This window comes from Colwellia sp. PAMC 21821, assembly GCF_002077175.1.
Taxonomy (GTDB): Bacteria; Pseudomonadota; Gammaproteobacteria; order Enterobacterales; family Alteromonadaceae; genus Cognaticolwellia.
On record NZ_CP014943.1, the window covers coordinates 4,440,704 to 4,556,046 of the forward strand.

A 115,343-nucleotide genomic window follows, 5' to 3' on the forward strand; every position below is an offset into this window, starting at 1 on the left:
ATTGCTGGGTATAAAAGGTCATTCATATGACCCATTATACTCAGCGATTAACAACTTATTTTTACGTTTTCATGGCTGCGTTACTGAGTTCAGCTTAAGCACTTTCGAGCCGGGCTAAAACTCTTAATCGTATAATATCGCGACTGAATTAATCCGCGATAGTCATAATTTTTGGTCGATGTTGACCTGATTTAAGTAAGGAAATAAAAATGTCTAATATTTTAGATCGTTTTCGCGTTGATGGCCAAGTAGCCATAGTTACAGGCTCAGGGCGCGGAATTGGTGCGGCTACTGCTATTGCTCTAGCTGATGCTGGGGCTGATGTAGTCGTAACGGCAAGAACCGTCGAAGATATTGAGAACACGGCAGACCAAATACGTCAACGTGGTCGTCGAGCATTAGTCGTTGCTTGTGATGTGCTGGATGAATCACAACGCCAATCATTGCTTGACCAGACGATTGCACATTTTGGTCGACTAGATATTTTAGTCAATAATGTGGGCGGTTCAGGGGCTATCAAACCAACATTAATGACCACAGAAGATGAGCTAGAGGCTTGTTTTAAACTTAATACTACCACCGCATTTGCTATGTCTCGTCTTAGTGCTCCACTGATGGTTAAAACGACAGGTCAAGGTGCTATTATCAATATTTCTTCCGTCGCTGGCCACTTAGCCCAACCTGGATTTCTTAGTTATGGTATTGGTAAAGCAGCGCTCAATTTTATGACACTTAATTTAGCACAAGATTTTGCGCCTAAAGTGCGCGTTAATGCTATCAGTGTTGGTTCAACACTTACAGATGCACTTAAAGGCGTTATGAATGATGAGATAGAACAAGCCATCATTAAAAATACACCAATGAATCGTCTTGGACAGCCTGAAGATATTGCCGCTTGTGCACTATTTCTAGCTTCTCCTGCGGCTAGCTATATCACAGGTGAAATATACGGGGTTAACGGTGGACTGACCGATGCGCCAATGGTAATGCCGCGAAGTAGCTTTTAGTCAGTGGATTTTTTGGGTAATACCCAGCTGAAAATAGAGTGATTTGCATTGTGAATTAAAAAAATGATCTGCATGGAACATATTTGTAGGTCATAAGTAGATTTAACTCGACCATCTTAGTTGTTACGCTTCAAGTTAAGCATTATAACTATAAATCATAGTTTTAATGAGAAATAAAACGCCAAGTCTACGCCGTAATATTGACTATAGCCTCTGTTGTGAGGCTATAGTCTTTTTCTATTTCATTTGAACTCTGGGTTCTTTTGGCATACCGAGACCACGTTCGGCAATAATATTACGCTGTATTTCGTTGGTTCCTCCGTAAATGGTGTCAGAACGGACAAATAAATACATCGATTGCAAACGCGTTAAATTATAGGGTGCTGACGTTAACATCTCCGCTTCAGGGCCAAGTACGTCCATAGCCAACTCACCTAAATCACGGTGCCAAGTAGACCAAAACAACTTATAAATAAGCGCTTCTTTATTTGAACCTTCGGCATCAGACAGCATACGCAAGCTGTTATAACGCATTATTTTTAATCTCACATGCGCATCGGCAATGCGCTGACGAATGACCGGGTCCTGATGACTACCATTGTCCTTTGAGATGGCAATAATTTGATTGAGCTCGTTATGAAATTGCATTTGTTGACCTAAAGTAGACACGCCACGTTCAAAGCCAAGTAGCCCCATTGCGACAGTCCATCCTTCGCCAGGCTCGCCAACAATATCATCAACGTCACACTCAGCATCATCGAAGAACACTTCGTTAAATTCTGAGGTACCGGTCAGCTGTTCAATACCACGAACTTCAATACCTGGTTGATCCATTTTCATCAAGAAAAAGCCAAGGCCTTTGTGCGCAATAGAGTTAGGATCCGTTCGGGCAAGCACAAAAACATAGTCAGACTCATGGGCCAAAGATGTCCAGACTTTTTGGCCATTGATAATCCATTTGCCCTTGGCTTTATCAAAATAAGCTTTAGTTTTGACATTGGCTAAATCTGAGCCGGCACTGGGTTCAGAATATCCCTGACACCACAGCTCAGTACCCGCGACAATACCGGGTAAGTATTTTTGTTTTTGTGCTTCACTACCAAAGGCGATAATAGTGGGCCCAGCCAGGCCTTCACCAATATGACCAACTCGTCCGGGAGCGCCTGCACGTGCGTACTCTTCGTTAAAGATTACTTGCTGCTCAATAGAGCAATTACGACCACCATATTCTTTCGGCCAACCAACACAAGTCCATTGACTTGAGGCGAGTTTTTGTTCCCATTTTAACCGCTCTTCTGGAAACATGTGCTCGTCACCCGGACCACCACGAAACTTAAGTTGCTCAAACTCATTGACGAGGTTTTCGGTTAACCATTGAGAGACTTCAATACGGAATTTTTCGTCTTCGGGACTAAAACTTAGTTTCATTTGTATTACCTTATTTTTAGTCGATTAATCTAATAATATTTTCGCAACTTGTTCACGGTGATAAGCCCCGTTACCCAAAAACAACTCTGAGGATTTTGCCCGCTTAAAATACAAGTGCACATCGTATTCCCAAGTGAAGCCAACGCCACCGTGGAGTTGAATTGCATCACTGGCGTTTTTAAAATAGCCGTCCGAACAATAGGCTTTAGCGACACTGGCGGCTTCAGCGAGTTCAAGCGCTAATGAGCCACCATTGATAGACTCTTCAGCCACGCAGCCAGCATAATAAATAGCAGAACGAGCGACTTCAGTACGTAACATCATATCTGCCGCTAAATGTTTAACGGCTTGAAATCCAGCAACAGGACGGCCAAATTGCACGCGCTCTTTGGTGTAAGCAACCGTTAAATCTAAAACCTGTTGAGAGCCGCCCGTTTGTTCTGCTGCGGTAGCAATAGTGGCAAGATGAAGGATCTGTTGTAACGGTAGCCAAGCGTTCGCTGGCTCCGCCATTAAATGATCTTTACTGAGCGTAACGTTTTCAAAAATAATTTCAGCCTGTTTGCGGGTTTGATCCATAGTCGGCAACCAGGTCCGACTTACCCCCGGTGTATTTGCACAGATGGCGAACAAGCTAATACCCGCTTCGCCTTTGCTACCTTTATGTCGTGCAGCCACTATTAATAGATCTGCGGTATGTCCGTCTGGTACATAGCGATAAGTACCATTTAGCACATAGTTTTCGCCCTGTAAGTCAATAACGCCCTCTATTGCATCAGATCCCCATCGACCATTACTGCCAGTATAAGCCAAGGTTGCGGTTAAACTACCCGCACAAATTTGGCTCAAATACTGCTGCTTTTGTGCCTCAGTGCCTGCAATCATTAATGCATTAGCGCCTAAACAAACCGTAGAGAAAAAGGGTGAACATAATAAATATCGACCCATTTGCTCAAGCAGTACTACAAGTTCGACATAACCTAAGCCTAAACCACCGTACTCTTCTGGTACATGAATAGCTTGCCAGTACATTTCATCACAAATACGCTGCCATATTTTGTCTTCATAGCCCTGTTCAGTCGCCATAGCCGATCGAATAGCCTGGGATGATGAAATTTCAGCTAAGAAGGCTTGCGCCGTATCGCGGATCATCTTCTGCTCTTGAGTGAATGTAAATTCCATTACGCCTCTTCCAAATTTTATTAAACCATTACCTTGAAAAACAAGATGTGATTAAACCAGTGATTTAAGCAATTCTGCCTTAACAATTTTATTTGATGCATTCACCGGCATTTCTTTAATGAATCTTATTTGTCTGGGCACGCGGTAGTTAGCCATGCGTTCACGACACCACGAAATAAGTGTTGGTTCATCAAGTGTTTGATCAAATTTTAAGGTAACAAAAGCACAGCCTACTTCTCCCATGCGATTATCGTTAATACCTACAACGGCAGTTTGAGCAATCGCTGGATGCTCAATAAGCACCGCTTCAATCTCCGCGGGATAACAATTGAATCCGCCAGAGATGTACATATCTTTGAGCCTGTCAGTAATGCTTAAATAACCATTTTTATCTAAATGGCCTACATCACCGGTATGTAGCCACCCTTCACTGTCAATAGTTTCTGCGGTTGCTTCTGGCTGTTTAAAATAGCCTTTCATTACATGAAAGCCACGTATGCATATTTCACCTGTTTCATCACTACCTAATACTTTTCCATCTGTTGATAAAATGGCAATTTCGGTGCCTGTAATCGCGCGACCACTGGTGCCAGCAATAGTCTCATTATCGGTATCAACATCACATATACTGGCTAAACCACCACATTCGGTCAATCCATAAGCCGTGGTCACGACTTTAAACCCTAACTGTTCACGCATACGCTTTATCAAAATGGGGGAATAGTTGCCGCCCCCGTAACAGCAACACGTAAACTGTCTAAATTTGCCTTTGCAAGCTCCGGATGAGCCAGTAAAGATAAGTAAAGTGTTGGTGGTCCTGGTAAAACGGTAACTTTGTCACGACTAATTCGCGCCAGCACTTCATCGGCGTCAAATACCGCTTGTGGTAAAATGGTAGCACCCGTTAACAAGCAACTTACCCAGCCAGCTTTATAACCAAAAGCATGAAAAAAAGGATTCACTATTAGGTAACGATCACCTGGCACTAAGCCTAAGGTTTTTACAAAGACACTAAAGGCCCGAATAACTGCACCATGGCGGCTCATCACACCTTTAGGTTTACCAGTAGTACCGGAGGTAAACATTAAATCTGAGAGTTGATCGCCATCAATATTCATCGCAACTTCACGGGCAACGTCTTCAGTTACTTGCTCTTTTCTTGCTAAAAACGTATTCCACTCACAACACGATTCAATAACATCACCTTTGCGAGGTGTTAGTGTCACAATTGAAAGCGTTTGTGGTGTAAATAATTTTGCTAACTGTGCTGGATAATCACTTTTTAGAAAGTCTCCCATACTAAAAACCAGCTTGGCACCACTGCGATTAATAATTTCAGCAGCCTCAACCGCCTTCATGCGCGTATTAATCGGTACTAAAACTGCACCGGCCATGTGTAAACCAATAGCCGCGATTACCCATAGGCCAGAATTAGCTCCCCAAATAGCAACCCGATCACCTGGCTTTATGCCTGATGCGATAAGTGCTCGACACACGGCTAAGCTTTTATTTGGCAGATCTCGATAACTGACTTTAAGCTCACCATCTTCAATCGCAATAAGGTCGCTATAACGCTTCGCCCTATCAAAAACCAACCTGGGGATACTATCAACTTCCCTGTTGGCTGCAGGGTCTAATAAATTAGTAGTGCTCATGTTATATCCTCAACCTAGTCAGTTTTTTCGCCGCGATTAGCAGAGATATGGTTAGCCGCAATATAACCAAAAGTCATCGCTGGCCCTAACGTAGAGCCAGCACCTGGATAACTAATACCCATTACAGATGACGAGGCGTTGCCGATGGCATAAAGCCCCGCAATTGCTTCACCTGATGGACGCACTACTTGACCAACATCATTAGTGAGCAAACCACCTTTAGTGCCGATATCGCCCGGGTTAATTTTCATCGCATAGTATGGACCTTTATTAATTGGTGCTAAGCACGGATTAGGCTTAACTTGTCTATCACCGTAATAACGGTCAAAGACATTACCACCACGTGCAAACTCTTCGTCAATACCGGTTTCTGCATAACGATTCATTTTAACTACCGTATCAGCCAAACCTGACGATTCAATATTAATGAGTGCTGCCAGTTCGTCTAAGCTATCAGCTTTCCAATAGACAGATTCAAGCCAGGCTTTAGGGGTGCGGCTGTCAGGCATAATTTTTCCTGGCATAAGTGGTCCCATCGCATATTCGTGACGAAAATGACTATCAAAAACCACCCATGCTGGAATACATTTCCCTTCAGTTTCTTTATTATTACGGTACATGGCATCACCAAACTCTAAATAAGGTGCGGCCTCGTTAAAAAATCGTTTGCCGAGGCTGTTGACAACTATTGCCCCAGGAAAAGAACGCTCAGCAAATAAGCCACGCGCTTTGTCTTCTTTAGGTACATTAAGGGTTGGTGTCCACCAACACCAGTCAAGTAAATCAGTTGCGGCACCAATCTGTTGTCCGGCTTCTAAGGCAGCACCCGTGTTGCAGCCAACAGGCGTAGCACTCCAACTTTTTTGTGATGGTGCGGGTAAGTATTTCTCCCTCAGGCGCTGGTTTTGTTCAAAACCACCACTGCCCATAACAACACCATAACGTGCGTGCAGGGTTAATGGCTGGCCATCACGAAGCACTTTAATACCTGTAACTTTATCTTCATTTATAACAAAATCGGTGAACTCAGTATTACGCCACAATGGAATATTGCGATCAGTCAACGACTGTCTCAATGTCGCGACTAAACTAGCACCCAGGCCTGCACGACGATCGCGACGTCCTTTTTTACGTTGTTTAAAGTCCAATTTATAACGCAACATTAAACCTATAATCATCAACATCCAACCGCGCTCTTTCGCCACCGCTTTGTGCGCGTGACGTGCTGTCCATGACATACGGCCCATCAATAATGCTGAGGGTGAGGCCGGTTGCTGATTTTCTATTTCATCGCCCATTACTGTGGTATCAAATAACTCAGGATCCAAGGTTCGACCGCCCGCGAGTGAGCCCTCAAGGTGTGGATAATAATCTGGATATTTTTCTGCAACAGCAAATTTAACTCGGCTGTTAGCTTGGAGTTCACGGATCATTTTAGGCGCATTGTCGAGATAAGCACGTATTCTTGATTCATCGACACTGCCCTCACTGGCGGCTTTGATATAAGTTAATGCTTCATCAAAACTATCATGTCCACCAAGCGCTTTGAATTCATCGTTATTGGGTATCCAGATCCCACCGCCTGATATGGCCGAAGTTCCACCATATTTATCGCTTTTCTCAACAATAAGTACAGAATTTCCTTGATCTGCTGCGAAAATTGCGGAAGTCATGGCTCCGGCTCCCGAACCCACAATAATTACATCGTATTGGTTTTCAATATCTTTGGTTTTGGTCATCGACCCTCTCCTTTTCAAAGCTTTAAGCGTATTTATTACGGCTTATAATCTAACTAGAAAAACCTGGCGATAGGGTATTTCTAGCGACGCAAATATAAAAATTATTGGTAAAGTGATTTTTTCAGTGTATTTCTAAGTAATTTACCGGCAGGGTTACGTGGTAATTTATCGTTTGAAATATGTATTTTTGATGGGACTTTATATTTCGCTAGTCGCTGTGCAACGTGTGCTAGCAAAAGCGCTTCATCGATCAGTTTATCTCTCAACGGACACACCACCGCGACAACGGCTTCACCAGTCTCTTCATCAGGAATACCAAATACTGCAGCTTCGCCGACCTCTGTATGCATGAGCAGACATGACTCTACTTCGGCTGAGCTAATGTTTTCACCTGCACGATTAATGACATCTTTAATACGATCTACAATAAATAAGAACCCATCGTCATCAATATAACCAAGATCCCCTGTGTGTAACCAACCTGAACGTATAGCCTCTTGTGTAGCAGAATTATTGCCTACATATGCATCCATTATAGAGATGCCACGCATACAGACTTCACCGATACTATTTGCAGGTAAAGGCTCACCACCGCGCGCGCAAATTTTTACATCCATAATCGGAGACACGAGCCCAGAGCTTTTTGGTTCGTGGCGGAAAATATCGCCAGAAGCTGCAGCACCAACGCCATTGGTTTCGGTCATACCAAAGCCAACGCCAATCATTTGTTCACTTAACGACGATAAAGCTTTATCAATTAACGTAGCTGGTAAACCGGCACCACCAAAACCTAAGCCACAAAAAGACTTCATCACCTCTGTTGTGTGAAAGCTTGGTTCGCGCAAAAGTTGCATAACCATTGACGGCGCACCATTAAATTGAGTGACTTGCTCTTGCTTGATGAGTTCAATGGCGTCAAGTGGATCCCATTTGTGGGTGAACACTAAACGGCGACCACCACGCAATGCAGAGAGTAATTGCGCATGTAAACCACTCACATGAAATAGCGGTACAGCGGTTAAAATTGTAGGTACAAGACCTTTTTCCATAATTCGAGCCAAAGCTTCAGGGGAAGTCATGGCAGATATTGCACCGATAAAATCAATATTATAAAGCGCTTGGCAAACGGCAATATGATTTGATACTACCGCTTTAGCCACACTAGTTGCACCAGAAGTGAAAAGTACTAAGGCAGAGTCTGTATCATTAATTTCAGGTAATTCGAGAGGTATTGATGGAAAATTTAAAGCGACAGACAGCTCTTTAACTGTCGGTAAGTTAGATAAATCAATATCAGTGTCATTAAGTACTAAGGCATTGGACGGCCATACAGTGCTTTGATTAATACGCTCCCATCGACAGCCATCACAGATTAAAAATTTTGCCTCTATCGTTGCTAATGCTGCTAATAATTCTTGTTCAACACCAAAACTGTTTAATGGTGCTGGTACTGCGCCAATTAGTGCTGTGGCACAAAAAGCGATAACCCATTCAGGGCGATTACGCATCGCTATTGCGATGCGGTCTCCTTTAACAACGCCTTGCTGATGCATATAGCTAGCTAGACTATCGACTTGCTCAAAGAATGTTTTATAGCTCCAACGCTGACCTTGGTAAACCAGGAAGGTTTGTTCATCTGTGCGACGTGAATCGTTAATTACCTGTGCTAAATTCAAAGGTGCATTACGGTACACTTGAAACGATTGGCCGTTAATTTTCTTACTTTTAATCTCGAAAGGTGCACCGGGCGCCATTAGTTGAGATTTAGCTTGGTTAACTAAATTTAATATGTTCATAGCGTGATCCTGTCTTCTTTTATTTTATCGGTGGATAAATAGCTGTTGATGCCTGTGTCATTTGTTCGTTGACAAAACAAGTCACCGTTACTCTCGAGCCAATTAAGGTGTGCTAGGGTCTCCCCCAAAGCCATCATGCTTTCAATCGGAGAAAGCGAGCGCTTAAACAGGTGTTTCATCGCCTGATAAGCATTAAATTCTGTTACTTGAAGCGCAAATGCTCTTAATATATCTAACTGTTCTAAATGATGTTGGATCAATTGCTTAGCGCGTAAATGCATTTCTCTAAATACAGGGCCGTGTGCAGGTAATACCAAGGTATTTGGATCAAGCGTTTGCAGCTTTTCAAGTGAGCTTAACCAATATTTTAGCGGTTGACCTTGAGGTTCCATTTCAGTGACCAGTATATTGGAGCTAATATGAGGTAATAACTGGTCGCCAGCCAATAACAATTTGTCTTCTGCGCAGTAGAGGCAAGCATGTTCAGGCGAGTGACCTTCACCAATAACAATCTGCCAACGGCGCTTACCTATCGTTAACACGTCACCTTCTCTTAGCCGCGTAAATGATGGCGGACAAAGTTTTATAAAAGGGTCTTTTCGGCAACTATTGAGCATCGCATCGACATCTTTACGAGGTAATCCAGAACGATGATAAAAATCTAATTGATGATCGTTTCCTAAAGATGCCAAACCGCTGCTGATAGTTTTGATCATATAAAATTCACCGTATGTCATATACAGCGGGACATTAAATGTTTGCGTTAACCAAGTAGCTAATCCGCTATGATCATAGTGAAAGTGTGTGCAAATAACGCCCTTAATTGCTTTACTTTTACAATGTTTTTCAATTACAGTCAGCCATAACTGGCGAGTTGTTTCTGTATTTAATCCCGTATCAAGAATGTACCACCCGTCATCATCTTGTAATAAGTAAACATTGATGTGATCAAGTGCCATTGGCATCGGCATACGCAACCAAAGCAGACCATCAGCTATCTCTACCACTGAACCATCAGCTTGTGGCGGGGTGATAGGATATTCTAAAAGACTATGTTGTTCAGGGCCCAGTGGTCCATCGGTTAAAACCATAGATTTCATTACCTCTCCAGAAAAAAGTGATCGGCTCATCATAAAATTAGCTTAATTCAATAAGAAGCCATTTAGCAAAAATGTAATACGTCCAAAAGGACGATGCTGAAAATCTTAGCGAAGTTAAGGTATGTTAAACAACATGGAGAGAGAGTGCAGCAGATGCAAGCAAATCAAAATTCATTAAGTGCAGGTCGGACTCGTCTGACGCTATTATTGCTTTCTATTATTTACGTTTTTTCGTATATCGATCGTAATTTAATTGCGATTGTACTAGAACCCATAAAACAAGAGTTTGATGTATCAGATACTGTTATGGGTGCTGTCAGTGGTCTCGCTTTTGCGATCCTTTATTCTGCGGTTAGCTTCCCGTTAAGTCGCATGGCAGACCGTGGAACCAATCGCAAAAATATCGTGGCTGTATGTTGTGGCTTATGGAGCCTTGCCACTATGGCAAGTGGTGTTGTTACACAGTTTTGGCAATTTACACTTGCTCGCATGACCGTAGCCATTGGTGAAGCAGGCGGAACTTCTCCCTCTATTTCCATGGTATCTGATTTATACCCTCCTCATAAGCGGTCGTTTGCCATAAGTTTATACATGTTAGGTCCACATGTTGGATTATTAGCCGCGATGGCCTTAGGGGGCTGGATAGCTCAAGAGCACGGTTGGCGCGCGGTATTTATATTTTTTGGTGCGCCTGGTCTGGTGCTAGCATTATTGCTCTACATCTTTGCTAGAGATCCTGGTCTTGGTGTTTATGACACAGAGGCAGAAAGCAAGGTTCGTAAGCAACCACAAGGTAGATTTCTAAGTGATGTTCGCGACATCATGCAAATTAAAGGTTTTTTTCTGATCTGTATGGGTACCGCAGTCGCTGGCATGGTTGGCTATGGCTATGGTATTTGGGCACCGACTTTTATGGTTCGAACTTTTGATATGCCGCTGGCACAAGCGGGTCTATCTTTTGGCTTAGCCAGCGGTATATTTGCAGCAGCAGGCTCAATGTTTAGTGGCTATTTCTGTGACAAGCTAAGTCGAGTAAATAGTCGTTGGCAACTACGTATGCCTGCATTAGGTGTATTAATTAGTATTCCATTTGGTTTTGCCTTCTTACTTTGGCCTGCCGAATCATTTTGGCAGTTAGGTAGCATAAAAGTACCACACGCTATTGTCTTTGCCGCTGGTTTTAGCTTTTTTAATAGTTGGTGGGCAACGCTTGCATACGCCGCCGTCAGCCATTTAGTGAGCAGTCGTCAACGTGCCACTAGCATCGCGGTACTTAGTCTGTTTTTAACTTTATTTGGTGCGGGTATAGGTCCATTACTGACCGGCACTCTCAGCGATTTACTTGCCACGGGTGAAACCGGTCAAGGTCTACAATATGCAATAGTTGTGATGATAAGCCTGTTACTTCTATCTGCTTGGTTTTATTACAAAGCAATAGCGCCCTATCATCAACAGTTAAGCGATAGAGCAAAAATTGCCAATGAAGCTGAAAGCTCTGACAATACTACAACAGATAACAATCAAGAAAACACTTTAAATACGTCCATTACCTAAATTAAAGGAGTGCTTATGGCCACTACAAAAGATTATCGCCTCGGCGATTACACATTTCCAAGAGGTTGGTTCATGATAGCTACGGCTGAAGAAATCAACACGCACAAACCTGTAGCAGTACGGTTTTTTGGACGCGACTTTGCACTATATCGTGGTCGTGCAACCGGTCGAGTAGTATTACTTGATGCGTATTGTCCACACATGAAAACGCATCTAGCTGCCGAAAATGATACCTCATACGTAATTATCGATGGCGGTGGCACTAACATTGAAGGCGATAGTATTCGTTGCCCTTACCACGCGTGGCGTTTTGGCCCTGATGGTGTGTGTGATGACATTCCCTACCATGACGGACCGATTCCAAAAACAGCTTGTATTAAAGCGTGGCCCGTTGCTGAAAGCATGGGCGCTATCTGGATATGGCACGATGAAGAAAATGGTGATCCTGAGTGGGATCACCCAAGTTTGCCACAATGGGATGACAAAGCCTGGGTACACTGGCGTTTTGATGATCTAGGCATACTTGAACAACACCCGCAGGAAGTTATTGACAATATCTGTGATTATGGACATTTAAGCCCAATTCATGGTTCGACAGTACAGCGTTATGAAAATGAATTTAGCGGTCATTTCGCGATACAACGTCAATGCGGTCCTCATCGTACACTAGTAAGCGCAGATGGTGTCAGCCCTGTGCTGCATACAATCACCAAATATCATGGGCCAGGTGTATTGATTTCTCACATGACCGGCTATTATGAATCATACTTAATGATTACTCATACGCCAGTTGAAGATGGCTCTGTACGAGTTTGGCACGCATTATTAGTTAAGTCTCCTAGTGACAGTGCCGTGGCTACTGTCGAAGATGGTATCGCTGCTCGTCAATTCCAAGATGCCAGCAAATTCGCATTTATGCAGGACTTTCAAGTTTGGACCAATAAAGCACCTTGTCTGAACGGCTTATTTCTCCCCAGTGATGGACCGTTTATGAAAGTGAGAATTTGGTATAAACAATTCTTTAATCCAAGAGCGCGCAAAGATGAGTTTTTGAGTAAAGTTGAAGGGGTTTATGTACCAAAAGGAACCACGGGATATACGCTTGACTAATCGTTGATGCATATAGCTGAATTAATCCATGATTTAGTTCAGTTACCCATTTCTAAAAAGCAGCCTAGTGCTGCTTTTTTTATGCGCTGTTCTATTGAAATAAAGTAAATATAATTGACTTACAAATAAAAAACTGAAAACAGACCACGATTTTATTCTGTGCTTTTAACTGACAGCTTCTAACTGACAGCTGATAGCTAGCCCTTAAATTAACGAAAAAAAAGCGTCCCTACTAAACTAGCAAGGCCGCTTTTATCATCACTTAACGAATAAAACTTAAAAAGTGTAGGTTAATTCAGCACCATAGGTTGACGGATCACCATAGTAGTTAATACCACCAATGAAGGTACCCGTTGCATCCCCCATAGGTATACCGTTAATGCGATACTCTTCGTCGGTAATGTTTTTACCCCAAATTGAAACATTAAAGTTACTGCCAGCAATGCCTTTTAAAGAAATACGGGCATTTAATACCGTGTAACTTTCAATACGGGTAAAGTCTGCTGACGGTTGATTATGATAAGCAAAATGGTCATCTACAAAGCTGTAGTCTGCACCTAAGCTAAATTCTCCAAACTCAGTTTCAGTGATGTAATTTAGGCCTAAGGACCATTTATTATCTGGGCTATACGGAAATTCAGCGCTATCGGTAATATCTTTCGGAGCACCGGTATTAACATCATAAGTAACAAATGTCTCGTACTCAGGATCTAACATACCGTAATTGAAGTTTAGCAGTAAATCTTCGCTTAACGCTGCAACAAATTCCAGCTCTATGCCTTTTACTTTAGCCGAGCCAGCGTTTTGAATGTCGGAATAAGCACCTAAGAATTCTGACATTTGCATGTTGGTTATATCATTATAAAATACCGCAACATTAGCTTGGATACGTTGATTTAACCAACGAGATTTTAAGCCCCATTCATAGGCTAAAACTTCTTCGGGTTCGTAAGGTTTTACGGCCAATTCGGCATTAGCTGCTTCGCCATTAAAGCCGCCTGCTTTCCAACCTTGCGATACTTTAACGTAGGTTTGCACATTGTCTGCTAGTTTATAATTAAGCGACGCCATACCCGAAATATTGTTCCATGTGTCACTTGCGTTTGTCAGTGGTAATGGGAAAAAATAGGCAAAACTAAAGTCATCTGGGTGCTCTATATAAAAAGACTTTTCTTCTGATGTCCAGCGCAAACCACCCGCCAGCGTAATTTTATCGCTCAACTTATACTCTAGGTTGGCATAAGCAGCCACTGAAGTTGATTCAACACCATAGAAATTATTAACGGTGCCAAAACCCAATATGTAGGGATTGTTAACGTCGGAATCTTCTTTAAAGTAAAACAAACCTGCAACGTAATTCACTTCATCTATATCACCAATAAACTGCAATTCTTGCGAAGTCTGTTCATGTTTTACTTGCCGAATAGTATGAAAGCCAAGTAAGTCAAAACCATCGTAGTCACTACCATCTTCATAATCAATTTCACGAAATGCTGTGATCGATTTAATCGTTAGATTGTCACTTTGTTGCCAAGTCACGGTCAGTGCATGACCAGAACTTTCTGAGCGATCAAACTCCACGCCATCTAAGGCTGCACTATCTTGACGACTTTTAGTATCGTCTGGCATTAAGCCAGGAATGTTGGTTTGACCCATCGACGGCGTATTGTCTTTATCGCTGTTGTCATAAGTGTAGTAAAAATCTAGCGTGTCACTGTGCTCATATAAAGCACCAAAACGCATCGACGTTGAGTCAAGCGCCTTAAATTCTTTCACTTTCGAGGTCACTGAAAGATTGTCGTAAAAACCATCACGGTCTTTCTTATTACCCGTAAAATTAAAGCTAAGTTTATCATTAATTAGCTGCGAATCAGCGGTAACATAAAGATCGGTCATGCCATAATTTCCGGCACCAACACGCACGGCACCACCGAACTCGCCACTGGGTTTACGGGTTATTATATTTAGGGCTCCACCCAAGGTATTTTTACCATAGAGTGTGCCTTGAGGACCTCGCAACACTTCGACTCGGTCAATGGCTGCAACATCAAATAAACCACCAACATTTTTTGAAACAAACACACCATCAATATAAACACCTGTGGTGGGTTCCCACGTTATAGCGGGATTAATAGTCACTGAACCACGGATAGCAATAGTTGCGCCCGTACTACCACCAGGCGTCTCTGATATTTGCATATTAGGCGTATATACACTGAGGTCTTCAACATCAGTGATACCTTTATCAGCAAGTGCCTGGGCATTAAAAACAGACACTGCGGTCGGCAGCTCTTGTAGATTTTGTACGCGCTTTTGAGCCGTTACTTCAATAACTTCTAAACCGTCTTTTTTACTGCTCTTTTCTGTCGCTGCTAAAGCCGAATTAGTCATGCTAATTAAAGCCAATGATAAAGCTATATTTAATGGTTTTTTATTAGTTTTCACTGTCTATTCCTTTTATAAAAATCAAATTAACTTTACTGAAATTAACTAACATATACCGTCAGTTGCTAACTCTATATTGCCGATAAAAAACATTTTAAATCAATAAGACGAATTAACACTTGGTTTGCCGACTTCAAGTAAGATATTACCTAAAATTAAAGTAAGGTTTTATCCTCGCACACTGAAAACAAAACTAAATAGTCCAGATGAACGAGGGTTGAAAAGTAATCGATTTTTAGCGGGAATGGAGAGTAAAAAGTGGCGGAGAATAATTATATGGTGAGGATAAATATAAAAGGCACTTTAACCATAAGGGCTATTAAAGTGCCTGTTCAGTATTAGTCGGCGTTAACTTGTGCAGACATCATGGCTTTAAATTGATCATGATGAGGTGGTAATAAGCCCCACTCGCCACGAGGGTCATGTTCAGGTGCAACAAACACTGTGCGTTGATGGCTAAAAGCTAGGAACCCTTCACGTCCATGATAATGGCCCATACCTGAGGCACCAATACCACCGAATGGCGCATCATGAATCGCCGCATGCATTAAACAATCGTTAACTGAAACACCACCAGAGCTGGTATTAGCTAATAAATGCTCAAGCTCGGCTTGGTCTTCACCGAAATAATACAGTGCTAAAGGCTTAGCACGACTATTAATATCGGTGATCACTTCATTTATATCATCATAAGGAAGCAATACAATTGCAGGGCCAAAAATTTCTTCCTGCATAATTTTTTCAGCTTTGCTCGGGGATATCACCAACTGTAGCGGCAAGCGTTTATCCGTGGAAACTAAAGCAGATAAACTGACAACTTCATGACTACTGTGAACTTCACAGCCCGCTGTTCTAGCTTGTTCTACTAAGTCGACTACCCGCTGACAATGTTGGCGATTAACAATAGGCACAAAGTCTGTATTATTTGAGATTGAAGGGAAAAAGCTTCGAAAGTTTTCTAATAATAATGCTGTAGCCTGTGCTAATTTATCTCTTGGAAAATAAATGATGTCGGGACTAACACAAACTTGGCCGCCATTATTACTCTTTGCTAGGGCTAAGCGTTTACAAGTTTCGGCTAAATCGCAATGCTCACTGACCACTACAGGTGATTTTCCACCAAGTTCTAATGTTACAGGCACCAAATTTTCAGCAGCAGCAGACATGATTTTTTTCCCGACATTGGTACTGCCGGTAAACACCATATGATCAAAAGGTAAGGCACTAAAAGCGGCACCAATTGAGACCCCTCCTGTCACAACACTCACAATTAACGGGTCAATGTGCTGTTTAAATAAAGCTTGCACTAGCTCTGCCGTTTTTGGTGTCAACTCTGACGGTTTAAGCATTGCCCTATTACCGGCGCCGAGTACGCAAGCCAAGGGGGCTAATAAGGTATACAAAGGTGCGTTCCAAGTGCCGATAATACCAACACTGCCTTTGGGTTGATATTCAACTCGTGCAGTACTGCCTAATTGGTCATAAGGGGAAAACACTGCACGGTTTTCACTTATCAGCCATGGTGCTAAGTTGTCGCGGGTATATTTAAGACTTGCGAGTGAACCTAGGACATCATTCATGATAGAGAAGCCTTGACTGCGACCACCAAAGTCAGCCTCTATTGCCTCAGCAAAATCTTGATGATGTTCAACCACTAAGTTTATAACTTTTTGAATTCGTTCTCGTCTTTCTGCCGCGCTTACAGTCATTTGCTGTGTATGCGCCAATTTTTGACGTTCTAGCAAACTTGCCATAGAGTCTGAGTTATTGCTATTCATGCGATATATCCTGAGTAAATTGAAAAGTTTCCTGTTGGCACTCACATTTTATAGTGAACCCTTAGTTTAATTGCCGCTTCGATATCTAGCGTCAGCAACAATTAATTATCGACGATCTATTTCTATCCGCTTTTGTCTTTGTTTACCTCGTCCAATCGGACGAGCGTATACTCCAATAAAATTAAATATCTTGAATTTTCTCCATTGTCGGCATTGAAACGCCTAATAAGCTATCAACTAAGATATTACTGAGTTATTACTGAGGTATTACTGAGTTAATGATAAATTCAGCTTTATTACCCAAAGGATGTATATCCGTAGTTTCTTCAAACTGGGAATAGTCTGACAACGAATGTCACTTATCTGTGCTGGTAAAGATAAGTTTTCCCGCTTGAACAGTCAAAAGGTTCGGTAGCGGGCAACATCGTCACGACCTAGGCGCCCTTTTATTATCCAGTCAGTACTAACACAGAACTGCTGGACCCTTATGCTGAGGTAGAAGTCGCTACGCTCAGCTACTAATTTTCCTACAAAAAGCAAACCGTTATATCGATACCGTTCATTTTACACATTAGCTTCTGACGAGGGCTTACTTTTTAGCTAATTTTAGGACAGTAAAGTCGACCTTAATAGTTACTCTACGCCGGATATCTTTGTGCAATGCTTAACAAAAGAACATGAGCTACAAGCCTATTTTAATACGCTAAATCGCCGAAAAATTATAATTAATTATAAAAAAAATCAAGAGTATTGTCACTTTAGTCCATAGAGACGATGATGAAAAACAGCCTTATCATGATACTGGAGGTATATAACACTGATAAGGCGAGTGACATGGCACAAGTAGAATTCGATAATCAAGCATTTAGACAAGCTCTTGGCAGCTTTACCACAGGCGTAACTATTATCACCGCTAACGCACCTGACGGTACTCCTGTTGGCCTAACCGCTAACAGCTTCAATTCAGTCTCGCTCGACCCACCTATGGTGTTATGGAGTCTAGCAAAAACCTCTTTAAGCGTAGCAGCTTTTAGTGAGGCAGAACACTGGAACGTGCATGTATTGTCCCAACACCAACAAGACTTATCTAACTCCTTTGCAGCTAAAGGCGAAGACAAATTTAGCGGCACTAAGCTCGAAACGGGTATCAGCTCTGCACCATTAATAGCTGATTGTAGCGCTCGCTTTCAGTGTCGTAACATGGTTACACACGATGGTGGCGATCATCTTATATTTATTGGTGAAGTCCTAGGGTTTGATCACCAACCACTCCCACCACTAGTTTTCCAGCAAGGTCAGTACGCCATGACCGCTCGTAAGCCCTGGGAAGCAGTTAATTTATCTTCCGAACCAACGGCTCCAGAGTGTAGTTATAACGAAGATTTATTGGGTTATTTACTCGGTCGTTCACATTTTCAAATGCTTTATCGTATGCGAAAAGTTTTTGATGAACAAGCGCTTGAAGATTCACATTTTTTTGCCTTGTCTGTCATGAACATTCAACAAAAATTGGACCTGGAGCAATTAAATACTCATCTTGATTACACGGGGCATAGTGTCTCTGAAGATGACATGAAATTTTTAGTTAGTCAGGATCTTATCAGCAAAGTAGATGAAGAAAGTTATCAATTAACAAGTTCAGGTAGAGAAACCTCTTTACACCACATTGCACAAGCAAAAGCCATTGAAGAAGAACTTATCGATGAGCTGGGCGTAGGCGATGTGATGGCGTTAAAACTGTTGCTTAAGCGCCTTATACATAAAACAGACCCAGGTTTACCTGACCTTTGGTCAACACAGGACAAGCCATTATGAGCGAGCTACACCAGCAGTTAGCGCAAGAGCTTTTTGATGCGCAAAATAAGAGACGCGCTATAGCACCACTGGTTTCTCGCTACCCACAATTGTCTATTAATGATGCTTATCAAATTTCGTTGAAAACATTGGCCTTACGTACACAAGCTGGTGAAACAGTTATCGGAAAAAAAATTGGTGTTACCAGTGAAGCTGTACAAAAAATGCTGAATGTTCATCAACCTGATTTTGGCTTTTTAACGAAGACAATGCATCATCCTGATGGCAGTAATATTAGCCTAAAAAAATCCCAATTAATCCAGCCACGCGCTGAAGGTGAAATCGCTTTTTGCCTTAAACATGACCTCCAAGGACCTAACGTAACTGCTGAGCAAGTATTAGCAGCTACTGATTGGGTCGCCCCTTGCTTTGAGATTGTTGATTCACGTATCGAAAATTGGCAAATCACTATAGTCGATACAGTTGCAGATAACGCCTCTTGTGGCGTGTTTGTGATTGGCGACAAGCATACCGACCCTACGACGCTTGACCTATCAACCGTGAAAATGGCTGTCCATCATAACGGCCAGCCTGCAGTGACCGGTATTGGGTCCGCGGTACAAGGACATCCTGCACAAGCTGTTGCTTGGCTTGCCAATACGCTGGGAGAATATGGTATTGAGTTTAAAAAAGGTGAAATTATCCTATCAGGCGCACTTGCACCATTGATAGATGCCAAAAGCGGCGATCATTTTAGTATGGAGATCGAAGGTCTTGGTACTTGTTCAGTCAGTTTCTGTGACTAATTAAATAGCGACAACACCCACGAGGGAAAGTAAGATGAAAAAGATTAAATGCGCCCTGATCGGTTCAGGTAACATTGGTACAGATTTACTTTATAAACTACAGCGTAGTGAAATATTAGAACCTGTATGGATGGTGGGTATCGACCCAGACTCTGAAGGCTTAGCTCGCGCGCGCGAATTAGGCATTAAAACTACAGCTGATGGTATTGACGGTTTAATACCGCATATTGAAGCCGATGAGATAAAAATCGCTTTCGACGCAACGTCAGCCTATGTACATGCTGAAAACTCAGCAAAAGTTAATGAAAAAGGCGTATTGATGATCGATCTAACGCCTGCTGCTATTGGTCCTTATTGTGTACCTCCCGTTAACTTACATCAACTTAACGCTGACATTAAAAACGTAAATATGGTGACGTGTGGTGGTCAAGCAACCATCCCAATGGTTGCCGCTGTATCGCGCGTTCAACCGGTTGAATATGGTGAGATTGTAGCGACTGTATCATCTAAATCAGTCGGTCCAGGCACACGTCAAAATATCGATGAATTCACTCGCACAACTTCTGGCGCAGTAGAACAAATTGGTGGTGCTAAAAAAGGTAAAGCTATTATTATTATTAACCCTGCTGAGCCACCACTTCTAATGCGCGACACCATTCACTGTTTAACAGAAACAGCGCCCGATCAAGAAGCGATTACGGCCTCAGTGCATGAAATGATTGCTGAAGTTCAAAAATATGTTCCAGGCTATAAACTTAAAAACGGCCCAGTATTTGACGGCCGTAAAGTGTCTATATTTCTTGAAGTGGAAGGCTTGGGCGATTATCTACCAAAATATGCCGGCAACCTTGACATTATGACCGCATCGGCTGCCCGTACTGCAGAAATGTTTGCCTTGCAGATGTTGGATCAAACGTCATCAGACAGTCAATCTTAAGGAGTAATATCATGAATTTAAAAGGTAAAAAAGTTACCCTACACGACATGTCTTTACGTGATGGTATGCACGCGAAGCAACATCAAATTAGCCTAGACCAAATGGTCTCAATCGCTACTGGGCTTGATCAAGCGGGTATTCCCTTGATTGAAGTTACCCATGGAGATGGTTTAGGTGGCGCTTCACTTAATTATGGTTTTCCTGCCCACACTGATGAAGAATATCTTAGCGCTGTTGTTCCTAAAATGACCCAAGCTAAAATATCGGCTTTATTAATACCAGGTATCGGTACGCTTGATCACTTAAAAATGGCCTATGACCATGGCGTAAGCACTATTCGTGTTGCTACTCACTGTACTGAAGCGGATGTATCAGAGCAACATATTAATGCGGCACGTAAAATGGGTCTAGATACTGTCGGCTTCCTCATGATGGCGCATATGATCAGCCCAGAAGAGTTACTTGCTCAGGCGAAGTTAATGGAGTCTTACGGTGCTAACTGTATTTATTGTACCGATTCAGCAGGATATATGCTGCCTGATGACGTAGCATCTCGTATAGGTTTACTGCGAAGCGAGCTTAACAGCGACACCGAAATTGGTTTTCATGGCCATCATAATTTAGGTATGAGTATTTCTAACTCGCTAGCCGCAGTAGAAATGGGTGCTAACCGCATCGATGGTTCGGTGGCTGGGTTAGGTGCTGGTGCAGGCAACACGCCTTTGGAAGTATTTACGGCAGTGCTTGATCGTATGGCGGTTAATCATGGTATTGATTTGTATAAAATCATGGATGTTGCTGAGGACTTAGTAATCCCTATGATGGATCAGCCAATTCGTATTGACAGGAACTCCCTAACGCTAGGTTATGCTGGTGTTTACTCGTCATTCTTACTCTTTGCAGAACGTGCCGAGAAAAAGTATGGTGTGCCAGCACGTGACATTCTGCTAGAACTTGGACGCCTTAAAACCGTTGGCGGACAAGAAGATATGATTGATGATACAGCAATGACTATGGCTAAAGCCCTAAAGGCAATTAACGCTTGAACGTAACCAAGTCAAACTGGCGCCAACATACCTTATTGTTGGTGCTTACTTTACTGTATATTGAAAGCTTCATTGGCCGACAAATTATGGCAGTGATGATTGAACCCATTAAAGCCGAATTCGGTGCTAGTGATGCACAAATGGGTTTATTAACCGGGCTTGGTTTTGCCATAGTATTTACCTTAACTGGGCTATCAGCAGGTCGTCTTGCCGATAAAGTTAACCGTACCCGTTTACTGGCTGCAAGCGCCCTTGTCTGGTTTATTATTACTGTCATAAGTGGTCTTGCAACCGGCTTTATTAGCTTACTGTTAATGCGCATGATGATTGCAGTAGCTGAAGCGCCACTAACCTCGGCATCATTATCATTATTATCTGATAGCTACCCTATTGAACGGCGCTCATTCGCGATCAGTTGTTTTACTTCTGGCGCAACATTTGCCGCCATCATAGCACTTACCATAGGGGCTTATTGGGTAGAACACTATGGTTGGCGTCAGACTTTTTTTATTATCTCCACACCCGCATTATTTATTTCTTTCTTACTATTTTTTGTCATGCCTGAGCCTAGGCGCGGCCAATATGATCAAGTTGATATTACGCCAGTTTCACCTTTGCAATCAGCCATTGACCAAGGTTTTAGATCATCGATAAAAGCCTTATTAAAACGAAAAGATTATTGCCTGTTAGTTTGTGCGAGCTCGATTGCCACACTAGGTGCCAATGCTTTTGGTATGTGGAATGCTACATTTTTAGTGCGCAGTCATGATCTTACACTCAGCCAAGCGGGAATGATGGCAGGTTTCTTTGGCGGTGGTGCTGCTGCTATAGGTATACTGCTAAGTGGTTATTTAGCTGATAGAATCGCCGCACGAAAAGGTGTGTTGTGGCTGCCGATTCTAGGTCATTTACTCGGTTGGGTATCCATCGTAATATATTTCCTTTGGCCTAAAGGCTTAGGCGATGAACTGTCTTTCGCCGGTATTCCTTTTGCAATGCTTTTTTGTACCTTAACTAGCTTCTTTTCCGTATGGTGGGTAAGCCCTAGCCTGACATTATTAACAAGCATAGTGCCTGGAAACCAACGGGCACTGGCCATTTCAATGCAAACCGTACTCATTACATTTTTAGGTATTGGTGTAGGACCTATGCTAGTAGGTGTGCTCAGTGAGTTATTTAGTGATTTAGCGGGTATTGAATCTTTACGCTACGCGCTACTCATTAGCACGAGTACAACGTTAATATCAGTGTTTCTTCTCTTTAAGTTAAAATCTTATCAGAGAAGCCAAGTACTAGAAGCTCATACGAAAATCGTTTAATTACTTTTAATAACGTTAATAATTAAAACCAAGGAGTTTATTATGTCAGTTACTGCAGTTACAGGTTCAGCATCAGGTATTGGCGCAGCCGTTTGTCAGCAATTACGCGAAGCAGGACATACCGTTATCGGCATTGACCGCCATCAAGCAGAGGTTAATGCCGACTTATCAACAAGTGAAGGTCGTGCTAAAGCCGCAGAGCAAGTGATCGCGCTATCACAAGGAAAGCTAGACGGTTTAGTCTGTTGTGCCGGCCTTGGCGTTACAGCTCCTAGCAGCAGTTTAGTGGTGTCTGTAAATTATTTTGGCTCTACAGAACTGATTGATTTACTCCACCCTGCACTTGCGCAAGGTAACAAACCTGCTATTACGATTATAGGTTCTGTCGCAGCAAGTCAGCAAGCCACTGCCCCTCACCCGATGATCGAACTCATGCTAAACAATGACGAGCAAGCTGCTCGTGGACTAGCCGATGAGTTAGGTCAGCCACACATTGCTTATGCTGCTTCTAAATATGCATTAACCGTTCATTGTCGTCGTTTGGCAGTGAAATCTGGTAGCACAGGAGTAAGGCTTAATATTGTTGCGCCGGGCGCTGTTGAAACACCATTACACGAAGCTTCTAAAAACGATCCTCGTTTTGGTGAAGCGGTTCGTAATTTTATTGCTCCGATTGGGCGCAATGGTCATCCCAGCGAAATTGCCGATGCCGTTAGCTTTTTGCAATCTTCACAAGCTTCTTTCGTGCACGGGAGTGTACTTTATGTTGATGGTGGTATGGACGCCATGATCCGTAATGGTAAACTTTAACGGCATAAAAACTGTGTTAAACAACAGTGACACCTTCGTATCAATTATTTCTACACTTATAGTAGAATGACATTGTACGAGGGTATGCTATTACTTTTCACGCCAAATTGTCCATCATGCAACGCTTACCTAAACAACGTTAGCGACTATAAAATTATATTCAAACTCTCCACAAGTTAGCTAATCAACGACTGTAGCTCAAATGTAGCAATCTTACTTTAGCTGTATATAGCGTTTACATGACCAACTAAAAAGCCAACAAATAATGTTGGCTTTTTATTGAGGTTTGTCCGCCCTGAAATGTGTTTATACATTTAGGACTTTATAATAAAATCGAGCGACACACATTGTCCGTACTGAAATCTATGCTATTAATGTAAACAACGACGCAAGTGTTCTAGGTCTCTTTTAGACGCTTTCTTTTAATTTTCAGTGGGTAAAAAATCTTTAATAATTTCATAAAGTCGTGGGCGTTGTTGAGCTATTTCATCAGCCGATAAGCCTTCAAGCGAGTGGGGATATTTAAGCCAATCACTGGTTTCATGAATGAAATAGTCAGGCACACGGTTGGTCACATTCCGTGATGGCTTATAATAGGGAACGGCGATCCTAATATCTTCAGGCATATTGAGTCGGGTTTGTTTTTTTAATTCATCAATAATAGCTTCAATTGAACGGCCGGTATCAAATACATCATCCACCAATAATAACTTGTCATGGGATTGTATATTGTTTACTAGATAATTTAGACTATGTACTCTGACTTCTCTTTGCTGTTGATCTATTCCTGCTGCATATGAAGAGGTTCTAATCGCAATATGATCTGATTTAATTCCGTGTACCGCCAAAAATTCTTGAACTGCAATGCCTATAGGGGCACCACCTCGCCAGATAGCGACAATAAAAGTAGGAACAAAGTTACTGTCTAAGACCATGCGCGCCAATTCATAGGAATCTTCGAGTAGAGATTGTGCTGTTAAGTACTGTTTGTCTGCCATGTTATTTCCAAGTAAAAGATGGGGAATCAAATCACTAAAGATTGAATAAAAAGCACTTCTATGTTTTAATTTAATGCTTAAATTAAGCAATATAACACACTAATGTGGTGATTTCTTGGCTGAACTTCCCGAAAAAATATTTTTAGACGAAGACTCGTTAATCGAAGAGTCGTTTCAATTAGCAACCCAAATTATGCAGAGTGGTTTTAGACCAACTTTTATCGTCGGACTATGGCGTGGTGGTAGTTCAGTTGGTATTTATGTGCAGGAATGCTTACAGACTCTGGGTGTAAAAACCGACCATATTTCAATTCGTACTTCATATGCTGGCTTTGATCGGTATCAAGAAGAAGTGCATAGTGATCAACCTATTCGAGTCCATGGGCTGACTTATTTAGTTAATAAACTCAATATCGATGATAAATTGCTTATTGTCGATGATATGTACCGTTCTGGCAGAAATGCTAATGCTACCATTAATGAACTGAAAAAAAGGCTTAAGAAAAATATGCCAACCGATGTTCGCATTGCAACGGTTTGGAAAAATGCCTCGTTACCTGAAAATGCAGGACCTGACTATTATATCCATAAAACCGATGACTGGGTTGTTTTTCCGTATGAATTACAGGGTTTGTCACTCGCTGAAATTAAACAACATAAATCATTTGCCTATAAATCAATTGACCCAACATTGTTTATTTCAGGTTAATTAAAAACCTTCGAAATGTAGTTAAAGTAAACTTTATGTTATTCCCATCGGGTTACTAAGCATCGTTTGAATTAGAGATAAACGAGCTCGACGGTCAACGCCACAATAGTTTGAATATTGAATATTGAAAATGATTAAATCAGTAAACCGATTACTCGCAACAGCAATCGGTTCACTTAATCGACAGGGTAGCCGCAATGACCTACCCCAAAAAATGCGAGTTTAACTTTCGGTTGCTAGACTACGTAAAACATAATGCAAAATACCACCATGCTGATAATAGCCCCACTCACTTTCTGTATCAATTCTGACTTTTAGTTCAAAGTTAATGACTTCGCCGTTGGTTTTTGTGGCTTGTGCATTAATTGTCTTAGGTTTGCTAGCTAAACCGCCAAAACTAAAAGTTTCAGTGCCATCTAATCCTAAAGATTGTGCACTATCATTCTGCATGTACTCTAGTGGAAGCACACCAAACCCCACTAAATTAGAACGATGGATTCGTTCATAACTTTGCGCGATAACCACTTCTATGCCAAGCAACTTAGTACCTTTAGCTGCCCAATCTCGACTTGAACCCGTGCCGTATTCTTTGCCCGCTAAGACTACCAAAGGTGTTTTATTATCCTGATAACGCATCGCAGCATCATAAATACTCGTCACTTCATTATCGGGTAAATAGCAGGTAAAGCCTCCTTCAGTTTCAGGAGCTAGCTGATTACGCAAACGTGTATTAGCAAAGGTACCGCGCATCATCACTTCATGATTACCACGACGTGAACCTAAACTATTAAAGTCTTTTACAGCAACGCCTTGCGCTTGCAAGTATTGACCTACAGGAGTATTAGCCTGAATAGCACCCGCTGGTGAAATGTGATCGGTCGTTATCGAGTCGCCCACTTTAACAATACAGCGGGCATTTTTAATGGTGGGTAATTTATCCACATCACGTGAAATACCTTCAAAAAATGGTGGATTTTTAACATATGTCGATTCAGGCCAACTATAAGTGTTACCTTCAGGTACCGGTAATTCCCGCCATTGTTCTGTGCCTTCAAATACATCTTTATATCTGGATTTAAACATTTCAGCCGACACTGAACTGCTGATCAAATCACTCACTTCTTTAGCTGTTGGCCAAACATCTTTCAAGAATATAGGCTTGCCATCGTGGTCATAACCTAGCGGATCTTTAGTTAGGTCATTTTTCATCGTACCGGCTATTGCATATGCCACCACTAGCGGTGGAGATGCTAAATAATTCGCACGAGTATCTTGATGAATTCTTCCTTCAAAGTTGCGATTACCAGAAAGTACTGAGCATGTTGTAAGTTTACCTTTATGGATTGCATCGCTAACCACTTTCAGTAAAGGGCCTGAATTACCAATACAGGTGGTGCAACCAAAACCTACTACATCGAAGCCGAGTGCCTGCAAATCGTCTAACAAACCCGCTTTTTCTAAATAAGCAGGAACCACTTGAGAGCCAGGTGCCAGTGATGTTTTCACCCATGGTTTAGTGGTTAATCCAAGTGCTCTTGCTTTTTGTGCGACTAATCCGGCAGCGATCATTACGGCTGGGTTAGAAGTGTTTGTGCATGAGGTTATTGCAGCTATTACCACGTGACCATGTTGAAGGTAGTGAGTTTTATCATCAATTACAATTTCTACAGCATCTAACGCAGGTTTGTTACCAATGGCCGTTGAGCCTCCTTCATCAACAAATCTGCTCAGTGTTTCGTTATCAAGTTCAACACCTTGTAACTGCATATGTTCAAAGAAAGCACTTTTCGCTTTTGTCAGGGCAATTTTGTCATGTGGTCGTTTAGGGCCTGCAATGCTAGGAACAACATCGGCTAATTCAAGTTGTAATGTATTTGAATAGTTTGCTGGCGTCGCGCCATCTTCACGCCAAAATCCTTGCGCCTTAGCATAAGCTTCTACAACATCAATTTGGCTTTCTTCTCGACCACTTAGACGCAGGTACTGCAGTGTTTCATTATCGATAGGGAATATACCGCAAGTGGCGCCATATTCAGGTGCCATATTAGCAATGGTGGCACGATCAGCAAGCGGTAAATTAGCAAGGCCATCACCGTAAAATTCAACAAATTTACCAACCACGCCTTTTTCACGTAGCATTTTAGTAACGGTTAAGACTAAGTCGGTTGCTGTTGCGCCCTCATTTAACGAGCCTTTAAGTTCAAAGCCAATAACCTCAGGAAGCAGCATGCTAATGGGTTGTCCCAACATCGCAGCTTCTGCTTCAATACCACCAACACCCCAACCTAAAACACCGAGACCATTTATCATAGTGGTATGAGAATCTGTACCCACTAGGGTATCAGGTAACAGTACGGTTTCATTGTTTGTGGTTTTTTGCATCACGACATGCGCTAGGTATTCAAGGTTCACTTGATGCACTATGCCCGTACCTGGTGGCACAACCTTGAAGTTAGATAACGCTTTTTGGCCCCAACGTAAAAATTGATAGCGCTCTTTGTTACGTTCAAACTCCATCGCCGTATTTTTACTTAATGAATCTTTAGTACCATAAAAGTCGACCATGACAGAATGGTCTATGACTAGATCCACAGGGACTAATGGATTAATTAGCTCTGGATTTCCTCCTAACTTAATCATCGCATCACGCATCGCGGCTAAGTCAACAATGGCAGGAACGCCAGTAAAATCCTGTAAAACAACTCGTGCAGGTGTGAAAGCAACTTGCTGCTGGGACAGAGTTTTAGCATCCCACGCACAAATGGCTTCAATATCTTCCTTGTGCGTATGATGGCCGTCTTCGTTCCGCAATAAGTTTTCGAGTAAAATTTTCATGCTGTAAGGGAGTTTTTGTACAGCATCTTGATTTGGCAGACGAGTGATATCAAACATTGAAAAGGTTGACTGATTAACCTCTATGTTACGTTTAGTATTAAAGCTATTGTTGCTCATATGGGTGAACTCCTTACTTGTATATATTAGCCTAGTATCTCAAAAGCTAGTGGTAGCAATACCATAATGTAAATTACCAAAAAATTAAACGCTTAACGAATAATTCACCACTAACATTTGCACCGAAAATTATCTATGAAAACTGTATATTTAGTACCACAACCAACCCTGCATATAACATAATGCAGGCTGTTTATCGAATATCTTGATATCTGAAATTTATAGTGATGACTTAATACCTCATGCATTAATGAATTACATAGCAACTAGATCATAGTTTATATAGGTAGCTCTTGCATTTTTAGCGCTTAAGTTATACCAAATCACAGACATTATCCTAGCCTCATTACAAAAATAATGACCATAATAGCAATTGAAATTAATAATCGCTCATACTAAGCGGACTACTAAGCGAGATAATAACGTTCAAGTGGAGAGTAAAATGAACGATGACAAACCTCTTGGCAAGAGTAATAACAGCACAATACCAAGGCCAGGAGCCAATCAACTCAAGGTATACTATGACGCGGCCTGTCCGCTTTGTCGGCGAGAAAGACAACGCTATGAATCATGGCAAAAAACCGCCGAAGGCGTCGCGTGGCTAGATGTTAATACTCACCATCAGCATTTGCTAGCACGTGGTGTTGTGCCTCTTCAGGCCATACTGTCTTTGCACGTTGAAGATGAAGCCGGACAATTTCATGAAGGAATTGCAGCTTATGTGCTATTAATGCGACGTGTACCGCGTTTGCGCCCCTTAGCGTGGGTAATCAACTTACCGTACTTGAAACCCGTGCTAACGCGGGTATACCAGTTCATGGTTCGGCGTAGGTTGACCCGCGATGGACGACTCTAGAGACTACAACAACTAACGCGTTCACAGCCACTTTTTGGCTAGGCATAACAATATACCGCATGGTCTTTACCGTTTATTTATCGTACGACATTGTTTATTTTTTAAAAATTATTTTTTGCTTGAGTTGCAGTAAGGCTATTGTTTATTTGACAAGATTAGCGGCTATTAATCGCCAAGGTTCTACAATTTATAATAGCCCAAAATAGCTATTGTCATGACTCAGGGTCGCACGTCAATACACCCGACCGTTCCCCTGAGTCATGACAATATTTCATATGGTCTACGTAAACGTATATCGGCTAATGGTATCAACCACACAGGCAGGTCGAGATTGGCCTTCAACTTCAATGGTTACGCGAGTAATTACCTGCACACTGTCTTTAACCGCTTCTGCACTGACGATCATGCCCGTACCTCTAATTTTGCTGCCCGCTTTCACCACATTGGGAAAACGAATTTTATCGCAGCCATAGTTCACACCCATACTGATATTTTGTACGTCAATCAATTGCGGTAAAAAGTAATTCACCAGTGATAGAGTCAAGTAACCGTGTGCTATACATCCGCCAAATGGGCCTTTTGCTGCTTTAATTGGATCAACATGAATCCATTGATGATCGCCTGTAGCCTCAGCGAACATGTCAATACGACTTTGTTCAATGGCTATCCAATCAGTCACACCAAGGTCCTGATTTGCAGCAGCAAGTAATTGTTCTTTACTGATAAAAATTTGGTTCGCCATTTGAGTATCCATAAGGGTTCCTAAGCGCGTTGAGAACTAACAGAGACAACTTCACCTGTCATATAAGAAGAATAATCACTGGCAAGAAACATCATAACATTGGCAATTTCCCATACTTCTGCAGCTCGTCCAAATGCTTCTTTTGAGGCTAATTCATCAAGTACATCGGCACTCGAGGCTTTTTTTAGAAATTCATGTAAGGCTATAGACGGTGATACGGCATTAATTCTAACACCATACTCAGCAGCTTCTAATGCTGAGCAGCGAGTAAATGCCATGACACCCGCCTTGGCAGCTGCGTAATGCGCTTGTTCTTTTTGTGCGCGCCAGCCGAGTACTGAAGCATTATTGATAATTACACCGGCTTTACGTTGTTGCATAAATGGCAACATCGCACGGGTCATACGAAATGTTCCCGTCAACGTAATGTCCATCACACGATTCCATTGCTCATCAGTCATATCTACCACAGATGTTTGACCGCCAAGACCAGCGTTATTAATTAAGACATCTACACCAGTAAGCTTTTCTTCAGCAGCATTGACAAGTGCTTGAACTTGCTCTTCTTGACTAACATCGCACAATTGACCAAACACATCTTCCAGACCCGTTTTCTCTTTAATATTAGCCACGGCTTCTTCCAGACGGCGAGGATGAATATCAGATATCATCAGTGCACGACAGCCTTCTTCTGCGGCTCTAAGCGCGGCTGAAAACCCAATACCTGCGCCAGCGGCAGCGGTCACTAAAACTGATTTTCCGCGTAACAGATTATGTCCTTCTACGTATTGTGGTGCTGTGCTCATTTTTTTCTCCGAATATGACTTAATAATTATGCTTATACGACAGCATATGTTGAAGTTTAGGCTTCAATCATCGTCAATGCGGACTAACTGATTAGGTTCTGTTCATATTTCGTATTTGAATTTTGTTCGAGTCATATGCCCTGCTTTTTATAATAGTCTATTAAACGACTGCTAAGGTAACCAAAAAACATCAACAAACCTTAGCAGTTGAGGCAAAAACGGTTGACGTTACTCTCGACTGATTAGGCTTTATTTATAAAGACAATCTTAGGGTCTTATCCATATTGCCAGTTCTTTAAACGAGAGCGGACAATTTACTTTTTAATGGCCAGCAGCAACATCAACAACACCTGTTATACCAAATGTAATAAGTTATTGACCAATTTTAAGCGAGGATAAATTGTTCAAGAATACATGTTTATTGTTCCAGACTAAACATAAGTACCTGCAGGCAAGGTGTTTGATTGATTAGGGCATGGATGCCCGTAAGTAGAACAATGCAGGAGCAATTGTCGAGTAATAGCGGGCGTGTGTGATTGAAAAAAACGCAGTTATTGACGATTTAAACCGCCTTAAAATGATCGATTATTTATTTCAATTGGTATTAAAGGCTGGTCATTAGCGAAAGTTGTTAAGTTTAGAATAAAACTGTTCATAAGCGATGCCATCATTTCAGGTGAGTTCCAAGAAATATGTGGGCTTAAAAATACTTGTGGGTGTGTATATGCCCAGTGTCCAACTGTTAGCGGCTCTGGCGTAATTACATCTAATGAAGCTTGTGCCACATGACCGTTAAATAAAAAAGGATCTGTGATAAACAGACCCTTAGTTAGTTAACCTGACTTAACTTAAGTGAGGTTAGGCTTTTTATCTGCCCAAGGTGCTGCTTGCTCAAGTTGGCTTGCCAAAGCAATAAGTCCAGCTTCTGCGCCAAAAGCACCTGCAAATTGCACGCCGATAGGTAAGCCGTCTTTATTCCAATGCAAAGGCACTGACATCGCAGGTAAACCTGTCATGTTGTATAATGCCGCAATAGGTGAAGCCTTTAATACTTCTTTGACAAAAGCGTCGTATGGTTGATTTAGCGTTAACATTCCGATTTTAGGCGGCGGCGCTGTGGTTACTGGTGATAAAATGACATCATAATCTTGAAAGAAGAGATCAAAGGCTTGGCCACCTTGATCAAAGGCTTTTCGCGCTGATAACATTTGCTGGGCGCTAAATTCTTTCGCTTTTTGTAAATGTCCCCAAACAAGCGCTTCGAACTCATTTTCACGTGCTATGCGGCCCAATTTTAATTCTCTCGCCTGTACAGCGTTTAATAAACTGCTAGACGTAGCTACACCCATACCTTTAAACATTTGCTCAAGGGGTAGTATCGGTTGTGCCTTTTCAACAATGTGTCCTAGGCCAGTTAATAGCTTAACAGTTTTATTCAGCGCGTCTTTACAATCTTGATGTACAGGATAACCAAAAGGATGGCTCTCCATTAAGGCAATTTTAAGTCGCTTAGGCTTAGTGGTAAGCGCAGCTAACATGTCGGCATTAGGTAACGTTATGCGCGAGCCTAATTCAGCGCCCTGTGTTAGTTGTAATAATAAGGCAGAATCTCGCACACTTCTGCTCAAGGCATGATGAACGGAAAGTCCCATTGAACCCTCTAGACTGTCAGGGCCAGAAGCAACACGGCCACGACTCGGCTTAAGGCCAAATAAGCCACAGTGTGAAGCAGGTATACGAATAGAGCCGCCACCATCACTGGCATGTGCCGCGGGTAAAATTCTTGCCGCTACAGCAACTGCCGAGCCGGCTGAAGAGCCACCGCTACTGTAGCGTTTATCCCAGGGATTAAGCGTATTACCGTGTAAGGTAGACTCGCCTGTAGGTGTTTGGCCAAACTCAGGACTGGTGAGCTTAGCCATAATATTAAGGCCAGCAGCTTGATAGCGATTAACTAGCGTTGAGTTTTGTTCAACAAGGTTGTCCTTAAAAAATTGGCAACCATTAGTGGTAATAGTGTTAGCTAAGCCAACACCTAAGTCTTTTAATGCAAAAGGCACCCCCAATAAAGGTGTGTTTTGCATTTGCTTAGCGCGTTGGCTAATACTTAAGTTACTTAATTTTTTGGCAGAATCACGTGCTATATCAAAGTGATTAACCGCTACAACATTTAAATCCGAATTTTTTTCAAAGCGATTAATTGCAGCATCGGTTAATTCTAAGGGGCTGACTTCTCCAGCGCGTAACATGCCCGCCATTGCAGACATGTCCCAGTTTTCGTAATCGCTCAATGGCAAGCCAGATGCTTTGGTTGCCGCTAGAGTGGCAGCTTGGCCATTTAAAGATAAACCTAGCATCGACACACTACCTATCGCGCCACAAGCCTGCATTAGTCGTCTTCTATCTAAATTTACCTTTGTCATTATTTACTTCCCCAAACCTTTTGTGGCGCTTGTGCTTGTTTATTTAGCTGGTCAATAACACCGGCAACTTCATTAACGTCTAGTCGGGCACCTTTATCAATAGTCGGCCCTGTACGCCAACCGTCACAAAGTGAAATGCGACCACCTTGGGTTTCAAAAACCTGCCCAGTTACATCGCCAGACGCTTCACTACCTAACCAGACAACCAATGGCGCGACATTTTCTGGCGCCCAAGCATCAAAACTATCGTCTTCTGGCTTTTTCACTAGATCAGGCATGGCTGACTCTGTCATCGCGGTACGAGCAGCTGGAGCCAGTGCGTTCGCAGTAATACCATAACGACCAAGTTCAGCCGCTTGTACTAGGGTTAATGTTGCAACACCACCTTTTGCAGCGGAATAATTTGATTGCCCTACCGAGCCTTGTAGGCCGGCACCTGAGCTAGTATTAATGATACGCGCTGCCACCGGATTACCAGCTTTAGCTTGGTCACGCCAGCGTCGACTTAATATATTCGCTAAACAAAAGTGACCTTTAAGGTGCACTTGCATCACCATATCCCACTCGTCTTCAGTAGAATTAACGAACATACCGTCACGTAATACACCAGCATTGTTAACGAGAATATGTACTTCGCCAAATGCCGCAATCGCATCATCGACAATTTGCTGTGCTGTTACTGTCTTGGTAATGTCACTGCTATTAGCAATCGCCTTGCCTCCAGCAGCATTTATTTCATCCGCTACCGCAGTGGCAGCGTCTAAACGAATGTCATTAACTACAACATTTGCGCCTTCTTTAGCGAAAGCTAATGCGTATGCGCGACCTAAACCGCCGCCACTTCCGGTAATAATAACTGTACGCCCTTGGCAAATAGCCATAATCAGTCTCCTTAATTATAATCGTTCTATGATGGTGACATTAGCGAGACCGCCGCCTTCACACATGGTTTGTAGGCCATAACGGCCACCTGTTCTTTCAAGTTCATGTAGTAAGCCCGTCATCAATCTAACACCCGTGGCACCTAAAGGATGCCCAAGTGCTATGGCACCACCATTAACATTAGTTTTCTTATGGCTATAGCCGGTTTCTTTTAACCAGGCCATGGCTACAGAAGCAAATGCTTCATTTATTTCAACCAGATCAATATCATCGAGTGTCAAGTTAGCTTTAGCCAGTGCCGCTTTCGTTGCCGGGATAGGCGCGCGTAGATGCCAAATTGGATCATCCCCAAGCACACTTATATGATGAATTCGGGCTCTTGGCGTTAAATTATATTTTTTCAATGCCCGTTCTGAAACCACTAACACAGCGGCTGCAGCATCACATACCGAACTCGATACTGCCGCCGTAATACTCGGATAGGCAGGATCTACCGGTGAAAGTTCTGCCATTTTAGCCAGATTACTTTCCCGCGGTGTTTCATCATGGCTTAAGCCTTCACATGGTACTATTTCACGATCGAATCGACCTTCAGCAGTGGCAAATAATGCACGGCGATGGCTTTCAAGCGCAAAAGCTTCCATATCAGCGCGGCTTATGTCCCAATGATCGGCAATACGTTGAGCTGCATAAAATTGATTAACAGGCGCGTCACCAAAACGTTCATGCCACAATTTGCTTTCCGCAAAGGGAGTCGTAAAGCCTAACGGTTGACCTGCCAACATTGCCGAAGAAATGGGAATTTGGGTCATGGTTTGAACACCACCAACCGCTATCACATCTTGCGTGCCACTCATCACGGCTTGCGCAGCAAAGTGCACTGCTTGTTGTGATGAACCACATTGTCTATCGACAGTAGTGCCGGGCACATTCACGGGTAAACCCGCGGCCAACCAACTGGTGCGAGCAATATTACCCGCCTGTGAACCTATGGTGTCAACGCAACCAAAAATAACATCGTCATAATCTTGCGCTGGAATATCATTTCGCTCAACCAGCGCTTTTAAAACGGCGGCACCAAGATCAATAGCATGAACATGCGCTAAACTACCTTTTCGTCGACCCGTTGGGCTACGTAATGCGTCTACAATATATGCTTGTGTCATTATACTTCCTCAAATGTGCTAGAAGGTGCTAAATCGACATCAGAATTGAGTACATAATTTTGCACTCGTGCACGATGGAAAATACTATCGCCCCAAGTATTACTTAAGGCCCAACTGCGTTTCATAAACATTTGTAAATCAACTTCCCACGTGTAACCCATAGCGCCATGCACTTGGATACCGTGGCGTGCTGCTAAGGCTGCAGCTTCGTTGCAAAAGTTACGTGCCTGTGAAACGTGAATATCGCTCAGCGGATGATTATTCTCAAGTGAACATGCTGCGCGATATAACACAGGCTTAGCCATTTCGATTTTTCCTGCTACATCAGCTAAGTGATGTTTTACCGCTTGAAAGCTGCCAATAGCTTTGCCGAACTGTTTACGTTGAACACTGTAATCTACCGACAGATCTAACATTCGTTGTGCTAAACCAAGTAATTGACCGGCAACAGAAAGTGCGCCGCGATTTAATGTTTCATCCCATATTGCTCGACCTTTTTCTCCGCTGGCAATACAGGTATCACTACTCGGCTGCCAACTCACTTGTGAAAGTCGACGCGATGAATCAATACTAGGGTTTTCAAGCTCAGTAATTTGGTTACGCGGCACTAAATGAACTTCATCATCATGTTGCATCAGTAATACTTCAGCAAGATGCACATCGGCAACAAGTTGGCTGCATTGATGACCAATAGCTAAGCGTAATTGTCCATCACAAATTCTGCTTAAGTAATCACTTTTTCCCGCGACGCTATCATCAAGCGCAGCAAAAACGCCAGCGCCTACATAAGCAGTATCGGCAAGCGAATCAGGAATACCGTAATAGCCAAGTTCCTGGGTCATTAAAGACCAAGCAACATCGCCCATGCCCAAGCCGCCATTATCCTCTGGAATAGATAACGCTGTTAGACCTTGCGCAGCCATTTGGCTTCTAAGCTCTGGGGAACGACCTGCATCGGTTTCCCAGATTTCACGTAATGTTTCAGGTGCAGCCGCTGTCATTAAAAAACGACTAATGGCTTCTCTAAACAGTAATTGATCTTCAGTAAATGTAAAATCCATAGTGGCACTCACGATCTAGGTAGGCCAAGCATACGCTCAGCAACAATGTTACGTTGAATTTCATTGGCACCAGCATAAATAGGACCCGCTTGTGAAAATAAGAAGCCTTCAAGCCAATACGCTTTTTCTTCTGCAAGGGGTGCTGACGCGAGCAGTTCACCTGAAGCACCAAGAATATTCATCGCAGTTTGATGGATTAACAAATCCAATTCAGACCAGAAAACTTTGTTGATACTTGATTCAGCACCAATTTTATCGCCCCGACCAAGACGCCCAACAGTGTTGTAGGCTGAAAGCGCATAGGCTTCTGCATCTGACCAACACTTAGCGACTGCTACTCCAATAGATGGGTCGCGATCAGCACTCGCTTTATTGTCACGATAAAGTTTGATCAGCTTGCGAACGGTTTGCTGGAAACGAGCGGGTGAGCGAAGTAATAAACCACGTTCAAAACCGGCGGTAGCCATGGCGACATGCCAACCTTTACCTTCATCACCGATACGATGTTTTACCGGTACTTTTACATTATCAAAGAATATTTCGGCAAAAGCATCTTCGCCGTCTAGCGCTTTAATTGGAGTAATCGTGACGCCTTCAGCGTCAAGTGGCACCATTAAAAAAGACAAACCGTGATGACGTTGCGAACCCACTTCAGAGCGAAATAAACCAAACGCCCAGTCAGCATAAGTTGCACGTGTCGACCACGTTTTTTGGCCATTTAGCACGTAATGATCTCCATCAAGGATCGCTTTACTGCTAATATTTGCCATGTCAGAACCCGCATTAGGCTCTGACCAAGCTTGTGCCCACATATCTTCGCTTGACGCAATTCTCGGCAGAAAATGAGCTTGTTGTTCTGGCGTACCAAATTCCAACAAAGTAGAACCAAGCAACAGTTGACCATTTAGGTTGACACGCAATGGCGCGCCTGCCCCGTAATATTCTTCTTCAAAAATAAGCCAGTCGATTAAATCACAGCCTCGACCGCCATATTCTGTTGGCCACATAACCATCGATAAGCCGGCTTGATGTAACTTGCTTTCCCATTCGCGATGCAGCTCAAAACCGACTTTAGTATCATAAGTCGGTAGTTTCTCTTTAGGCACATTATCGGCCATCCATTGGCGTACTTCTAAGCGAAATGCCTGTTGTTTAGGTGAATAAGTTAATTTCATAATTGTCCCGAAATAGTTGCTTCAAAAGAGTCGCCTAAAAATTTGCTTCGCGCTTGTCAACAAACGCACGACGTGTTTCAGCGGAATCAGGGCTCATATAAGCTTGTAAAGTAAAGCCTTGCTCCCAGCGGTATTTAGCCTCTAAGTCTCCGTCTTCGATACCATTAAGGCTTTCTTTAGCAATCCGGATCATATCTGAGCTTTTCGCGGCAATTTTCCCAGCAATTTCTAAGGCATTATCACGCAATTGGTCTTTAGGCACGATACGCTCGATAAAACCATATTTGTCAGCGTCTTGTACCGTGATTGTTTCACCAGTAAAAAACAAATAACGCACTTTTTGTACCGGGAATAAACGCTGTAGATGAGCACCACCACCCATTGCACCACGATCAACTTCTGGCAATGCAAACGTTGTACACTCAGAAGCTACAACAATATCTGCTGCCCCGGTAATGCCAATGCCACCACCTAATACATAGCCATGTAATGCCACGATGACCGGAATAGGACAAAGGTGCACCGCTTTAAACGTTTCATAGTTGCCTGCATTGACGCTGACAATACGCTCTGGAAATTGATCTAATTCTTTAATATCAACACCCGCACAAAAACCGCGGCCTTCAGCGCGAATAATTAATACCCGTGCCTCTGGGTTCTTACCTACGCTGTCGATAAGATCTGCTAGCGCATGCCACTCTTCACTATCAAGTGCGTTGACGGGTGCTTTATTGATGACGATTTCTGCGATACCGTTTTCGATATGCCTTTTAAATGCTTGGTTCATATCAAGGAACCTCCTTATTGGGCTAACCGGTTATTCCGGCGGGTTATCAATTGTTCAAGGCAATTATCTGCCTCGGTAATAATTTCATTTATCAATGTTTCAACACTGGGTAAATCATCGATAACAGCAGCAACTTGACCACTAGGCAAAATGCCAGCGTCAGGATTACCGTCGACCATAGATTTTTGAATTAACACGGGTTGATTGGCCGACATAATGAGTGTTGCCGCCGCTTTGGGATCTTCACGCAAGCCTCTGAAAAATACTTTCAGCATATGTAGGTAAGTCATGCCCGTTTCTTTTTGCCATTGGCGTGCACTACACAGCGCGATCCACAGGCGTTTTATACCGCCCGAACGCTCAAGTTCATCAATAAATGGCGTATTAATCATCCGATGGCGCATACCATCAACCGCTGTAGATATTCTGATATCTGCACTGTCTTTAGTGTCGATATAACGTTGTTGTGTAATCTTTGGGGTAGGAGCATCCGATGTCAGTAAAAAACGCGTACCCATTGCCATTCCTGCAGCACCTGCGCCTAACACTGACGCTAAGCCACGACCGCAAGAGAAACCTCCAGCGGCAATGACAGGAACTGACACAGCGTTTAATACTTGAGGTAATAAAATGCTACTGGGCACACTACCGGTATGACCACCGCCCTCACTGCCTTGAATAGTGACCATGTCTGCGCCCAATTCAACCGCTTTCACCGCGTGTTTAACCGCACCAACGGTTGGAATACATAACACGCCTGCGGCTTTAAGTCGGGCAATGGTTGCTTGATCTGGACCACGACCATAACTCACAGCTTTTAACTTATATTCAATGGCTAAATCAAGACATTGCTGAGCATTTTCTTGAAACATGTGAAAGTTAAGGCCGAAGTTACTGGTACCCGTAGCGGCAATAACTTTTTTTATTTGATCCTCAACTTCTTCACTGCCCATGGTAGCACCAGCCAAAAAGCCAAAACCACCTGCGCGTGTTGTTGCTATGACCAGATTTGCATCAGAGACCCAGCCCATCGCCGTTTGAATAATTGGATAACGACAACCCAGTGCCTCAGTTAACGGTGTATTCCAGCGACCATCGGCATTATTGTTCTCTGTGCTCATATTTATTTGTCCTTAGCTGCAGACTTGTTGGCATTAGCCATTGCTTTAGCATCAAAACCGCCCAGGCGATCTCCAGAAACGGTCTCATTGTGAGCATGAGCAAAATGATGCAGTCCAAATGCCATGTCCATAGTCGAGCGCTTGCCCATAAGATCTTCTGCGTTATTGATCACTTGTTTGGTTAATTGCAAACCTAGTCTTGGCATTTGTGCAATACGCTCGGCTAAAACGAAAGTCGCTTCACGTAAGTTTTCAGTTGGAACAACTCGATTAACCATGCCCATTTGATAAGCTCGCTCTGCAGACATGCGATCACCGGTGAATAAAAACTCTTTAGCAATGCGCGGGTTAAGTTCATGCACATGAGCAAAGTATTCAACACCTGGAATGCCCATACGCACAACAGGATCAGAGAAAAATGCTTTATCATCGGCAATAATTAAGTCACAAACCCACGCCAGCATTAAACCACCGGCAACACAGGCACCTTGTACCATGGCAATAGTCGGTTTTGGTAGGTCACGCCAGCGACGACACATACCCAGATATACTTCATGCTCGCGGGCATATAAGAATTCACCGCCTGGTTTGTTAGCGTGATCGTAAAAAAGATTAGTACGATCGAAGCTTTTATCTACATCACGACCTGGCGTACCAATATCGTGACCCGCTGAAAAGTGTTTACCGTTACCCGCCAGTACAATTACCTTCACTTCGTCATCATTGGTCGCTAGTTGAAATGCTTTGTCTAGCGCGTAAGTCATTTGTGAATTTTGTGCGTTGTTATATTCAGGACGATTCATTGTCACAATAGCAACTGGACCAAGCACTTCGTATAACACAACATCATCTATTGTTTTAACATCACTCATTTTGACTCTCCTTCACCAACCACAGCTGCGCGAATACCTGGAGGATTATCCTTTAGTTGCTTTGATCTGAGATTATGTGGGTCAAACTTAGCTATTAAGGCCAATTGCTCGGCTGAAGGTGCAGGTGTCGTCGGCGTATTTTCATCGACATGGATTTCAAAACCTGTTTTTTCAATCACTTCTTCAACGCTAACACCAGGGTGTACGCTAACTAGTCGCAATTGATGATTAGGGCCTTGCCAATCCATTACACAAATGTCTGAAATAACTAAACGGATATCAACATCGTCTAATTTATAGCCTTTAGGTAAACGATCAGGGTTGTAGCCTATCGAACACACGACATCACACTCGTTTGCTACGAATACACGTTTATTGTGACTCGGTACAAAGAAAGAGTTTGCATGGCTAATAGAGTTACCCGGCAGACCACGGACACCAAGCATTTGAATCTTAGGCTTATCGTAGTCGCTACCCAGTGCAGAAATATTACTCTGCCCATATTTATCAATTTGTGTTGGCCCAATCATCGCATGACGTTGACGGCTCCAAACATTATCAAAAATACGAGAAAAACCCATCCAGGTTTCATTACGTTGAACAAAGTCATCACTGCGCGGGCCAATAGGATTTGGCTCGCTAAGCACATAAGCCTCTGAATCTGTCATCATTAAGTCAGGGTTATTAGTGCTCATCGAAACACTAGCCGCTAATCTTGGAATAACTCCGATTCCCGTAGCTAACACTTCACCGTCGTTATCAAACGCTTTTGCAGCGGCACAAATCATTAATTCTGCCAAACTGTATTGAATTGCTGTCATCTTAATGTCCTGCCTTAATAGCTTGTTTTAGGAATTTGACGAATCGCATCGATTCCGCCAACCAGATTTTGATAGTCTTGCTCAGTTTTATTGTTAATAAACGCTTCGCTGTAGGCACTAAAACCGCCTTCTTTTGCGTATTTGTTATATTGCAGTAGATGCTTGTTGTCGATACCATAAAATGGTGGACAACTCGTCGGATGCGCACCACCAGCGATTGGACAAACAGCTGTGGTCAAACTGCGCTCCCAAAATACCTGACGTGCTGCTTCTGGACTGTTGAAATGAGTAGTGTCTACGAGTTCATCGCAGCTGATATAACTTTTCTTTGCTGCACGAACAAACCAATCATCCATGTAATGATCTGGACCTGATATCTGACAAACGCCGCGTTCATCGGCATGGTCAACATGCACAAGTGCAGCATCAAGCTTAAGCGCTGGCATCGCTACCCATTCTTTGTCATCGTAAGGACTGTCGATAACTTTTAAATCAGGATTATGCTTTAGCACGTCGGTGCCAAGGCCAACCTGAGTTGGAATGAAAGGACATCCCCAAGCTGCAGCACGAAGACCCAGTAACAGCATACCTTCATCAATTTCCATTAACGCTAAGTCGCCTTGCTCACGCGCTTTACGAAAGAAAGGCTCTAGCGGGATAAAATCTAGAGAAACAAAAGCAAATATTAACTTTTTAACTTTGCCAGCTGCGCATAACATGCCAACATCGGCTCCGCCATAGGCAACAATAGTCAGATCCTTAAGATCTGAGCGTAGAATTTCACGAATAAGTGCCATTGGCTTGCGACGAGGTCCCCATCCGCCAATACCGATAGTCATGCCATCTTTTAGTTCGGCAACCATTTCAGTTGCTGTTTTTAATTTATTCATTATTTTTCTCCTACTGAGAAATCGTGGCCCCAAAGGCTCACTCGGTTAAACTCAAATGCACAATGTTCTTGCCAATTATCGACCTGCAAACCACCACAGCCATACTCTAAATCGAAGCCAGAAGGTGTTTTCATATAAAATGATGTCATTTTGTCATTGAGATGCTGACCTAAGGTCGCAGAAAGTTTGACGTTATGCTGCGCCTGTCTATCATAAGCACGGCCAACCTCTGTCATACTGTCGACTTCAACCATGGCATGAACACAGCCACTAGGAACCGGGAATTCACAAATAGCTAAACTATGGTGACGCGCGTTAGCACAATGCATAAAATAGATACGAATAGGATCAGCGTCTGGAGCAGGTTTAAAGTTGAATAGATCAGATAATTCAAAGCCCAGTACATCAGTCAAAAACTCATAAGTTTCAGTGAAGTTTGGCGCCGGTAATACCGTATGCCCTAGCCCCATATCGCCAGTGATAAAAGCCGGTACACCTTGAGGTGAAGAAAAAGGTTGGCAGTCAGACATATGACCCCAATAAAGCTCGTGGCGATTACCTGCAGGGTCGTTAACAATAAGAATATTCTGCACTTGACGGAGCTTACATAAGGCTTCATCTGCTTCATCAAACGCAACACCTTTATCTAAGAGTGTTTGTTTAGCGTCATTAAATGCTTTAGCACCTGATAGCTCCCAACCTGAGGCTAAGTAGCGTTTATCTTCACCAGGAACAATAAGCATACGATAAGGACGCTCATCCATTTTTAGGTAAAACCCACCTTCTTCTGTTGGTGCTGTCATCATACCCAACACTTGTTCAGCGTAGTCTTTCCATTCTTCTGGTGCGTCACTTTGTGCAACGAAATAACCTAATGCGCGAATATCCATGTACCCTCTCTAACAAAATTGTGATTAGGTTCATTATCAGAGCAAATTACTAGCGCTTCATCGTCCGTTGAGACTAAAAGCCAATACGAAAAAAAACCAATAATAGTCAAAAACTTAAAAGTAAAATAAAGAAAAACCGCTGAACAATATACTGGTTAGCGGTTTTATAATTATGCACGTATAAATATATTATTTAGCGATAGAGAATGACCAAATCATTGATGACACTTGGTTTATCATTACCCACTACATGGATATTTATCTCTAGGGTCAATTGCACACCTTTGTGAGATATAGAAATATCTTTTACTTTACTACGGCCATGAATAGTTGAACCTGCCGGCACAGGCGCAGGGAATCGTAGACGATTTGAACCATAGTTAATCATAGTTTTAAAACCAACGACTTCAAATGGCAGCCCAATGGTTAACCTCGATTGCAATACTTGCACTAACGAACCATGAGCGATGGTGGTTTTAAATGGACTATCTGTTTTCGCACGTTCTGGATCGGTATGTAACCAGTAGTCATCACCTGATAGCTCAGCAAATGCATTAATCAGTGCTTGATCAACAACAACCTTGTTACTCCATTCGGTAAATTTATTATCTGCGAGTGCATAAAGCGCCGCAAGATTGCTAACCGGTACTTGTACTTGACCTTTGTCATTAGATTCAAGCCCGTTAAGGGGATCGATATAAGCATGGATACCACCGGCATTATTCGTCGAAGTAAAACGTAGCAAAGTTTCACCGTCACTACTGACTTTGTCAAAAACTGGCTTTACAGCCATACCCACTTTAATATCCTGCTCTGCAACATCAATTAACGTGGTATTGATGCGAACACCTTGTGCTAATTCAACCACAGCTAATGCTTGAGGCATTTCATCGGCAAATTCTGGCATGGTAGGAATACGGGTTAAGGTATATGAATATAGAATGCCCTCACCAGAGACCTGCTTCCACTCCAGGTCATGCGCCAAACAATGGCTACAATGATTGCGCGGGAAGAATACCCAGCCATCACAGCTGTTACATTGTTGAATTTTAAGTTGATTTTCTTTAAGCGCCTGCCAGAATGGCGCTGAAATCTTTGTTGCTACCGGCATAGGTTTTAAAGTCGCCATACTAGCCCCCTTGTAATATCAATGCGCCCTGCTCACTCATTACGCCACCCGTGCCGCTAACAAATACATTGTCACAACCTTGTAGTTGACGCCCATCAGCAGAATTAGAAATTTGATCAAATGCTTCAATAACTTGCGAGAAACCACCTGCCGATGCCGCTTGGCCGAAGCTGAGTTGCCCACCATGGGTGTTCATTGGAAAGTCACCTTTCCAAGTCAAATTATGCTCTTTAATAAAGCGCATACCTTCTCCTTTAGGACAAAAACCTGCGTCTTCAAGCGACAGCAAAACAGTAATCGTATAACAATCATAAATTTGTGCTGCATGGATATCTTTTGGCGTAAGGCCGGCCATGCTAAATGCACGTCGGGCTGCTTCAGCTACCGGAGTTACCGTCATATCTTTAGCATAAGTAGGAGATTTAAATGATAAACGCTCACCAAAGCCCGTAACAAATGCCGGACGTTTCTTTGCTCTTGCGGCCACTTCTTTAGACGCAACAATAACAGCGGCACCACCGGCGACAGGCATAACAATTTCTAGCACATGTAATGGGTCAGCTACTAATCTAGAGCCTAGTACGTCTTCAATGGTTAGCTCTTTACCTCTAAAAATGGCATCTTTGTGATATTGCGCATTAAAGCGTTGATCTACCGCTATTTTTGCCATAGCAGCTTGGTCATAACCATATTGTGCAGCATAACGCTGAGCAATCATCGCATAACCGGTATTTTGTCCCATATGACCATAAGGTAGATCAAATTCTGCTTCGGGCGCACCAAAAGCAGTACTGTGGCCACCATAACGCATAGCTTGAGCCATCCAAGCTGGATCTTCATTAGGCGCAAGTGGTGCCATTCTGGCTGGAATAACACAAAGTACAGCCTGACATAAACCCAGTTCAATGGCAGCGGCTGCACGCCAAATCTGAGCCACTGCGGTACAACCACCAAGATCAACTACTTCGGCAAAGTTCACTTCAATACCTAAGTATTCAGCCGCCATGGCGGGCACAAATACTGAGGCCTCATGAAACTGAGGTCCATTGATTACCAGGCCATCTAAATCATCTTTATGTAAACCAGCATCTTGCAACGCTTGATGAGCCAAATCTGCAACTTGCTCCAAATGGAACATTTGCGGAGCTGTCTGATATTTTTCGGGTTTGTATTGAGCCGCACCAACGATAGCGGCATTTCCTGCTAATCCCATTACTTCTCCTCAGGTTTTAAAAAAGGTGGAAAGCCCGTAGCTTGTAAAACACTATCACTGTAAGCGAGATAACATTCTAGTTTATCATTACGAACAAAAATTGGTTCATCACAAGCAACAGGATCATAACCTTGTTTTTGTAAATCTACTTTACGTAACTTAAACGTTGAGGTCATATCTGCGGCTTTACTGACACGAATAAATTGTGGCGCGGCATAGTTAGGCACTTTAGCGGTAGTAAGATCATAAAATGCAACGGGATCAAACTGACAGCCTTCTTGCATAACAATAGCCGCCATACCTGCACGTCCTTCATGATCTGGGACTTGAACACCATAAATATTCATTAGCTCCGCACCTTCATATTCAGCTAACGCAGTAGCCACTTCCTGTGAGGAAACATTTTCACTTTTCCAGCGATAAGTATCTCCGATGCGGTCGACAAAATAGAAATAACCATTTTCGTCATAACGTAGTAAATCGCCTGAGCGCCAGTAAGAATCGCCATCTTGAAATACATTGCGAAGTATTTTTTGCTCTGTACCTTCTTTGGAGGTATAGCCTTCAAATCGACCACCGCCAAAGTCTGGATGATTAATAATCATGCCTAAGCCTTCGCCTACTTCACCTGGCTGACACAAAATATAGTCACCGTTTTCATCTTTGAGATGCGTTTCGGTTTCTGTATCAAATTTCACCAGTCTAAAATTGGTACGATCCCAACGTGGTACTCGGCCACAAGAGCCAATGAAGTTATCTAAGTTAAGTAAGTTGGTATTTGCTTCTGTAGAACCCCAGCCCTCAAGAATATCCATTTCACCGAAATATTCAATCCAGCGTCGCCAGCTAGTTTCGGTTAAGCCAGCACCTAACATGCAACGTAATTTATGATCTTTAGGCTTGATATCGCTTGCTTCGGCATAATTTAATAAGTAACGACATATTTCACCAATATATTGGCATATGGTGATGTTATACTTTTGAACATCAGGCCAAAAATTTCTAACACTAAATTTGCGCCTAACGACAATACTTGACCCCGCAGCAAGTGCTGTCGAGGTTACTGAAGTAGCTGCAGCACCGTGATATAACGGCAGGCAACAATAGAATACATCGTCAGGGGTAGCTGAAACCGTTTCAACCATAACATCACCAGAGGTTAACCAACGCATGTGACTATAAATAGCCGCTTTAGGTAGCCCTGTTGTACCCGATGTAAAAATAAGTAAAGTCGGTGTTTCACCAACAGTCTCGCCGCGCGCCTGTATGTAGCTTTCACCATTTTGCGCTGCAACATCAGCGTCAAAAGTATTATCAATCCAGTCAGGTAAAGCAGGCTTTTCGGTTAATTCTTCATCGGCTACTAACCATATTTTTTTGTTGGCAAGCCCTGGCGTTTCAATAAAACGCTCAACACATTCTTCACCGACAATCACGACATCACTGCCTGTGGTGTTAATAGCGTGTTCAAGTACATTACCTTGAACTTGTGAGTTAATAAACGCAACAATGACACCTAATTTAGTTAAAGCAAACCAGGTAAAGAAAAATTCAGGACGGTTTTCAAATGCCATCGCACATGAATCACCTTCCATTAAACCCCGCGCTTGAATAGCTTTGGCAAATTTATTTGCTTGAGTATTAACGTCGCTATAACTCAAGGTTTTACCTTGGTAAATCAAGAAAGTTGCATCACCTTGGCTATTTACTTTTTCTTCTAAGCGATCTGCAATGCTGTATTTTTGCGACGGACTAACAGATCGAGATGCTATAGCACGTGCGTCCATTTTCTGTTGACTTGCAGCTCTTGATATCGCTGCGTTATCAAGGTTACCTGCATAGGGAATTGTTGTATCATCCAAGGTGTATACTCCTAAATTCTAAATCATCGAACGCGAATTCTAGGCGCAGGGGTATCACCGCGCATAGTACGAAGGAAGTGCTCAAGTGGTGCAGGAGCAGAAACTTCAGGTAATTCATCTTCGTTAGGTCTGTTTTGCCAAAATGCCTGCCATGATGGAAACAAATCATGGAAAGTTCCCGTGTATGGTTCACGACCTGGCCAACGCATTTTCATGTCACCAATAGGGGCTGAGTTAAGGTCGCTGGCATACCAATAACATGGCAAGCGTCGGCGAAAATACCATACATCATCAACACGTTCGTAATCATCCCAGTACAACATTTGCATGAGGACCCATTCACGACCTGTTTCATGCTCATTTTTGGAATAAACAACACCAATAGCATGATCTTCGTCAACCATTTCAATAACATGCTGACCGGTGTGATGGGAGGTACCCGTAAACTGATCACGTAAAGTCGAATCGACCCACGCTTTGAGATGAGCACGTCCAGATTTACCACCACCGACGCGTACGTCAGGGGCGAACAAACCGACATGAGCATCAATATCTCGCATGTCTAAAGACAGTGAGTATTTTCCAGCCAGTTGTCGAATAGACTCAATGGACTCTAATCGGTCGATACGCTGCTCTAGCGTCATAGTCTTTAAATCACTCATCATACATCCTTAAATAAAGGCCATGCCGCCATTAACAGCGATATTTTGTCCGGTAATAAAGCCGGAATCATCACACGCTAAGAAACTCGCCACTTTAGCAATATCATCGCTCTCGCCCATACGGCCTAAAGGAATGGCATCAATCATTTTCTGAGTCCATTCTTCAGGTATATCAGCCATCATAGGTGTATTAGTTGGGCCTGGTACAATGGTATTAACTCGAATGCCGCTTGAAGCCAATTCACGAGCTATGCTGCGCGTTAATCCCATAACACCGGCTTTTGATGCACAATAGTGACTCGGACCTTCACCTGTTAGAGCGGCCGTGCTTGAAACATTAATAATGCTGCCTGCGCCTTGTTTGTGCATAACTTTAGCGGCTTCTCGACAACATAAGAAAGTACCGGTTAAGTTAACACCGATAACCTTGTCCCAGTTTTCATCTGGGGTTTCTAGGAAACCATCGATAGAGCCAACACCTGCAACATTAACGATGACATCAAGTCGACCATACTTTTCGACGACTGTTTCTATGGCTGATTTAACTGAATCACTTTTTGAAATATTGGCGGTAATGGCAATAATTTCACCGTTGACCCAACCATTAAGCTCGTCGACGGTAGCTTTTAAAGCTTGAGTGTTTATATCAACAGCGGCGACTTTGGCACCTGCATCGGCAAAATAACGCACTATTGATTGGCCCATGCCTTGGCCCGCGCCAGTTACTAGTACAACTTGATCCTGATGTTTCATGCTTGTATCCCCAAGTTTGTTTTCCAAGTCAATCGGTGTATATAGAATAACGTCTAAAGTCGCACCGATAATAGTGATGAACTTATATTGGGATATGTGATGAAAAGCGGCATCGTCCAACAAGACTAAATGCTAAAAACAATAATAGTGGTCTATATGGACGATGTTTTAGCGCTGATTGAAACGCAGTATTCAGTAGGAATTTTTCATAAAAATACGCAAAGGTTATGATTTCATCACAACCTGGCTAGTTAGCTTATATTAGGAGATAGAGTTATGAATCAGCAAACAAATAATCCAAACCAACCACAGGATTTACCGTTACCACTGGGACACTTTGTTACCCTAGATAGCGGACTTAAACTACATTATATAGAGCAAGGCCAAGGCCCTGTTATCATATGGCTTCATGGCAGTGGTCCAGGTGCGAGTGGGTTTAGCAATTTCAAAGGCAATTTCCCTGAGTTTGCTGATGCGGGCTATCGTAATATTATTTTAGATTTACCTGGTTTTGGTCGTTCAGACAAGCCAGACGATGTTAATTACGACCTTGACTTTTTTGTTACTGCACTTAACGGTTTTATTGCCGCGCTTGGCGTAAAGAAAGTTACTTTATTAGGTAATTCTCTAGGTGGCGCCATAGCTTTAGGCCAAGCATTAGATTATCCAGATACCGTAGAACGATTAATATTAATGGCGCCAGGTGGCGTTGAAGAACGCGAGACTTACTTTGCGATGGAAGGTATTGCGCGCATGGTAGACGTTTATAGTCGCGGCCCAATGGGCGTAGAGCAAATGCGAGAAGTTATGTCTTTACAGCTTTTTGATGCTGCTATTCTTTCTGATGATATATTAGCCGAACGCGCTGCTGTTGCCGTTACGCAACCCGCTAATTTATTTACCACCATGATGGTGCCAAACATGACAGAGCGTTTAGCAGAACTTAACTGTCCTGTGCTAGGTTTTTGGGGTATAAATGACAAGTTTAACCCGCACGAAGGTATGCATAAATTTCTCGATAATGTCCCAACGGCTCGTTTTATCATGCTTAACCGCTGTGGTCATTGGGTGCAAGTAGAACATCAGCGACTATTTAATAGCAGCTGTCTTGATTTTTTAAAGCACGGCTAATACAGCACCTCACCAAACATAAATAAAGAATAATAAGAGGGATAACCTATGTCAAATTATCAGCATTTGCTAAAGCCTGGAAAAATAGGTGGACTCACTTTACGTAACCGCATCATCATGGCGCCTATGGGCTCGAACTATGCCGAGGCAGATGGTCATTGTGGCGAACGTATTCAGGCTTTTTATGAAGCACGAGCCAAAGGTGGTGTCGGCTTAATTACCATGGGTTCTATAGCGATTGCATTTCCAGCAGGTACCGCTGAGCCCTATCAAGTGGGCATTTCCAAAGATGAGTTTATTCCTGGGCTAAAAAAGTTGGCTGAAAGGGTTCATGCTCATGGCGCTAAAATTTCGCTGCAATTGCAACATGCCGGTAAAACTGCCGTGCGAGATCTCGCTGAGGGACGTGAGCTTTGGGTACCATCTATGCCACCTGCTCCGCCCAAAAATGACATAATGAAGTCGGTGACGAATAAAGAGTTAAGTACCTTTGTTCGACCAGCACAAGACAAGCCTATAAAAATAAGAGTCATGGACAAAGCAGATATCGCGCAAATGGTTGAATGGTTTGCCGCTGCGGCTAAGCGTGCGCAACAAGCAGGCTTTGACGGTATTGAATTACATTCGGCACACTCCTATATTTTAGCCGGTTTTTTATCAAATTATTACAACAACCGTGAAGATGAATATGGTGGTAGCCTTGAAAACCGTGCTCGCATACTCATTGAAATTATTTCAGCAATACGCGAACGAATAGGACAAGACTTTCCTGTTTGGCTTAGGCTGGACGCAAAAGAGTTAAGCACACCAGGTGGCATTACTCTTGAAGATTGTATTGCGGTAACCAAGTTGGCAGAAAAAGCCGGCTTCAATGCGGTTAGCATTTCAGCCTACTCTACGTTAATTAATGGTTCTTCTTTCACAGAGGCACCTTTAGTACATAAACCAGCAGGATTCCTAGACTGGACCGCTGCCGTAAGTAAAGCAGTATCTATTCCTGTTATTGCCGTGGGTCGATTAGAGCCAGACGTTGCCGATGAAGCTATTGCTAGCGGTAAATGTGATTTTGTTGCTATGGGCCGTAAGCTATTAGCTGACCCAGAACTGCCCAACAAACTCATCGCAAATCTCGAAAGCAATATTCGACCTTGTATCTACTGTTATGTTTGTGTCAGCCAAGTATTTATTAATCAACGTGTTAAATGTGCGGTGAATCCAAGCACCGGCAAAGAGTTTGAATTAAAAGTCATTATGACCGATAAGCCCAAACACATTGTGGTTATTGGTGGTGGCCCAGCTGGCATTGAAGCCGCGATAACGGCAAGTAATAGGGGGCATCATGTTACACTGTTAGAACGTAGTAAACGTTTAGGTGGCACCTTATTTTTTGCTGCACTCGCTTATCCGGAAAATGGCAAATTACTCGACTTTCAACTGAAGCAATTGGCACAATCTAAGGTTGACGTAAGGCTTAATACCACAGCAACACCCGTATTACTTGAATCATTGAATGCCGATGAAATATTTGTCGCTACAGGTGCAAGCCGAGAGATGCCTGACGTTAAAGGCGCATCATTAAATCATGTTTGGTCTGGTGAACAACTTCGACAATTATTAACCGGTGAAGTCAGCCAAAGCACGAAATCACAGCTTAGTCCTCTGCAACGAATAATGATCGGCTCAGGTAATTTACTGGGATTAACCAAGCAACTTGCCGCGCTACAAAAACTATCGCACATTTGGATGCCATTAGGTAAACGAGTAACCATTGTGGGTGGTGGCTTGGTAGGGCTTGAGTTAGGCGAGTTTTTGGCCGAACGTGGCCGCAAAGTGACTATACTGGAAGCGAGCAGCAAGCTAGGTACCGAACTGAGTATTGTCAGACGTTGGCGTGTACTCGATCATCTTAAAGAACTTGGCGTAACATTAGTTACCGAAGCACAAGTCAGTTCAATTGATGCTTCTGCTGTGCACTATCAAACTAAAGAAGAGCAACAGAGTGTCGTTGCTGATAGCGTTGTCATGGCAAGTGGTATTGCTGCTGAGAGGAGTTTAGCAGATACATTAATCGCCGCAGGACATAAGGTTAGTGTTATCGGCGACAGTAATGAAGTTGGCTATATAGAAGGCGCTCTTAGGGCTGGCTATCGTGTTGGGTTAGATTGCTAGTCGATTACCCTTATGCCCTAAATTAACCATATCTTTAATTTTCCCGCGTAAATAGAGGGATAAAACCCTCTATTTAACTGTTTTAAAAGCCGGTGACGGTATTCAATCGAGTTGCTAATAATGAATGATTCTAAACAATTAAATAATAAAGTCGCTATCGTCACGGGAGCTGCTCGAGGTATTGGCAAAGCGATATGCCAGGCTTTTGTTGACGCTGGTGCCACCGTAATAGCAACCGACATTCTCAGTGAAGAACTAAATGAAATGGCCGAAGAACTTGGTAACAGCGTTACCGCAATTACCCACGATGTTACTGACGAACAACAATGGCAAACTATTGTAGAAACAACACTAGCTGAACATCAGAAAATTGATATTTTAGTGAACAATGCTGGGATATTACTATTTTCGACGCTTGAAACGACAGAAGCAAAACAATTCCGAAAGATACTCGACGTCAATGTGACAGGCACTTTTTTGGGTTTACAAAGTGTCATATCAACAATGAAAAAAGCTGGCAGTGGCGCTATTGTTAATATTTCATCTGCATCGTCAATCTTGCCTAATAATGGTACAGGAGCTTATGCTGCCAGTAAATATGCAGTACGAGGCTTAACACGAACGGCTGCCCTTGAATTAGGACCATTTGGTATTCGCGTGAATAGCGTACACCCTGGCGCTGTCAATACACCGATGACAAATCCACAAGGCCTCAGTGGAGAAGCACTCAATGCTCGGTTTACATTTATTCCGCAACAACGCGGATGCGAAGCCAAAGAAGTGGCTAATATGGTGCAGTTTTTAGTTTCAGAAAATGCATCGTATTGTAACGGCGCCGAGATGGTTGTTGATGGCGGATTAACCGCTGGACAATATTACTATGGTGTTCCTGGCGCTCCAGAGCGCTGAACCCAGTGTTCAGCGAAATTAATCACTAATATTATTTCTATTATATATATTAGTGACCGTTTATTCGTTACAACTGCCTTTGTGATAATAATGCGCTATAAATTAAGTAGTTTGCAATAGTAAATAGCGAAACCGTTCGGAGTTCGTCTACCGCTATTTACCTTAGTAGATGAATATTTCACGCTTAAGTTATACGTGTTCCACTAGAGCGAAATGGTTAGCCAGCGAAAATTGATCACATGGTAGCCTAAATTTTCGGTGAATAAGGGCCTTGGATGAGCGGCCAATTAAGCAGTATTTATGTTGGCAGCATTCGAGTCTATAACTTTTATCGCTGTGTTTTATGCCTGATAAGCGACAAGATAAACTATCCTACTTATACTCTCCTCCTATTTTATAAAAACTTAACACTTTAAGTGAATATTTATTTGAAAAGACTCAATAATGATGTCCTAATAGTAAGTTGATTAATCAAATGAGTATAATCAAAGCTAGAGCTTAATGTTTGTATCTAATATCGCAACATGGCATTTAACGTACAGGCACTTTAAGTTGTGGCTAATAAATAAGCGAAATATTAGCTAAACGTCTTATTGTTAATGACTTAACCTTTTGTTAAAGTCCGGCGATTATTCAAGGATTGAAAAAGCGAGTCGCATTTTATGCACTCTACAACACACATTTACCAAGAGAAACGTGCTTTATGATCATCTTTTTTATCTGTCTTACTATTTTAATATTAGGCTACAAATTTTATAGCCCATTTGTCGAAAAACAAGCGGGTTTAGATTCAACGGTTGATACTCCTCAAAAACGCTTTAGCGAAGGTGTTGATTATGTTGCCATTCATCCTGTAAGGGCCTTTTTAATACAATTTTTAAACATCGCAGGTGTCGGTCCAATATTTGGCCCAATACTGGGTGCTTTATACGGACCTATAGCATTGGTTTGGATTGTGCTTGGTAACGTTTTAGGTGGCGCTGTACACGACTTTTTCTCAGGTGTTATGAGTATAAAAGAAGACGGTAAAAGCCTGCCAGAAATAGCAGGAAAATATTACAACGTTGTTTTTAAAGGTTTTATGTTAATATTTACTGCCATGCTACTGTTTTTTGTTGGTGTGGTATTTATTATGAGTCCTGCGGGCTTGCTAAGTAACTTAGATTTCTTCGAAGGGACAATATTTGCTAATAATACCTTTTGGGTACTAGCTATTTTAGGGTATTACTTTTTAGCAACTCTGTTACCTATTGATAAAATTATCACGAAATTTTATCCATTTTTTGGTTTGTTAATGATATTAATGACAACTTTTGTTGCCATTGCACTATTAATGGATGCACCTCATTTACCCGTCGCAGGTGACTTTTTAGCTTACTTTGAAGCCGACCACGCTCATGATTTTTTAGAGCCAAACCCTGATGGTTTACCAACTTGGCCGCTGCTGTTTATTACGATTACTTGTGGTGCCATAAGTGGTTTTCATTCCACTCAAGCCCCAATTATTGCGCGCTGTTTAACGAACGAGAAATACGTTCGCCCAGTATATTACGGTGCAATGGTATGTGAAGGTATCGTAGGCTGTGTTTGGGCACTTGCCGGTATAGCTGCATTTCCAGAAGGTTACGCAGGTTTAAAGGTATTACTCGACCAAGGTGGTCCTGGTTTAGTGGTTAACCATGTTGCTAATAATTATCTTGGTGTATTTGGCGGCATTATGGCCGTAATTGCGGTTGCCGTTTTCCCTATTACATCTGGCGATACCGCGTTCCGCTCTTTACGTTTAACGGTTGTTGACGCCTTTAATATTCCGCAAAGTATACGCAATAGATTATTACTTGCCGTACCGATTTTAACGATTGCGTACTTTATGACTAAGCTCGATTTTACTGTGATTTGGCGCTACTTCGCATTCTCAAATATGCTACTTTCCACCAGTGTATTATGGCTCGCGACAAAATACTTGTTTGACCGTGGTACATTCCATTGGATCACCAGCATTCCCGCTGTAATAGCGACCGCGGTCACAGCGTCGTACATAATGACGGCAGCCATAGGCCTTAATTTATCAAGCGACTTCGGCAAACCCATTGGTGCTACTGTCGCTGTGATTGGCTTTATTGTACTTGTGATGGTGCACAGAACTAAATATAAAAACATTAATTTAGCTGCTGAGTAAATATTCCCACAAGCTAAAAAACTTAAAATCCTCAGTCGTTGCATTGCCAATTACTGGGGATTTTTTATACTCGATATCAAAGATAATATGTTTTATCAAATCAGATCAAAATTATTTAAGATTTACAGAATAAAATAAGAGCTTTAGGGGTTTATTTGATGAACTTGATTTTATAGTACTAGCTTAAACTTATTCATAACTCCGCAGTTGTCCTGTATTAACAATAGCACCACGGAGTTACTCAACTAATATATACATTTATTCGTAACCATTGCTTTATGCCGTGCAAGAGCCACCATTAAGAGCGATGGTTTGTCCTGTCATCCAAGATGCTTCATTTGAGACCAAGTAAGTAGCCGCTGCACCGACATCCTCAGGAGTTCCCGCACGACCTACCGATGTTACTTTTGCAGCAAGTTCATCGTAGCCATGATTATTCATAGCGCCAAGTGACAAGGCATTTACGGTAACGCCCTTTTCGCCCAGTTCTGCCGATAATGTTCGCATAAACCCGATTGCAGCAGCTTTTGACGATGCGTAATCGCTTAAACCTAAAGATTGCCCCTGTCGCCACGACTCTGATGAAATCATTAATATTCGACCATGCCCTTGTTCAATCATGGCAGGTAACACCGCGCGCGTGAGGTTAACAATGGCATAAAAATTTAGCTTAAACTGACGTTCATAATCTTCTGCTGTCATTTCCTCAAAAGGACGTAAGCTCCCTGGCATACCCACAGGAACACCCGCGTTATTGACCAGAATGTCAATACCACCAGATGATGCTACAACTTGTTCTATCCAATCTGGGTCAGTAATATCTCCACCTGCAGCCTTTACATTGTAACCCTTGGCTTGCATAGCAGCTACCTGCGCATCAACTCGGTCATGAAAAAGATCGTTCAAGTAAACACAAGCACCTTGTTTAGCTAAAGCCTCAACTATACCTGTACCCATTCCTTGTCCAGCCCCGGTAACTAGGGCGGTGCGCCCTTTAAGATTAAACATTGACGACATTTTAAAATCCTTCCTTAATGGTGATTACAAGCAATAATAAAGTTCAGAAACGCAGGACAATCTTTACCTGCGGCTATGACTTAAACAGAAAAAATAATTACTGCACGAACGGCCACAATGACTAAAAGTTAACTGATAAAGTGCTTATGATTTTATCCATTGCAGCTTACATATTCTGGTTTGCCCATGATATGTTGAAGCATTCACCATAGAATCGAATGTCGCACAAATCATCGTTTATTGAGACTAGATTGATTAACAGAGAGTAAACCAAATTCACTTATTGCCTGAACATTTATCCTGTTCAACACGGCCAGCAACTGCGTTATTTAATCATTATCTCTGTATCGATAAAGCTGATTAATGCATTGGCAAAACGAGACACTAAGTCGTTTACTAAAGTAACTTGTTTATATGAGTATTTGTTCTGATTAAAAAATTTACTTTTCACTTATTTAAGCATCCACTTAGCTTGTAAACTTGTGTATTCTTAACTTATTACCACTAATTTGTAAAAAAGAGTTTTTATGCTAAAAAATAAATTTTATTCACTACTCATCTGTGTTTTAAGCCTGATGGCTGTTTTTTCTGTACATGCTCAAAAAGAGGCAGAAATTACCACCCTAACGGTTGCCGTTGCAGGAGATAAACCTTTTGTTATATACGATCCAGACAGTAAATCATTAGAAGGGATTTCACTTTCAATTTGGGAAAATATTGCTCAAGAAAAAAACTGGGCATATCAATATAAGTATTTTGATTCCGTTGATAAAGCGCTTAATGCTTTAAAGCAAGGTCAAGTTGATTTACTAGCGGGGCCTATTAGCATTACCTCTGAACGAATAAAAGACTTTCGTTTCTCCCAACCATACTATCAATCAAGCTTGACCATTGCTTCTCGTGATGAAAACGCCAGTTTTTGGGGTAAAATAAAACCTTTTTTTAGCATGCAGTTGTTAATCGCAATCTGTATATTTTTATCTTTGTTGGCATCAGTTGGGCTATTATTTTGGCTGGCTGAGCGTAAACACTCACCGGAACAATTCCCTGCCGATCCAAAAAAAGGAATAGCCAACGGTATGTGGTTAGCTATTGTGACTATGAGCACCACAGGCTATGGCGATATGGCGCCCGTAAGTTTAAAAGGTCGAGTTGTAGCCGGCTGTTGGATGATTATTTCATTAATATTCGCAACTTCCATGATTGCAGGTATTGCCAGCACGCTTACTCTATCAGGCTTTAGTAACTCCACAATCACACAGGTAGAGCAGTTTCCGGGCAAAAAAATTGCCACAAAAATTGGTTCGCCTGCCGTTGGTTTTATTGATGAGCACCAAGGAAAAACGGTATTAGTGAGCACGCTAACTGATGCCATGGAAAAGCTAAAAAATAAAGACGTTGATGCCGTGGTATTTGACCGCCCACAATTGTTGTTTTATAAAAACAAACACAAAGCAGAAAATATTAATATTCCCAGTGCAGAATATTACAAGCAAGGCTATGGTTTCGCGTTTAGAAACGACAGTGAGCTTATAAATGAAATTAACTTAATTTTATTGACGCTTTCAGAAGAACAGAAAATTGAAAAAATTATGACTGATTATATCGGTGATAATTAGATAGAAATATTTTGAATCAATCAGCTTTATATTCGGGACTAAAATACAGTATGGATTTAATGAATATTTCATTAGGTATTCATAAACAAGAAGTAAGCATGTTGCTTTTTATAGATATATTTTATTTATTTACACTCAATTTACCGATGGTATTATTTAAACAACATTAGTATTTATTGAGTGTGATTTTTATTTCATTAAACCCTCTCAGATTAGCTTGAAGTTATTATTTAAGCTGCTATATTGTAGGCATGAAAACACCTATTTCAGTACTTTATTATATTTTATTTTTAGGGAGCTTCGCCCTAAAATTCCCCGCTTAAACGGGCGTTTCTCTACGCCCATCTGTTTTTACAGAACATAACTAAAGATAAGTAAAGATAACTAAACGCAAGTAAAAATTTATAATTTATCACCTCTATTTCTAGCTCAACTGCTAATTAGATGGTGAAAAAATTAATGCTAAATTTTTATGCATAGATATACCTGTAAATAGCTAATTTACAATCTATTAAGTTATTCACGCAATTTAGTTTATGAAGAAAATATAGAGAATTTCGGTTTGAATGCTAAAAAACACAATTAATCGATTATTTATTATTAGGTGATAACATGTCTAAAAGTGAAAAGAAAAAATCAGTGTTAACGTTGAAAGAAAAACGTAAATTGAAAAAAGCATCAACGACTAACGAAGTTGTAAAACCTAGAAAGCGTAAAGGCTAAGTGATATAGGGCGCCAATAGTATTGGCGCCCTTTTTTTTGGGAGGGTCATACCGTAAACAAAACTCATACGACTAGTTTGATAGTCAGAGCTTAAATCATCAAGCTATTAGCGATGAGAATCTAGCTTGATGAAAGTCAGCATCACCAAAACACATTTGCGCTACGCGGATCCGCTTCAGGTATAGACCAATATCTAACTCATCGGTGACACCTATACCACCATGCATTTGAACCGCTTCACCACTGATAAGATCCGCAACTTTTGAAAGTTTCCATTTAGCTAAACTAGCACTAGAGGCAAGACTCTCTTCAGTGCTATCTGCGGTTGAAAGCGCTGATATAACACAAGACTGAGCTAATTCTAACTCTACAAAGCACCTTGCCGCACGATGTTGTAATGCCTGAAAAGTACCAATTTTAACGCCAAATTGTTCACGCACTTTTAAGTATTCAATGGTCATATCAAACAGAGCTTTAGTTGCGCCAAGCATTTCACTACTTAAGCATAAACGACCTAAATCTAAGGCATGTTCTAGCGCAACAAAACTATCACCCGCTTTACCTAATAAAGCTTGTGCAGGTAATTTAAGATCACTAAAAGTAAGCTCTGCATAGTTACGTGAATCAATTAATTTTAGGCGCTTAACCTTAACTTGGTCACTAAATGGCACGATAAACAAGCTACACCCAGACTGATGTTGTGCCGCCACAATCCATCCGTCAGGGCTAACGCCATCAATAACCATTGTTTTCTTCCCATTAAGGATAAAACTATTGCCATCTGTTGTAGCCGTTGTTTGCATATTGTCTGGTTTATGCCTGGCTTGCTCGTCAACTGCAAGGGCTAGACGCTTTTCACCACTGATAATGGCCGTTAACCAAGCTTGTTGATCTTCGTTTGCTAGTTGTTGTAATAATGAACCACAAAGTGTTACCGATGATAACATTGGTGAAGCGGTCAGGTGTTTTCCCATCGCTTCAAATATTGCGCCCATTCCTTTGTAACCAAAATCTAGACCACCAAGATCTTCAGGAAACGTCACTGCGCCCCAACCTAGTTCAATCATTTGTTGCCAAATTTTTGTATCATAATTTAGCGTTGAACTGCTATCGCGTAGCGCACGCTGAGCAGCCACAGGACTTTGAGCACTGAGAAATTCTTCCGCCGTATCCGCCAACATACGGTCATCTTCGCTATACACCATACTCATCAGCTTGTTCCTTTATTTTCAGGTAGTTGTAACACACGTTTGGCTATCACGTTGAGCTGAACTTCAGAGGAGCCACCAGCAATAGTTTGAGAAAAACTGTTGAGCCAAGCTCGATTAATGGCTTGTTCTTGATCAGTAAAGTTATCATCTTCCCAACCCAACGCACGATATCCCATGGCATCAAGCAACAATTCAAATTTTATTTTCTCTTGCTCTGTATGCACTAGTTTCATAATTGACATTAAACCAAAGCAACTTTGTCCTGCCTGCATTTCTTGTGTTAACCGCTGAACTGTTAGGTTATAAGCATGCTCTTCCATTTCGGCAGCAACCGCTTTATCAAAAAGTGCAGCTTCACTAGGACTGTGAGGCAAAGGCATGTAATCACTCATCAGTGACATTAAGTCAAAATGGGTGGGTAATTGAAACTCTCCAAACTTAGACATGGCGCTACGTTCGTGTTGCAACAATTCTTTCGCCAACTTCCAGCCATCGTTAATTTCACCAATAAGGTTCTCTTTAGGGACGACAACATTATCGAAAAACACTTCACAAAAAGATGACTTACCGCTGATTAAATCAATTGGCGCAGCTTTTACACCTTCGCTGTGCATGTCGAGTAATAACAAGCTAATACCTTGATGCTTCGGCGCTTTAGGATCGGTTCTAACCAATGCATACATCCAGTCAGACTTGTCACCATAAGAGGTCCATATTTTACTACCATTAACCAGGTAATGATCGCCCTGGTCAACCGCGCTAGTGCGAATGCTGGCAAGATCTGAACCGGCATTAGGTTCACTGAAACCTTGACACCAACGGACTTCACCGCGGGTCATCGGCTTAAGGAATTGCTGCTTTTGTTGCTCGCTACCGTGCTGTAAAAGCACAGGTCCAAGCATCCAAATGCCCAAGTTTATTTGTGGTGGACGACATTTAAGTCGACGCATTTCGCTTTCTAATATGCTATTTTCTTTTGCATTGAGGCCACCACCGCCGTATTCGGTTGACCAACTAGGACAAAACCAGTTTTTGTCGCGCATACGGTCAAACCATAACTTTTGATCATCAAAAGTAAAGTTAACATCACGTCCCCCCCAAATAAGCTCTCCGTCTGGGGTAGGTGTACGTAATGACATTGGGCAATTAGCCTCAAGCCAAGTGCGAACTTCTTGACGAAACACATCTAAATCACTCATCTGAACTCCTATTAACGTACGGCGCGAGGCATACCAATGCCAAACTGGGCAATAAGTTCGCGTTGAATTTCGTTCACACCACCACCAAAGGTTAGTGTTACTGATGCACGTACTTCATATTCGAGCTCGCCCATCAAAAAAGCTGCTGCTGAGTCGTCTCGAACCATGCCATTCATACCAACAATATCAATCAGCTTACGCAAAATTTCAATTGATGACTCACTGCCATAAACTTTAGTGATAGACGCTAATGCTATATCCATTTTTCCATGCTCTAAATCAGCAGCAATACGGAAATTAATCAAACGCATAGCTTCAAGTTTTGCATAACATTCTGCCAGTGCTGCTCTTACCCATGGATGATCAGATGCACGCTTACCTTGCTCGTCAGGTGTCTTAGCCCAAAGGTAAATGCGACGATACAAGCCTACGACTTTATCTGACCAAGAGCCTAAACCTAAACGTTCATGGTTTAACTGTGATGTGATCAGTCTCCAACCACCATTTAATTCACCTACCAGCATCTCTTTAGGTACTTTAACATTGTCATAGTAAGACGCTGCTGTTGGATTTGAACAGGTTGGAATAACGGTACTGCTAAAACCTTCACTTTTGGTATCTAAGATCATGATAGAGATACCCTTATGACGAGGTAATTCTTGATCTGTTCTAACCCCAAGCCATATGTAATCAGCTGACTCTGCGCCTGATGTCCACATTTTATTGCCATTAACAATAAAATTATCACCTTCAAGCGTTGCTTTGGTTTTTAGGGTTGCTAAATCAGATCCTGCATTTGGCTCTGAATAACCAATAGCGAAATGAATTTCACCATTAGCAATACCGGGTAAAAACTTTTCTTTCTGTAAATCAGTACCATATTGCATTAACGCAGGGCCAACAGTGCTGATGGTGACAAAAGGTAATGGCGCTCCAGCTATATTAGCTTCTTCAAAAAATATAAGTTGCTCTGTCGCTTTGTAGCCTTGACCACCAAACTCTTTTGGCCAGCCTACTGCTAACCAGCCGTCTTTACCTATTTGACGAACAACGTTGCGAAAATTATCACCACCCTCTTTTCCTCTGAGCTGCTGGCGCAATTCAGGTGTCATTAATTGCGTAAAGTAATCTCTAACTTCTAGGCGTAATGCCCGTTGTTCTGGTGTTAAATCAATGAACATGATGCACTCCTATTATTCTGCGCCTAAAATTAAACCACTCGTTGGAACACCAGTGCCCGCGGTAACGAGTACATTCTCGACATCGTCAACCTGGTTTACTGAAGTACCACGCACTTGTCTTACCGCTTCAGCTACACCATTCATTCCATGGATATAAGCTTCACCTAGCTGTCCTCCGTGCGTATTAATAGGTAATTTACCACCACGTTCATGATGACCAGCACGAATAAAATCTTTCGCTTTACCGCGCTCAGCAAAACCAAACGCTTCAAGTTGTGGTAAGACAAACGGTGTAAAATGATCATAAATAATAGCAGTTTGGAAGTCATCAGGACCTAATCCTGATTGCGCATACAGCTCTTTAGCGACGATATCCATCTCTGGTAAGCCGGTAATATCTTCACGGTAATATGAGGTCATAATTTGTTGACCTTCAGCGATACCTTGCGCACCTGCTTTGATAATCACGGGTTTTTGCTTTAAGGTTTTAGCACGGTCAACACTGGTGATAACCATAGCAACAGCGCCATCAGACTCTTGACAACAATCAAGTAAGTGCAGTGGTTCGCAAATCCATTTTGATGCTTGATGATCTGCTAAGGTAATTGGCTTTTGATAGAAGAATGCTGCTGGGTTAGTTGCAGCAAAATCACGAGAGGAAACAGCCACACGACCAAAATCTTCTGAGGTGGCACCAAATTCATGCATATAACGCTGGGCAAACATACCCACCCAACTTGCCGGAGTATGAAAACCATGGGGCATATAGTAGCCATAGTTAACATTTTCAAAAAATGGTGATGCAGCAAAGCCGTAATCGCCCGTACCAAAGCGATACCAAGAGCGTTCATTCATCGCTCGATAAACCACGACGGTTTTTGCCACACCACTTGCCACAGCCATTGCCGCATGCATGATAGGTCCACATGCTGCTCCGCCGCCATGAGGAACTTGTGAGAAAAATTTCACTTCATCACAACCTAATAGGCGTGCAATTTCATATTCTGGAACTTTATCTACAGAATAACTACTGAAGCCGTCGACTTCACTTGGGTCGATACCGGCATCTTCTAATGCCGCTAAAGTTGCTTCCATCGCTAAACGTAATTCAGTACGACCAGAGTTTTTAGAAAACTCGGTGACACCTAGACCTGCAATGGCAGCTTTACCGCTAATTGACTCATTCATCTTGTCTCTCCTAAGTGTTATGGCAATACCAAACGTACTGTGCCAGTGACATGCATGCCGTATTGATTTTTACCTGCTAAACCAACCTCAATAGTACGGTTATCAGGATTTTTTCCTGTAACTTCACCCATAAAGACCATAGTGTCATCAGGGTAATTAGGCATGCCTAGTTTAATATCTATGTTTTCGATAGTGCTTTGTGGGCCACTCCAACCTTCAACAAATCCTTGTACTAAACCATTAGTCGTTAAAATATTCATAAAGATATGTGGTGAGCCTAGTGCAATCGCCGCATCTTTATCATGATGACCCGGAAAAAAGTCACGGGTTGCTAACGCACCATTAGAGATTAACGCTACCGTAATTGGGATAGATTTTTCAGGTAATTTATCGCCTACCTGAACGTCATTAAATTGCATTGTTTGAGTGTGCGTATTTTTAGTTTGCATAGTTTTCATCCAGGTCATATTTCCAGCCAAGCTTATCGCTTTGGGTTAAAGCATCGCCAAGTTTCGCTAATAATGCGGGACTACCGCCTAAATTTAAGCTAATTGCACGACTCCAATAAAGGTATCTGTAAATGATGTAACTAACATCAACACCAAAACCACCGTGAACATGCTGTGCTTTATGACCAATGGTATGGCCAGCTTCACAAGCTTGCCAAGCAGTAGCAAAAGCTTCATGTTCACAACCCAAATCGTTATCAATACGGTAACAAAGTTGCCACACACTACTGCGTAAAGCTTCAAGTGCAATTTTGGCATCTGCCATGGTCATTTGCACCGCTTGGAAAGTACCAATGGCACGCTCAAATTGCTTACGTTCACTAACATACTCAACTGTTTTAGCAATTTGAACTTCACTGACACCTAATTGTAAAGACGCTAACGAAGCAAGAATACGTGGGACTAGCCAACGATTAGCATCAGCTTCAAGTAATGATGACGCTGAAATAACAACATCATTAAGATGTAAGTCAGCAACTTCTTCACCTTGCGTCATTTTTCCTTCGATCAGCGATAAACCTTCAGTTTTACTCGCCAACAATGCCCAGCGTGTTTCGTTGCCTACCGTTAACGGCAGTAATATATAATCAGCTAAACCTGCAACAGCAACTGATTGAATTAAACCATTGAGCTTTAATTCATTATTAATTTTTTCAACTGAAACTTGTGCTTCAGCAAAATTATTAACTAAATTGAACGCTAAGGTTAACAAGTTAGTCCCTGCTGCGGCTTCTTCTGCGGTTGAGGTAAGATCTTCGGAGCCAAATTTAGCAATGGCAGTCGCAGCAACTTGATGTCGCCACAGTGGCACTTGACCTAACGCACCGCCTTGAGCTTGCAATACAAGACTCAATTCAGTCATACCCAGATCAATACCGCCTATAGCTTCAGGGATAATAACCCCTTGTAATCCAGTTTCGATACAGGCCTTCCATAAGTCAGACATTGTGCCTTGACCAGCCTCATCGTAGTCTCGTAGAAACTCGTCAGTACAGGTATCAGTAAAAAGGCTCTTCGCCATATCGGCAATAGCCGACTGCTCTTCTGTTAGATTGAAATCCATTACGACTCCTTAGTAGACACAAGTCTAAATTGAGGCAAGGTCAATTCACCATCAAATGTGTGGAATTCCACTTGCACCTTTTGGCCAATTTTCGGCGATTTACCTTCTTCAAGACCAATTAAACCCGCGGGGATACGAACACCTTCTTCTAATTCAATAAGACCAATGGGATTCGGGCTATCAAATGGCGCTACGTGTGGATAATGCATTATAACGAATGAATATAACTCGCCTTTACCACTGGTAACTTTGTAACCTAAATCGAAGGTATGACAATGCATGCAAACAGGTGCTGGTGGGTGTTGTAATTTTTTACAGCTGTTACATTCTTGAATACGCAGCTCATTCGCTTCAAAACCTTCCCAGAAAAAACGGTTATCATCACTGATAGCAGGCTTAGGACGTTTGCGTACAGCCGCTTCTTTTTTAACTGCAGGTTTGTCCGGTTTTTGAGCCGGCTTAAATTTAATCACGCGAAACATCATATCACCGACTTTTTCATCATCTTGGCCTTCAGGCTGTTCAGAGAAATAAGTCATTTTTAACGTCACGAAAAAACCCGTACCAAGTGCCGTTGTTTTCTCTTCACTAACACTATCTAAAACCGTGGTGTAATAAAGTTTCTCACCCATGGTTATATAACGATCAAAGGTTAAGTTTGAGTTAACCGCTACCACCGCTGGGTAACCATGCTTTTCAATTACTTCAAGTACGCCATAGGGGTTTTCATCCGTCGACCCTGGTGCCAATTTTTTATCACCAAAACCTGCCAAACACCAACCCTGTAGCATTGCTGGTGGCGCAACTAACTGTCCATGTACTGTCGTTGCAGCGTATTCTGCATCCGTATAAAGTGGATTGTCTACGCCCATGATTTCGCACCATTGTCGAACCATGGCTTCATTAATTCTGTCCCACGCGTAGATACGACCATATTGTCGCCCTACCATCGCTTCTATTTCGGATAACCATTCATATTTAGCCAATGTTCGTCTCCTACATTTATCAAGATCAATCTATAATTTGAAAGAAAATAGCTATTTGCTTTCTTCGCTAGCGTTGAGAAAAGCGGGCATTTCACCACCGCCATTTATAAGTAAATTACAACCACTTGCATAACTCGCTTCAGGCGAAGCTAAAAATAAACAAGCATTAGCAATGTCTTCAGGCTCAGCCAACCTACCTGCCGGTATCGTCTCACTCACCGCTGCTATACCTGCTTCGTCACCGTAATGCAGGTGAGAGTTTTCAGTTCTTACTAAGCCTGGACTCACCGCCATAATGCGCACTTTAGGTGCCCATTCAACAGCAAGAGACTTAACTAGCGACAACACACCCGCCTTGGCTGCGCCATAAGCCGCTGTACCAGGTGAAGCACGCATCGCACTGATGCTGCCAATAAATATAATGCTGCCACCTTTGCCGGCCTGCATAATTTCATTTGCTTGCTGAGCAACATTTAGCGGTGCAATAAGATTAAGTTTCAATATTGCTTCATGAAAACGGGGAGATGCTTTATCTGCTAATGCAAAAGGACTGCCACCCGCATTATTAATTAACACGTCTAACGTGCCATATTCCTGCACTATTGCACTGAACATAGCTGCAGTACTATCAATATCTTTCACGTCGGCTTGAATAAAGTGCGCTTGATTCACTTTTCCATCTACGGTAACTTGCGGCAACAACTCGACTTCTTTACGACCACAGACAACAACTTTGGCACCTGCCGACAAGAAACCTTTGGCAATGCCAAGACCAATGCCTTTGGTACCTCCAGTTATCAGTACTACCTTGTCTTTATATTTTTCACTCGGTTGCATAGTTCAGCCTTGCATTAAAATTAATTCCATGAAAACAGTGTACATTGAGCTTTAGATAATCAGCTTCGTCTAAATGGACGATGCTGACTTTAGGTTCGAAAAGTGACAATGGCTTCTATTAAAATTTTACGGTACTGGAGGAATTTGTTTCTCCAGTGTTTGGAGATACTGATGACGGATAAAAACCAGCCTAGCGTTATATTGAGTTTTCCTGAAGCAGGTGTTGCTGAGTTGAGATTAAACCGCCCTCACGCTACCAATGCTTTAAGTTTGGAATTACAAACCCTGTTATCCAAACACTTTACTGATTTAGCTAATAATAAAGATGTTCGATGTATCTTGTTAACCGGTGGTGAAAAAGTTTTCGCCGCAGGTGGTGATATTAAAGGCTTAATTGATGCTGACCCGATTGAGATATATCAACGCCACACTGAACGCTTGTGGGCACCTATTGAACAATGCCCTAAACCGGTTGTTGCGGCAGTTTCTGGTTATGCATTTGGCGGTGGCTGTGAACTTGCAATGTTGGCCGATATTATTATTGCGGGCAAAACAGCAAGCTTTTGCCAACCTGAAATATCCATTGGTATTATGCCTGGTATCGGCGGAACTCAACGACTAGTGCGCGCGGTTGGTAAGGCCAAAGCAATGCAAATGGCATTAACAGGAAAACCGATCAGCGCTCATGATGCATGGGTTGGCGGACTCGTTAGTGAGTTATGTGAAGATGACGAGGTCTACACAAAAGCACTAGCAAACTGTCGTCGCATTGCCCGGATGCCGCCATTAGCAGCAGAGCAAATCAAAGAAGTTATTCTTGCAGGCATGGATGCTCCACTTGCAAGCGCGATGGCCTTAGAACGTAAAGCAAATGCGTTGTTATTTGCTTCACAAGATCAACGTGAGGGTATGGAAGCCTTCTTACAAAAACGCCACCCTGAATTCAAAGGTAAATAAAAGATATATAAAAGATAAAGCGATGAGCAAACAAAAACAGTTATATTTATCTATTGTGCATTAGCTATTTAATAATATTGATTTAAAATTCCCAATGTGCAACTTAAGCCAGCAATTTGCTGGCTCTTTTTTGCCTGTCATTTACATAATCTTGAATGATGATAACAATTTGGTAGATTGGTTGATTAACTAGCAAGCGGATCGCTAAGTACTTGACGTTGGCGGACTGCCAACGGGCCAATAAAGCATATCATTGACACTAAACTGGTCGTAAACGCTAGCGCTAAAATCCCCTGGTAACCCGAAGACGCAAGCCAACCACCAAGTGCCGGACCTACCATAGCACTGACACCAAATGCGGCGGGGATCAGCATAATTGCTCGGCCTTTAGCGTCTAACCTTGCTACAGCGGCTGTTTGAAATACGCAACCCCAAGTAAAAGCGACTTCCCAAATCCAAGCACCCATCGCAAAAAGCACAAACTGATGAGAGACGCTACTAAGCGACAGCCAAATTAAATATAAGCCGATGGCTAATACACTCAGTACGATAATATAAGGTTTACGCAAGCCTAATTTACTGCCCACCAGCGCAACTGAAAACGCCGCCGCGCCACCGAGTAACTTCAGCACAGCAAACAGAATACCTAACTGCGCGGGCTCTAACTTAATACTATTCCCTATCCGCTCTAAAAATGCCCATAACGCTATGTTACCTGTGGCAAATACCAAAAATACTAACAATGCCATCCAAGCAGACTTAGGGATATTCAGTTGAGATTTTATACTCAAGTCTTCATGCGCCAGGTGGGTATTTTTTGGCAACCAAAATACACTGATACTTAATAGCAAAATAATAAGTGACAGACTTATCGCTGCCCCCGCATAACCAAATTGGCTAATGACATAAGCAGGCAAAGCAAATAAAACGATGGCTGTTACCCCTAACTCAATGCCTTGACGAACACCTAATGCACGTTCTTTATTGATCATTTGACCAATAATTCTTAGGCCAAGGCAGGTCATGAGTGCAGCAAAGAAGCCAATTAAAGCCCATAAAGGCATTTGCCAATTCACCTCAGATACTGCAGAAAGTAGCAACAATAAACATGAAGCTACTGCACATGCCACTGTTAATTTACGCAAGCAAAAACGACTGATGATCAATACCGACGACAAAGTCCCAAGCAAATATCCAGCAAAGCAGATTGAGCCTAGCAAGCCAATTTCATGAGGGGCTAATCCAAAAGTATCAGCTAAAGAACCTAAAAGAATGGGCAGAGAATTGAAAGGTAATCCACCAATAGTAGAAGCAAAACTAGCGGCTAGCATTAATGCCAACGAATGTTGAGAGACAACGCGCATAAACAACCCCATGCAAATTATACCGAACTTGGTATGACTAGGAGCGTATTGCTCCAGATACTGTAGAGTTACCGTGAAATGGGTTTAATTCATCGTGCGGATGGACTATTGATGCCTAAAGAGCGAATGAAGTGATCTATTGCTCATTTTTACCTTTAAAAATGAGCAAATAATTAATCAACTTGGTATTAGATAACGAATGTGAAAATTGATATTAATACTTACGCCTCAAAGCGGATAGGTTGAGGCGCAGTAAAGTAGAGTTAAATAGATGGAGTGCTAATGCCCTTCACTATCATCGTAGCCTAATGCCGCAACACTATTAAGGAATAGTCTTACAAGCTCAGTTTGGCGACGTACACCAGTTTTAGAGAATATAGAACGCAGGTGTGCCCTAGCCGTATTGCGACGAATATTGAGTGCTTCTGCCGCTTCTTCCAACGACAAGCCATTCGTCAACTGCAATGATAAAGCCGTTTCAGCTGGAGTTAGTCCAAAAAGCTTTTTAGAAATTTCTATGCTTGTTGTAGACTTTCCTATCGCGTCGCGTATGTAAACCACGGCCTTATTCTGACCTTTACCTTCGGCCCAGCCCAAAGATGGTATGACCTCGATCACAACCCCTAGTGCAATTTCACCTGACGGACGTGTAATAGACATCGCCTCAGGCATAGTCTGTTTTTCGCTGGCGTGAGTAAAAGCTGTTTTAATTAAACGCTTAAGCTCGCGGTTATCAGTATTATATTGTGCGGTAAGTTTTCCGGCGACGATTTTAAGCCCATCATCAGCGTCGAGAATATGGCTAGCAAAAAGATTTTTATCTAGCACACGACCATGTTCATCAATCGTGATAGTAGCAATAGATAAGCGTCCAATCGCACGAGAGTATAAAGAGCCAAGAGATTCAGAACTGTTAAGCTGTAAGAAAGTAGAAATTGCGCGTCTAAAATGGGGAATTAATAATGTACATAATGCTTTATCTGACTCAGAAAAATCTTCTTCTGCTTGTCCTCGAGTCACCCTGAACCTTAAATTACCAAAATTCGGTGTACTAATGTCTACGGTCATTACATGATAAACATCATTATTTGCACACCAATGCTGTCGGTACGAGCTTTTCTGCCATTCAACATCATCCATGAAATCTCGAACGGTTAACACGGTATCTTCAGGCTGATCTGCAAACGGGGTAAGTTTATAGTGATAGGGTAAATCTTGAACGCTGTGCTCACCTTTCAAGTTATTCCCAACGGCGATCATTAAGCCTAAGTCATCTTCTTCAGGGATTTTTAAAATCAAAGTTACAAAGTTAGCGTTGAACAACACTTGCAATAATTTAAGGGGATTACTCCAACTCTCAGAGTTAGTATCTTTGGCCGATTCATATAACGAATTAATTAATTCATTATATTGCTCGAGTTCTATATTTATTTCTGCCATATATTCGACCTATTGCTATTATTATTAATTCAATATTTAAGGGTGAAACAAAAAATAAGCATTTAAATATTATAAGCTTATATTATAATTCAGTGTTTCTCTTACCACTATCTATCTTATTGTCGATCTTTGCAAGCAGACCATCAACAATCATTAATATTAGCAACGAAATAGTATGCACTTTCATTTCCAATCATAGTTTATCGCGCTAATTTATCTGCAGTATAGTTCAATACTTTAGGCCTACTAGTTCCCACCACTATAAAAACCTACGCTACAGTGGTGAGAATTGAGTATAAATTTGACTATGCGGTTGCATAATCAGTATAGCCCGCAGCACCCGGCGTATAGAGTGTTTTTCTATCTAATCTAGTTAACGGTAAATTTGCAACAATACGACTGACAAAATCAGGATTGGACACATAATGCCGAGCAAAAGAAACTGCTTCAGCTTGTCCTGCTATAACCGCCTGTGCTGCAGAATCAGGATTAAAGCCATCATTAATAATCAGTGCACCTTTGAATGATTCTCGCCCAATTTTAAAAGCGTCTATCTGCTCGATAGGTGCTCGCATCATGTGCAGATAAGCTAAGTCTAGATCTGAGATTGCCTTGAGTAAAGCCACATGGCTTTCTTCAGGAAACTCATCGTTGGTATCGTTAAAACGATTACCTGGGTTCATCCGCAGCCCAACACGCCCAGCACCAAATACTGACGCCATCGCACGTAAGCATTCGGCAGCAAATTTAACTCTTGCTTGGACATTACCACCAAATTCGTCACTGCGCTGATTCGAATCTGAACATAAAAACTGCATAGGTAAATAGCCGCTAGTACAATGTAATTCTACACCGTCAAAACCGGCTTCTTTGGCATTGATTGCCGCTTGACGATGTTCGTCTATAACTTTCCAGACAGCTTCTGTACTAAGTTCTGTTGGCATATCATAAGGTTGCATACCAGCACTGTCGGTATAAACCTCACCACGCGCTTTAATAGCAGAAGGTGCAACAGTGGCCAATTCACTACCCTTAATATGATGAGAGCCAATACGCCCCGCATGCATTATTTGTAAGACTATTTTGCCGCCTTGTTCATGAACAGCGTCAGTAACCGCACGCCATCCTTTAATATGTTCTGGTGTTTCAATGCCTGGTTGGCGATTGTACGCTTGCCCTGCTGCCACTGGCCAAGTTCCCTCGGCAACAATAAGTCCAGCATTCGCTCGCTGACTATAATAGTCACGCATTAAGTTATTGGGAGAGCCATCGACTTCAGCGCGATTGCGCGTCATCGGTGCCATCACCACTCTATTTGCCAACTGTATATCTCCAAGCGCACAGCCTGTGAGTAATGGGTGAGTTTTAGTCATCATAATTCCTTAGTCCATCGCTGTAATAAGTACAGCGGAACGACCACCATCAACGGGTAAACATGCACCAGTGATATATGAAGCATCATCACTGGCTAAAAAAGCAATCGCACTTGCGAGTTCATCACTGCGTCCAACTCTACCCATAGGGATAAGTCGGTTGGTATTTTTAAGGGCTGTTTCGTCAGCCAACATGCCTGCAGTTGCTGGTGTCTCTACAATAGCGGGTACGACAACATTGACCCGAATATTGTTCCCAGCACCTTCTGCTGCTGCAGCTCTTGAGAAATTTATTACAGCAGCTTTAGCCGCACTATAGCCCGACATCATTGGCGTACCTAACTCACCGCAAATAGAGGCTAGATTGACGATAGCGCCACCTTTTTTCTTCATCAACTTAATCGCTGTGCGGGTACCCCAGAATGTGCCATCGACCGACGTGCTAAAATTACTATGCCAATCTTCTGTGCTCATATCTTCAATACTGCCGTAAGAAAAAGCCATGGCGTTATTCACAAGAATGTCTAATCCGCCGAACTGGTGTGCCGTTTGCTCAAGGGCTTGAACAAATGCTTGTTCATTGCTCACATCGACCTGCATAGCATGAGCGGTGAAGCCTTGCTCGCGAATATTCGCTACCACTTCCTCTATTGGTGCTTGACGACGACCACAAATAATAACGTTGGCACCTTCTTGGGCCAATCGCTGTGCGGTTGCGGCGCCAATGCCACTACCGCCACCTGTAACGAAAGCGACTTTACCTTTAAAACGTGATTGCATTGGAAACTCCTCATGTCTGTAATATGCAGACAACACTGCACATTGAAAATAGGTTGTAACGCGCGATGGCGTTATCTAGGTATATTTGAGCTTAACCTCAGTGGTCAGAGGCACAGCTTGGCAACTTAAAGTTAATTTGTTGGCCAAATCTCTTTCATCAAGTACATCGTTATTATTGAGTTTGACACTTCCTTCAATGACCTCACACATACACGAAGCACACATACCTTCGCGACAAGAGTAAGGCAATTCAATACCTATTTTTTCAGCCGCATCAAGAACGGTTTGCCCTGCTTCACAAGGAATAACATGATGTTCACCGTCGATTTCAAGTAGCACAGTTGCCGCCGGTGTTACTACTTCATCAATAGTTAACTCATCATTTACAGCTGTATTTACATCTTTAGGCTCAGCTGCACTAACAAATCGCTCTATATGAACTTGCTCATCAGGCATGTCTGCCAGTTTAAGTGCATTTGCCATCGCATCCATAAATGGCCCGGGACCACATATAAATGCTCGCCCTTGTTGCATGCCACTCACTAACGAAACCAGTAGTTTTTTCGACGGTATACCTTGCAATGAATCTAATAAGTGAATGACTTCAAAACGATCGGCATGATCAGCCGCCAGTGTTTTGATTGCCTCTTTAAAAATAACTGAGGCTTCATCTCTATTGGCATAAATTAATCGAACTTTACCTGTACCATGGGTTAATACATGACGCAAAATCGATAACACAGGTGTTATGCCGCTACCACCAGCACATAAAAGATGATCTTCAGATAAATCTTTCGGGACAAATAGCCCTGCAGGCTGCATTACCTCTATCGTGCTACCGACTCTAAGATTATCGCAAATCCAGTTCGAGCCACGCCCGCCATCAACTCTTTTTATCGTAACGCGTAACCCTTTATCAAGGCTTGGCGTACTAGACATCGAATAACAACGTTGCAGGTATTCGCTTTCATAAGGCAATTTAAGAGTGATAAATTGCCCGGGCTGATATTTAAATTGCTCGGTTAACGCTGCAGGCACATCAAACAAAATGGAATACGCGTCTGCGGTCTCCTTGATGGCTTCTGCAACGGTGAGATTATGGTAACGAGACATATCGACTCCTTGGGTTACACAAAGGGATCTGCATTAGGTAAACCTAGCATCACAGTACCGTGTGCACGAATGTAAGCATCCGTATTATTTGCAATATGTCCACGGGCTTGGTTAATGTCACGGAATATTCGTTCAATAGGGTTAGTTTTATAAGTACCTGATGCCGCACAAGCACGTAAAATATCATTTATTCTGTCACCACAAAGTTTTGGTACAACAGATGACTGGGCTCTTTGTAGTAAACGATCTTCTACTGGCATGATTTCACCGGCCTTAACTTTATTGGCAATCTGTTCGAAATTACGAAACAGTACCAAACGAAGTTGATCGGTAGTGATCATCGCTTCAGTAACCGCCATTTGAGCATTAACATCTTCTGCCGTCTTGCCGCCATGTTTACCAATATGGGCTAAACAACGATCTCGGAACTCAGTAATCGCGCCTTCAAGTGCCCCGATACAAGCCGTAGATACTGCGCGTTGAAAGACTTGAATAAACGGTACTTTATATAACCAACTGGTATTCACTGCACGTCCAGCACAGGCCTCATCACTGTAGTCGTTTGTTTGATGCGTACGATGTTCAGGTACAAAAACATTATCGACAACAATATCATGACTGCCAGAACCTCTTAAACCCAGCACATCCCAATTTTTTACTATTTTGAAGTCAGACTTGGGTAATAAAAAAGTGACATGTTCTAACTCGTTACTACCGGGTGATTTGGGTAATAACCCGCCTAGAAAAATCCATTCACAATGTTCAACACCACTGGAGAATCCCCAATGACCAGAAAAACGATAACCACCTTCCACTTTTTCCGCTTTGCCTGCTGGCATATATGTAGAAGCAATCAACGTTGTGGTGTCCTCACCAAATACTTCTATCTGAGCTTTTTCATCAAATAAGCCAATTTGCCAATTGTGAACACCAATAACACCATATATCCATGCCGTTGACATACAGCCTTGTGCTAAGGTCATTTGAATAATGTAAAATACGCGTGGGTCAAGTTCATAACCTCCCCAGCGTTTAGGTTGTAATACACGGAACAGACCCGCTTCAATGAGGTCTTTTATAGTTTCTTCAGGCACTTTGCCAGCGGCGTCTGTGGCGTTTGCACGCGCAGCCAGAACAGGAACTAAGGCCTCGGCCGATTCGATAAGTCGAATTGCGTCTGACGTTAGAAAGTCATCAGCGACACCTGTAATATTAATTTTATTTGGAACACTCATGGTAATTATCCTTGATATAGTTAGCACACAATTCGCGTGGTTAAAGCTCACCAGCTTGCTTAACATCAGATTTTCATAATAGCCATAATCTCTCATCGTCAATATGGACTAAGTAATATGATTCCAATAATCTGCTTAGAACTAGTACTCGGATAAATAGCGATAGTAGTGATTTATTAATAGCCATCTGGAGCAATAGTCCAAACAAAGGTTGCCCGTGTAATAGCAAATAATAGAATTAATAAATTAACTTTATTGTCGAACATACTAAAACGAGGGTGTTATGAAAAAAATTGCATTTATTACCGGTGCCAGCCGGGGTATCGGACGGGCTACTGCTATTGCCTTTGCTCGTGCAGGTTTCGATTTAGCGATTAGTGCAAGAACATTAGAAACTGGGGAAGTTTTTCAGCATAGTGTGCGTAAAGCCGATGGCCGACCACTCGATGGTTCTCTCAATGCAACTGCGGATGCTGCAAGGAAATTAGGCGCACAAGTGCTGGTGGTTCGCATGGATTTGCTAGACAACAACTCGGTAATTAATGCCGCACAACAGGTGTTAGATCACTATGGCCGTGTTGATGTATTAATCAATAATGCCATCTACCAGGGAGCTGATCTTAATCATACCTTCATGGAATTACAGCCTGAGACCCTAGAGCGCGTTGCACAGGGCTACATTTTAGCGCCTTTTATATTAACCCGTAAGCTGATGCCTGCCATGCTCGAACAAGGTGCTGGGGTTGTGATCAATATTACATCAGGTGCTGGAGAGAAAGATCCACCTTTTGCAGCCGATAAGGGTGGCTGGGGCTATGGCTACGGTGCTGGTAAAGCCGCTGTATCTCGTCTTTCTGGTGTCCTTAGTCGAGAACTGGGTGAGCAAGGAATACAAGCATTTACCGTTAATCCTGGTGTTATCACCACTGAAACACTGAAAGAAACAATTGGCGAAAAAGGTGTTTTGGCACTGAGTAACTGTAGTGCTGCTCCCGAAATCCCTGCTGCTGTTTTTGTTTGGTTAGCAACAAATACTACTGCCACCAACTATCAAATGTGTACGATTAACGCACAGCCCTTTGCGATTGAAAAAAATATTAAAGCAGAATCGTAGATTAAAAAGTAATACCAATTTCATTAATCATCTGTTCTATTTCATTCACACACACAACCTTAAGTGATTGTTTTTCATGTGAAATAATATAGTACTCAACTATTTTAATCAGTAAATATGAGCTGACAATTAGTGAGATTGGTATAAGCATTTATTGATAAAAGACAACACTACTTCAACCAAAGCACTAGCCTTTATTTCTCTATAGTCCAAATGCGTGATGTTCAAAACATTACTTCTCGTTACTTTCAATAGGCGTTCAAAAAAAGTACAACAGCATAAAAATAATGTTTTAAGCATGACCTTTTTATTCATGATAGTTAACGCATAGAAGGGAAAGTTGTAATAAGAAAATGCTTATGACTATAAATAAAACAAATAGAACCCATTAGAGGAACTGGCATGAATATTAATGATAAAAACTCGACATCCAATCTCAAAATTAAGCCGCTAGCGTTTGCCATTGCATGCGTTGTATCTGGTCAAACACTTGCAGCTGAAGATCAACCTTTAGTTGAAAAAGGCCAAACTAAAGGTATTGAACGTATTTCTGTTACTGCCCAAAAACGTGTTAGCACCCTACAAGAAACGCCTATAGCCATTACCGCTTTTAACGAAGAAGCGCTAGAAAACCTAGGCATTAAAGATATCAGTGATGTAAATAACTTATCACCTAATGTTAAAATTATTCCACCTTACGGTAGTACTTTTAATGTTGGGATGAATATTCGTGGTTTAGGCACAGCTGAGCCTTCATTAGCTATCGATCCTAAAGTAGGTATTTATTTAGATGGCGTTTATTTAGCACGTAACTCTGGCGCCATTTTTAATATTGTTGATTTAGAGCGCATGGAAGTTTTGCGTGGCCCACAAGGTACACTTTGGGGCAAGAACACTACCGGTGGTGCGCTGAATTTAGTGACCAGTAAACCTTCCGAAGATTTTGAATTTAAACAAAAATTCACTATGGGTTCAAATAGTCAGTTTAATTCAACTACCTCTATTGATACTGGCGCTTTTGGTGACTTTACCGCCAGAGTCACTTATATGACAGGTGAACATGACGGTTGGGCTAAAAATACATTCGAAGGGGCCAAAGAGAAAAACTTAGGCGCTGAAGACGTTGATGCTCTGAGAATTGCATTGCGTTATACTGGTGATGACTTTACGGTCAATTATAGCTATGACCGCACTGATGCTAGCTCGGTTTCTATACCGGTCCAAATCAGTAACGTTAGAGATTTCGCGACTAACCCTGCTATACCGACTATCGATTTATCAACGTTTAAAGCCTATAACGGCAATGTCTTTGCCATGATGGCGGCTAATGAACATGACAAAAGTCGCCAGACAGAATTCGAATTGGATAATCACGGTCGTGAGTACGTTGATATTGAAGGCCATAACCTGACTTTTGACTGGGACTTTTCAGACCATCATTCCTTCAAGTCTATCAGCTCTATTCGCAGTTATGATTCAGATTTAAGTGAAGGCGCCGATACCGATGGCGGTGCTTATTTTGCAACCGCTTTCGATGGTTCTGATACTATCGCTATTCCTGCATTTCAATACAGTAGCGTCAAATCTCAAGAACAAAAATCACAAGAATTTCAATTGTTGGGTGAGTTCTTAGAAGGTGACTTAAAATATGTAGCTGGTTACTACTATTTCACTGAAGAAGGTCAAGAAGATAACCCATGGACCCTCTCAGCTTTGCTACCAAGTGGTCAAATTTTTACCTTTACAGAAGCCATGCCTGCTGGCGTATTCTACAGTGTTACGGCAGACTCAAGCGCTTTATTCTTTAATGTTGATTACAAATTAACTGATGAACTAAACGTGATTGCAGGTGTGCGTTACACCAAAGATAAGCGGTCATTGACTAATGTTGCCGAAAATGATCCGCTGTTGCGTAACGACCTCAGTACTTCTGAAGAATGGTCAAAAACAGTCGGTTCATTATTATTTAACTATGTAATGAATGAAGACTTAACTATCTATACAAGTGTCGCGCAGGGTTACGCCGCCGGTGTTTATAATCCAGGTACAAAAAGCCCCTACGCCTTCCTTAATCCTGCAAATTTAGGGGAAGCAGATTTCGAAGGGACTTACACCAGCAGATCCTGAAGATACTACTGCCTATGAAATTGGTGTTAAAGCGATGATATTTGATGACCGCTTAATGCTTAACTCTGCTGTCTTTATGAATGACAACACTAACTTACAAAAAACTGTCTTTGTTGGTGGTATACGTCGCTCAGTTAATACAGGTGAGTCTGAAACCATTGGGTTTGAAGTAGATGCCATATTTGCCGCAACTGATGACCTATCATTCACCGCAAGCTACGGTTACCTTGATACTGATTATTCTGATGATACCGTCACTGACGCTTCAACTTACACTGCATCTGTTGCCATGAATTGGACACTGGCTGAGCTAGAATTTGGTAATCTAAGTTTACATACCAACTATGTCATGGTTGATGAATTTCAATACGGTGCGTCAGACCCAACGTTAGTGGCTGATAGCTATGAGTTGCTCAACGCACGTTTAACCTTATCTGATATTAAAGTCGGTGAACGTTCGAACCTTAAAGTCTCACTGTGGGGTAAAAATATTACTGATAAAGAATACACGGTCTTTGGCTCTAATTTCAGTTTCTTTGATGCTCAATCTTACGGTGCTCCAGCCACATATGGTGTAGACGTTAGTTTTAACTTCTAAGGAGAAACGAATTATTCATCTAAGTAGGTTATTTAAAACATAGATGTCGTTTATTGAATAACCAGACAAGTAATCAGCGAGTGCTATCGATTAATAGTACTCGCTACATTCCCCCCCAATACTCATCGTCCCATCTTGATATTTTACATGTTATATTTTCTAGCTTGACGCTGTAATATAAAGATTTGTACATTTTTAGCCAATCATTACGCCAGTATCGTGAGTGTTCTTGCTGATCAAATCGAGCATTTTCGAAGCATGATCGAAGCAATGGCTAAACGTAAATGAACGATCCAGTGGACCGTTTATTGGCTATCGACAACTTCAATATCGGATATAGTCAATATCAATTTTCAGCAACCAACTAACGTAATGAACAGGTTCTCGATAATTCTGATGTATTGTAAAAGTGATTTATCTTTATGCAAATCATCAACAGGCTCAACTTCACATCATTAATTCCTACCAGCGAGCTTTGTTTGAATATATTTATTACTTTATTTGAGTATATTTCTCGCTGTACGAAACGTGACTTATGACCGATTTTAATTACCTTATCTAGCAAGGTTATTCAGTTATATTTTTGCTACTTGTGTTTCATTAGCAGAATTTAAATGAGCGCTGGCAATACTTTTGGGCCAGGTTAAACGACTCGTAAAGGTAATAACATCAATAGGCTCAATAATACGTACAGCGTTTATTTCAGAAGATACAGGCATAAAATATATTTGTTCATCCGGTGTTCCTAACGTCTTTTGTATTTTCTAGAACATAGGTTTAAAAAAAATTCTTCGCCAACTGATTCATTTCACCTTTAAATTTTGGCCTAATTTTATACATAGTCCAAATGCGTGATGCTCAACATAGCCGTTCTCGATACTTTCAATAGCAGTTTAAAAACATAAAAAATATTACGGTTTAGACATTTCCACTCTACTAGGATTATATTTGAATAGAGTTGGATGTAATTGATAAATGTCTTTTCCTGCAAAATAATACCCAACAGAGGAAATGGAATGAATATTAATGATAATAAGTTTGCATCCAATCTCAGTATAAAGCCCCTGGCACTCGCAATTGCTTGCGCTATTTCTGGCCAAGCGTTTGCAGCCGAAGAACAATCTGGCGTGAATGAAGGCGAGATAAAAGGTATTGAACGCATCTCTGTTACCGCACAAAAGCGTGTTAGTACACTACAAGAAACCCCTATTGCCATTACTGCTTTTAACGAAGAAGCGCTTGAAAATTTGGGTATTGAAGATATCAGTGATGTAAATAACTTATCACCTAATGTCAGAGTTTTCCCCCCTTATGGTAGTACTTTTAATGTTGGGATGAATATTCGTGGTTTAGGTACAGCAGAGCCTTCATTAGCTATCGACCCGAAAGTAGGTATTTATTTAGACGGTGTTTATTTAGCGCGTAACGCTGGTGCCGTTTTTAATATCGTTGATTTAGAACGCATGGAAGTTTTACGTGGTCCTCAAGGTACATTATGGGGTAAAAACACCACAGGTGGTGCGCTGAATCTAGTAACGAGTAAGCCTGCTGAAGATTTTGAATTTAAACAAAAATTATCCATGGGTTCAAACAGTCTATTCAACTCAACTACCTCTATTGATACCGGCGCTTTTGGTGATTTTACTGCAAGAATCACTTACATGACCGGGGAACATGACGGTTGGGCAACTAACACCTTTGAAGGCGCGAAAGAGAAAAACTTAGGTGCTGAAGAACTCGATGCTGTGCGCGTAGCTTTGCGTTATGCCGGTGATGATTTCACGGTTGATTATAGTTATGACCGCACCGATGCCAGTTCAGTATCTATTCCAGTCCAAATCAGTAATGTGCGTTCTGCCTTTACTGACCCGAGAGTACCCACTGTAGATTTAAGCACCGGAAAGTTATATGCCGGTAATGTCTTTGCTATGATGGCAGCTAACGAGCATGGCCCAAGCCGTCAAACAGAATTCGAATTGGATAATCATGGTCGAGAATATGTTGATATTGAAGGTCATAATTTAACGCTCGAATGGGACTTTGCTGAGCACCATATGTTCAAATCAATCAGCTCTATTCGCCGCTACAGTTCTGATTTAAGTGAAGGTGTTGATACTGATGGTGGCGCTTATTTTGCCCCTGCATTAGACTTTACTACCTCACCGCCAAGTGTTGATGTAACCGATACCATTGCTATTCCCGGTTTTCATTACACCAATGTAAAATCGCAAGAACAGAAATCTCAAGAGTTTCAACTATTAGGTGAATTCTTAGAAGGCGATTTAAAATACGTTGCAGGTTATTACTATTTCACCGAAGAAGGTGATGAAAACAACCCATGGAACATAGGTATTTTTACCGGACAAGGGGCTAACGTATTATTTCCAGATGCGTTGCCGTTTGGTGGTTTCTACAGTGTGACAGCTGATTCAAACGCCCTATTTTTCAATGTTGATTATAAATTAACAGATGAGTTAAATGTAGTTGCTGGTTTGCGATATACCAAAGATAAGAGATCATTAACTAACCGGGCAGAAAATGACGCCATGTTAAGAAATGACCTTCATGCTGAGGAAGATTGGTCAAAAACCGTTGGCTCTTTATTACTTAACTATGTCATGGATGATAATTTAACCGTTTATGCAAGTATAGCCCAAGGTTATGCAGCAGGTGTTTATAATCCTGGCGCAATCGATCGATTTGCATACCTTAATCCAGCCAACTTAGGCGAGGCTAATTATGAAGGTACACTTACCCCAGCAGATCCAGAAGATACCACCGCTTATGAAATTGGTGCTAAAGCGATGCTGTTTAACGACAGATTAATGCTTAACTCTGCCATTTTTTATAATGACAACAGTAATCTGCAAAAAACAGAGTTAGATGGCAGTATCCGTCGCTCACTTAACACGGGTAAATCAGAAACCACGGGGTTTGAAGTAGATGCGATATTTGCTGCAACAGATGACTTATCGTTCACCGCCAGCTTTGGTTATCTTGATACCAAGTATTCTGACGATGCATTTACCGATGAATCAACTTACTCTGCCTCTCTTGCAATGAATTGGACGTTGGCAGAACTGGAGTTTGGTAATGTTTCATTACATACCAACTATGTCATGGTTGATGAATTCCAATTTGTTGTATCAGATCCAACGTTAGTAGCAGAAAGTTATGAGTTACTCAACGCGCGCTTAACCTTATCTGATATTAAAGTCGGCGAACGTTCAAACCTGAAAGTATCACTTTGGGGTAAAAACATTACGGATGAAGAGTACATAGTATATGGTTCGAACTTCAATTTCTTTGATGTTCAAGCCTACGGCGCACCGGCTACATATGGTGTAGACGTTAGTTTTAACTTTTAATATTAATTAAATATTCACAAAAAACCGATGCTATTGCATCGGTTTTTTTATATCTTAAAATATTTTATGATACCAAATGTAATAAGTTATTGACCAATTTTAAGCGAGGATAAACTGTTCAAGAATACATGTTTATTGTTCCAGACTAAACATAAGTACCTGCATATATGGACCCACTCCGTTTGCAAGACATTTAATCGTTATGTAAGAGAAAATCATTGCTCTCATATATCCGGCCTGTTTATGAAGGATTTTTACCTTCTGGCCCCGATGGTTGTTTGCGCTCACACTCCTCATCATCCCTCCGGCTTTTTTATTAGCCAATGCAGGTACCAGGTTTTGTGCAAGCCAGTCTGACTATCTTACCATCCGATTAATTTATCTTTTGCAACTGAAGTAAAAGGGTTTTACTGTTATCTCATCACTGAAACCAATCTAACTTGCTTCAGTTTTGAGCTTTATTTATATAGCCGGGCGATAACTTTCCCCCTTCGCCATTATTACCCAAGCCATTCTTGCTATTTTATTCGCCACAGCAACGCATGCTTTGTTGTGTCCTCGTCGGGATTTTAACGCTTGTGCCCACAAACTAAATCGGTCAGTTTTGTTTTCACTGTGCCTTAATACTGCCCGGGCCCCGTGGATGTATAGTGTTCTTAAATAACTATTACCGCGTTTACTTATACCGAGTAAGGTGGCCTTTCCACCCGTTGAATGCTGCCCAGGAACAAGCCCAAGCCATGCCGAAAAATGTCGACCATTTACAAAGTCTTTTCCATCTCCTGCAGCTGCATAAGTAGCGCTAGCTGTGATTGCTCCAATACCTAATATTTCATCTAAGCGAACACATATTTCATTTTCTTTATTCATCGTGTTTAAGCGAACTTCACACGCTTTAAACTTCACTTCTGTGACTTGAAATTCAAGCCATAACTCATTAAATATCTCCCGACTTAAATACGTTAACTCATTTGTCGCATCCTCTAAAATATCCGGCAGTTCATTGCGAATTGCAGAAATACCTTTATTGATGACAATGCCATATTCTCCTAACAAGCCTCGTATCTGACTTGCTAATGCTTTACGTTCTTTCTTTATGCGTTCACGTTGTCGATGGAAGTTTTGAATATCTTGTTGTTCTATCGATTTAATTGGCACAAACCTCATGGTCGGGCGTTGCGCTGCCTCTGCAATACCTTCGGCATCGTTATAATCATTTTTATTGCCTTTAACGAAGGGTTTTACATATTGAGGCGCAATAAGTTTTACTTGGTGCCCCAATTCAATAAATTTTCTAGCCCAGTAGTTCGCACTGCCACAAGCTTCCATTACAATTAGGCAAGGCTCTAATGTTGCCATGAAACTCAACACTTGTTTTCTTCTTAATTGTTTCTTTTTTACAAATCGCCCATTTTTATTCACAGCGAACATGTGAAAAATTGATTTTGCAATGTCTAAACCGATTGTAGTAATCTTCATGTTGATCCACTCCGCTTTTATAAATGATTGTTATCACTTTCATTTTGGCCCTAAAGAGGCCGGAAATAAAGTTGGAGTGGGTCCATACCATTATCCCTGCAGGCAAGGCGTTTGATTGATTAGGGCATGGATGCCCGTAAGTAGAACAATGCAGGAGCAATTGTCGAGTAATAGCGGGCGTGTGTGATTGAAAACAACGCAGTTATTGACGATGTAAACCGCCTTAAAATGATCGATTATTTATTTCAATTGGTATAAGTTTAACTTATGAGCAACTATGAAGAGATGGTTTGATAGATAACCGGTGGTTGCTCAGCTTGCTTTTCACCAATAACCAAAGCCGCTTGGTATTGCTGACTCGCTTGATTTGCTGAGTCTTCATCATTTGCATGCACGCGGGCTAGAACATCACCACGGTTAACTAACGTGCCAATGGGCAACACTCGGTCAAAACCTACAGTATGATCAATTTGTTGACCATTAGCGGTACGACCACCTTTCAAGCCAACAACAGCTAAACCAATATCACGTGTTTGCATACCATTAATGTAACCATGATCTAGGGCAATAACATCTTTAATACAGTTGGCACGTTGCATAGAACGCCAAGGATCTTCCATAAAATCACTTGGGCCACCTAAAGCATGAATCATCTTGTTAAATATTTCAGCGGCGGCGCCAGAGGCCAAAACGCTGTTGATTTTTGCTAAGGCTTTATCTTCATTTTCTGCAACTTTCGCACTTACTAACATAGCTTTAGCAAGTGAAACGACTACAGCATGCAATCGAGGTTCACGCAGCGTACCGTTTAAATATTTAACCGTTTCAGCCATTTCCAAAGCGTTACCAGCCGTAGCACCTAACACTTGGTTCATATCAGTAATAATAGCTTGTGTTGGAACACCTGCGCCATTAGCAACATTGACAATGCTTTGCGCTAACGCTTTGGCATCATCAATATTTGACATCATAGCGCCATTGCCAACTTTAACGTCCATAACCAAAGTATCAAGCCCTGCTGCTAATTTTTTCGACAATATAGAGGCAGTGATCAAAGGAATAGATTCTACCGTAGCGGTAATGTCTCGTATGCCATATAAGCGTTTATCTGCAGGCGCTAAATTATCAGTTTGCGAAATAATCGCCATACCTAAATCTTTTACTATACGCTTAAATTCACCAATGCTGGGCTGAACATTAAAGCCAGCAATACTTTCTAATTTATCTGCAGTACCACCTGTATGACCTAAGCCACGACCTGCAATCATAGGGACATAAGCACCACAAGCCGCAACAATAGCGGCCAACATAAAGCTAACCTTATCGCCAACACCGCCCGTTGAATGTTTATCCACTATTGGGCCTTCTAATTCTGGCCAAGACAATACATCACCTGAATTTTTCATCGCCATGGTAAAGTCGATAATTTCACGGGTTTCCATGCCTTTTTGAAAAATCGCCATCGCCATAGAGCCGGCTTGGGCATCATTAAAATCTTGCGTTACTAATCCATCAACAAAGCTTTGAATTTGTTCTTTAGAGAGTGAGCCACCATTTCGTTTGGTGCGAATTATTTCTTGTGGTAATAACATGAACTAAAATCCTTATTTTTCAAGTAAATCTTTGGGAGTAAAAGCATCTGGTAATAGTTCGTTAACTGTCCATTGCTTTTTATTATTATTATGGTTAACAGCCATAACCAGTGCGTCTGGTGCTAAAAACTCAACAATAACTTGTCGACAAGCACCACAAGGCGGCGTTAACTTTTCTTGATTGGTATAAACCACTATAGCTTTAAATGCTTGTTCGCCTGAAATAACACCCTGGGCTAAACAATTGCGTTCTGCACAAACGGTTAAGCCGTACGAAGCATTTTCTACATTACAGCCTTTAACTATTTTACCACTAGCCGTTAACGCTGAAGCACCAACGTGAAAGTTACTGTATGGTGCATAGGCTTTTTCAAAGCCTTCTTTAGCAGCACTAACCAGTGCTAATATTTCATTACTGTTAATCTTTGACATTATAAAAACCTTTATCTGACCAAGTGGTCAACTTATATCTATCCTAGTAAATCACTCATAAAAAAGCAACTATAAAATCATTAAATATTGGCTATTGACGTAAAAGGCCAAAATCACTCATTAACTTAGTATTCTATGGCTTGAAACTACCTATTTCAGTGCTAATTAGAAAATGTAAGACCTATATCGTTAGCAACGCGTTATAGCCATAAATGCCTTCTATGGGTCGCCTTTGCTTTTTATAAAGTAAACCATCTAATTTAACGACATTGGATTGGATGAAATGACTATTATCAGAACTTGGCATGCTTCACCGTAGTTCGAAAAACTCAAAAAAAAAGCCAACATAACTGCTGGCTTTTAACATGAGGCTTAATTACGCGTTATTAAAACTTGTAGCTAACACCTACTTTTACACGCCATGTTGAATCTTCAGTATAAAATTTATCGTAGTTGTTAGTGTTAGAAGTTGGTCTGTGGTAAACATATTGTCCGTTATCCGGATCAACCGTAAACTCAGCTAACTCAATAGTACCAAAATCACTACCACGTACTTTACCCTTAGTGCTATAAATCATGTTCAAAAGGTTATCTACTGTAAAGTAAAAAATACCTTTGTGATCATTCATAAAGCCTGGAATTTCTTGGCGTATGCTTAAATCAAGCGTTGTAACCCAAGGCGTTGTACTCACACCTTTAGGTAAGTAGCCACCCGCGTATTTATCTAACCCTAATGCATTAATAGACTTAAAGAAATCTGCTTCAGCTTCTGGTGAAGTAAATCTTACGTTATCATCACCTGGACTTGGGATATAAGGTAAGAATGAATCACTGAATGTACCTGGGCTAAGTAAACCATATGGGTCTCTTCCTGGGCCATTGCGACCATCTACATCATTACCATCTAGGTAATAAGTAATTGGCTTGCCAGAACGACGCTCAAAGAATACGTTAACATTGGTGTTATAACCTTCAACGAACTCATGTTTGAAACCTAAGTTCACAACAAATCTGTGTTCAGTTTCAAAGCTAGAACGACCTACTATCGCTTCGTTACGGTTAATGGTTGTATTGAAACCATAGTTACTACCTGCTGTAGAGCTGGTGCTAGGATGTGCATCAGTAACATCTTGGTTTGTATACGATGTTGTTACACTTACGCCATTGTCCCAAGCTTTACTTAGTACTGTACTAAATATTTTTGAAGTACCATCTTTATCCGCATTAGTTAGCATTAAGTCTGTCGTGTTGCCATCTGCATCGTCATATAAAATACGACCGCCATCGGCTGTTGTACCAGACTCGTCACCGAATAAACTCGCATCTTGCCAGAAAGAAGTGTTTTCAGCTTTTTTGTACATGAACTCAGTCGTCCAAAGTACGTCTTCACCAATAAATGGAATATCTATTAGATAATCAGCAGCAATTTGATAACGCCAATCTGAAGGTAAGTCGTAGCTAGGATCTGTAAAGTTTGTACCGGCAAAAATTTCTGAGCCAGCGACTTGATCAACAAGTGGTTGATATGGAACTTTAATATCAACATCTGTAAATGTGCCACGCTCATCAAATCTTGCACGGCCAACACCTGGATTAGAGTAAGCGTTAGATATCCATACTGTTGGTTGGCCACCAGAGAAACGGCCAATACCACCACGAACAACTAAATCTTCAGAAGCATCCCAGTTAAATCCAAAACGTGGTAAGAAAATATCGACACCATCAAGGTTTTCAGTATTGTCATAACCTGTACGATCAAAAGCTTGACCGTTGAATGCTGGTGCGTCGTCTGATGCTAAACGCTCATAACGAAGACCAAAATCTAGCGTTAAATCGTCAGAGAAAGCCCACTCATCGTGAATATAAAGTGCATGTTCATCACGAACAAACTCAGCAGCAGCATCGTTAGGGTTAAGTGACGTTGCATTTTGATAGATTACACGTTCAGCAATTCTATTTTCAAAATCTTCAAGGCTATCGAAAGTGTAATCACCTTTAGTGTTTTGTAAGAATAAATTGAATATGTCTAAACGCTTAAACTGATAACCAAAAGAAAGACTGTGATCGTCAATTAAGTAATCGCCATCAAGTCCAACAATGAAAGTTTTCTTATTTAATTCATTAGAGTGACGAGAATGATCGGCGCCAATAGCAATATTACCCGAATCTGTTTGGATAACGGTATCAGCATAATTGCCTAATGACGCTTGCGTTGTAGGGTTATCTAAATACGTTAGGCTAAGTTGAGTTGAGAAATCATCATTCCAGTCAGAATATAATTTAAAGGCATAGTTATTTAGCTCTTCAACGCGGTTATACCAATGCGTAGATAAACGTAATTCACCTGAAAATGATGTTTGGTTCGCTGTGCGGTTACCTTTATTGTATTGGTATGTGAAAGCTGCACGGTGATCATCATTAATATTCCAATCTAACTTCAATAGGAATTTTTCATCATCAGTTTTTGGCGCTAAATCCCATACACCAGCATCGACACCGTAAACTTCTTCAGCAATACGTCTTACTTCATTATAATCTGCTACGCTTGCATCAGCTTCGTTAGGAGCACTTCCACCTTCAGGGCCCCACTCAACTGGTGAAGTCGCATCGTAGAATTCATATGATGCAAAAAAGAATAATTCATCTTCAATTATAGCTCCGCCAAACGTGGCGCCATAAGTGGTTTCGTCAAATTCAGTTGGAATTTCATTTTCACCATCTTTTGGTGTGCCTGCCATTCCGTCGTTTTGAGTTTCATAAAAGAATGAACCTGAATACTCATTTCCACCAGACTTTGTTACAGCGTTTATTTTAGCGCCTTGGAAGCCACTATCTTGAGCGTTGAATGGAGAAACATCTATAGTGACCTGATCAATCGCTTCTAAAGAAATAGGAGAGCGCGTAGTCGGGTAACCATTAGCATTAAGACCAAAATCATCATTTTGCCCAATACCATCGACACTTATACTATTAAAACGTGGGTTAGTACCAGCAACACTTAGCTCGCCATCTTTCGAAGATAAAACCGCTAAAGGGTTATTACGAATAATATCCTTGATATCACGGTCAAAACTTGGGGCATTGGTAATATCATCTGAACTAAAGTAGCTACTACTACCAATATTACCTGAAAGAATTTGACTACCTGTTACTGAAATTCTTTCTATTTGTTGTTTAGGATCAAGCTGTACATTTAACTTAAAGGTATCACCTAGGGTTAGATACACATCGTTGTATGTATTAGCGCCGTCTGCACCTGTTACCGTAACCTTGTAAGGTCCGCCAACACGTAAACCTTTACTAGAAAATGAGCCTGAGTCATTAGTGCTTGTAGTCGTTTTTGTACCTGAAGGTAAATGTACAATTTCAACTTTAGCATTAACCGAAACTTGCCCTGCAGGGTTTAAAATACTACCTCTGATTGCAGAAGAAGTATCATTTGCCATAGCCGATGTTGATAATCCAAGCGCAATTACAACTGCGCCAGTAATGAGTGAGAGACGATGAGTTTTCATCATATTATTCCTTGATATAAGTTAAATTTTTGTTTTGTCATATGTTTATATAAATTTTTACTTAGCTAATTATTAATCTATTTATTATTTTTAAGCTTACTCAATTGAAATTAAAACAGAGTTTTCTTACATTTTCATTACAAACTTTTACAAGTCACTTTCTTTAAATTTACACATTTTTACAAAACGAATTAACGAAACAAAAGCAGACTTATTTAACTCTTAAATATCAACAACCTATGAGATAGATTAAAACAAAGGCAAAAACAACATATAACAAAAAACACAACTTACCTGATTAACTATAACAAAAAATCATAAAAACAAACCATTTGGTCAAGATAAAATAAAGTATGATTTTAGCTTAGTTTATAAAGGGCTGTATTAATTAAAATAATTTAACCAAATATAAAATTATTTTTGAAAATAATAAAAACTTTTAATTTAGCAATACAATATGTATTAAAACAGTGCCTTAACCATACATTTAAATTAAACTGACTAATTTTTAAAGAATAAACATACATTCATCAATGAATATACAAGAATTAACGCTCAAAATTGCTGACAATGCGAACATTTAACATTGTATGATTTTAAGCACAGAATAAGCTAAAAGATGTAACATTAAGCGTTTAACGTAATGTTAATTAATATAAAAACCAATAGAAAGGTTATTCTCGTGAGCAACAATACTAATAATGAGAAACAAGGGAGCATACGGGCTAGAAGTGAAGCTGTAATCCTAGTGGCAGCACAAAAAGAATTTATTCTGCAAGGATTTAAAGGTGCTACCGTGCAATCAATTGCTGATAGCGCAAATCTGCCTAAAGCAAACGTATTGTATTATTTCAAAAATAAAGAAAATATCTACCATGCAGTTTTACAATTAACTTTAGATACATGGGATCAAGGTATTGGTGAACTTGATATTAACGATGGCCCTGTCGTTGCTATCGAGAAATTTATTGCTTCAAAAGTAAAAATGTCATTTGAGCATCCAGAAGCATCGAAAATTTATGCTATGGAAATAATCCAAGGTGCATTACATTTAAAAGAGTTTGCCCGTACTTATTTGCGCCAATGGGTAAGAGAAAAGGCTAAAGTATTTCAAGTCTGGATCGATAGCGGTGAAATGAAAGATGTCGATCCTGTTAAATTGATTTTCTTAATTTGGTCATCCACCCAACATTATGCTGATTTTGAACAACAAATTTTAACTATTATGAATCGTGCAGATTACGAAGAAGACGATATAACCCAAGTAACTGAGTTTTTAACGGATTTTATATTACGTGGTTGTGGCTTAAAGTAGGAGTTTATATGAAGTTATTTACAACATTATTAGCAACTACGTTGTTAGTATATTCAGGTATTGCTATGTCAGAAACATTAAATAAGTCTCCTGCCAGTTTACGCATTGCCACTTTCAATGTCAGTATGGAAGCATTGAATTACTTACCTTCAGAATTAGGTAAAGAGCGTAAACCAACAGGAAAAGAATTAGCGACCGCGTTAGCCAATGATAATCAGCAAATAAAAAATATTGCTGAAATTATTCAACGAGTAAACCCCGATATTATTTTATTAAATGAGTTTGATGGCAATGACCCTACACACCAATCTCTAAAGCGCTTTATCGCGCAATATTTAGCAAAAAGTCAAAAGGGTAATGCTGCTATTAATTATCCCTACTTTTATCAAGGCCCGGTTAATACGGGTGTTGCTACGGGCTATGACTTAAACAATGATAACAAAGTCGGTGAATTACCGAATGATGCTTATGGCTATGGACTTTTCTCAGGTCACTTTGCGATGGCATTGTTATCAAAACACCCTATTGTTGAAGAAAAAATCAGAACATTCCAAATGTTTAAATGGCGTGACATGCCCAATGCTTTGGTGCCAGTAAATCCTGACTCAAATACACCTTGGTTTAATCAACAAGCCTGGAACAACTTTCGACTGTCATCCAAATCTCACTGGGATATACCAGTCAATATCAATGGTCATGTAGTGCATATTTTGGCTAGTCATCCTACCCCGCCGGTATTTGACGGACCAGAAGACAGAAACGGCAAACGTAACTTTGACGAAATTCGTTTCTGGAGTGATTACCTGACCCCAAATGCTGCCAGTTATATTTATGACGATAACAAGCAATTCGGCGGATTAGCTGAAAATAAAGCTTTTGTTATTTTGGGTGACTTAAATGCTGATGCTATTGATGGAAATGCCATTAAATCGGGTATCAATCGCTTAATAAATCATCCTCGTATTATAGATCCTAAGCCAAGTAGCGAAGCTGGAAAGTTACATCGCAAGGATAACCCAAACGCCAAACACCATACCGCATTTTGGGGCATGCGAGCCGATTATGTTTTACCTGCGAAAGCGCAATTTAACGTCCTTGGTTCAGGCATATTTTGGCCAAAAGAAAGTGAAGATACATTTCGTTTAATTAAAGACCGAGCGGCTTCATCTGATCACCGACTTGTTTGGGTTGATGTTGCATTTAAAGAATAGTTACAGCAAAAATAGCAGCTTAATTACCTCTCAATTAAGTCGTTTTACTTATTAAGTTAACGGATATAAAAATGAAAAAATTCATTCCAACGTTATTAACTAGTTTATTGGTTATGTCTTGTAGCCAACTGCAAGCGACAAGCCATGTTCCGGTAAATACAGTGGCGAGTAATACACCAAAAAACATTATTATGGTTGTTGGTGACGGTATGGGACCAGCCTATACTACAGCCTATCGTTATTATAATGACAACCCCGCAACACCAGAAATTGAACCAACGGTTTTTGACCGTAATTTCACCGGTACAAGTAGCACCTATCCAGCCCCTGAATCGGGTTACGTTACTGACTCTGCGGCGAGCGCAACAGCCCTTTCTACAGGCGTAAAAACCTATAATAATGCTATTGGTTTAGATATCAACAGACAGCCAATTGAAACGGTTTTGGAATATGCTAAACAAAGCGGTAAAAAAACGGGTGTTGTGGTTACTGTCCAGATAAATCATGCCACCCCGGCTTCTTATTTAGCGCACAATGTCCATCGCTACAACTACAACGCTATTGCTGACAGTTATATTGATGATGGCATAAAAGCCGATTTATATTTTGGTGGTGGCTGGGAATATTTTATCCGCAAAGATAGAAATCTCGTTAATGAATTTATTGAGTCAGGCTTTCATTATATTGATAAATATAGCGAAATAAACAGTATCCCTAAGAATACGCCGGTATTAGGTTTATTTGATCATACTAATTTACCTTGGGCATTAGATGACACCAACAAGCACCGTTTATCGCTAATGACGAAAGCTGCAACAAAACAGTTAGAAAACAAAGATGGTTTTTTTATGTTAGTTGAGGGTAGCCAAATTGATTATGGCGGACACGCTAGAGATATTGCAGCTGCCATGGCAGAAATGGACGATTTAGCAAAAACCATTGAATATCTTGAGACCTATGTTGCAGAAAATCCAGATACCTTAGTAGTGATCACAGCCGATCATAGCACTGGTGGCTTAACTATCGGTAAAAAAACTGAACGTTCAGATCCTAACATTAATAGTAAGTACCTATGGAAACCTGAGTTTTTAAGAAGCATGACAATGTCACCAAAGACAATAGCGCTGAAATTCACTGATGAGGACTTAACCTTGGCTCAAGTGAATGGCTTACTGTCATTCGACATATCGTCTCAGGACTTAAATAATTTACAGCAAGCAAAACTCAGTGACAAAGATATCGTTAAACAATTTAGTTTATTATCTGCTGCCGATAAAAAAGGCAAAAGAACCCCTAAAAATTACCAGTCAGTACTGAATGTAATTACGAAAATAATTGATATGAAAACAAATACCGGTTGGGGTTCTATTAGTCCATCGGGCACGCATACAGGTATTGATGTGCCAGTATTTGCCTTTGGTAAAGGCAGTGAAATGTTTAACGGCTTTCAAGATAACACCGATATCGCCAAGAAAATTTTCACGCTGTTAGGTAAAAAATAACACTGTTTACCGAACGTTCTATTGGAACTTGTATTTTGTATAATGTAGTCGAAAAAATGTAAAACAAAAAAGCGCCGAGTAATTTACTCGGCGTTTTTCATCTATTGGCTTTAAAGTAAGTCACCTAAAAAGTAAGTCACCTAAAAAAGTAAGTCAACTAAGCTTGTTAATCTATGACGATAATGCAGCATTAAAGCGGGCGAAGCCTTGCTCCAAGTCGGCAATTAAATCATCAACATTTTCCAAACCAACATGTAAGCGAATCAACGGAAACTCATACTGCCAAGTTGTGGCAGTACGCATGCTGTTAACATTTGAAATACCTAAAATAAGACTTTCAAATCCACCCCACGAATAGCCCATTTTAAAATGTTCTAAACCATCTAAAAGTGCAGTTAACGCAGCCTGATTACCTTTGTTTAATACAAAAGAAAACAAACCATTTGAGCCACTGAAATCACGTTTGAATTCTTCATGACCGGGGCAAGAAGGCAATGCCGGGTGTAAAATAGTTTCTACTTCAGGGCGTGATGACAACCAATCAGCAATTTTCAGTGCACTAGCTTGATGCTGCTGCAAACGCACACTTAAGGTTCTAATACCCCGCATGGCAAGGTATAAATCATCAGGCGATGTACATTGTCCCATGATATAGCTGCTTTCACGTAATTGTGGCCAATATTCAGCGGTTGCTGTTGCCGTGCCTAACATAACATCAGAATGACCAACAATGTATTTTGTGGCGGCTTGAATTGATACATCAACACCGTAATCAAAAGGTTGAAAGTTTACGCCCGCTGACCACGTGTTATCTAACATTACAATACAATCATGGCGGTGTGCCACTTCAGCAATGGCAGGTACGTCTTGCACTTCCATGGTAATAGAACCAGGAGATTCAAGAAAAACCACGCGCGTATTAGCTTTAATTAAAGACTCAATACCTTTCCCTATCATGGGATCATAGTAGGTTGTTTCAATGCCCAACTTAGCTAAAATTTTATCGCAATAATCGCGCGTTGGTTCGTAGGTACTATCAACCATGAGTATGTGATCGCCAGTTTTAACAAACGCCAAAATAGCATTAGTAATCGCCGCAGTACCCGACGGATATATTGCACACCCTGCTCCGCCTTCTAAGTCGGTCATGGCATCGCTAAAAGCAAATGACGTTGACGTACCACGCCTGCCATAAAACAAAACCTGATTAGTTTTATTTGCAGTGGCATGCTTCATCTCTTTAACAGAATTAAACACTACCGTAGATGCACGTTCTACAGGTGGGTTAACAACACCACGAGTCCATTGGCTTTTTCGGCCAGCATTAATGAGTTTGGTTTCTTTTTTCATGTCTGGGTTACATTCCATGGTTATAGTTTTGGCGCATCGCTTGGTTTAGAACCTAATGCTTTGAAATCAAGCAAGAACTGAAAATTTATCAAGCGAATAATTGATCTTTTCACGTTAACGTTCGAAAATAATTATAGCTATCTAGCCATCTATAATATTTATATCGTGAATCAGCTAAAGAAGCACGCTTTATTTGTCATAACTTCTGTCATAACTTATATAAAAACATAAACGCCTTAATTATTAAGCACAGCAGAATCACTTTATATAACTGAATACTATTATTTTTCTAACAGTTCTAGCAGTTCTAACAGTTCTAACGTTAAAACAAATTCATCTGACTGTTCGTGATCTCGTCAAAACTGGTATTAATAAAAGGCAAAATTGCATCTGCTACCGCCAACAACTGACGATCAATGTAAAATTGATAATCTAAAGCGGCGCTCTGACACCCCTTAGCTTGTGGACCATTGACGGTCATCACATATTCAATCCAGCCTTTATTTTGATATTTAAGTGGCTTGCCCTGCTGCTTGTATATTTCATCGGCTAATCTTGCAGCGCGCACATGTGGCGGCACATTTTTAACATACAGCTCCAATTTTCTGCGCAAACGCTTACGGTAATAGAGTAATTCATCGTGTTTTCCCGCTAAGGTATCAGCAACCATTTGCTTTACGTATTCCACAACCGGTTCGTTATTAAATATTTTCCAGTACAAAGTACGTTGAAACTGTTTCGCCAATTCAGTCCAATCGGTTCGAACACTTTCTAAGCCTTTAAAAATTAATTGCTGCTCTTCACCTTTTTGCACCAGCCCAGCATAACGCTTTTTTGTGCCTACATCTTGCCCACGAATGGTTGGCATTAAGAACTTAAGAAAGTGGGTTTCAAATTCAATTTCAAGCTCGCTAACAATATTAAACTGGTCTTTGAGCAATGCATGCCATTTTTGATTAATGTATTCTTGTAACGTTTTACCCAGTGCCCTGCTGTTTTCTTCGCTTTGTTCATCACCCACATGCACAAAAATAGAATCTGTATCACCGTAGATCACTTGGTAACCCTTCGCTTCTATCCATAATTTAGTGGTTTTTAAAATACTGTGACTACGTTTAGTAATAGAACCAGATAAACGGGGATCGAAGAATCGACAACCTGTTGAGCCTAAAACACCGTAAAATGAATTCATGATAATTTTTATTGCCTGCGATAAGGCGGCATTTTTATCTTTTTTCGCGATATCACGCTCTTTCCATAGCTCAGTGATAATACCAGGTAAAAAATGCTGTTCTCTGGAGAAATAAGCACCATCAAAGCCCTCTATTGCTGTTTCTGGAGACTTTAACCCTTCTATCAAACCCATGGGGTCAATATTAAAACTGCGTATAATACTGGGGTATAGGCTTTTAAAATCTAACACCAACACATTTTGGTAAAGACCTGGAATAGAGTCCATGACAAAACCGCCCGGTGATTCAAAGCCTTGATCGCCATCGCCCATGTTAGGCGCGACATAACCACTGCGATGTAATTTTGGCAGGTATAAATTAGTAAAAGCCGCTACTGAACCTCCAAATCTATCAATGGATAAACCGGTTAATTGCGCCCTGAGCATAGCGAATTCTAATAATTGAGTATGCTTAAAAATCAGGATAACTAAACGACAATCTTCTAAATTGTAAGCCGCCAGTGCGGTTTTATCGTGGTGAAAGTTATCGGTTATTTCCTGTAGTCGGTTATCTACATCATCAACTTTTTTACCAATACCAAGCAATGTATTCGCGACATTATCAAGTGAAAAACTCGGAAAATTGTAAGTAGCGGTTTTTAATAAATCAATACCATCGAGTATCACACGGCCATTAATTTCAATAAATTGCTGGTCACTGGCTTGGTTTTTTCGCCAATAAGGTGTTCTGCCATCGCGACCAATGGCAAACTTAATCCCATGTAAATCGTAGCGTTTCTGTAATAAATCAAAATCAAAATTGATCACATTCCAGCCAATAATAATATCGGGGTCGTGCTGTGAGAACCAAGCTAGTAAACTGACAAGTAATGCTCGCTCATCAGCTTGCCATGCAATATCAATAGCACCTTTTTTGCCTTGCTCGCGCGCTATTTCTTGCTCATTGGCAATCATCAGTACTTGCTGACAATGGTCGCTATATAAACCGATAGAATATAATTCACCCGACATTGAGCACTCTATATCGAGCGATACGGTCGACAATGTAATGTCGGTTTGCTGTGCTTTATCAATGGGTTTACATCTAGCTTGCTCATAGCGCCTATAGTCTTTACTTTGCACAGACATTAAAGGTGCTTGTCGACCGACAAAGGTCATGTCTGCGGTAATAAAACGCTCCATTAAAAAGCGATCATCCGGTCGAATGTCATCTTCGTAACATTTAACCCCCTTTTGCTTAAGGGCTTCTCGCGCTTGGTAAAACTCTCGCAAGCTTAAAAAATAGAGTGCAGCAACATTCGCTTGGTTAAATGCTTTTAGTGCTAGCGGTTTTATTTCGTCTACTTTAATGCCTTGTTTCGCCAAAATATCGTTAGCATGATTAACATCACTGACCTCAACAAAAAAAACTGCCCGTTCGTTATCAATAACCAACTGTACCGGACCTTGCGGCGTTTTCAGCCATAAGGTTATTTCTAAACGATTATTGCGATCGCTAGCGCTGCGGGTCAAAAGAAATCCGCGCGTGCCAGCTAGCGATGGTGCTAATTCTGGAAATTGTTCAGGAAAATGTTGCATTAAGTGTTCTAATTATTCATAACAAACTGTTAATATATACAGCAGTGTAAATCATCTATTGTCGATAGGAAACTACAGCCGCGATGTTAAGCGATAAAATTAAGCAAGTGATAAGAACCTCCTACAAAGCCATAGGTGAAAACCTGACCAACTTTAACCCGCGAAAGCAGCAAACCTTTTTAATTGCTGAAATTGCGAAAACCCTTGCCGGAGATTACGATAAAGTACGTAAAATAATCACCATTGAAGCCGGTACCGGCACCGGTAAGTCTTTAGCGTACGCGTTGGGTTCTATTCCGCTCGCCATAAGTCGAAACAAAAAAGTGTGTATTGCCACCGCTACTGTGGCGTTGCAAGAGCAATTAGTTGATAAAGATTTACCGTTTTTAAAAAAACACAGTGGATTAGACTTTAACTTCACCTTAGCAAAAGGTAGACAGCGCTATGTTTGTCGACAAAAGCTTGCGCTAGCTGTAGCCAATGACGACAGTCCACAAGCCGGTTTTACCTTTGCAGAAAAACCACAAGCGGGCGATATTCGCACCTTGAACAAGATGCACAAAGCACTCAATGATAACACTTGGCCGGGCGATATTGACGCGTGGCCCGAGCCCATTAATCATCATATTTGGCAACAAATCCAGGCTGACAAACACAGTTGTTTAAAGCATTTATCAGACCATAGCCATTGCCCATTTCATAAAGCTAGAGAGACCATGGAGGCAGCCGATGTTGTCGTGGTAAACCACAGTTTACTACTGGCTGATTTAGAGCTAGGGGGAGGCAGAATATTATCAGCACCTGAAGACACTTTTTACATTATTGATGAAGCACATCACCTACCAAAAGTAACGCGTGACCATTCCAGTGCGACTCTTACCATCAAGGGAGCCATTGACTGGCTTAGTAAGCTGCAAGAAACTGGCGATAAAATAGCAGCGCTAGTAAAATCCAATAGCACCATCTCGCCATCAATAAAATTAGCGGACGATTGCCAAGATATATTATCCGACATGCAAAAAGTGCTAAGTTTTATTGATAATAATCGCAGTATTTATTTTCATCAATCTTCGTCAAATAGCCCACTAAAACAAAGTCAAAATCAAGCGCTACAATATCGCTTTGAAAACGGTATTGTGCCAAAATCATTAAAAAATTGGGCCGAAGATTTAACCGATAGTTCAAAGAAATGTTTAGCGCATTTAAACAAGCTTTATAACTTGTTAATGGAGTCGGTAAAAGACGGCGACACGCAAATGTATTTAGCAGAACCTTTGTTAGCTGAATCGGGATTTATGATCCAACGTCTAGAAAACTTTAATTCGTTATGGCAGATGTATGCTAAAACCGATAGTGAGAAAGGTGCGCCTATGGCGCGTTGGTTAGAGCAAATTGAAGGTAAACGAAGCGACTATCTTATTAGTGGTTCGCCCATAGAAGTTGGCTTCACTCTAGAAGATATGCTCTGGTCTAAATGTGAAGGTGCCGTTTTATGCTCCGCCACTATTTTAGCTTTGAACTCGTTCGATCATTTTCGTCGACAAGCGGGGCTAAGAACTGATGATGGCAGCCAATATCAAAAAGTTGATTCGCCTTTTGATTATCAAAATAATGCTCAGTTAATTGTGCCTAAAATGCAGTATGAGCCCAGTGCCGATGCGTTTACAGATGAGCTTATTGCTAAACTTCCTGAACAAATTCAGCGCGGAAAAGCGACATTAGTGCTGTTTTCTTCTTATTGGCAAATGGATAAAGTGGTCACGGCACTGCGAGAACAAACTAAACTCAGTATATTAGTGCAAGGCGAGCAATCTCGACAAAAAATTATTGAAACCCACAAAACCCTTTGCGATAAACAGCAAAACAGTATCATTTTTGGTACGCAAAGTTTTTCAGAAGGTCTAGATTTACCCGGTGACTATCTCACCAATGTTATTATCACCAAGTTACCGTTTTCAGTGCCGTCATCTCCGGTAGAAGAAGCACAGGCTGAATACATTACCGCTAAGGGTGGTAATCCTTTTATGTCTATTTCAGTGCCTGAAACCTCGAAAAAGCTTATTCAGGCCACAGGACGATTACTGCGTAATGAAAAAGACCATGGTGTCATCGTGTTAATGGATCGTCGTTTAGTGAACAAGCGATACGGTAAAGACTTATTAAATTCGTTACCGCCATTTAAGCGTATTATCGAATAAGGATAGTGAATGAAATGGTTATCACACGGCATCGGCAAAAGAAAAAACATAACGCTGAAATTTAAACTAAGTTCCTCGGTCTTTTAGCATTGTTACTAACACTTTTATTTAATTGAGGAATTTATATGTCGACAGATGCTACCCTAGCCAACAAAAATTTTCAGAACAACCTACAATGGTCATTACTATTATTACGTGTAGGTGTGTTTATCGTAATGTTCGTTTGGACGCTAGATAAGTTTGTTAACCCTGCCCATAGTATTAAAATTTTCGAACATTTTTATAAAATCAGCGGTTTTACTGACATCCTTGCTTATAGTTTAGGCGCGCTACAATTAATATTAGTTATGGCGTTTTTATTCGGCATTAAAAAACGTTTAACCTATGGTTTAATTTTCCTGATGCACGCTGGTTCTACATTCTCAGCCTACGCACAATATTATGATGCCTTTAATAACCTATTGTTTTTTGCCGCTTGGCCTATGTTGGCTGCTTGTGCAGCGCTATATTTATTAAGAGAAGCTGACACTAAGTTTACTTTAGGTAAATAACTTTTTACTAAAGTTTCAACCTATAAATTTGAACCGATAAACGTCAATCAAAAACAAGCCAAGGTTATTCACCTTGGCTTGTTTTTTAATCTCCCCCCTTTAAAGTAAATTAATTGCTTGGGATAAACCCACTTAAAGTAGCTAACCACCCTTAATAATCGTGTTAAAAGTTCTTAGCCGTTTGCGAATGCTCTTGGCTTGTTACATCGTTTGCTAAAGCGGTGTTTTTTAACTTGATAACCACTCTTCGATCATAAAAACTCACTTCTTTATCTACTGATGCTACAACCGGTTGCTGTTCGCCAAAGGCAAATAAACTTATGCGGTCAGCTTTTACACCTAGGTCAATCAGGGCATTCTTAACCGCATTTATACGGGCTAATGAAATGGCTTGGTTTAACTCATCACTTCCTTGTTTGTCGGTGTAACCAGAAAGATCTAAGGTCAAATTAGGTGATTGTTGAACAATGCGCGCTAAGCTCGCTATTTGCTCTTGGTAATGCGACTTTATTTCACTAGAGCCAGTAGAGAACTGCAAGCTCATTAATAAGTTTTGCGCTTGTAATTGACTAGCTGCTTGATAGTTTTGCTCTAAAGCTATTAGCTCAGCTTGATAGCTTTGTTCAGCTTGCTCAATTTTTTCCTGATAACGTGCCAATGATGTTGCATTATTCTGTTGCTCTTTTTTATAGGCATTGGACAAATTGTCAATTTTGTCAGTAGCATTCATATTTTTTGCAATCATGTTACCTGCAATACCCGTAATAAAAGCACCAATAGGACCGCCCAAAACAGCGCCAATAACCATACCGGTACCAAAACCAATTTCTTCTTTCAATTGTGCAGAACTTTCTTGCTCTGCCTGCGCTTGTTGTGTTTTTTCATATGAACTGGCAAAGACTGGGCTTACCGTTAATGCAGAAATTAACGCGACATTAATCAATGTTTTTGCTATGCCAGATTCAACTGCGCGTGCTTTATTATCTGTGTTTACTTCTGTCGTAGTTAAGTGTGCTGTAGTTAATTGGTTTTTCATATTAGTGTCTCTCATCAATAGTGTTATAAATAGTGTGATAAATAAATAGCGGCTAACTAATGACCTAATTAGCTGCTTTGTTTTTGATGATGTTATTAAACCGTAGAAAAACGACGACTAAAGGACGCAAATATGGCAATTCACTGAGCAAATGTGGCAAGATTATGGCAATTACAACAATTAGCAGCATCGATGGGGTTTATTCGATATTATTTAACGCAGATATTCACGTAAATATTACGTACTTGCATATAAAGGGATAAGCAATCACCATGTCGAAACGTATCGCTATTGTTGAAGATGATGCCGCCATCAGAGAAAACTACGCAGATGTACTGCGCCTGCAAGGTTATCAAGTACAAACCTATGCTAATAAAAATAGCGCGATGGATGCGTTTAATTTACGCTTACCTAATTTAGCCATTTTAGATATTGGCCTTGAGCACGAATACGATGCTGGGTTCGAGTTATGCCAATGGCTGCGCTCGAAATCGACAACCTTACCCATTATTTTTTTAACCGCACGTGACAGTGATGTAGACACGGTTTCGGGATTGCGTATCGGCGCTGACGATTACCTCACTAAAGATATTAGTTTACCGCACCTGTCTGCACGTATTGCTGCGCTTTTTCGCCGCCAAGACGCTTTAGGTAAACCACAACAAGCGGATCACATGTTAACTATTGGGCCATTAACGGTAGATAGTCAGCGTATGACCATACAATGGCAAAGTCAGCATGTAGAGTTAACCATTACCGAGTTTTGGATGCTATACGCCTTAGCGAAACACCCAGGACATGTAAAGAACCGCAGTCAGTTGATGCAAGACTCGAAAATTTACGTTGATGACTCAACCATTACCTCACATATCAAACGAATACGTAAAAAATTCACTCATATCGATAACGACTTTAATTGTATTGAAACAGTTTATGGCATGGGCTATCGCTGGAACCAAAGCCCAGTAGAAGCTACAGGTAACTAAGCAATTATGGCAATGAAATGGCGTTTTGGCCTAAGAAGTAAGCTGCTATTATTATCAAGCTTTCTATTTACCATTCCTTGGTTTGGCTATCAATATGTTTGGGAAATGGAAAAATACCTACGATATGGCCAAGAGCAAACTATTATCGGCACAGCAAGAGCACTAGCTACCGCTATGCATGAACGGGCTAATCTATTTAACAACCAAGCCAGTTTTTTACCCAGTGTTGAAAAAGGCAAAGACTTATATAGTTATGGTTTGTCAGCGCCGATCCAGCTCGATGGATTGAATCAAGACTGGCCCGACTTTGCCAATAAAGCGCACTTTTATCAACAAAATAACCAACTTTATAGCCAATTAACACCAGAGAAGCTTTCAATAAACTTTACCGCTGCTGTAGGCACTTACGGTAAATATTTATATTTATACTTTGCTGTTATAGACGACAAAGTCATTTATCGTGACATCAATGCCCGCAGTATCACCAATAATGATCATTTAGAGCTCGCCTTTATCAATCCACAAGGCGTATTTAGTCGCTTTATTATTAGCAATAAAACCACCGGTTGGATAGACGCATACCGTATCACTGATATTCAAGATGATATTCCGGTACCGGCAAGACAAATTCAAGGACATTGGCGCGATACTCAGCAAGGTTATAACGTCGAGGTACGTGTGCCGTTAACTGAATTTAACGATAACATTGCCTTTGCCGTTCATGATGTAGACAGCCCGTTAGGTGTAATTGAAGCATCACTTGGCTCGGCCGATCCAAGCTCTGCCGAAACGTTAGGTACTATTTTAGTGCCCTCGCCTGAAATTGAACGCATTGTAAAAGGAATGAGCTACACCAACTCCAGCATATGGGTTGTTGACCAACATCACCGTGTTTTAGCCACAACTGGGAACATAAAAAAAGCCAGCGGTGTGTGGAATAAGCGCGTTAATCTCAATAATGAACGTATCGATAATGCAGATGAAAATGTTCTAATATCGGCTTGGTTTGCTTTTGAAAGTAAAATACTTAAGCCATTATATGAAAAAATTCTCACTCAGCCACCGAGTAACTTTATCGATCAACTTTATGATTCAGAAAACCTCACCGGCAAACATATCGAAAGTGCTTTAGCTGGTGAACCCATGTCGCAATGGCGTTTAAGTACCGATCAACAAGCGGTAGTGCTATCGGCCGCCTACCCCATATTTATCGATGAAAGTGTTAAAGGCGCGGTAATTGTAGAAGAAACGACGAATGGCATTCGTACATTAAGAAATCAGGCATTAGAAAAGCTTTTCAGTTCTATTTTAGCCATTATGTTAATAGGCGCTTTAGCCTTTTTCTTGTTTGCTTCGCGGATTTCAAACCGGATCAGAACCTTAAGCAATCAAGCCGAAATGGCTATCGATGAACACGGCCGCATTAACGGCAATGTTGATACCTCGACCACCAATGACGAGATTGGCGATTTATCGCGGAGTTTCTCGACCGCTGTTAATCGACTCGGACAATATAATCACTATTTAGAAAATATGTCTTCTCGGTTATCTCATGAATTGCGCACGCCAATTGCTGTTGTGCGCACATCCCTAGAAACCTTAGCCATGCAGCAACAAAGTATCAATACAACAACACGAGAAAATGGTGATAATGAACAAAATTCAGCGATTGAAAATCCCTATTTAGTGCGTGCTCAACATGGTATTGAGCGCTTAAGTTTAATCTTAACCAATATGAATGAAGCAACTCGCATTGAGCAAATGTTAGAAAATACCGATAAGTGTTTGTTCGATTTAGGTCAGGTGTTCAACGGTTGCATGCAAGGTTACCGACTAATTTATCCGAAGATTAACTTTTCGTTTAGCGAATTAGCCATAGGTAAAGTACAAGTATTAGGTTCACCAGAGCATATAGCGCAGTTATTAGATAAAGTTATCGCCAATGCGGTCGAGTTTTCTGATGATGAAAATATTGCAGTCAGCGTTGAAAAGCAGAATCACCAGGTCACATTAGTTATTAGCAACAACGGTGAATTATTACCTGAAGAAATGAGCGAGCAGCTATTTGACTCTATGGTATCCATCAGGAAGAAACACAATAATGAACAACCACATTTAGGTTTAGGTTTGTATATAGCGCGATTAATATGTCAATTTCATAGCGGCACAATAAAGGCAGTAAATAAACAAAATCAACAAGGCGTTGAGGTGATTATTATGCTGCCAGTGACAAAGTAACATTTACAGAAGAGACGATCGTGCATGGATTAAAACATCGATCGCTTATTATGTCAGTCGCTATTCAATACCAATGTATTTGTGAACTTGTACTGACAAGCGCCAGTTATTTTCGATACACGTGGCAATAGCAAGTTCGGTAGCCCTTTGTTTTTGGCTGATCGGTTGTAAGTAAATTTGCTTGTCTGCTACTTTATGCTCCGCCAATAATGCTTTTAAGTCGTCAATATGTTGCTCAGTTGCCACTGGGTGCTTAATTTCATTAGCACGTTGCATGGCACTGGCTAAAATTTCGTAACCACCACGCATATTAACTTTTGGTGAAACCGTTACCCAACATTGCTCAGAGACTCGAATTTCAAAAGTACCTGAAGTTTCAACCTGACAACTATAACCCTGTGCTTCAAAATATAAACACAACTCGGTTAAATCGACCATGCAGGGTTCACCGCCGGTGATCACAATATGTTTAGCTTTATAGCCCTGCTGACTAAATATTGCAGCCATATCATCAAGTGATAAATTCGACCATTGTTCGGTCTCTTCTGACTTACCTAATAGTGTTTTGCTAGGGATCTCTAATTCAGGATGGATATCCCAAGTATGCTTAGTATCGCACCAAGAACAGCCCACTGGACAGCCTTGTAAACGAAGAAAAATTGACGGTTGGCCGGTAAAAGAGCCTTCGCCTTGCAGAGTTTCAAACAATTCATTTATTTTATAACGTGTGGTCATTACTTTAATGCTTAGATAATTTCGAGTAGAATGCGCAAGTTTTTATTATACCCCAAGAGACCAGCAAATATGAGTAATAAAGTCGTAGTAATTTTTTCCGGTGGCATGGATTCTTTCACTGTACTGCACCGTGCTTTAAAAGATGGTAAAGAAGTTTATGCTTTAACCTTTGATTATGGCCAAAAACACGTGAAAGAAATTGCCTGTGCCAGTAAAGTTTGTCAGCAATTGAATGTTGCTCATAAGGTTATTGATATATCTGCGATCAACCAATTATTAGCCGGATCATCTTTAACGGATGACATCGATATTCCAGAAGGACATTACGAAGCCGAAAGTATGAAATCAACGGTAGTGCCAAACCGAAATATGATTTTACTGTCACTTGCTGTAGGTTATGCGGTATCCGTTAAAGCTTCACAAGTTTATTACGGTGCTCATTCTGGCGACCATGCTATTTACCCTGATTGCCGTCCTGAATTTGTCATGAAAATGAATGACGTTTGTAAAATTGCTAACTATGAAGCCGTTGAAATTTTTAGTCCGTATTTAACTAACAGCAAATCAGATATTTTAACTGATGGTTTGAACATGGGCTTGAGCTACAATGACACGTGGACTTGTTACAATGGCCGCGAAAAAGCCTGTGGTAAATGTGGTGCATGTCAGGAACGCTTAGAAGCTTTTGCTGACAATAATGTGACTGACCCATTAGCCTATGAATAAAATGTCTGACTCAATGTAGTTAATATTATTTTAAAAGCAAAAAGGGACAAATAAATGTCCCTTTTTAGTCTCTCAATTTATCTGTTCAGGTTTAACAAAATTCAACAGTATTTCTGTCTACATCGAGCTTAACCAGAAAATAAAGTCGCGTGTAATCGTTCAACGACTTGGTTAGCATCAGCTTCTGGTACCAAGAAGCAAAGGTTGTGATTACTCGCACCATGACAAATCATGCGAATATTGAAATCATTCACTTTATCAAAAATGCTGCTACCAACCCCTTTAGTGCCATGAATTTTATTACCGATCACCGCAATTAAACTCAAACCATGTTCAACGCTGACTTCACAAAGTTGCTCTAACTCTTCTACAACCGCTTTAGTGAGCAAGGCTTGTGTTGAACCATGTGGGTTATCAAAGGTCATCGCAACACTGATTTCACTGGTCGTGATTAAATCAACACTGAGTTGATGCTTAGCTAATACAGTAAAAACTTTTGCTAAAAAGCCACTGGCGTGAAGCATTTGCGGGCTTTTAACGGTTACCAGAGTTTGCTCTCGACGCAGCGCAATTGAACGATAGGTCGGATTAGATTCAACCTCGCGCTGTATTCTTGTACCGCCCGCATCAGGTTCTTTACTTGAACCAACAAATACAGGGATATCTTGGCGCATGGCGGGTATAAGTGTTGCCGGGTGAAGAATTTTAGCGCCAAATGTTGCCATTTCTGCCGCTTCACCAAAGCTTATTTCATTAATCGAACGCGCTTGATCAGTAATACGAGGATCAGTAGTGAAAATGCCCACTACATCAGTCCAAATACTTAAATTACTGGCTTCAATAGCTTCTGCTAGCAATGCTGCACTATAATCAGAACCACCTCGACCCAGTGTTGTCGTGTTACCTTGTTGATCGCTACCAATAAAACCTTGTGTCACGATAACTTGCTCAGTAAGCAAAGGTAGCAGGAATGTTTTAGCATTAGCGGCTATTTGGGTTAAATCAACTTGGGCTTTGCCATACAAATTATCGGTTTTCATAACTTGTCGAGCATCAAAGTAATGACCATTAACACCAACAGATTGTAATACTTGAGCAAAAATACGTGAACTGAATTGTTCGCCAAAACTTAAAATTTCATCACCGTTTTTCGTGGTATGTTGCTGTGCTTGTTGCTCCGCAAAACCGCGTAATGAAGTTAATAATGCTGATATTTCATTATTAATACTTTCTTGGTGGGTAAAGTTTTCAGTTATCGCAAATTGAATATCTGCGATATTAGTCATTATTTGTTCACGTTCCGTGGTACTAACATCAGCTTGACTTAAGCGTACTAAATGATTAGTTACCCCCGCACTTGCTGATACTACGACTAAGCGGTTAGTGGTATTTTTTTTGATAATATCCGCGCAACGCAGCATGGCTTGATAATCAGCAACACTGGTGCCGCCAAATTTTGCAACGGTAATATTGTTGGTATTAACTTGTTTAACGTTAACAGACATGTAAGTTCTCCAAGCGTGTTGTTGGCAGAACGTTAACAGCTATACAATGGCATAAAGTTTCGATGGTATTAACACCCGTTTCTAACGGCAGAAAATAACAGTTTAACATAAAAAATCTTCCTAAAAGCCTGTTTACTGAGTGATATTTAGTAAAGTACAGTAAATTATACAGGCAAATAAATACAAGGAAGAGCATGACTGAGCGTAGAGCGAATAAGATTAGAATAATCAATTATTCAGACGGTACTATTCAGCCAGAAGCTCTCCACCCTATGCTAAAAACGTATTTTTAGCGGTGACAGCCCTAAGGATTCAGCCTTAGCGACCGAATGTGATAAGTCCCACTATCAACATTCTCGGCAATTGTCCCCCTTAGTAACAATCAAAGGATGGGCTCCTCATGTTACTTACCTGGCAATTGCGCCTCTTCTGGTGCGAAAATTATCATAAAACTTGTAAGTACATAATGAAAAATACTCAGAAGTTAATGGAAAATAATTTCTAATTTTCAGCGTCGTTATTTAACCCTATCTAAATATAAATATCAACAGACTTTTAGACGTCCAAACAAATTAATTTACGACAAAATTAGCTGCTGCTAAAAAGTTACTTACTTGTTATGCTTCAATAGCTTGAAATAATTCACCTATTTGGAATTTTAATATGGATTTATTTTTACTAAAAAAAATTATCAGCTTAATGATAATGCCACTCAGCGTTATCGTTTTCCTGTTAGTTATCGCTATTTTATTTTATCGTATTAAGCCAAAATTCAGTTTTGTTGCATTGTTAACGGCAACCGCTTTATTAATAATAACTACCCTACCACCTATTTCAGACGCCTTAATGGCACCATTAGAAGATAACTATCCAGCCTTTACCCGCAGCGATAAGCCTGTAGATTATATTATTATTTTAGGCGGTGTTCACACTACAGTTGAGGGCTTACCAGCGACAAGTCAGTTAAAATCCAGTTCGCTAGAAAGGTTAGTTGAAGCTATCCGTATCTATCGATTACACCCAGAAGCGCAAATAATAACCTCAGGGTTTTCAGGTGGTGATGTTAGCTCAAATGCGCAAAAGGTTAAGCAAGCAGCTGTGTTATTAGGTGTACCCGCACATAGGATTATCACTGAAAACTACCCGCAAGATACCGAGGAGGAAGCACAACTCATCGCACCACGAGTGCTCAATAGAAATGTAGTTTTAGTCACTAGCGCTAACCATTTACCTAGAGCCATGGCCTATTTTGAAAAATACGGTATCAATGCGATCCCCGCACCGGCAAGTCCCTGGGTGAAGAAAAACGGACTTACTCCATGGCAGTATTACTTACCGAGTGCAAAAAAATTGCAACAAACTAGTACCGCTTGGCACGAAACATTGGGTCGGATCGTGCAATGGTTTAAAAGCTAACTGCAGACTTAAACAGTGAAGTTTGCGCTAGTTCCCCCTCAAATGGCATCATTAAAAGTGCATGTACCTTGCTTTTTTTCATAATAAGAAAATAACCCTGAACTTACGCAGGGTTATCAATATCAATAAATTTAGCGTCAACTGGCAAGTGTTGATTAAAATGCTCAGCGAGTGCTTTAGCACCGTAACGCTCGGTAGCATGATGACCAGCACAATAGAAATGAATATCCATTTCGCGCGCGACATGAGTCGTTTGCTCAGACACTTCACCACTAATAAAAGCGTCTATGCCTTGCTCTGCGGCCAATTCAATATAGCCTTGACCACCACCGCTGCACCAAGCAACAGTTTTAATCGCTTTATTTGAAGGCGCAGGTATATGCAAGCATTTGCGTTTCAATTGCTCACTTATGCGTTGCTCAAGCACTTGTGGACACAACTCAGTACTGAACTCACCGCGTACCGCTACACTCAAGGCATTACCCACTTCTAGTGGTGCAACATTATCTATGGAAAATAATTTTGCAAGTTGCGCGTTATTACCCAAAATAGGATGAATATCTAACGGTAAATGGTAAGCAAATAAACTAATATCATTTGCCAGTAAAGCTTTAATACGTTTATGTTTCATACCGCGAATGACATAGCTTTCATTCTTCCAAAAGAAACCATGATGCACCACTAAAGCATCGGCTTTTTCCGCGATAGCTTGATCTATCAATGCTTGTGTTGCTGTCACCCCAGTAATAACCTTAACGATTTTGTCACGTCCCTGTATTTGAAGGCCATTCGGACAAAAGTCTTTGATTTGTTCAGGCTTTAATAAGGTATTTAAATAGTGTTCAAATTCATGAAGTTGCATGGGTAAGTTATGACCTTAATTTATGGGTTGAGCTTGAGTAATAATTGAACATTAATTATTACTTATTACTTATTTATTATCTTGCTTATTTGTTTTTCTTGATGAATTCATTGTGGGGACTTTTACGGGTTCAAAGCGCGGTCTAAGTTGCCACTTTGCTTTAATCGGTGTTAAAGGTAGTACCCGTTTTTTTGCCACAATAACATACACTGAGCCTAAACTTGGAAAGAAGCGTGACGCTATATTATGCCAATGGTTACTTAATACCCCCTGCGTTATTTGCCCAGATAATGTTGAATGTAAAAACCGCTGATCAAGTTGTATTTCAAAGCCCATTAAATGTAGCCAATCTTTAACACGCATGGGTGAAAATAATCTTTCATTCCACGGGGTTTTATTACGTCTGTAGGGTATAAATTGATTAAGACCAGCTAAACTAAAAGGATTAAAACCTGTGATCACTAAATAGCCGTTCGGAATTAATACACGGTTAGCTTCACGCACAACATGATGAGGGTCTAATGAAAACTCTAATGCATGTGCCAACACACAAACATCAATACTGTGTTCTAGTAAGGGTAAATCATCAATTTCAGCAACCAAATCACCGTTTCCGAGTTGATTACTTAAGGTTAATTGATGTTTAATAGGACTTTCTGTGCTGTCAACTTCACCACTTAAGGCACCAATTTTTAGCAAATGATAACCAAAAAATTTTGACCACCAAGGTGCCAGTGTTTGATTAATATTCGCAACAATGAGCTCACCATTGGGTAAATGCTGCCAAGATGTTGGATAATCAGGATGCCTAAACGCGAGTGCTGGCTTCATTATATTAAACAGTTAAAAAAATCAGTATAATCATATCTTCAGTATACTCAGGAGCCACACATGCAGCAAACTCAAAGTACCACTATTATGAAAGTTTCCATGATAAAGGCCTTTTCAGATAATTATATTTGGGCAATTTCATCAAACACAAGTCAAAACATGGCCTTAGTCGACCCAGGTGACGCCAGTGTTTGTATCGAATTTATAGAGCAGCAACAATTACAGTTATCAAATATTTTGATCACGCATCATCACGCTGATCATGTTGGTGGTATCAACACACTGGTTGAATATTGTAAAAACAAGCAATGGCCATTGACCATTTATGGTCCAGAGAGTGAAAACATTCCACATTGTGATGTAGCGCTCAATGACAGCCATACCGTAAAGTTAGCAGATTTAGGCTTTGAATTTTCCATTATTGACCTGCCAGGACATACCAGCGGCCATATTGCTTATTTATCGCAAGACAATTTATTTTGTGGCGACACTTTATTTTCTGGCGGCTGTGGCAGACTGTTCGAAGGTACACCAAGTCAAATGCTCTCATCATTAGAAAAGCTTAGTGCATTGCCTGAGCGCACGCACGTATATTGCGCACATGAATATACTCAAGCTAACCTTAACTTTGCCTTAACCGTTGAGCCTGGTAATAGCGAACTAGTTCATTATTACAATCAAGTGTTACAAAAACGCGAACAAGGCATAGCGACTATTCCAACATCTATTATGCTTGAAAAGAAAATCAATCCTTTTTTACGGTGCCATGAGCCTAGTTTGATGACAAGCGCTAGTGAGTACAGTGAAGTTAAAGTTGAGGATAAACTGAAAGCCTTTACCATTATTCGCGCTTGGAAAGACATTTTCTAAGGCGTTTTTTATCGCACAAATCTTGAATATCAGCACTAAATAAGTGACACTGGCGCCAAGTAAATTTAAAAAGACATTGCATGAAGTATAAAACCTTATCTATCGCAACCGTACTCTTATTGTCCGGTTGCCAATCAATATCAAATCAGAACGAATCGAATAAACTTGAAGCTAACTCAGGAAAACAAGTACTTATCGACGTAGCTTCATCGGGAGAAATTAATCAGGCATTGCTGGTTGATGAAGCCATTGACGTAATTCATCCTGTTGCCGATGGTAACGTGGACCTTGGTAATGACGATCAAGAAAGCTACTTAACCGATGATGTTTGGCAAAGAATTCGCAGTAAACTACAGTTTTCAATACCGGATAATCCTCGTGTTGCTAGTCAAAGGGCTTGGTTTGTTAAACACCCCACTTATTTAACTCGCGTAGCAAAACGGGCTGAGCCGTTCTTGTATTACATCGTTGAAGCATTAGAAGCAAACGATATACCCATCGAAATTGCCTTGTTACCTATTGTTGAAAGTGCGTTTGACCCTTTTGCTTACTCCCATGGCCGAGCCTCTGGCATGTGGCAATTTGTACCTGGCACAGGCAAACGTTTTGGCATGAAACAAAATTGGTGGTATGACGGACGCAGAGATGTTGTGGCTTCAACCCAAGGTGCTATTAAATATTTAAAATATTTAAACAAATTTTTTGATGGCGATTGGATGCTAGCATTAGCAGCATACAACTCCGGTGAAGGCCGAGTAAGACGAGCGGTTAGAAAAAACCAAAAGCAAAACCTTCCTACCGACTTTTGGTCTCTAGATTTACCAAAAGAAACGCGCGCCTATGTGCCGAAGTTATTAGCGTTAGCTGACATCGTTAAACGTAGCGATGAATTAAAAATTAAATTGCACGAAATTGATAATAGCTCGGTGATCACACAAGTTGATATTGGTTCACAACTTGATTTAGCCAAAGCCGCGCAATTAGCCGATTTAACTTTAACCGAGTTACAACGACTTAACCCTGGCTTTAACCGTTGGGCAACCGACCCTGACGGACCACACTATTTATTGCTACCCAACCATAAGATTGCGACATTTGAACAAGGTTTAGCAAAATTAAGCAAAAAAGAGCGCTTAGCTTGGCAACGATATAAAATTAAAAGTGGTGACAGTTTAGGTAAAATCGCGCAACAATTTAATACCGAAATTGATTTGATCAAACAAGTAAATAACGTTAAAGGCAATCAGATCAGAGCCGGTAAGTTTTTATTAATACCTGTCGCTACCGCTTCTTTAGATAGTTATTTGTTATCTCAAAATCAACGCTTAGCAAAAACGCAAAATAAAGTACTGGCTGGTGAAAAACGTATTCATATCGTGAAGTCTGGTGATACTTTATGGGACTTAAGCCGTACCTATAATGTTTCTACCCGTAGCATTGCAAAATGGAACGCCATGGCACCTAGAGACACGATTAAGCCTGGACAAAAACTCGTAATCTGGCAAAAAACAGCGGTTAAAGAATTAACCATAAATAGCCTAACGCCCGGTGAAAAAGCGATAATTCGCAACATTAATTATCGTGTGCGCAAAGGTGATTCTTTTGCCCGCATCGCCGACAAGTTCAATGTGTCTATTAAAGATATTGAACGTTGGAATAGCCTTAATCGTGCAAAGTATTTACAACCAGGACAAATGCTAAAATTATCGGTGGATGTCACTAATAATATTTAGCACCATGCTTTAATATATGTATTTATATCACGATGATTTCAGATTGAGCTGGAATGTATTATACCAAGTGAATTAATCGTTATTAATTGCAGAGTAAAACAAAAAAACGCTAACTTAGTTAGCGTTTTTTTTGTGTTGAAATAATTGAAATAAAGTATTGGCTAAGTCTTAAATTATTTTTTAGCTATTTTTTATTGTTAAGCTTTTTATTGCTAAAAGTTTTTAACTTAACCGTTATAAGCCTGCAACACCTTGGGTAATCATGTTTTTCGTTTGGTTAACAATATCCATTAGCGCTTGTTGATCAAAAGCTTTAATACGCGGGGTATGAATATGACCAACCGGTAACATTAAATTATATTTATCTCGCAGTAATATACTTCGGTATGAAATTTCGTTCGAAAGATACCCTCCACCCGACCCGCCAACTGAAGTTTGGCTTTGTATATCGGCCAGTGTTTCAGCATTAAATGTGCCTCCAGGGACCGTCGATATTTTTCTATTATCATTAATTTGATATTTACCTGCGCCCTTTAACATCGCCGATACTGGCAAGCTAAATTCAACAAACTCAGGCCCTTGCAAAGCAGCATTATTTAACTCAGGCACTATGGGGTTATTTTTGCTGCCACCTGTTAATACATTAAGGTTATCTGGCGCATTGGCACTGCGTCTTAATGCCGGATAGCGTTCTAAATCAAAGTTGTCTCTACCCATACTAACCGTTATCACCATATCAACTGATTTTTGCTCAATATAAGGGCTTATAAGTTCTTCTATCATCCCTTGATCGAAGTCAGCAAAACGTACAGGCATGATTAACACTTCAATTTCTGCACTTTGCCCTTCAATACTCACCACGAGATCATCTAAAGATAACGCTACAACGCCAGAAGGGTTACTTTGGTCGATATGCCTATCAAGAAAAAAGGGGTCGAAACCGGTAAGTAATATTTTCTTATCGGCTTTTTTATCAAATTTTACATCCATTTGACCACGAGATAATAACTCAAGGGTCCAGAGTAGTTTATTCTGCTGATTTTCAAATAATTCGGCAAAAGTGTTTGATGAACGTAACGCTTTACTCATTTGTAAACGCGCCCAATATAAGGGTCTATCGTCAAAATCATTTAATTCATTAAAGGACTTTTTAGCATCTAACCAGAGACCTGAGCCATGACGAATAACTAATTGTGTCATAACTGTATAGTTCGTTGCTTGATTTAGCTGCGCACTAAATTTATCAACGCGAGTCGATAACCTTGCTGCAACATTAGGCATGGCTTTAAGTGCCTTACTAATGCGTAACTCTTCTACTGTTGATTCAACAGCGTTAATGACTGCGCTATGAGCAGAAACATTTAAGCCAAGCGTTATTGCAATGACAAAGGCCTTCATTCTTATATTATTGACAGGTTTCAACATTTAATGCTCATAATTATGATTAAAATATAAATAAATAGCGAAAAAATCTTTTATTTTCATTGATATACTATTTTAAATTCATGGATATACTAATGTATCTATTTGATTAAAACTAGCGATTATTGTTGCAGTAAAATCAACGATTATAGGTTTTAATCAAATTAGAGTAAAAATACTATTGATTTTTTGTCAAATACTGTCAAAGTGTCAGTACAGCACTACTGCTGAGTGATAATTTTTTCTGTAAACATCATCATGTTTACTTCGATAAAATTTCGTAATACGTTTTAGCAAACATGCAAAAACGTATTCATCCAACAATTTCCATTAAAAATATAAAGGGGTAGCACTTCAATGTGTTCGATATTTTGTATATTAGATATTAAAACAGGTGCAGACGCACTTCGTCCAAAAGCTTTAGAATATTCTCGCTTACTTCGTCATCGTGGTCCAGATTGGTCTGGTATCTACAACAATGACAATGCTATTTTAGTCCATGAACGCCTCTCAATTGTCGATACTGAGCATGGCGCACAACCATTATATAACACGGATAAAACAAAGGTTTTAGCTGTTAATGGTGAAATTTATAATCATAAATCTTTAGCCAGCCAACATACGCCTGACTACCCTTTTCAAACCGCTTCTGATTGTGAAATTATCATTCCAATGTTTGAAAAATTTGGTAGTGACTTTGTCGATAAACTTCAGGGCATGTTTGCCTTTTGTTTATACAATGAAGTCGACAATAGTTACCTAATTGCTCGTGATCACATGGGCATTATTCCACTTTATACTGGTTATGACGCTGAAGGTAACTTCTATGTTGCATCTGAAATGAAAGCATTAATGCCAATCTGTAAAACGGTAGCTGAATTTCCTCCAGGTCATATATTAGATAGCCGAGTAGGCAAAGTTGAAAAATATTATCAACGCAACTGGCAAAAATATTCAGCTATAAAAGATAACAATACCAGCAAAGAAAAAATACGCGAAGCATTAGAAGAATCTGTTAAAAGCCATTTAATGACCGATGTACCTTACGGTGTATTGCTTTCTGGTGGTTTAGACTCTTCATTAATTTCTGCCATTACGCAAAAGTTTGCTGCTAGACGTATTGAAGAGAACGATCTGTCTGAAGCATGGTGGCCTAAAGTGCATTCTTTTGCCTGCGGTTTAGCGGGTTCTCCCGATTTAATCGCTGCAAAAACTGTTGCTGACAGCATAGGTACAATACATCATAGTGTTATCTTTACCGAACAAGAAGGTATCGACGCACTTAAAGAAGTTATTTACCATTTAGAAACTTACGATGTAACCACTATTCGAGCTTCTACTCCGATGTATTTAATGGCAAGAAAAATAAAAGCCATGGGTATTAAAATGGTACTTTCTGGT

General features: G+C 41.0%; 90 protein-coding genes, 1 pseudogene and 1 riboswitch (1 of these 92 cut by a window edge). Of the genes and pseudogenes, 33 read left to right on the plus strand and 58 right to left on the minus strand.

All coding sequences use genetic code 11. The features are described from left to right. Nucleotides 1-209 precede the first annotated feature (209 nt). Entirely contained in the window at nt 210-1,007 is a 798-nt protein-coding gene (locus A3Q33_RS18575) for an SDR family oxidoreductase (RefSeq protein ID WP_081181280.1), read from the plus strand. A gap of 237 nt (nt 1,008-1,244) precedes the next feature. On the opposite strand, the gene A3Q33_RS18580 is transcribed toward A3Q33_RS18575, so the two are convergent. The 7 genes and pseudogenes from A3Q33_RS18580 to A3Q33_RS18605 all read right to left on the minus strand — a co-directional run bounded on the left by A3Q33_RS18580 (nt 1,245) and on the right by A3Q33_RS18605 (nt 9,907). Further along, nucleotides 1,245-2,435, minus strand: a complete 1,191-nt coding sequence (locus A3Q33_RS18580; protein WP_081181282.1) for an acyl-CoA dehydrogenase family protein — start codon at nt 2,433-2,435, stop codon at nt 1,245-1,247. A gap of 24 nt (nt 2,436-2,459) precedes the next feature. Then, the gene (locus A3Q33_RS18585; protein ID WP_081181284.1) at nt 2,460-3,617 is read right to left on the minus strand and encodes an acyl-CoA dehydrogenase family protein; all 1,158 of its coding nucleotides are present in this window, start codon (nt 3,615-3,617) and stop codon (nt 2,460-2,462) included. A gap of 51 nt (nt 3,618-3,668) precedes the next feature. Further along, nucleotides 3,669-4,097, minus strand: coding sequence for an AMP-binding enzyme (locus A3Q33_RS20900; RefSeq protein WP_353615533.1), 429 nt, complete (start codon nt 4,095-4,097; stop codon nt 3,669-3,671). A 45-nt stretch (nt 4,098-4,142) separates the two neighbouring features. Further along, nucleotides 4,143-5,272 (minus strand): annotated as a pseudogene (locus A3Q33_RS20905) (AMP-binding protein); the annotation flags it as partial. A gap of 14 nt (nt 5,273-5,286) precedes the next feature. Further along, nucleotides 5,287-7,011 carry an FAD-binding protein gene (locus A3Q33_RS18595; protein ID WP_081181286.1) on the minus strand — a complete coding sequence of 575 codons (1,725 nt, stop codon included), beginning with the start codon at nt 7,009-7,011 and terminating at the stop codon, nt 5,287-5,289. Between the two features lie 101 nt (nt 7,012-7,112). After that, a complete protein-coding gene (locus A3Q33_RS18600; protein WP_081181288.1) occupies nt 7,113-8,807 on the minus strand; it encodes a class I adenylate-forming enzyme family protein in 1,695 nt (564 codons plus the stop codon). After that, nucleotides 8,804-9,907: an MBL fold metallo-hydrolase gene (locus A3Q33_RS18605; protein WP_081181290.1), complete on the minus strand. Its 1,104-nt coding sequence runs from the start codon at nt 9,905-9,907 to the stop codon at nt 8,804-8,806. Before A3Q33_RS18605 ends, A3Q33_RS18600 begins: the two co-directional genes overlap by 4 nt. Before the next feature lie 153 nt (nt 9,908-10,060). Here A3Q33_RS18605 and A3Q33_RS18610 point away from each other — a divergent pair, with 153 nt between their 5' ends. Together A3Q33_RS18610 and A3Q33_RS18615 are read left to right on the plus strand one after the other, a co-directional pair. After that, nucleotides 10,061-11,461 (plus strand): spinster family MFS transporter, encoded by a 1,401-nt coding sequence (locus tag A3Q33_RS18610; protein ID WP_081182783.1) that lies wholly within the window; start codon nt 10,061-10,063, stop codon nt 11,459-11,461. A gap of 15 nt (nt 11,462-11,476) precedes the next feature. Then, the gene (locus A3Q33_RS18615) at nt 11,477-12,571 is read left to right on the plus strand and encodes an aromatic ring-hydroxylating dioxygenase subunit alpha (RefSeq protein WP_081181292.1); all 1,095 of its coding nucleotides are present in this window, start codon (nt 11,477-11,479) and stop codon (nt 12,569-12,571) included. 276 nt (nt 12,572-12,847) lie between these two features. Here A3Q33_RS18615 and A3Q33_RS18620 read toward each other — a convergent pair whose 3' ends face one another. After that, complete coding sequence (locus A3Q33_RS18620) at nt 12,848-15,016, minus strand: TonB-dependent receptor (protein WP_155866808.1); 2,169 nt, start codon at nt 15,014-15,016, stop codon at nt 12,848-12,850. A 338-nt stretch (nt 15,017-15,354) separates the two neighbouring features. Further along, nucleotides 15,355-16,794 carry a coniferyl aldehyde dehydrogenase gene (locus tag A3Q33_RS18625; RefSeq protein ID WP_081181294.1) on the minus strand — a complete coding sequence of 480 codons (1,440 nt, stop codon included), beginning with the start codon at nt 16,792-16,794 and terminating at the stop codon, nt 15,355-15,357. 834 nt (nt 16,795-17,628) lie between these two features. Between A3Q33_RS18625 and A3Q33_RS18630 the strand changes: the two genes are divergently transcribed. Genes A3Q33_RS18630 through A3Q33_RS18655 form a run of 6 tightly spaced genes read left to right on the plus strand, consistent with a single transcriptional unit; the run spans nt 17,629 to nt 23,506 of the window. Beyond that, nucleotides 17,629-18,609: a flavin reductase family protein gene (locus tag A3Q33_RS18630; RefSeq protein WP_081181296.1), complete on the plus strand. Its 981-nt coding sequence runs from the start codon at nt 17,629-17,631 to the stop codon at nt 18,607-18,609. Continuing rightward, a complete protein-coding gene (locus tag A3Q33_RS18635; protein ID WP_081181298.1) occupies nt 18,606-19,394 on the plus strand; it encodes a fumarylacetoacetate hydrolase family protein in 789 nt (262 codons plus the stop codon). The genes A3Q33_RS18630 and A3Q33_RS18635 overlap by 4 nt, the downstream gene beginning before the upstream one ends. Before the next feature lie 34 nt (nt 19,395-19,428). Then, nucleotides 19,429-20,331, plus strand: coding sequence for an acetaldehyde dehydrogenase (acetylating) (locus A3Q33_RS18640; protein ID WP_081181300.1), 903 nt, complete (start codon nt 19,429-19,431; stop codon nt 20,329-20,331). 11 nt (nt 20,332-20,342) lie between these two features. Next, the gene (dmpG, locus tag A3Q33_RS18645) at nt 20,343-21,377 is read left to right on the plus strand and encodes a 4-hydroxy-2-oxovalerate aldolase (RefSeq protein ID WP_081181302.1); all 1,035 of its coding nucleotides are present in this window, start codon (nt 20,343-20,345) and stop codon (nt 21,375-21,377) included. Further along, nucleotides 21,374-22,696 (plus strand): MFS transporter, encoded by a 1,323-nt coding sequence (locus A3Q33_RS18650; RefSeq protein WP_081181316.1) that lies wholly within the window; start codon nt 21,374-21,376, stop codon nt 22,694-22,696. The genes dmpG and A3Q33_RS18650 overlap by 4 nt, the downstream gene beginning before the upstream one ends. 42 nt (nt 22,697-22,738) lie before the next feature. After that, nucleotides 22,739-23,506 (plus strand): SDR family oxidoreductase, encoded by a 768-nt coding sequence (locus A3Q33_RS18655; protein WP_081181318.1) that lies wholly within the window; start codon nt 22,739-22,741, stop codon nt 23,504-23,506. A 422-nt stretch (nt 23,507-23,928) separates the two neighbouring features. Here the strand turns inward: A3Q33_RS18655 and A3Q33_RS18660 are convergent, their stop codons facing one another. Further along, nucleotides 23,929-24,504, minus strand: coding sequence for a phosphoribosyltransferase (locus tag A3Q33_RS18660; protein WP_081181320.1), 576 nt, complete (start codon nt 24,502-24,504; stop codon nt 23,929-23,931). A 115-nt stretch (nt 24,505-24,619) separates the two neighbouring features. Between A3Q33_RS18660 and A3Q33_RS18665 the strand changes: the two genes are divergently transcribed. After that, nucleotides 24,620-25,213: a phosphoribosyltransferase gene (locus A3Q33_RS18665; protein WP_081181322.1), complete on the plus strand. Its 594-nt coding sequence runs from the start codon at nt 24,620-24,622 to the stop codon at nt 25,211-25,213. A 222-nt stretch (nt 25,214-25,435) separates the two neighbouring features. Here the strand turns inward: A3Q33_RS18665 and acnA are convergent, their stop codons facing one another. Beyond that, entirely contained in the window at nt 25,436-28,165 is a 2,730-nt protein-coding gene (gene acnA / locus A3Q33_RS18670) for an aconitate hydratase AcnA (RefSeq protein ID WP_081181324.1), read from the minus strand. A 442-nt stretch (nt 28,166-28,607) separates the two neighbouring features. Between acnA and A3Q33_RS21115 the strand changes: the two genes are divergently transcribed. Further along, nucleotides 28,608-29,021, plus strand: a complete 414-nt coding sequence (locus tag A3Q33_RS21115; protein WP_081181326.1) for a thiol-disulfide oxidoreductase DCC family protein — start codon at nt 28,608-28,610, stop codon at nt 29,019-29,021. Nucleotides 29,022-29,301: 280 nt separating this feature from the next. On the opposite strand, the gene A3Q33_RS18680 is transcribed toward A3Q33_RS21115, so the two are convergent. The 19 genes from A3Q33_RS18680 to A3Q33_RS18770 all read right to left on the minus strand — a co-directional run bounded on the left by A3Q33_RS18680 (nt 29,302) and on the right by A3Q33_RS18770 (nt 48,276). Next, the gene (locus A3Q33_RS18680) at nt 29,302-29,775 is read right to left on the minus strand and encodes a MaoC family dehydratase (RefSeq protein ID WP_231295728.1); all 474 of its coding nucleotides are present in this window, start codon (nt 29,773-29,775) and stop codon (nt 29,302-29,304) included. A gap of 8 nt (nt 29,776-29,783) precedes the next feature. Further along, a complete protein-coding gene (locus A3Q33_RS18685) occupies nt 29,784-30,569 on the minus strand; it encodes an SDR family oxidoreductase (protein WP_081181328.1) in 786 nt (261 codons plus the stop codon). 572 nt (nt 30,570-31,141) lie between these two features. After that, the gene (locus tag A3Q33_RS21120) at nt 31,142-31,354 is read right to left on the minus strand and encodes a hypothetical protein (RefSeq protein WP_081181330.1); all 213 of its coding nucleotides are present in this window, start codon (nt 31,352-31,354) and stop codon (nt 31,142-31,144) included. Between the two features lie 63 nt (nt 31,355-31,417). Further along, on the minus strand, nt 31,418-32,992 hold the full coding sequence (locus A3Q33_RS18695; RefSeq protein ID WP_081181332.1) for an amidase: 1,575 nt from the start codon (nt 32,990-32,992) through the stop codon (nt 31,418-31,420). Further along, nucleotides 32,992-33,873 carry an SDR family oxidoreductase gene (locus tag A3Q33_RS18700; protein WP_081181334.1) on the minus strand — a complete coding sequence of 294 codons (882 nt, stop codon included), beginning with the start codon at nt 33,871-33,873 and terminating at the stop codon, nt 32,992-32,994. Before A3Q33_RS18700 ends, A3Q33_RS18695 begins: the two co-directional genes overlap by 1 nt. 15 nt (nt 33,874-33,888) lie before the next feature. Continuing rightward, nucleotides 33,889-35,040, minus strand: coding sequence for an acetyl-CoA C-acetyltransferase (locus A3Q33_RS18705; RefSeq protein WP_081181336.1), 1,152 nt, complete (start codon nt 35,038-35,040; stop codon nt 33,889-33,891). Then, a complete protein-coding gene (locus tag A3Q33_RS18710) occupies nt 35,040-36,101 on the minus strand; it encodes an acyl-CoA dehydrogenase family protein (protein ID WP_081181338.1) in 1,062 nt (353 codons plus the stop codon). The genes A3Q33_RS18705 and A3Q33_RS18710 overlap by 1 nt, the downstream gene beginning before the upstream one ends. Nucleotides 36,102-36,109: 8 nt before the next feature. After that, nucleotides 36,110-37,276 (minus strand): acyl-CoA dehydrogenase family protein, encoded by a 1,167-nt coding sequence (locus tag A3Q33_RS18715; RefSeq protein ID WP_081181340.1) that lies wholly within the window; start codon nt 37,274-37,276, stop codon nt 36,110-36,112. A 34-nt stretch (nt 37,277-37,310) separates the two neighbouring features. Further along, nucleotides 37,311-38,063, minus strand: a complete 753-nt coding sequence (locus tag A3Q33_RS18720) for an enoyl-CoA hydratase family protein (RefSeq protein WP_081181342.1) — start codon at nt 38,061-38,063, stop codon at nt 37,311-37,313. Between the two features lie 14 nt (nt 38,064-38,077). Further along, nucleotides 38,078-39,184: an NAD(P)H-dependent flavin oxidoreductase gene (locus A3Q33_RS18725; protein ID WP_081181344.1), complete on the minus strand. Its 1,107-nt coding sequence runs from the start codon at nt 39,182-39,184 to the stop codon at nt 38,078-38,080. Between the two features lie 2 nt (nt 39,185-39,186). Next, nucleotides 39,187-40,056, minus strand: a complete 870-nt coding sequence (locus A3Q33_RS18730) for an enoyl-CoA hydratase (RefSeq protein ID WP_081181346.1) — start codon at nt 40,054-40,056, stop codon at nt 39,187-39,189. After that, nucleotides 40,053-40,877, minus strand: a complete 825-nt coding sequence (locus A3Q33_RS18735; protein ID WP_081181348.1) for a CoA-transferase subunit beta — start codon at nt 40,875-40,877, stop codon at nt 40,053-40,055. The genes A3Q33_RS18730 and A3Q33_RS18735 overlap by 4 nt, the downstream gene beginning before the upstream one ends. A gap of 14 nt (nt 40,878-40,891) precedes the next feature. Further along, nucleotides 40,892-41,767: a CoA transferase subunit A gene (locus tag A3Q33_RS18740; RefSeq protein ID WP_081181350.1), complete on the minus strand. Its 876-nt coding sequence runs from the start codon at nt 41,765-41,767 to the stop codon at nt 40,892-40,894. After that, a complete protein-coding gene (locus A3Q33_RS18745) occupies nt 41,767-42,657 on the minus strand; it encodes a VOC family protein (protein ID WP_081181352.1) in 891 nt (296 codons plus the stop codon). Before A3Q33_RS18745 ends, A3Q33_RS18740 begins: the two co-directional genes overlap by 1 nt. A 193-nt stretch (nt 42,658-42,850) precedes the next feature. Then, on the minus strand, nt 42,851-43,786 hold the full coding sequence (locus A3Q33_RS18750) for a bifunctional OB-fold nucleic acid binding domain-containing protein/MaoC family dehydratase (protein ID WP_081181354.1): 936 nt from the start codon (nt 43,784-43,786) through the stop codon (nt 42,851-42,853). Between the two features lies 1 nt (nt 43,787). Further along, entirely contained in the window at nt 43,788-44,999 is a 1,212-nt protein-coding gene (locus tag A3Q33_RS18755; protein WP_081181356.1) for a thiolase family protein, read from the minus strand. Next, nucleotides 44,999-46,861, minus strand: a complete 1,863-nt coding sequence (locus A3Q33_RS18760; protein ID WP_081181358.1) for a long-chain-acyl-CoA synthetase — start codon at nt 46,859-46,861, stop codon at nt 44,999-45,001. Before A3Q33_RS18760 ends, A3Q33_RS18755 begins: the two co-directional genes overlap by 1 nt. Nucleotides 46,862-46,884: 23 nt before the next feature. Then, nucleotides 46,885-47,523 carry a nuclear transport factor 2 family protein gene (locus A3Q33_RS18765; RefSeq protein WP_081181360.1) on the minus strand — a complete coding sequence of 213 codons (639 nt, stop codon included), beginning with the start codon at nt 47,521-47,523 and terminating at the stop codon, nt 46,885-46,887. Between the two features lie 9 nt (nt 47,524-47,532). Beyond that, the gene (locus A3Q33_RS18770; protein ID WP_081181362.1) at nt 47,533-48,276 is read right to left on the minus strand and encodes an SDR family NAD(P)-dependent oxidoreductase; all 744 of its coding nucleotides are present in this window, start codon (nt 48,274-48,276) and stop codon (nt 47,533-47,535) included. A gap of 276 nt (nt 48,277-48,552) precedes the next feature. Here A3Q33_RS18770 and A3Q33_RS18775 point away from each other — a divergent pair, with 276 nt between their 5' ends. The 4 genes from A3Q33_RS18775 to A3Q33_RS18790 all read left to right on the plus strand — a co-directional run bounded on the left by A3Q33_RS18775 (nt 48,553) and on the right by A3Q33_RS18790 (nt 54,664). After that, on the plus strand, nt 48,553-49,407 hold the full coding sequence (locus tag A3Q33_RS18775; protein WP_081181364.1) for an alpha/beta fold hydrolase: 855 nt from the start codon (nt 48,553-48,555) through the stop codon (nt 49,405-49,407). A gap of 48 nt (nt 49,408-49,455) precedes the next feature. Beyond that, complete coding sequence (locus A3Q33_RS18780; protein ID WP_081181366.1) at nt 49,456-51,576, plus strand: oxidoreductase; 2,121 nt, start codon at nt 49,456-49,458, stop codon at nt 51,574-51,576. A 120-nt stretch (nt 51,577-51,696) separates the two neighbouring features. Continuing rightward, the gene (locus A3Q33_RS18785; RefSeq protein WP_081181368.1) at nt 51,697-52,485 is read left to right on the plus strand and encodes an SDR family NAD(P)-dependent oxidoreductase; all 789 of its coding nucleotides are present in this window, start codon (nt 51,697-51,699) and stop codon (nt 52,483-52,485) included. 703 nt (nt 52,486-53,188) lie between these two features. After that, nucleotides 53,189-54,664, plus strand: a complete 1,476-nt coding sequence (locus tag A3Q33_RS18790) for a carbon starvation CstA family protein (protein ID WP_081181370.1) — start codon at nt 53,189-53,191, stop codon at nt 54,662-54,664. Nucleotides 54,665-54,940: 276 nt separating this feature from the next. On the opposite strand, the gene A3Q33_RS18795 is transcribed toward A3Q33_RS18790, so the two are convergent. Further along, nucleotides 54,941-55,681 (minus strand): SDR family NAD(P)-dependent oxidoreductase, encoded by a 741-nt coding sequence (locus A3Q33_RS18795; protein ID WP_081181372.1) that lies wholly within the window; start codon nt 55,679-55,681, stop codon nt 54,941-54,943. Nucleotides 55,682-56,208: 527 nt separating this feature from the next. Between A3Q33_RS18795 and A3Q33_RS18800 the strand changes: the two genes are divergently transcribed. Further along, nucleotides 56,209-57,300, plus strand: coding sequence for a transporter substrate-binding domain-containing protein (locus tag A3Q33_RS18800; RefSeq protein WP_231295729.1), 1,092 nt, complete (start codon nt 56,209-56,211; stop codon nt 57,298-57,300). Between the two features lie 822 nt (nt 57,301-58,122). Here the strand turns inward: A3Q33_RS18800 and A3Q33_RS18805 are convergent. From A3Q33_RS18805 to A3Q33_RS18840, 8 genes are read right to left on the minus strand one after another with little or no spacing between them, the layout of a single operon-like run. Continuing rightward, a complete protein-coding gene (locus A3Q33_RS18805; protein WP_081181374.1) occupies nt 58,123-59,235 on the minus strand; it encodes an acyl-CoA dehydrogenase family protein in 1,113 nt (370 codons plus the stop codon). Then, a complete protein-coding gene (locus A3Q33_RS18810; RefSeq protein ID WP_081181376.1) occupies nt 59,235-60,434 on the minus strand; it encodes an acyl-CoA dehydrogenase family protein in 1,200 nt (399 codons plus the stop codon). The genes A3Q33_RS18805 and A3Q33_RS18810 overlap by 1 nt, the downstream gene beginning before the upstream one ends. Nucleotides 60,435-60,445: 11 nt before the next feature. Continuing rightward, the gene (locus A3Q33_RS18815) at nt 60,446-61,615 is read right to left on the minus strand and encodes an acyl-CoA dehydrogenase family protein (protein WP_081181378.1); all 1,170 of its coding nucleotides are present in this window, start codon (nt 61,613-61,615) and stop codon (nt 60,446-60,448) included. A gap of 12 nt (nt 61,616-61,627) precedes the next feature. Continuing rightward, entirely contained in the window at nt 61,628-62,803 is a 1,176-nt protein-coding gene (locus tag A3Q33_RS18820) for a lipid-transfer protein (RefSeq protein WP_081181380.1), read from the minus strand. A gap of 17 nt (nt 62,804-62,820) precedes the next feature. Next, nucleotides 62,821-63,252 carry a MaoC family dehydratase gene (locus tag A3Q33_RS18825; protein WP_081182794.1) on the minus strand — a complete coding sequence of 144 codons (432 nt, stop codon included), beginning with the start codon at nt 63,250-63,252 and terminating at the stop codon, nt 62,821-62,823. Next, a complete protein-coding gene (locus A3Q33_RS18830) occupies nt 63,242-64,375 on the minus strand; it encodes an acyl-CoA dehydrogenase family protein (RefSeq protein WP_081181382.1) in 1,134 nt (377 codons plus the stop codon). The genes A3Q33_RS18825 and A3Q33_RS18830 overlap by 11 nt, the downstream gene beginning before the upstream one ends. Beyond that, on the minus strand, nt 64,375-65,361 hold the full coding sequence (locus tag A3Q33_RS18835; RefSeq protein ID WP_196798008.1) for an OB-fold domain-containing protein: 987 nt from the start codon (nt 65,359-65,361) through the stop codon (nt 64,375-64,377). Before A3Q33_RS18835 ends, A3Q33_RS18830 begins: the two co-directional genes overlap by 1 nt. A 51-nt stretch (nt 65,362-65,412) precedes the next feature. Beyond that, nucleotides 65,413-66,198, minus strand: coding sequence for an SDR family oxidoreductase (locus tag A3Q33_RS18840; protein ID WP_081181384.1), 786 nt, complete (start codon nt 66,196-66,198; stop codon nt 65,413-65,415). A gap of 171 nt (nt 66,199-66,369) precedes the next feature. On the opposite strand from A3Q33_RS18840, the gene A3Q33_RS18845 reads away from it, so the two are divergent. Then, nucleotides 66,370-67,155: an enoyl-CoA hydratase gene (locus A3Q33_RS18845; protein WP_081181386.1), complete on the plus strand. Its 786-nt coding sequence runs from the start codon at nt 66,370-66,372 to the stop codon at nt 67,153-67,155. A gap of 185 nt (nt 67,156-67,340) precedes the next feature. Here the strand turns inward: A3Q33_RS18845 and A3Q33_RS18850 are convergent, their stop codons facing one another. From A3Q33_RS18850 to A3Q33_RS18875, 6 genes are all read right to left on the minus strand, one after another. Beyond that, the gene (locus tag A3Q33_RS18850; RefSeq protein WP_081181388.1) at nt 67,341-68,519 is read right to left on the minus strand and encodes an MFS transporter; all 1,179 of its coding nucleotides are present in this window, start codon (nt 68,517-68,519) and stop codon (nt 67,341-67,343) included. 279 nt (nt 68,520-68,798) lie between these two features. Beyond that, on the minus strand, nt 68,799-69,959 hold the full coding sequence (locus tag A3Q33_RS18855; RefSeq protein WP_081181390.1) for a helix-turn-helix transcriptional regulator: 1,161 nt from the start codon (nt 69,957-69,959) through the stop codon (nt 68,799-68,801). A 305-nt stretch (nt 69,960-70,264) separates the two neighbouring features. Beyond that, nucleotides 70,265-71,332, minus strand: coding sequence for an alkene reductase (locus A3Q33_RS18860; protein WP_081181392.1), 1,068 nt, complete (start codon nt 71,330-71,332; stop codon nt 70,265-70,267). 9 nt (nt 71,333-71,341) lie between these two features. Further along, the gene (locus tag A3Q33_RS18865; protein ID WP_081181394.1) at nt 71,342-72,112 is read right to left on the minus strand and encodes an SDR family NAD(P)-dependent oxidoreductase; all 771 of its coding nucleotides are present in this window, start codon (nt 72,110-72,112) and stop codon (nt 71,342-71,344) included. Nucleotides 72,113-72,187: 75 nt separating this feature from the next. Further along, on the minus strand, nt 72,188-73,225 hold the full coding sequence (locus A3Q33_RS18870) for a ferredoxin--NADP reductase (protein WP_081181396.1): 1,038 nt from the start codon (nt 73,223-73,225) through the stop codon (nt 72,188-72,190). 14 nt (nt 73,226-73,239) lie between these two features. Further along, nucleotides 73,240-74,460, minus strand: coding sequence for an acyl-CoA dehydrogenase family protein (locus tag A3Q33_RS18875; protein WP_081181398.1), 1,221 nt, complete (start codon nt 74,458-74,460; stop codon nt 73,240-73,242). 283 nt (nt 74,461-74,743) lie between these two features. On the opposite strand from A3Q33_RS18875, the gene A3Q33_RS18880 reads away from it, so the two are divergent. The 3 genes from A3Q33_RS18880 to A3Q33_RS21010 all read left to right on the plus strand — a co-directional run bounded on the left by A3Q33_RS18880 (nt 74,744) and on the right by A3Q33_RS21010 (nt 78,299). Beyond that, nucleotides 74,744-75,574, plus strand: coding sequence for an SDR family NAD(P)-dependent oxidoreductase (locus A3Q33_RS18880; protein ID WP_081181400.1), 831 nt, complete (start codon nt 74,744-74,746; stop codon nt 75,572-75,574). Between the two features lie 402 nt (nt 75,575-75,976). Further along, nucleotides 75,977-77,701, plus strand: a complete 1,725-nt coding sequence (locus tag A3Q33_RS18885) for a TonB-dependent receptor (RefSeq protein ID WP_286160895.1) — start codon at nt 75,977-75,979, stop codon at nt 77,699-77,701. A gap of 34 nt (nt 77,702-77,735) precedes the next feature. Continuing rightward, nucleotides 77,736-78,299 carry a TonB-dependent receptor domain-containing protein gene (locus A3Q33_RS21010; RefSeq protein WP_286160896.1) on the plus strand — a complete coding sequence of 188 codons (564 nt, stop codon included), beginning with the start codon at nt 77,736-77,738 and terminating at the stop codon, nt 78,297-78,299. A gap of 575 nt (nt 78,300-78,874) precedes the next feature. Here A3Q33_RS21010 and A3Q33_RS20665 read toward each other — a convergent pair. Next, nucleotides 78,875-79,018: a hypothetical protein gene (locus A3Q33_RS20665; RefSeq protein ID WP_155866809.1), complete on the minus strand. Its 144-nt coding sequence runs from the start codon at nt 79,016-79,018 to the stop codon at nt 78,875-78,877. Nucleotides 79,019-79,315: 297 nt separating this feature from the next. Here A3Q33_RS20665 and A3Q33_RS18890 point away from each other — a divergent pair, with 297 nt between their 5' ends. Next, a complete protein-coding gene (locus tag A3Q33_RS18890; RefSeq protein ID WP_081181402.1) occupies nt 79,316-81,667 on the plus strand; it encodes a TonB-dependent receptor in 2,352 nt (783 codons plus the stop codon). A 462-nt stretch (nt 81,668-82,129) separates the two neighbouring features. Here the strand turns inward: A3Q33_RS18890 and A3Q33_RS18900 are convergent, their stop codons facing one another. The 4 genes from A3Q33_RS18900 to A3Q33_RS18915 form a co-directional block, all read right to left on the minus strand. Next, a complete protein-coding gene (locus A3Q33_RS18900) occupies nt 82,130-83,146 on the minus strand; it encodes an IS110 family RNA-guided transposase (protein WP_081178157.1) in 1,017 nt (338 codons plus the stop codon). 275 nt (nt 83,147-83,421) lie between these two features. Next, nucleotides 83,422-84,738 (minus strand): thymidine phosphorylase, encoded by a 1,317-nt coding sequence (gene deoA, locus A3Q33_RS18905; RefSeq protein ID WP_081181404.1) that lies wholly within the window; start codon nt 84,736-84,738, stop codon nt 83,422-83,424. Nucleotides 84,739-84,750: 12 nt separating this feature from the next. Continuing rightward, a complete protein-coding gene (locus tag A3Q33_RS18910) occupies nt 84,751-85,170 on the minus strand; it encodes a cytidine deaminase (protein WP_081181406.1) in 420 nt (139 codons plus the stop codon). A gap of 386 nt (nt 85,171-85,556) precedes the next feature. Further along, nucleotides 85,557-88,688: a TonB-dependent receptor gene (locus tag A3Q33_RS18915; RefSeq protein ID WP_231295730.1), complete on the minus strand. Its 3,132-nt coding sequence runs from the start codon at nt 88,686-88,688 to the stop codon at nt 85,557-85,559. A 679-nt stretch (nt 88,689-89,367) separates the two neighbouring features. On the opposite strand from A3Q33_RS18915, the gene A3Q33_RS18920 reads away from it, so the two are divergent. The 3 genes from A3Q33_RS18920 to A3Q33_RS18930 all read left to right on the plus strand — a co-directional run bounded on the left by A3Q33_RS18920 (nt 89,368) and on the right by A3Q33_RS18930 (nt 92,713). Continuing rightward, complete coding sequence (locus A3Q33_RS18920; RefSeq protein WP_081181410.1) at nt 89,368-90,000, plus strand: TetR/AcrR family transcriptional regulator; 633 nt, start codon at nt 89,368-89,370, stop codon at nt 89,998-90,000. An 8-nt stretch (nt 90,001-90,008) separates the two neighbouring features. Beyond that, complete coding sequence (locus A3Q33_RS18925) at nt 90,009-91,211, plus strand: endonuclease/exonuclease/phosphatase family protein (protein ID WP_081181412.1); 1,203 nt, start codon at nt 90,009-90,011, stop codon at nt 91,209-91,211. Between the two features lie 71 nt (nt 91,212-91,282). After that, nucleotides 91,283-92,713, plus strand: a complete 1,431-nt coding sequence (locus A3Q33_RS18930) for an alkaline phosphatase (protein ID WP_081181413.1) — start codon at nt 91,283-91,285, stop codon at nt 92,711-92,713. Nucleotides 92,714-92,884: 171 nt separating this feature from the next. On the opposite strand, the gene A3Q33_RS18935 is transcribed toward A3Q33_RS18930, so the two are convergent. Further along, nucleotides 92,885-94,063, minus strand: coding sequence for a cystathionine beta-lyase (locus A3Q33_RS18935; RefSeq protein WP_081181414.1), 1,179 nt, complete (start codon nt 94,061-94,063; stop codon nt 92,885-92,887). A gap of 322 nt (nt 94,064-94,385) precedes the next feature. Continuing rightward, nucleotides 94,386-96,833: a DNA polymerase II gene (locus A3Q33_RS18940; RefSeq protein WP_081181415.1), complete on the minus strand. Its 2,448-nt coding sequence runs from the start codon at nt 96,831-96,833 to the stop codon at nt 94,386-94,388. An 83-nt stretch (nt 96,834-96,916) separates the two neighbouring features. On the opposite strand from A3Q33_RS18940, the gene dinG reads away from it, so the two are divergent. Further along, the gene (gene dinG / locus A3Q33_RS18945) at nt 96,917-99,031 is read left to right on the plus strand and encodes an ATP-dependent DNA helicase DinG (protein ID WP_081181416.1); all 2,115 of its coding nucleotides are present in this window, start codon (nt 96,917-96,919) and stop codon (nt 99,029-99,031) included. A 125-nt stretch (nt 99,032-99,156) separates the two neighbouring features. Then, a complete protein-coding gene (locus A3Q33_RS18950) occupies nt 99,157-99,582 on the plus strand; it encodes a DoxX family membrane protein (RefSeq protein ID WP_081181419.1) in 426 nt (141 codons plus the stop codon). A gap of 163 nt (nt 99,583-99,745) precedes the next feature. Here the strand turns inward: A3Q33_RS18950 and pdsO are convergent, their stop codons facing one another. Then, on the minus strand, nt 99,746-100,618 hold the full coding sequence (gene pdsO / locus A3Q33_RS18955) for a sortase-associated OmpA-like protein PdsO (protein ID WP_196798009.1): 873 nt from the start codon (nt 100,616-100,618) through the stop codon (nt 99,746-99,748). 272 nt (nt 100,619-100,890) lie between these two features. On the opposite strand from pdsO, the gene pdsR reads away from it, so the two are divergent. Together pdsR and pdsS are read left to right on the plus strand one after the other, a co-directional pair. Then, nucleotides 100,891-101,604, plus strand: a complete 714-nt coding sequence (gene pdsR, locus A3Q33_RS18960) for a proteobacterial dedicated sortase system response regulator (RefSeq protein WP_081181423.1) — start codon at nt 100,891-100,893, stop codon at nt 101,602-101,604. A 6-nt stretch (nt 101,605-101,610) separates the two neighbouring features. Next, complete coding sequence (gene pdsS, locus A3Q33_RS18965) at nt 101,611-103,842, plus strand: proteobacterial dedicated sortase system histidine kinase (protein WP_081181425.1); 2,232 nt, start codon at nt 101,611-101,613, stop codon at nt 103,840-103,842. Nucleotides 103,843-103,902: 60 nt separating this feature from the next. Here pdsS and queE read toward each other — a convergent pair whose 3' ends face one another. Then, the gene (gene queE / locus A3Q33_RS18970; RefSeq protein ID WP_081181427.1) at nt 103,903-104,577 is read right to left on the minus strand and encodes a 7-carboxy-7-deazaguanine synthase QueE; all 675 of its coding nucleotides are present in this window, start codon (nt 104,575-104,577) and stop codon (nt 103,903-103,905) included. Nucleotides 104,578-104,646: 69 nt separating this feature from the next. Between queE and queC the strand changes: the two genes are divergently transcribed. Beyond that, the gene (queC, locus tag A3Q33_RS18975; protein ID WP_081181429.1) at nt 104,647-105,303 is read left to right on the plus strand and encodes a 7-cyano-7-deazaguanine synthase QueC; all 657 of its coding nucleotides are present in this window, start codon (nt 104,647-104,649) and stop codon (nt 105,301-105,303) included. A 128-nt stretch (nt 105,304-105,431) separates the two neighbouring features. Here queC and lysC read toward each other — a convergent pair whose 3' ends face one another. Continuing rightward, the gene (lysC, locus tag A3Q33_RS18980) at nt 105,432-106,808 is read right to left on the minus strand and encodes a lysine-sensitive aspartokinase 3 (protein WP_081181431.1); all 1,377 of its coding nucleotides are present in this window, start codon (nt 106,806-106,808) and stop codon (nt 105,432-105,434) included. 250 nt (nt 106,809-107,058) lie between these two features. After that, a riboswitch (Lysine riboswitch) is annotated at nt 107,059-107,245 on the minus strand. A 226-nt stretch (nt 107,246-107,471) separates the two neighbouring features. On the opposite strand from lysC, the gene A3Q33_RS18985 reads away from it, so the two are divergent. Beyond that, nucleotides 107,472-108,224 carry an ElyC/SanA/YdcF family protein gene (locus tag A3Q33_RS18985; RefSeq protein ID WP_081181433.1) on the plus strand — a complete coding sequence of 251 codons (753 nt, stop codon included), beginning with the start codon at nt 107,472-107,474 and terminating at the stop codon, nt 108,222-108,224. A gap of 103 nt (nt 108,225-108,327) precedes the next feature. Here A3Q33_RS18985 and A3Q33_RS18990 read toward each other — a convergent pair whose 3' ends face one another. Then, nucleotides 108,328-109,086, minus strand: a complete 759-nt coding sequence (locus A3Q33_RS18990; RefSeq protein WP_081181435.1) for a Nif3-like dinuclear metal center hexameric protein — start codon at nt 109,084-109,086, stop codon at nt 108,328-108,330. Between the two features lie 69 nt (nt 109,087-109,155). Beyond that, nucleotides 109,156-109,917 (minus strand): class I SAM-dependent methyltransferase, encoded by a 762-nt coding sequence (locus A3Q33_RS18995; RefSeq protein ID WP_081181437.1) that lies wholly within the window; start codon nt 109,915-109,917, stop codon nt 109,156-109,158. 84 nt (nt 109,918-110,001) lie between these two features. On the opposite strand from A3Q33_RS18995, the gene gloB reads away from it, so the two are divergent. Together gloB and A3Q33_RS19005 are read left to right on the plus strand one after the other, a co-directional pair. Then, the gene (gene gloB, locus A3Q33_RS19000) at nt 110,002-110,787 is read left to right on the plus strand and encodes a hydroxyacylglutathione hydrolase (RefSeq protein WP_196798122.1); all 786 of its coding nucleotides are present in this window, start codon (nt 110,002-110,004) and stop codon (nt 110,785-110,787) included. 80 nt (nt 110,788-110,867) lie between these two features. Further along, nucleotides 110,868-112,520 (plus strand): lytic transglycosylase, encoded by a 1,653-nt coding sequence (locus A3Q33_RS19005; protein WP_081181441.1) that lies wholly within the window; start codon nt 110,868-110,870, stop codon nt 112,518-112,520. 234 nt (nt 112,521-112,754) lie between these two features. Here A3Q33_RS19005 and A3Q33_RS19010 read toward each other — a convergent pair whose 3' ends face one another. Further along, on the minus strand, nt 112,755-113,945 hold the full coding sequence (locus tag A3Q33_RS19010) for a PA0049 C-terminal domain-containing protein (protein WP_231295731.1): 1,191 nt from the start codon (nt 113,943-113,945) through the stop codon (nt 112,755-112,757). Nucleotides 113,946-114,299: 354 nt separating this feature from the next. Here A3Q33_RS19010 and asnB point away from each other — a divergent pair, with 354 nt between their 5' ends. Then, nucleotides 114,300-115,343, plus strand: the 5' portion of a protein-coding gene (gene asnB / locus A3Q33_RS19015; RefSeq protein ID WP_081181443.1) for an asparagine synthase B. 621 nt of this gene lie beyond the right edge of the window; 1,044 of the gene's 1,665 nt are visible here — the first part of the coding sequence; its start codon is at nt 114,300-114,302; the stop codon falls past the right edge of the window.

What these genes read in the sequence shown, in the direction of transcription:
- A3Q33_RS18985 (WP_081181433.1), top strand. Translation starts at nt 107,472, where the DNA reads ATGGATTTATTTTTACTAAAAAAAATTATCAGCTTAATGATAATGCCA.
- A3Q33_RS18685 (WP_081181328.1), bottom strand. Translation starts at nt 30,569, where the DNA reads ATGAGCACAGCACCACAATACGTAGAAGGACATAATCTGTTACGCGGA.
- A3Q33_RS18830 (WP_081181382.1), bottom strand. Translation starts at nt 64,375, where the DNA reads ATGGATTTCAATCTAACAGAAGAGCAGTCGGCTATTGCCGATATGGCG.
- dinG (WP_081181416.1), top strand. Translation starts at nt 96,917, where the DNA reads ATGTTAAGCGATAAAATTAAGCAAGTGATAAGAACCTCCTACAAAGCC.
- A3Q33_RS18680 (WP_231295728.1), bottom strand. Translation starts at nt 29,775, where the DNA reads ATGGATACTCAAATGGCGAACCAAATTTTTATCAGTAAAGAACAATTA.
- A3Q33_RS20665 (WP_155866809.1), bottom strand. Translation starts at nt 79,018, where the DNA reads ATGCCTGTATCTTCTGAAATAAACGCTGTACGTATTATTGAGCCTATT.
- A3Q33_RS18765 (WP_081181360.1), bottom strand. Translation starts at nt 47,523, where the DNA reads ATGAGTGATTTAAAGACTATGACGCTAGAGCAGCGTATCGACCGATTA.
- A3Q33_RS18745 (WP_081181352.1), bottom strand. Translation starts at nt 42,657, where the DNA reads ATGGATATTCGCGCATTAGGTTATTTCGTTGCACAAAGTGACGCACCA.
- A3Q33_RS18695 (WP_081181332.1), bottom strand. Translation starts at nt 32,992, where the DNA reads ATGACAAAGGTAAATTTAGATAGAAGACGACTAATGCAGGCTTGTGGC.
- A3Q33_RS18630 (WP_081181296.1), top strand. Translation starts at nt 17,629, where the DNA reads ATGGCACAAGTAGAATTCGATAATCAAGCATTTAGACAAGCTCTTGGC.
- A3Q33_RS18600 (WP_081181288.1), bottom strand. Translation starts at nt 8,807, where the DNA reads ATGAACATATTAAATTTAGTTAACCAAGCTAAATCTCAACTAATGGCG.
- A3Q33_RS18735 (WP_081181348.1), bottom strand. Translation starts at nt 40,877, where the DNA reads ATGACAGCAATTCAATACAGTTTGGCAGAATTAATGATTTGTGCCGCT.
- A3Q33_RS18780 (WP_081181366.1), top strand. Translation starts at nt 49,456, where the DNA reads ATGTCAAATTATCAGCATTTGCTAAAGCCTGGAAAAATAGGTGGACTC.
- A3Q33_RS18890 (WP_081181402.1), top strand. Translation starts at nt 79,316, where the DNA reads ATGAATATTAATGATAATAAGTTTGCATCCAATCTCAGTATAAAGCCC.
- A3Q33_RS18775 (WP_081181364.1), top strand. Translation starts at nt 48,553, where the DNA reads ATGAATCAGCAAACAAATAATCCAAACCAACCACAGGATTTACCGTTA.
- A3Q33_RS18805 (WP_081181374.1), bottom strand. Translation starts at nt 59,235, where the DNA reads ATGAGTATGGTGTATAGCGAAGATGACCGTATGTTGGCGGATACGGCG.
- A3Q33_RS18915 (WP_231295730.1), bottom strand. Translation starts at nt 88,688, where the DNA reads ATGATGAAAACTCATCGTCTCTCACTCATTACTGGCGCAGTTGTAATT.
- A3Q33_RS18785 (WP_081181368.1), top strand. Translation starts at nt 51,697, where the DNA reads ATGAATGATTCTAAACAATTAAATAATAAAGTCGCTATCGTCACGGGA.
- A3Q33_RS18605 (WP_081181290.1), bottom strand. Translation starts at nt 9,907, where the DNA reads ATGAAATCTATGGTTTTAACCGATGGACCACTGGGCCCTGAACAACAT.
- A3Q33_RS18770 (WP_081181362.1), bottom strand. Translation starts at nt 48,276, where the DNA reads ATGAAACATCAGGATCAAGTTGTACTAGTAACTGGCGCGGGCCAAGGC.
- A3Q33_RS18705 (WP_081181336.1), bottom strand. Translation starts at nt 35,040, where the DNA reads ATGACACAAGCATATATTGTAGACGCATTACGTAGCCCAACGGGTCGA.
- A3Q33_RS18640 (WP_081181300.1), top strand. Translation starts at nt 19,429, where the DNA reads ATGAAAAAGATTAAATGCGCCCTGATCGGTTCAGGTAACATTGGTACA.
- A3Q33_RS18725 (WP_081181344.1), bottom strand. Translation starts at nt 39,184, where the DNA reads ATGAGCACAGAGAACAATAATGCCGATGGTCGCTGGAATACACCGTTA.
- A3Q33_RS18580 (WP_081181282.1), bottom strand. Translation starts at nt 2,435, where the DNA reads ATGAAACTAAGTTTTAGTCCCGAAGACGAAAAATTCCGTATTGAAGTC.
- A3Q33_RS18710 (WP_081181338.1), bottom strand. Translation starts at nt 36,101, where the DNA reads ATGGATTTTACATTTACTGAAGATCAATTACTGTTTAGAGAAGCCATT.
- A3Q33_RS18910 (WP_081181406.1), bottom strand. Translation starts at nt 85,170, where the DNA reads ATGTCAAAGATTAACAGTAATGAAATATTAGCACTGGTTAGTGCTGCT.
- pdsO (WP_196798009.1), bottom strand. Translation starts at nt 100,618, where the DNA reads ATGAAAAACCAATTAACTACAGCACACTTAACTACGACAGAAGTAAAC.
- A3Q33_RS18625 (WP_081181294.1), bottom strand. Translation starts at nt 16,794, where the DNA reads ATGAATAGCAATAACTCAGACTCTATGGCAAGTTTGCTAGAACGTCAA.
- A3Q33_RS18850 (WP_081181388.1), bottom strand. Translation starts at nt 68,519, where the DNA reads ATGCGCGTTGTCTCTCAACATTCGTTGGCATTAATGCTAGCCGCTAGT.
- A3Q33_RS18755 (WP_081181356.1), bottom strand. Translation starts at nt 44,999, where the DNA reads ATGGGATTAGCAGGAAATGCCGCTATCGTTGGTGCGGCTCAATACAAA.
- A3Q33_RS18700 (WP_081181334.1), bottom strand. Translation starts at nt 33,873, where the DNA reads ATGGCTATTTGCCAAGGGCGTACAGTTATTATTACCGGAAGTGGCGGC.
- A3Q33_RS18815 (WP_081181378.1), bottom strand. Translation starts at nt 61,615, where the DNA reads ATGTTCATTGATTTAACACCAGAACAACGGGCATTACGCCTAGAAGTT.
- A3Q33_RS18950 (WP_081181419.1), top strand. Translation starts at nt 99,157, where the DNA reads ATGTCGACAGATGCTACCCTAGCCAACAAAAATTTTCAGAACAACCTA.
- dmpG (WP_081181302.1), top strand. Translation starts at nt 20,343, where the DNA reads ATGAATTTAAAAGGTAAAAAAGTTACCCTACACGACATGTCTTTACGT.
- A3Q33_RS18875 (WP_081181398.1), bottom strand. Translation starts at nt 74,460, where the DNA reads ATGAGTGTTCCAAATAAAATTAATATTACAGGTGTCGCTGATGACTTT.
- A3Q33_RS18715 (WP_081181340.1), bottom strand. Translation starts at nt 37,276, where the DNA reads ATGAAATTAACTTATTCACCTAAACAACAGGCATTTCGCTTAGAAGTA.
- queE (WP_081181427.1), bottom strand. Translation starts at nt 104,577, where the DNA reads ATGACCACACGTTATAAAATAAATGAATTGTTTGAAACTCTGCAAGGC.
- A3Q33_RS18880 (WP_081181400.1), top strand. Translation starts at nt 74,744, where the DNA reads ATGAAAAAAATTGCATTTATTACCGGTGCCAGCCGGGGTATCGGACGG.
- deoA (WP_081181404.1), bottom strand. Translation starts at nt 84,738, where the DNA reads ATGTTATTACCACAAGAAATAATTCGCACCAAACGAAATGGTGGCTCA.
- A3Q33_RS18860 (WP_081181392.1), bottom strand. Translation starts at nt 71,332, where the DNA reads ATGACTAAAACTCACCCATTACTCACAGGCTGTGCGCTTGGAGATATA.
- A3Q33_RS18750 (WP_081181354.1), bottom strand. Translation starts at nt 43,786, where the DNA reads ATGGCGACTTTAAAACCTATGCCGGTAGCAACAAAGATTTCAGCGCCA.
- A3Q33_RS18800 (WP_231295729.1), top strand. Translation starts at nt 56,209, where the DNA reads ATGCTAAAAAATAAATTTTATTCACTACTCATCTGTGTTTTAAGCCTG.
- A3Q33_RS18610 (WP_081182783.1), top strand. Translation starts at nt 10,061, where the DNA reads ATGCAAGCAAATCAAAATTCATTAAGTGCAGGTCGGACTCGTCTGACG.
- A3Q33_RS18925 (WP_081181412.1), top strand. Translation starts at nt 90,009, where the DNA reads ATGAAGTTATTTACAACATTATTAGCAACTACGTTGTTAGTATATTCA.
- A3Q33_RS18660 (WP_081181320.1), bottom strand. Translation starts at nt 24,504, where the DNA reads ATGGCAGACAAACAGTACTTAACAGCACAATCTCTACTCGAAGATTCC.
- A3Q33_RS19010 (WP_231295731.1), bottom strand. Translation starts at nt 113,945, where the DNA reads ATGTTGAAACCTGTCAATAATATAAGAATGAAGGCCTTTGTCATTGCA.
- A3Q33_RS18940 (WP_081181415.1), bottom strand. Translation starts at nt 96,833, where the DNA reads ATGCAACATTTTCCTGAACAATTTCCAGAATTAGCACCATCGCTAGCT.
- A3Q33_RS20900 (WP_353615533.1), bottom strand. Translation starts at nt 4,097, where the DNA reads ATGAAAGGCTATTTTAAACAGCCAGAAGCAACCGCAGAAACTATTGAC.
- A3Q33_RS18845 (WP_081181386.1), top strand. Translation starts at nt 66,370, where the DNA reads ATGACGGATAAAAACCAGCCTAGCGTTATATTGAGTTTTCCTGAAGCA.
- pdsR (WP_081181423.1), top strand. Translation starts at nt 100,891, where the DNA reads ATGTCGAAACGTATCGCTATTGTTGAAGATGATGCCGCCATCAGAGAA.
- acnA (WP_081181324.1), bottom strand. Translation starts at nt 28,165, where the DNA reads ATGAGCAACAATAGCTTTAATACTAAACGTAACATAGAGGTTAATCAG.
- A3Q33_RS18820 (WP_081181380.1), bottom strand. Translation starts at nt 62,803, where the DNA reads ATGAATGAGTCAATTAGCGGTAAAGCTGCCATTGCAGGTCTAGGTGTC.
- A3Q33_RS21115 (WP_081181326.1), top strand. Translation starts at nt 28,608, where the DNA reads ATGAACGATGACAAACCTCTTGGCAAGAGTAATAACAGCACAATACCA.
- A3Q33_RS18575 (WP_081181280.1), top strand. Translation starts at nt 210, where the DNA reads ATGTCTAATATTTTAGATCGTTTTCGCGTTGATGGCCAAGTAGCCATA.
- A3Q33_RS18810 (WP_081181376.1), bottom strand. Translation starts at nt 60,434, where the DNA reads ATGAGTGATTTAGATGTGTTTCGTCAAGAAGTTCGCACTTGGCTTGAG.
- pdsS (WP_081181425.1), top strand. Translation starts at nt 101,611, where the DNA reads ATGGCAATGAAATGGCGTTTTGGCCTAAGAAGTAAGCTGCTATTATTA.
- A3Q33_RS18795 (WP_081181372.1), bottom strand. Translation starts at nt 55,681, where the DNA reads ATGTCGTCAATGTTTAATCTTAAAGGGCGCACCGCCCTAGTTACCGGG.
- A3Q33_RS18855 (WP_081181390.1), bottom strand. Translation starts at nt 69,959, where the DNA reads ATGGCAGAAATAAATATAGAACTCGAGCAATATAATGAATTAATTAAT.
- A3Q33_RS18730 (WP_081181346.1), bottom strand. Translation starts at nt 40,056, where the DNA reads ATGAGTGATGTTAAAACAATAGATGATGTTGTGTTATACGAAGTGCTT.
- A3Q33_RS18615 (WP_081181292.1), top strand. Translation starts at nt 11,477, where the DNA reads ATGGCCACTACAAAAGATTATCGCCTCGGCGATTACACATTTCCAAGA.
- A3Q33_RS18935 (WP_081181414.1), bottom strand. Translation starts at nt 94,063, where the DNA reads ATGAAAAAAGAAACCAAACTCATTAATGCTGGCCGAAAAAGCCAATGG.
- A3Q33_RS18595 (WP_081181286.1), bottom strand. Translation starts at nt 7,011, where the DNA reads ATGACCAAAACCAAAGATATTGAAAACCAATACGATGTAATTATTGTG.
- A3Q33_RS18840 (WP_081181384.1), bottom strand. Translation starts at nt 66,198, where the DNA reads ATGCAACCGAGTGAAAAATATAAAGACAAGGTAGTACTGATAACTGGA.
- A3Q33_RS18740 (WP_081181350.1), bottom strand. Translation starts at nt 41,767, where the DNA reads ATGAATAAATTAAAAACAGCAACTGAAATGGTTGCCGAACTAAAAGAT.
- A3Q33_RS18655 (WP_081181318.1), top strand. Translation starts at nt 22,739, where the DNA reads ATGTCAGTTACTGCAGTTACAGGTTCAGCATCAGGTATTGGCGCAGCC.
- A3Q33_RS18635 (WP_081181298.1), top strand. Translation starts at nt 18,606, where the DNA reads ATGAGCGAGCTACACCAGCAGTTAGCGCAAGAGCTTTTTGATGCGCAA.
- A3Q33_RS18885 (WP_286160895.1), top strand. Translation starts at nt 75,977, where the DNA reads ATGAATATTAATGATAAAAACTCGACATCCAATCTCAAAATTAAGCCG.
- A3Q33_RS18995 (WP_081181437.1), bottom strand. Translation starts at nt 109,917, where the DNA reads ATGAAGCCAGCACTCGCGTTTAGGCATCCTGATTATCCAACATCTTGG.
- A3Q33_RS18865 (WP_081181394.1), bottom strand. Translation starts at nt 72,112, where the DNA reads ATGCAATCACGTTTTAAAGGTAAAGTCGCTTTCGTTACAGGTGGCGGT.
- A3Q33_RS18720 (WP_081181342.1), bottom strand. Translation starts at nt 38,063, where the DNA reads ATGAACCAAGCATTTAAAAGGCATATCGAAAACGGTATCGCAGAAATC.
- A3Q33_RS21010 (WP_286160896.1), top strand. Translation starts at nt 77,736, where the DNA reads ATGATATTTGATGACCGCTTAATGCTTAACTCTGCTGTCTTTATGAAT.
- A3Q33_RS18900 (WP_081178157.1), bottom strand. Translation starts at nt 83,146, where the DNA reads ATGAAGATTACTACAATCGGTTTAGACATTGCAAAATCAATTTTTCAC.
- A3Q33_RS18870 (WP_081181396.1), bottom strand. Translation starts at nt 73,225, where the DNA reads ATGTCTCGTTACCATAATCTCACCGTTGCAGAAGCCATCAAGGAGACC.
- A3Q33_RS18790 (WP_081181370.1), top strand. Translation starts at nt 53,189, where the DNA reads ATGATCATCTTTTTTATCTGTCTTACTATTTTAATATTAGGCTACAAA.
- lysC (WP_081181431.1), bottom strand. Translation starts at nt 106,808, where the DNA reads ATGTCTGTTAACGTTAAACAAGTTAATACCAACAATATTACCGTTGCA.
- A3Q33_RS18585 (WP_081181284.1), bottom strand. Translation starts at nt 3,617, where the DNA reads ATGGAATTTACATTCACTCAAGAGCAGAAGATGATCCGCGATACGGCG.
- A3Q33_RS18825 (WP_081182794.1), bottom strand. Translation starts at nt 63,252, where the DNA reads ATGCAAACTAAAAATACGCACACTCAAACAATGCAATTTAATGACGTT.
- A3Q33_RS18990 (WP_081181435.1), bottom strand. Translation starts at nt 109,086, where the DNA reads ATGCAACTTCATGAATTTGAACACTATTTAAATACCTTATTAAAGCCT.
- A3Q33_RS18930 (WP_081181413.1), top strand. Translation starts at nt 91,283, where the DNA reads ATGAAAAAATTCATTCCAACGTTATTAACTAGTTTATTGGTTATGTCT.
- A3Q33_RS19005 (WP_081181441.1), top strand. Translation starts at nt 110,868, where the DNA reads ATGAAGTATAAAACCTTATCTATCGCAACCGTACTCTTATTGTCCGGT.
- queC (WP_081181429.1), top strand. Translation starts at nt 104,647, where the DNA reads ATGAGTAATAAAGTCGTAGTAATTTTTTCCGGTGGCATGGATTCTTTC.